The organism is Parabacteroides sp. AF14-59, from assembly GCF_003479515.1.
GTDB classification, from domain to species: domain Bacteria; phylum Bacteroidota; class Bacteroidia; order Bacteroidales; family Tannerellaceae; genus Parabacteroides; species Parabacteroides faecis.
This window is the reverse complement of sequence record NZ_QUHH01000005.1, coordinates 234-115,576: the sequence shown is the minus strand read 5'-3', so window position 1 is coordinate 115,576 and position 115,343 is coordinate 234. Positions and strand designations below refer to the sequence as shown.

Annotated in this window: 83 protein-coding genes, 1 pseudogene and 2 riboswitches (1 of these 86 only partly in view); of the genes and pseudogenes, 39 read left to right on the top strand and 45 right to left on the bottom strand. The window is 43.7% G+C overall.

Annotation, left to right across the window (positions count from 1 at the left end; all coding sequences use genetic code 11):
• From DWW23_RS07680 to DWW23_RS07610, 15 genes are all read left to right on the top strand, one after another.
• On the top strand, window positions 1–464 hold the 3' portion of the coding sequence (locus tag DWW23_RS07680) for a sugar transferase (protein WP_316251393.1). 706 nt of this gene lie to the left of the window's left edge; 464 of the gene's 1,170 nt are visible here — the last part of the coding sequence; its start codon lies beyond the left edge, outside the window; it ends in the stop codon at window positions 462–464.
• A 13-nt stretch (window positions 465–477) separates the two neighbouring features.
• The gene (locus DWW23_RS07675) at window positions 478–1,263 is read left to right on the top strand and encodes a TolC family protein (protein WP_122352858.1); all 786 of its coding nucleotides are present in this window, start codon (window positions 478–480) and stop codon (window positions 1,261–1,263) included.
• A 3-nt stretch (window positions 1,264–1,266) separates the two neighbouring features.
• On the top strand, window positions 1,267–3,426 hold the full coding sequence (locus DWW23_RS07670; protein WP_122352695.1) for a hypothetical protein: 2,160 nt from the start codon (window positions 1,267–1,269) through the stop codon (window positions 3,424–3,426).
• 1 nt (window position 3,427) lies between these two features.
• The gene (locus DWW23_RS07665) at window positions 3,428–4,879 is read left to right on the top strand and encodes an O-antigen ligase (protein ID WP_122352694.1); all 1,452 of its coding nucleotides are present in this window, start codon (window positions 3,428–3,430) and stop codon (window positions 4,877–4,879) included.
• 11 nt (window positions 4,880–4,890) lie between these two features.
• Window positions 4,891–6,120 carry a glycosyltransferase family 2 protein gene (locus tag DWW23_RS07660; RefSeq protein WP_122352693.1) on the top strand — a complete coding sequence of 410 codons (1,230 nt, stop codon included), beginning with the start codon at window positions 4,891–4,893 and terminating at the stop codon, window positions 6,118–6,120.
• Window positions 6,104–7,222 carry a glycosyltransferase family 1 protein gene (locus tag DWW23_RS07655; protein ID WP_122352692.1) on the top strand — a complete coding sequence of 373 codons (1,119 nt, stop codon included), beginning with the start codon at window positions 6,104–6,106 and terminating at the stop codon, window positions 7,220–7,222. Before DWW23_RS07660 ends, DWW23_RS07655 begins: the two co-directional genes overlap by 17 nt.
• A gap of 4 nt (window positions 7,223–7,226) precedes the next feature.
• Window positions 7,227–7,856, top strand: coding sequence for a DapH/DapD/GlmU-related protein (locus DWW23_RS07650; protein WP_122352691.1), 630 nt, complete (start codon window positions 7,227–7,229; stop codon window positions 7,854–7,856).
• Window positions 7,856–9,001 (top strand): sugar-transfer associated ATP-grasp domain-containing protein, encoded by a 1,146-nt coding sequence (locus DWW23_RS07645; protein ID WP_122352690.1) that lies wholly within the window; start codon window positions 7,856–7,858, stop codon window positions 8,999–9,001. The genes DWW23_RS07650 and DWW23_RS07645 overlap by 1 nt, the downstream gene beginning before the upstream one ends.
• Window positions 9,002–9,023: 22 nt before the next feature.
• Window positions 9,024–9,956 (top strand): glycosyltransferase, encoded by a 933-nt coding sequence (locus tag DWW23_RS07640; RefSeq protein ID WP_187576573.1) that lies wholly within the window; start codon window positions 9,024–9,026, stop codon window positions 9,954–9,956.
• Between the two features lie 5 nt (window positions 9,957–9,961).
• Complete coding sequence (locus DWW23_RS07635) at window positions 9,962–11,407, top strand: lipopolysaccharide biosynthesis protein (RefSeq protein ID WP_122352688.1); 1,446 nt, start codon at window positions 9,962–9,964, stop codon at window positions 11,405–11,407.
• Window positions 11,404–12,525 carry a glycosyltransferase gene (locus DWW23_RS07630; protein ID WP_122352687.1) on the top strand — a complete coding sequence of 374 codons (1,122 nt, stop codon included), beginning with the start codon at window positions 11,404–11,406 and terminating at the stop codon, window positions 12,523–12,525. The genes DWW23_RS07635 and DWW23_RS07630 overlap by 4 nt, the downstream gene beginning before the upstream one ends.
• 81 nt (window positions 12,526–12,606) lie before the next feature.
• Entirely contained in the window at window positions 12,607–13,782 is a 1,176-nt protein-coding gene (locus DWW23_RS07625; RefSeq protein WP_122352686.1) for a glycosyltransferase family 2 protein, read from the top strand.
• The gene (locus DWW23_RS07620; RefSeq protein WP_122352685.1) at window positions 13,775–14,668 is read left to right on the top strand and encodes a glycosyltransferase family 2 protein; all 894 of its coding nucleotides are present in this window, start codon (window positions 13,775–13,777) and stop codon (window positions 14,666–14,668) included. The genes DWW23_RS07625 and DWW23_RS07620 overlap by 8 nt, the downstream gene beginning before the upstream one ends.
• 12 nt (window positions 14,669–14,680) lie before the next feature.
• On the top strand, window positions 14,681–15,877 hold the full coding sequence (locus DWW23_RS07615) for a glycosyltransferase family 2 protein (RefSeq protein WP_122352684.1): 1,197 nt from the start codon (window positions 14,681–14,683) through the stop codon (window positions 15,875–15,877).
• 98 nt (window positions 15,878–15,975) lie between these two features.
• Entirely contained in the window at window positions 15,976–17,088 is a 1,113-nt protein-coding gene (locus DWW23_RS07610) for a hybrid sensor histidine kinase/response regulator (protein WP_122352683.1), read from the top strand.
• A 232-nt stretch (window positions 17,089–17,320) separates the two neighbouring features.
• Here the strand turns inward: DWW23_RS07610 and DWW23_RS07605 are convergent, their stop codons facing one another.
• From DWW23_RS07605 to DWW23_RS07560, 10 genes are all read right to left on the bottom strand, one after another.
• The gene (locus tag DWW23_RS07605; RefSeq protein ID WP_122352682.1) at window positions 17,321–18,616 is read right to left on the bottom strand and encodes a TolC family protein; all 1,296 of its coding nucleotides are present in this window, start codon (window positions 18,614–18,616) and stop codon (window positions 17,321–17,323) included.
• 3 nt (window positions 18,617–18,619) lie between these two features.
• On the bottom strand, window positions 18,620–21,661 hold the full coding sequence (locus DWW23_RS07600; protein WP_122352681.1) for an efflux RND transporter permease subunit: 3,042 nt from the start codon (window positions 21,659–21,661) through the stop codon (window positions 18,620–18,622).
• Window positions 21,662–21,672: 11 nt separating this feature from the next.
• The gene (locus DWW23_RS07595) at window positions 21,673–22,725 is read right to left on the bottom strand and encodes an efflux RND transporter periplasmic adaptor subunit (protein ID WP_122352857.1); all 1,053 of its coding nucleotides are present in this window, start codon (window positions 22,723–22,725) and stop codon (window positions 21,673–21,675) included.
• Between the two features lie 181 nt (window positions 22,726–22,906).
• Window positions 22,907–23,875 carry a DNA/RNA non-specific endonuclease gene (locus DWW23_RS07590; protein ID WP_122352680.1) on the bottom strand — a complete coding sequence of 323 codons (969 nt, stop codon included), beginning with the start codon at window positions 23,873–23,875 and terminating at the stop codon, window positions 22,907–22,909.
• Window positions 23,876–23,984: 109 nt separating this feature from the next.
• On the bottom strand, window positions 23,985–26,192 hold the full coding sequence (locus DWW23_RS07585) for an alpha-L-rhamnosidase C-terminal domain-containing protein (RefSeq protein WP_122352679.1): 2,208 nt from the start codon (window positions 26,190–26,192) through the stop codon (window positions 23,985–23,987).
• A 39-nt stretch (window positions 26,193–26,231) separates the two neighbouring features.
• Window positions 26,232–27,986 (bottom strand): alpha-L-rhamnosidase C-terminal domain-containing protein, encoded by a 1,755-nt coding sequence (locus DWW23_RS07580; RefSeq protein WP_122352678.1) that lies wholly within the window; start codon window positions 27,984–27,986, stop codon window positions 26,232–26,234.
• Between the two features lie 101 nt (window positions 27,987–28,087).
• Window positions 28,088–28,888, bottom strand: a complete 801-nt coding sequence (rhaD, locus tag DWW23_RS07575) for a rhamnulose-1-phosphate aldolase (protein WP_122352677.1) — start codon at window positions 28,886–28,888, stop codon at window positions 28,088–28,090.
• A gap of 35 nt (window positions 28,889–28,923) precedes the next feature.
• Window positions 28,924–29,952: an L-rhamnose/proton symporter RhaT gene (rhaT, locus tag DWW23_RS07570; protein WP_122352676.1), complete on the bottom strand. Its 1,029-nt coding sequence runs from the start codon at window positions 29,950–29,952 to the stop codon at window positions 28,924–28,926.
• On the bottom strand, window positions 29,949–31,208 hold the full coding sequence (locus DWW23_RS07565; protein WP_122352675.1) for an L-rhamnose isomerase: 1,260 nt from the start codon (window positions 31,206–31,208) through the stop codon (window positions 29,949–29,951). The genes rhaT and DWW23_RS07565 overlap by 4 nt, the downstream gene beginning before the upstream one ends.
• Before the next feature lie 214 nt (window positions 31,209–31,422).
• On the bottom strand, window positions 31,423–32,898 hold the full coding sequence (locus tag DWW23_RS07560) for a rhamnulokinase family protein (RefSeq protein ID WP_122352674.1): 1,476 nt from the start codon (window positions 32,896–32,898) through the stop codon (window positions 31,423–31,425).
• 95 nt (window positions 32,899–32,993) lie between these two features.
• On the opposite strand from DWW23_RS07560, the gene DWW23_RS07555 reads away from it, so the two are divergent.
• Window positions 32,994–33,881, top strand: a complete 888-nt coding sequence (locus DWW23_RS07555; protein ID WP_122352673.1) for an AraC family transcriptional regulator — start codon at window positions 32,994–32,996, stop codon at window positions 33,879–33,881.
• On the opposite strand, the gene DWW23_RS07550 is transcribed toward DWW23_RS07555, so the two are convergent.
• From DWW23_RS07550 to msrB, 13 genes and pseudogenes are all read right to left on the bottom strand, one after another.
• Window positions 33,878–35,740, bottom strand: coding sequence for a glycoside hydrolase family 127 protein (locus DWW23_RS07550; RefSeq protein WP_122352856.1), 1,863 nt, complete (start codon window positions 35,738–35,740; stop codon window positions 33,878–33,880). The genes DWW23_RS07555 and DWW23_RS07550 overlap by 4 nt on opposite strands.
• Before the next feature lie 80 nt (window positions 35,741–35,820).
• Window positions 35,821–37,383 carry an ATP-binding protein gene (locus tag DWW23_RS07545; RefSeq protein ID WP_122352672.1) on the bottom strand — a complete coding sequence of 521 codons (1,563 nt, stop codon included), beginning with the start codon at window positions 37,381–37,383 and terminating at the stop codon, window positions 35,821–35,823.
• Between the two features lie 184 nt (window positions 37,384–37,567).
• On the bottom strand, window positions 37,568–38,338 hold the full coding sequence (locus DWW23_RS07540) for a DNA-binding domain-containing protein (protein WP_122352671.1): 771 nt from the start codon (window positions 38,336–38,338) through the stop codon (window positions 37,568–37,570).
• A gap of 52 nt (window positions 38,339–38,390) precedes the next feature.
• Window positions 38,391–41,297: a hypothetical protein gene (locus DWW23_RS07535; protein WP_122352670.1), complete on the bottom strand. Its 2,907-nt coding sequence runs from the start codon at window positions 41,295–41,297 to the stop codon at window positions 38,391–38,393.
• Between the two features lie 22 nt (window positions 41,298–41,319).
• The gene (locus tag DWW23_RS07530) at window positions 41,320–41,727 is read right to left on the bottom strand and encodes an HU family DNA-binding protein (RefSeq protein WP_233564286.1); all 408 of its coding nucleotides are present in this window, start codon (window positions 41,725–41,727) and stop codon (window positions 41,320–41,322) included.
• Between the two features lies 1 nt (window position 41,728).
• Complete coding sequence (locus DWW23_RS07525; RefSeq protein ID WP_122352668.1) at window positions 41,729–43,612, bottom strand: fimbrial protein; 1,884 nt, start codon at window positions 43,610–43,612, stop codon at window positions 41,729–41,731.
• Window positions 43,613–43,642: 30 nt separating this feature from the next.
• Window positions 43,643–46,105, bottom strand: a complete 2,463-nt coding sequence (locus DWW23_RS07520; RefSeq protein WP_122352667.1) for a DUF4906 domain-containing protein — start codon at window positions 46,103–46,105, stop codon at window positions 43,643–43,645.
• 42 nt (window positions 46,106–46,147) lie between these two features.
• On the bottom strand, window positions 46,148–47,089 hold the full coding sequence (locus tag DWW23_RS07515) for a FimB/Mfa2 family fimbrial subunit (protein ID WP_122352666.1): 942 nt from the start codon (window positions 47,087–47,089) through the stop codon (window positions 46,148–46,150).
• Entirely contained in the window at window positions 47,086–48,246 is a 1,161-nt protein-coding gene (locus tag DWW23_RS07510) for a DUF3868 domain-containing protein (RefSeq protein WP_122352665.1), read from the bottom strand. The genes DWW23_RS07515 and DWW23_RS07510 overlap by 4 nt, the downstream gene beginning before the upstream one ends.
• 12 nt (window positions 48,247–48,258) lie before the next feature.
• Complete coding sequence (locus tag DWW23_RS07505) at window positions 48,259–48,828, bottom strand: DUF3575 domain-containing protein (RefSeq protein ID WP_122352664.1); 570 nt, start codon at window positions 48,826–48,828, stop codon at window positions 48,259–48,261.
• A gap of 525 nt (window positions 48,829–49,353) precedes the next feature.
• On the bottom strand, window positions 49,354–50,592 hold the full coding sequence (locus tag DWW23_RS07500; RefSeq protein ID WP_122352663.1) for a site-specific integrase: 1,239 nt from the start codon (window positions 50,590–50,592) through the stop codon (window positions 49,354–49,356).
• A 50-nt stretch (window positions 50,593–50,642) separates the two neighbouring features.
• Window positions 50,643–53,060 (bottom strand): outer membrane beta-barrel family protein, encoded by a 2,418-nt coding sequence (locus DWW23_RS07495; protein WP_122352662.1) that lies wholly within the window; start codon window positions 53,058–53,060, stop codon window positions 50,643–50,645.
• Between the two features lie 63 nt (window positions 53,061–53,123).
• A pseudogene (msrB, locus tag DWW23_RS07490) lies at window positions 53,124–53,582 on the bottom strand (peptide-methionine (R)-S-oxide reductase MsrB); the annotation flags it as partial.
• A gap of 322 nt (window positions 53,583–53,904) precedes the next feature.
• Between msrB and DWW23_RS07485 the strand changes: the two are divergent.
• Genes DWW23_RS07485 through DWW23_RS07475 form a run of 3 tightly spaced genes read left to right on the top strand, consistent with a single transcriptional unit; the run spans window position 53,905 to window position 57,690 of the window.
• Window positions 53,905–55,764, top strand: a complete 1,860-nt coding sequence (locus DWW23_RS07485) for an SLC13 family permease (RefSeq protein WP_122352660.1) — start codon at window positions 53,905–53,907, stop codon at window positions 55,762–55,764.
• Window positions 55,765–55,814: 50 nt separating this feature from the next.
• A complete protein-coding gene (locus DWW23_RS07480; RefSeq protein WP_122352659.1) occupies window positions 55,815–56,777 on the top strand; it encodes a DUF2156 domain-containing protein in 963 nt (320 codons plus the stop codon).
• Window positions 56,731–57,690: a GNAT family N-acetyltransferase gene (locus tag DWW23_RS07475; protein ID WP_122352658.1), complete on the top strand. Its 960-nt coding sequence runs from the start codon at window positions 56,731–56,733 to the stop codon at window positions 57,688–57,690. Before DWW23_RS07480 ends, DWW23_RS07475 begins: the two co-directional genes overlap by 47 nt.
• A 43-nt stretch (window positions 57,691–57,733) precedes the next feature.
• Here DWW23_RS07475 and DWW23_RS07470 read toward each other — a convergent pair whose 3' ends face one another.
• Both DWW23_RS07470 and DWW23_RS07465 read right to left on the bottom strand, forming a co-directional pair.
• Window positions 57,734–60,106, bottom strand: coding sequence for a glycoside hydrolase N-terminal domain-containing protein (locus DWW23_RS07470; protein ID WP_158583165.1), 2,373 nt, complete (start codon window positions 60,104–60,106; stop codon window positions 57,734–57,736).
• A 10-nt stretch (window positions 60,107–60,116) separates the two neighbouring features.
• Window positions 60,117–60,341, bottom strand: a complete 225-nt coding sequence (locus DWW23_RS07465) for a hypothetical protein (protein WP_122352656.1) — start codon at window positions 60,339–60,341, stop codon at window positions 60,117–60,119.
• An 88-nt stretch (window positions 60,342–60,429) separates the two neighbouring features.
• Between DWW23_RS07465 and DWW23_RS07460 the strand changes: the two genes are divergently transcribed.
• Window positions 60,430–61,974, top strand: coding sequence for a ClC family H(+)/Cl(-) exchange transporter (locus DWW23_RS07460; RefSeq protein WP_122352655.1), 1,545 nt, complete (start codon window positions 60,430–60,432; stop codon window positions 61,972–61,974).
• A 10-nt stretch (window positions 61,975–61,984) separates the two neighbouring features.
• Here the strand turns inward: DWW23_RS07460 and DWW23_RS07455 are convergent, their stop codons facing one another.
• Window positions 61,985–63,661, bottom strand: coding sequence for a putative transporter (locus DWW23_RS07455; protein WP_122352654.1), 1,677 nt, complete (start codon window positions 63,659–63,661; stop codon window positions 61,985–61,987).
• A gap of 111 nt (window positions 63,662–63,772) precedes the next feature.
• On the opposite strand from DWW23_RS07455, the gene DWW23_RS07450 reads away from it, so the two are divergent.
• Together DWW23_RS07450 and DWW23_RS07445 are read left to right on the top strand one after the other, a co-directional pair.
• Window positions 63,773–64,582 carry a peptidylprolyl isomerase gene (locus tag DWW23_RS07450; protein WP_122352855.1) on the top strand — a complete coding sequence of 270 codons (810 nt, stop codon included), beginning with the start codon at window positions 63,773–63,775 and terminating at the stop codon, window positions 64,580–64,582.
• A 33-nt stretch (window positions 64,583–64,615) separates the two neighbouring features.
• Window positions 64,616–64,987, top strand: coding sequence for a hypothetical protein (locus DWW23_RS07445; RefSeq protein WP_229800947.1), 372 nt, complete (start codon window positions 64,616–64,618; stop codon window positions 64,985–64,987).
• Window positions 64,988–64,996: 9 nt separating this feature from the next.
• On the opposite strand, the gene DWW23_RS07440 is transcribed toward DWW23_RS07445, so the two are convergent.
• Genes DWW23_RS07440 through DWW23_RS07410 form a run of 7 tightly spaced genes read right to left on the bottom strand, consistent with a single transcriptional unit; the run spans window position 64,997 to window position 74,270 of the window.
• The gene (locus tag DWW23_RS07440; RefSeq protein WP_122352652.1) at window positions 64,997–66,586 is read right to left on the bottom strand and encodes an NAD(P)/FAD-dependent oxidoreductase; all 1,590 of its coding nucleotides are present in this window, start codon (window positions 66,584–66,586) and stop codon (window positions 64,997–64,999) included.
• A 26-nt stretch (window positions 66,587–66,612) separates the two neighbouring features.
• A complete protein-coding gene (locus DWW23_RS07435; RefSeq protein ID WP_122352651.1) occupies window positions 66,613–67,335 on the bottom strand; it encodes a hypothetical protein in 723 nt (240 codons plus the stop codon).
• Window positions 67,332–69,140 carry a hypothetical protein gene (locus tag DWW23_RS07430; RefSeq protein WP_122352650.1) on the bottom strand — a complete coding sequence of 603 codons (1,809 nt, stop codon included), beginning with the start codon at window positions 69,138–69,140 and terminating at the stop codon, window positions 67,332–67,334. Before DWW23_RS07430 ends, DWW23_RS07435 begins: the two co-directional genes overlap by 4 nt.
• Before the next feature lie 31 nt (window positions 69,141–69,171).
• On the bottom strand, window positions 69,172–70,545 hold the full coding sequence (gene radA / locus DWW23_RS07425; protein ID WP_122352649.1) for a DNA repair protein RadA: 1,374 nt from the start codon (window positions 70,543–70,545) through the stop codon (window positions 69,172–69,174).
• 34 nt (window positions 70,546–70,579) lie between these two features.
• On the bottom strand, window positions 70,580–71,536 hold the full coding sequence (locus DWW23_RS07420) for a hypothetical protein (protein WP_122352648.1): 957 nt from the start codon (window positions 71,534–71,536) through the stop codon (window positions 70,580–70,582).
• A gap of 35 nt (window positions 71,537–71,571) precedes the next feature.
• The gene (locus DWW23_RS07415) at window positions 71,572–72,114 is read right to left on the bottom strand and encodes a ferredoxin domain-containing protein (protein ID WP_122352647.1); all 543 of its coding nucleotides are present in this window, start codon (window positions 72,112–72,114) and stop codon (window positions 71,572–71,574) included.
• Window positions 72,115–72,149: 35 nt separating this feature from the next.
• Window positions 72,150–74,270, bottom strand: coding sequence for a KamA family radical SAM protein (locus DWW23_RS07410; protein WP_122352854.1), 2,121 nt, complete (start codon window positions 74,268–74,270; stop codon window positions 72,150–72,152).
• Window positions 74,271–74,867: 597 nt separating this feature from the next.
• Here DWW23_RS07410 and DWW23_RS07405 point away from each other — a divergent pair.
• The 3 genes from DWW23_RS07405 (at window position 74,868) to DWW23_RS07395 (ending at window position 78,664) form a co-directional block, all read left to right on the top strand.
• Window positions 74,868–75,554: a response regulator transcription factor gene (locus tag DWW23_RS07405; protein ID WP_122352646.1), complete on the top strand. Its 687-nt coding sequence runs from the start codon at window positions 74,868–74,870 to the stop codon at window positions 75,552–75,554.
• Window positions 75,555–75,570: 16 nt separating this feature from the next.
• Complete coding sequence (locus DWW23_RS07400; protein WP_122352645.1) at window positions 75,571–77,337, top strand: ATP-binding protein; 1,767 nt, start codon at window positions 75,571–75,573, stop codon at window positions 77,335–77,337.
• An 85-nt stretch (window positions 77,338–77,422) separates the two neighbouring features.
• Complete coding sequence (locus DWW23_RS07395) at window positions 77,423–78,664, top strand: Hsp70 family protein (RefSeq protein WP_122352644.1); 1,242 nt, start codon at window positions 77,423–77,425, stop codon at window positions 78,662–78,664.
• Between the two features lie 85 nt (window positions 78,665–78,749).
• On the opposite strand, the gene DWW23_RS07390 is transcribed toward DWW23_RS07395, so the two are convergent.
• The 5 genes from DWW23_RS07390 to aspT all read right to left on the bottom strand — a co-directional run bounded on the left by DWW23_RS07390 (window position 78,750) and on the right by aspT (window position 87,440).
• The gene (locus DWW23_RS07390) at window positions 78,750–80,096 is read right to left on the bottom strand and encodes a citrate/2-methylcitrate synthase (RefSeq protein ID WP_122352643.1); all 1,347 of its coding nucleotides are present in this window, start codon (window positions 80,094–80,096) and stop codon (window positions 78,750–78,752) included.
• A gap of 20 nt (window positions 80,097–80,116) precedes the next feature.
• Window positions 80,117–81,376 (bottom strand): NADP-dependent isocitrate dehydrogenase, encoded by a 1,260-nt coding sequence (gene icd / locus DWW23_RS07385; RefSeq protein WP_122352642.1) that lies wholly within the window; start codon window positions 81,374–81,376, stop codon window positions 80,117–80,119.
• 12 nt (window positions 81,377–81,388) lie between these two features.
• The gene (locus DWW23_RS07380; RefSeq protein ID WP_122352641.1) at window positions 81,389–83,635 is read right to left on the bottom strand and encodes an aconitate hydratase; all 2,247 of its coding nucleotides are present in this window, start codon (window positions 83,633–83,635) and stop codon (window positions 81,389–81,391) included.
• Window positions 83,636–83,909: 274 nt separating this feature from the next.
• Window positions 83,910–85,562: a bifunctional aspartate transaminase/aspartate 4-decarboxylase gene (locus DWW23_RS07375; RefSeq protein WP_122352640.1), complete on the bottom strand. Its 1,653-nt coding sequence runs from the start codon at window positions 85,560–85,562 to the stop codon at window positions 83,910–83,912.
• Window positions 85,563–85,742: 180 nt separating this feature from the next.
• Window positions 85,743–87,440, bottom strand: coding sequence for an aspartate-alanine antiporter (gene aspT / locus DWW23_RS07370; protein WP_122352639.1), 1,698 nt, complete (start codon window positions 87,438–87,440; stop codon window positions 85,743–85,745).
• A 140-nt stretch (window positions 87,441–87,580) separates the two neighbouring features.
• A riboswitch (cobalamin riboswitch) is annotated at window positions 87,581–87,777 on the top strand.
• 124 nt (window positions 87,778–87,901) lie between these two features.
• On the opposite strand from aspT, the gene DWW23_RS07365 reads away from it, so the two are divergent.
• The 8 genes from DWW23_RS07365 to cbiD all read left to right on the top strand — a co-directional run bounded on the left by DWW23_RS07365 (window position 87,902) and on the right by cbiD (window position 100,689).
• Entirely contained in the window at window positions 87,902–88,816 is a 915-nt protein-coding gene (locus DWW23_RS07365; protein ID WP_122352853.1) for a sirohydrochlorin cobaltochelatase, read from the top strand.
• An 18-nt stretch (window positions 88,817–88,834) separates the two neighbouring features.
• Window positions 88,835–90,316, top strand: a complete 1,482-nt coding sequence (locus DWW23_RS07360) for a PepSY domain-containing protein (RefSeq protein WP_122352638.1) — start codon at window positions 88,835–88,837, stop codon at window positions 90,314–90,316.
• Window positions 90,313–92,670, top strand: a complete 2,358-nt coding sequence (locus DWW23_RS07355; RefSeq protein WP_233564285.1) for a TonB-dependent siderophore receptor — start codon at window positions 90,313–90,315, stop codon at window positions 92,668–92,670. The genes DWW23_RS07360 and DWW23_RS07355 overlap by 4 nt, the downstream gene beginning before the upstream one ends.
• A gap of 553 nt (window positions 92,671–93,223) precedes the next feature.
• Window positions 93,224–93,889 (top strand): AraC family transcriptional regulator, encoded by a 666-nt coding sequence (locus DWW23_RS07350; RefSeq protein ID WP_229800945.1) that lies wholly within the window; start codon window positions 93,224–93,226, stop codon window positions 93,887–93,889.
• A gap of 470 nt (window positions 93,890–94,359) precedes the next feature.
• A complete protein-coding gene (cobJ, locus tag DWW23_RS07340; protein WP_122352852.1) occupies window positions 94,360–95,772 on the top strand; it encodes a precorrin-3B C(17)-methyltransferase in 1,413 nt (470 codons plus the stop codon).
• Complete coding sequence (cbiE, locus tag DWW23_RS07335) at window positions 95,769–96,977, top strand: precorrin-6y C5,15-methyltransferase (decarboxylating) subunit CbiE (RefSeq protein ID WP_122352635.1); 1,209 nt, start codon at window positions 95,769–95,771, stop codon at window positions 96,975–96,977. Before cobJ ends, cbiE begins: the two co-directional genes overlap by 4 nt.
• A gap of 7 nt (window positions 96,978–96,984) precedes the next feature.
• The gene (cobM, locus tag DWW23_RS07330; protein ID WP_122352634.1) at window positions 96,985–98,829 is read left to right on the top strand and encodes a precorrin-4 C(11)-methyltransferase; all 1,845 of its coding nucleotides are present in this window, start codon (window positions 96,985–96,987) and stop codon (window positions 98,827–98,829) included.
• Window positions 98,830–98,847: 18 nt separating this feature from the next.
• A complete protein-coding gene (cbiD, locus tag DWW23_RS07325) occupies window positions 98,848–100,689 on the top strand; it encodes a cobalt-precorrin-5B (C(1))-methyltransferase CbiD (RefSeq protein ID WP_122352633.1) in 1,842 nt (613 codons plus the stop codon).
• Here cbiD and DWW23_RS07320 read toward each other — a convergent pair.
• Window positions 100,676–102,232 carry an ATP-binding protein gene (locus DWW23_RS07320; RefSeq protein WP_122352851.1) on the bottom strand — a complete coding sequence of 519 codons (1,557 nt, stop codon included), beginning with the start codon at window positions 102,230–102,232 and terminating at the stop codon, window positions 100,676–100,678. The two genes, cbiD and DWW23_RS07320, sit on opposite strands and share 14 nt — an antisense overlap.
• Window positions 102,233–102,379: 147 nt before the next feature.
• On the opposite strand from DWW23_RS07320, the gene DWW23_RS07315 reads away from it, so the two are divergent.
• Together DWW23_RS07315 and DWW23_RS27040 are read left to right on the top strand one after the other, a co-directional pair.
• A complete protein-coding gene (locus DWW23_RS07315) occupies window positions 102,380–103,195 on the top strand; it encodes a phage integrase SAM-like domain and Arm DNA-binding domain-containing protein (protein ID WP_122352632.1) in 816 nt (271 codons plus the stop codon).
• Between the two features lie 358 nt (window positions 103,196–103,553).
• Window positions 103,554–103,658: an HU family DNA-binding protein gene (locus DWW23_RS27040; RefSeq protein WP_316251394.1), complete on the top strand. Its 105-nt coding sequence runs from the start codon at window positions 103,554–103,556 to the stop codon at window positions 103,656–103,658.
• Between the two features lie 49 nt (window positions 103,659–103,707).
• Here DWW23_RS27040 and DWW23_RS07300 read toward each other — a convergent pair whose 3' ends face one another.
• The 4 genes from DWW23_RS07300 to DWW23_RS07285 all read right to left on the bottom strand — a co-directional run bounded on the left by DWW23_RS07300 (window position 103,708) and on the right by DWW23_RS07285 (window position 107,696).
• Window positions 103,708–104,385, bottom strand: a complete 678-nt coding sequence (locus DWW23_RS07300; RefSeq protein WP_122352630.1) for a hypothetical protein — start codon at window positions 104,383–104,385, stop codon at window positions 103,708–103,710.
• Window positions 104,386–104,487: 102 nt separating this feature from the next.
• Window positions 104,488–105,486 (bottom strand): ABC transporter ATP-binding protein, encoded by a 999-nt coding sequence (locus DWW23_RS07295; protein ID WP_122352850.1) that lies wholly within the window; start codon window positions 105,484–105,486, stop codon window positions 104,488–104,490.
• A gap of 2 nt (window positions 105,487–105,488) precedes the next feature.
• On the bottom strand, window positions 105,489–106,526 hold the full coding sequence (locus DWW23_RS07290; protein ID WP_075557692.1) for an iron ABC transporter permease: 1,038 nt from the start codon (window positions 106,524–106,526) through the stop codon (window positions 105,489–105,491).
• 9 nt (window positions 106,527–106,535) lie between these two features.
• A complete protein-coding gene (locus DWW23_RS07285) occupies window positions 106,536–107,696 on the bottom strand; it encodes an ABC transporter substrate-binding protein (RefSeq protein ID WP_122352629.1) in 1,161 nt (386 codons plus the stop codon).
• A gap of 47 nt (window positions 107,697–107,743) precedes the next feature.
• Window positions 107,744–107,947, bottom strand: a riboswitch (cobalamin riboswitch).
• Between the two features lie 68 nt (window positions 107,948–108,015).
• On the opposite strand from DWW23_RS07285, the gene cobI reads away from it, so the two are divergent.
• Window positions 108,016–108,714, top strand: coding sequence for a precorrin-2 C(20)-methyltransferase (cobI, locus tag DWW23_RS07280; RefSeq protein WP_122352628.1), 699 nt, complete (start codon window positions 108,016–108,018; stop codon window positions 108,712–108,714).
• An 88-nt stretch (window positions 108,715–108,802) separates the two neighbouring features.
• Here cobI and DWW23_RS07275 read toward each other — a convergent pair whose 3' ends face one another.
• Window positions 108,803–109,255, bottom strand: coding sequence for a hypothetical protein (locus tag DWW23_RS07275; protein WP_122352627.1), 453 nt, complete (start codon window positions 109,253–109,255; stop codon window positions 108,803–108,805).
• 392 nt (window positions 109,256–109,647) lie between these two features.
• On the opposite strand from DWW23_RS07275, the gene DWW23_RS07270 reads away from it, so the two are divergent.
• From DWW23_RS07270 to DWW23_RS07260, 3 genes are all read left to right on the top strand, one after another.
• Entirely contained in the window at window positions 109,648–111,315 is a 1,668-nt protein-coding gene (locus DWW23_RS07270) for a formate--tetrahydrofolate ligase (RefSeq protein ID WP_122352626.1), read from the top strand.
• 212 nt (window positions 111,316–111,527) lie between these two features.
• On the top strand, window positions 111,528–113,813 hold the full coding sequence (locus tag DWW23_RS07265; RefSeq protein ID WP_122352625.1) for an NADP-dependent malic enzyme: 2,286 nt from the start codon (window positions 111,528–111,530) through the stop codon (window positions 113,811–113,813).
• A gap of 92 nt (window positions 113,814–113,905) precedes the next feature.
• Window positions 113,906–114,805, top strand: a complete 900-nt coding sequence (locus tag DWW23_RS07260) for an MBL fold metallo-hydrolase (RefSeq protein WP_122352624.1) — start codon at window positions 113,906–113,908, stop codon at window positions 114,803–114,805.
• Here DWW23_RS07260 and DWW23_RS07255 read toward each other — a convergent pair.
• Window positions 114,802–115,209, bottom strand: a complete 408-nt coding sequence (locus DWW23_RS07255; protein WP_122352623.1) for an FKBP-type peptidyl-prolyl cis-trans isomerase — start codon at window positions 115,207–115,209, stop codon at window positions 114,802–114,804. The genes DWW23_RS07260 and DWW23_RS07255 overlap by 4 nt on opposite strands.
• Window positions 115,210–115,343: the final 134 nt, after the last annotated feature.

Genomic DNA, 115,343 nt, shown 5'->3' with positions numbered 1-115,343 from the left:
CTTCCGGCAATATTGAACAGGATATACTTTTATTCTCAGATAATCTAAGTACATCCGAAAACGATTATCTGAAAACCAAACGCACAGAGCGTTCGAACGCTTTTTTCAAGCTGGAAAACGATCCGCGAATCACCCGTGTGGGACATTTCATCAGAAAATATAGCATAGACGAACTCCCGCAGCTATTCAACATTTTAAAGGGCGACATGTCAGTTGTAGGAAACCGACCGCTTCCTTTATACGAAGCCGAATTACTCACGAGCGACGAATATGTAAACCGCTTTATGGCTCCTGCCGGCCTGACCGGCTTATGGCAGGTAGAAAAACGCGGAGGTGCAGGAAAAATGTCCGCTGAAGAACGAAAGCTTCTGGATATCAAGTATGCGAAAGAATTTTCTTTCCGTATGGATATGATGATCATTATCAAAACATTTACGGCATTCATTCAAAAGGAAGATGTATAGAGATTCAAAGCTAATGAAAAACATTTTCATTATATTATTACTGATAAATACTTCCTACTGTTTCTGCCAGAAAAATAAAAGCAACTATTTTAATAAGGCAACTACGGTAGAAGTCACTACTATGGTTAACAACGACTCCATACAAGCAATGCTGGACGATTATGAACGGATTCAGTTACCTCCTCTTTCTGTCTTTTTACAATCTGTTTACGATCATCCTTCTATTAAAATTTATGAAGCAAAACGAGAAGAAGCCAACGCTGAGATGAAAATATCAAGAAGGGAATGGCTGGACTATTTCAGAATATATGGACAATACCAATATGGAAGAATTGTCCAATTATCATCAACAGAAACAGTGGACGATCCTATGTTCACGACCAGTCTGGGCAGCAATCAAAGTACATACAGCGCAGGTTTCTCCGTTTCAGTTCCTTTTGGCGATCTATTTAGTCGTAAGCAAAAGATAAGAGCAAAAAAAGCACATTTTCGTCAACTGGATTATGAATATGAAATGTCGATCGAGGAACGAAAGTTGAAGATATTAGAAGCATACAATGATGTTCTACAATCTTTAGCAACTTTAAAAGCGAAGTCTGACGCAGCTGCACTATATAGCGCTCAAATGAAAATATCCGAGCAAGACTTCATCAATGGGAAAATTGGAATAGGCGAACTTTCTATAGAAAAAGGAAGACGAACAAATGCTATTATTCTTTATCAGGAAGGACGAACTACCTTGCATAATGCAGTCACTCTGTTAGAAATGCTTACAAACGTAAAGATCATAAATAGATAACTTATGGATATCACACTCTATATATCCCGTTTTCTACATCGTATCCGTTACCAACTAATACTGGGTTCACTTGTCGTGACAGCATTAGTTGCCTACTTTACGCAATTTATGCAAAAGAAATATACTGTAAATACATCTATATATACAGGTATTACATCAAATACAGGATTAGAAAGCGAAAGTAAACCGGATTGGATGAGTGTGAACAATACGTTCGATAATCTGGTAAATCTAACCAAATCAAAAGGTACTTTAGAAACTGTATCTATGAAATTACTGGCTACCAACCTGATTAACGGGGATGCTAATATCGATAATAAATATATATCAGCTAAAAACTACCAAAACTTGATTACACTTGTGCCCAAGGAAGTCCTGAACCTGGTCGACAAAGATTCATTTGAGAAAACAGTAAACAATCTTGAAAAATATAAACAAGGCGATACGCATAATTTCTTATACAGATTATTTAATGGGTTCGCCCCGTACTATAGCTACGGATCATTATCCCAAATCATTGTAAAACGTTTAGGTAACAGTGACTTAATCGATATTGCTTATACCTCTACAGACCCGGGAATCACATTAACAACCGTAAAACTGATCAGTGAGGAATTACGTATTTCATATAATCAACTGAAATATAAAACAGCTGATGACATCGTAAAATACTATGAGAATGAGCAAAAAAGGCTGCGCGAGCAATTGAATAAACTTGAAAACGAACTAACAGATTATAACATTCAAAATAGCGTAATCAATTATCAGGAACAAACAAAAGCAATTGCCGGTTCATTTGCTGATTTTGAAAATAGACACGAAGAAGTTATCCGCAGGATAAATAGTTCTTCACAGTTAATAGAAGGTCTTGAAGAATATATGAAAATCCGTATCAAACTGGTAAAAGCAAATGATGAATTTATCAAAGCATTAGAAGATATTTCAAAAATAAACGGTAAAATCACCGAAATTGAAATTTTCACTACGGAAGAAGCCCAAAACGATGATCTGGAACTATTGAAATACAAAGAAGAATTAAAAAATGCCGAGAAAAAAGTTGCAACATTAACAGAACAAATAAATAACTACAAAGAAAGTAAAGAAGGTCTTTCAATTGACGGTTTAGTCAACGAATGGCTCTCACAAACGATCATCAACATAAAAGCCAAAGCTGAATTAAAAATATTGGATCAAAGAAAAAAAGAATTTGCGGAACAATATAAAACATATTCTCCTGTCGGAACACAAATCAACAGGCAAGAACGTGAAATCCATGTTACCGAAGAATCTTATTTGCAAGTGTTACATGCTCTGAATATGGCAAAGATGAAACAAAAGAACCTGCAGCTTACCACTGCAACATTAAATACCATCTCGGAGCCTGCATTCCCTTTGTTTAGTGATAAAAGCAAACGAATGCTACTGATCATTGCTGCATTTGCCGGAAGCATAATATTCATTATTGGTCTTAATTTGATAGTCGAATTATTAGACAGAACTTTACGGGATGCAGAACGTGCCCGAAGACTTACCAAAATGATCGTTTTAGGAGCATTTACAGGCAATCAACAATTAAAATACAGAGGATTCATAAAAGCATGCAACAGAATTTCAGCTGCCTATACTTGTAACCGACTGATGCAATATATGAAAAAAGGTCATACGTTCCATATCAATATATTAAGTATAGATAGAAAAGAAGGTAAAAGTTTCGTCTGCCAGTATATAACAGAATATTGGAAGGAAATTGGATTCAATGTCAAGCACTTGGTTGCAGGAATAGATTTTCCGATTGACGCAACATATTTATCTTCAGGAGAAATCGATTCTTACATAAAAGATAACGACCATCCGGACATAATCTTATTAGAATACCCTGCAATTAAAGATAATAGCCTACCGGTTAATCTGTTAAACAAAGCAGATGTTAATCTCTTAATTGCCAATGCTCGCAGAGTATGGAAAAACAGTGATGAAGAGTTTGTGAAATATCTACATGATATGGCTCAGGACAAACCATTATATCTCTATTTGAATAATGCTTCACGTGAAGCTGTAGAAGACTTTACCGGTCAATTACCCCCGGAAACCTCTATTCGTTCACTTTCAAACCGTATTATTTATATGGGATTAACAGCAAAAAACTCTGCAATTGGAGAATAACATGGATAACAGTAATTACATACCTGGCGAAACTCGTTCCGTTAAACTTCTCTATCTTTTAATATTGGTAGGGTTAGTTGGTATTCTTATGGCTTTATTATCCATGAACATACCTCTGTTTGCAGTAATTATAACATTTCCTTTTATATGTACCGGAGGAATTTTAATTTTGAGATATCCTCAATTAATGCTATTCATCATCTTTACTATCAATTATTTCATACTTGGGATCACTCGTTATATACCGATAGAAGGAATAAGTATAATTATGGATATATTATATGTTTTGACCCTCATACTGATTATTATACAAAGCGCACTCTATCACAATATCGAATGGAAAAGATGTTTTCACCTATTAAGTGCATTTTCATTGCTATGGGCATCCTATTGTATTTTGGAAATTATGAATCCAAGTGCGCTATTGGATGGTTGGATTTTATCCAGAGGATTAATTATTAACGGATTAATCATCACAGTTATAACCTCTTTATTATGCACCAAATACAAAATATTGAAAGCCATCTTATTCACTTATTCACTTTTCACAGTATTAGCGATACTGAAAACTTTTATGCAAAAATATGTAGGCTTTGATACTTTTGAAACCCGATGGCTCAATAACGGAGGTGCAACCACTCATTTAATACATTCCGGAATACGCTATTTTTCATTTTTCACGGATGCCAGTAATATGGGATCAAATATGGGAGGTGCAGGTATTGTTTTAGGTATAGCATCTTTATATATAAGAAATAGAACACTCAAGATTTACTATGTAATTGTTGCTATTGTCTCTTTATATACTATGATGCTTTCCGGCACCCGGGGAGCCATAATTGTCCCTTTGGCTGGAATAGCACTCTATACTGTTGTGAGCAAACAAACGCGATCAATAATACTAGGAAGCATCTCTTTAGCCCTAGTTTATGTATTTTTCGCTTTTACGATGATCGGACAAAGTAATTCATCGATCAGAAGAATGAGAACAGCGTTTAAACCAAGTGAAGATGCTTCATACATCGTCCGTAAAGAAAACCAAAGGAAATTAAAGGAATATCTAAAATATAAACCATTTGGAGAGGGCCTGGGATTATCCGGTGATGGTTTGGGGGTAAAACTATCCAAACGCTTTACGACTTCTATACCTACAGACTCCTGGTATGTTAAGATATGGGTTGAAACAGGAATAATCGGTTTGATCATATATATGGGAATGGTTCTTATTACTATAGGCCGTGGATCATGGATTTTAATGTTCAATATACATGATCCGGAACTTAAAGGGATATTAACAGGCTGGCTATGTGCCATATTTGGTATGTTTATGAGCGCATATGGAAACTCATTTTGGGGACAATTTCCAACAATGGTCATTGCTTTCATGGGTATGAGTTTTATTTTAAATGGAAAGTATTTTGACAAAGAACTTAGTAATTATACAAACCTTTAGTTGATAGAAATATGATAGAATTATTATTTAATATAAAGAACAATTGGATAGATAAACAAGAATATATATTCCTGCTTATCGATGCCATCCTTTTTTTACTTTTTCTGATAGCGGTTTTATATCTATTCATATTTGCTGCTTATTCAAAAAAGAAAGCTCCTTATACTTACCCTAAAGCTAATAAACAATGCCGATATGCTATATTGTTTCCTGCTTATATGGAAGATGAAGTAATCATTGATTCTGTTCAATCATTTCTCAGACAAGATTATCCCAGAGAATTATATGATGTTATTGTTGTTTCAGATCAGATGCAGGAAAAAACAATTCTTAAATTAAAAGAAATAACTGCTAAAGTCACTCAAATATCGGATCCGATAAATACCAAAATCTATGCTTTGGAAAAAGCCATTGAATATATTGAACAAGAAAAACTATCATTTGATATGGTTGTAGTCCTTGATGCTGATAATATTGTAAAACCTGACTTCTTAGACAAAATCAATGATGCTTTTTATTCCGGATGTTTAGCTATACAGACACACCGAGTTGCCAAAAACCGGGATACAAATACAGCAGTCCTTGATGCTGTCAGCGAAGAAATCAATAATTCTATCTTTAGAAAAGGACATACACGTCTCGGTTTTTCTTCCGGATTAAGCGGATCCGGTATGGCTTTCGAATACACCTTATTCAAAAACCTAATCCAGGGTATTGATAAGGTAGGTGAAGATAAACATATGGAGCGTAAATTACTCTTACAAAATATATATATAGAGTATCTGGAAGATGTATATACTTTTGATGAAAAAGTGAGAGGTAAAAAGGAATTCTATAATCAACGGCGTCGGTGGTTAGCTACCCAATTTTATAATTTGTTTTCAGGAATGTCCCAATTACCGGGGGCTATATTAAGAGGGAAATGGGATTACTGTGATAAACTATTCCAATGGATGATGCCTCCCCGCATCCTACTATTAGGTTTTGTTATCCTTATCGCCTGTTTCTTAAGTGTTATCAATATATTTCTATCAATTAAATGGTGGGGGTTATTACTTTTTATTGGTATAACTTTCAGCTTGGCTGTTCCTGATTATTTAGTAGACAAACAATTCAAAAAGGCGATTATCAGTTTGCCGGTATTGTTTTTTTTAATGTTTCTCAATCTTTTTCGATTAAGGGGAGGTAATAAACATTTTATTCATACAAAACACACTGTTAGATATGAAAATAGCCATTGAAGCACAACGCATATTTCGTCCAAACAAACATGGGATGGACTTTGTTGCCTTAGAAAGCATACGGGAATTACAAAAAGTAGACAAAGAAAATGAGTATTATATTTTTGTAAGTCCTGGAGAAGACCGCTGTCTGGAGGAAACTCCCAACATGCATATTATAGAGGTAAACTACCCCACATATCCTCTTTGGGAACAGGTGGCTTTACCTCGTGCGGTAGCAAAAATAAAAGCAGATTTACTGCATTGTACAAGTAACACGGCTCCTATCTATTGCCCGGTTCCATTGATACTCACATTGCACGATATCATCTTTCTGGAACCACGGCAAAGCGGCAACAAATCATTCTATCAAAATATGGGGTGGTATTACCGCCGGTTAGTCGTTCCTCGCATTTTACCTAAATGCAAGAAGATTATTACAGTTTCTAATTTTGAACGTAACCGCATTCAAAGCGCATTGCTTCTACCCGATAGCCAAATAACATCGATATATAACGGATATAGCCGACACTTCCGCCCAATATCCGATGTGTCGTCCGTTACAGGAAAATATATAAAAGGGAACGAATATCTCTTTTTTCTTGGAAATACAGATCCTAAAAAGAATGTTCCACGCACATTAAAAGCCTATAGCCTGTATTTAAAGAGATCGGAAAAAAAACGTCCTCTCTTGATCGCTGATTTAAAAGAAGATAAATTGGATATTATATTGAAAGAACAAGGGATAGAAGATATCAAACCTTATCTATACTATCCGGGATATATTCCCAATAAAGATCTGGCGTACCTATATAACGGAGCATATGCATTTCTATATACTTCACTCAGAGAAAGTTTCGGCATTCCCATGCTTGAAGCTATGGCATGTGGAACACCCGTGATTACTGGAAACACATCCGCGATGCCGGAAATTGCGGGAGAAGAAGGCATACAGGCTGATCCATTCAATGAAGAAGATATTACTATTAAATTACTTCAACTGGAAAATGATCATTCCTACTACATCCGGCAGGTCGAATACGGATTACAACGAGTAAACAAATTTTCCTGGGAAAATACGGCTTTGTCATTATTGGAAATCTATCGGAATATTTTAAAATAACACCATGAATAATAGCCTTAAACAAAAGATAAAACAAAATGAGACATTAAAGCATTTCGTTTTATTTTTAATATCATCCCCCAAAAATCCTAAACCCAGATTCTGGGTAAAGTGGTTTGTAAATCCCTTTTTTCATAAGAAAGGAAAAGGAGCAACCATTCGGAAAAGCAAATCAAGGATCGATGTCTTTCCCTGGAATCAGTTCACAGTAGGAACTAATACACTAATAGAAGATTTCACCACCATTAACAATGGTGCTGGCGATGTCATCATTGGTAATAATGCAAGAATAGGCATAGGATCAGTTGTAATTGGTCCTGTTAAGTTAGGAAATAAGGTAGGTCTGGGACAACATGTATTCATTTCCGGTTTTAATCATGGATATGAAGACGGCAATCATGATTCTAATGAGCAGCCTTTGGTAAAAAAAGATGTTATCATCGAAGATGATTCTCATATAGGAGCAAACTCTGTTATAGTAGCAGGAGTACATATAGGAAAAAGATGTCAAATAGGAGCAGGTAGTGTTGTAACAAAAAATATTCCTGATTATTCGGTTGCTGTCGGTAATCCGGCTAAAGTTATAAAGCATTTTGATTCTCAATTAAATAAATGGATTAATACTGAAAAGTGATGAAAAGCATCAAAGAATATCTGTATTACTTTATAAAAGTGAATTCAGAAAAATCGCACCGAGATTATTATCGCAACTACTATACGAAATATTTAGATATGTATATGTCATGCGAAGAAAAAAAAAGTGCAAATACCATTAAGAATGAAATGAGAATACTAAAAAAATATTGGAACGTCTATCCTTTTCAATATTTCAGATACAATTTATACAAAAAAGATTGTACTTTAAGTATCGAAGAAATGAAAGACTACATACCTGATTTCTTTGCATATTATTTACTATTTCCTAAATCATTTAAAGATAGAAATATTTTATGTGAGGATAAAAAACTTATGCATATTGTAAATGTAGGATTAAAAATATCACAACCCAACACATTATTTTTCACTGAAAACAACACAATATTATCCAGTTCGTTAGATTTCATAAACACAACAAAATGCTATAACCTAATCCAAAAATCAAATGCAAATAAAATATTTGTAAAACCTACATTTGGTGTTGGGGGAAAAGGCATTAAAGTTTTCAACAAAAATAACAACATTTTTTTAGATAGTAGTAGCAATACACCTTTAGATGAAAATTACATATCAGAAATAGCAAAAAACAATTATATTGTTCAAGAAGGGGTAAATCAACATATGGATATAAACAAAATATATCCATACGCTATAAATACATTTCGTATAATAACAGAATATAATCAAGGCAAAGAGCCTAAAATTATTTTTTCTCTTTTACGTATGGGCTGTGGAGGCATGCAGATTGATAATGCCAGTTCAGGAGGTATCTACATTAAAATAAATTCAGAATCAGGATTATTAGGGGATGAAGCAATTGCCGACGATCGAAAAACATATATAAAACATCCAGATACCCTATTTTTATTTAGCAACTACAAAATTCCATTTTGGAATGAAATTATAAAATTTGCAAAAGATGTTGCATTAAAATATTCTCCTATAAAATACATTGGGTGGGATATTGCATATTCTGAGTCAGGTCCGGTTCTCATTGAGGGGAATAATGGACCAGGGATAGAAATCATACAAGATCATTTTGGAGGCGTCAGAAAAGAATTCAATATCAATAACCCTAATGATTTTTGGTTCTCAAAAAGTTATGGATTGAAAGATTTATAAAATCTACGATAAACATATGATCATGAAATCTCCCAAAGCAAGTGTTATAATTCCTGTCTACAATACAGAAAAATATGTAGAAGAGGCTGTGAGATCTATAATGAGCCAAACATTAAAGAATATAGAAATTATTATTATTAATGATGGTTCAACAGATAACAGTCTGTCTATAATCCAGGATTTATCTAAAGAAGATTATCGCATACAAGTTTATAACCAAGAAAATCGAGGTTTATCTGCCAGCCGTAATGTAGGTATTGACTTTGCAAAGGGGAAGTACTTATATTTCATGGACAGCGATGATTATCTCGAACCGGAAACATTAGAATCATGCTTACTCAAATGTGAAGAAAATTCATTAGATTTTATTTTTTTTGATGCAGACATTTTAAATCAAGATACAGAATTTGACTTCAACATCAATTATCAACATAAAGGTTGTACGAATTCGGATATAATATACAAGGGTATACAAATATTCAGTATTTTAACAGAGAGTGGAACATATACTCCGTCTGCATGTTTGAATATTATAAATACAGAATTTCTAAAAAGTATAAATCTTCGATTTCTACCTGGTATTATTCATGAAGACCAGTTATTTACGACCTTATTATATCTGCAGGCAGAAAGGGTAATGTGCATACATGAGGACTTTTTCAAGAGAAGACTTCGCCACGATTCAATTATGACGAGTAAATTCTCATTGAGAAACATGGATAGTTATTTCATCATTACTGATAAGTTATTACTTTATACATCCAATCATGTAGAAGCGCAGGAGATAATCAATAAGCATCTGTTTAAAATGCTCAATGCTGCAGTATGGCTATCTTATAAAATCTCATTTAAGGATCGTTTATATATAACTAAACGTTGTATTAAAGATTACACAAAGTATGTCTCTGGGAAAAATCTGGTGATTTTATTGTTTAAATCATTTTTCAAAAAATAAATCATATGTCTTCTACTAAAAAAGAACTTTTATCCGGTGTTTTTTATACCGCGATAGCCAAATATTCGGGAATAATAGTATCCCTGGTGGTTGCAGGGATATTAGCTCGTCTTATAGAGCCAGAGGAGTTCGGGATAGTAGCGATTGCAACTGTGATCATTTCTTTCTTCAGCATATTCAGCGATCTCGGAATAGCACCGGCAATCATACAGAATAAGGAATTATCCCAAAAGGACCTCAGTAATATCTTTACTTTCACAATCTGGTTAGGTATCAGTATATCCATCCTGTTTTTTTTATGTTCATGGCCCATCTCTCATTTCTACAAGAACGGTACATTGTTAACGATATGCCAACTACTATCATTAAATCTATTCTTCGCATCAGCCAATATTGTACCCAATGCACTATTGTTTAAAGAAAAAGAGTTTAAATTCATTGCATACCGAAGTTTAACAATCCAAATATCCGGAGGTGTTATGGCCATTACAGCAGCTATCTTGGGAGCCGGATTATATGCATTGATCATCAACCCTATATTGTCAAGTATATTGTTATTTATCATTTCTTTCCGGAAAAAACCACAAGAATTAGCTCAAACATGGGGCATACAATCCATGAAAAAGATTCTTAGTTTCTCTGCCTACCAATTCATGTTTAACGTGATCAATTATTTCAGTCGCAATCTGGATAAACTATTGATCGGAAAATATATGGATATGGTTGCATTAGGATACTATGAAAAATCATATCGGCTGATGATGTTACCTCTTCAGAACATTACGCATGTTATTTCACCTGTAATGCATCCTATATTTTCTGACTTTCAGAATGATTTGACAAAACTATCAAATTCATACAATAAAGTAATTCGTTTTCTCGCATTTATTGGATTACCTTTATCGGTATTATTATGGTTTTGTTCCAAAGAGATCATATTGATCATTTTTGGAGAACAATGGATGCCTTCTGTTCCTATATTTCAAATCCTATCCATATCAGTCGGCATACAGATCATTTTATCGACCTCCGGGTCTATTTTTCAAGCGGCCAATGATACCAAAAGTTTATTTATATGTGGTGTATTCTCCACCCTGCTCAACGTTATCGGTATATTGACCGGTATATTTTTCTTCAAGACTTTAGAGGCCGTTGCATGGTGTATATGTATCACATTTACAATCAATTTTATACAATGCTATATCTGGATGTATAAGATCACTTTTAAGCAAAGTCTCTGGAAATTCTGGAAACAGTTTTTATCTCCTATTCTACTAACAGGCATATTAATCGTTTGCTTACTACCGACCTATTACCTATCAGATAAAAGCTCTATATACGCCACTCTGCTATTAAAAGGCAGTGTATTCATTATAATTTATGTTGCATATGTGCAAATAAGAGGAGAATATAATATTATTAACTTCATCAAATCCAAAATAAAAAAATGAAAGTATTATTCCTCATATACCATGGTTTCAGTGAAACAAATGGCATCAGTAAAAAAATATGTTATCAGGTAGATGCTTTAAAAAAATGTAATTTAGATGTATGTACCTGTTACTTATCAGAATCTGATGGAAACAAATACCGGATGATTGATAATAATATATTGAGTGATTATGGACATGGATTCAGTAGTAAAATTTTAAAACGAATTGAATTCAATTCTATTGCAGATTATGCGATTCGAGAAGGAATTCATTTTGTATATATCCGCTCAGATCATAATGCCAACCCTTTTACTATTAACATGGTAAAAAAAATGCGTAAAGCCAATATTTGTGTTGTAATGGAAATACCTACTTATCCATACGATAATGAATATTCCAGTATTTACGGAAAGATAATATTGTTTATAGACAAATGTTTTAGAAAAACCTTAGCTAAATCTTTATATCGTATTATTACTTTTTCTGATTATAAATCTATTTTTGGAACCCCTACAATTCAAATATCCAATGGTATAGATTTCGATAAAATAAAACTGAAGCAAAATATCAACGGCACATCCCATGAACTTCATTTGATCGGAGTAGCGGAAATACATTACTGGCACGGATTCGACCGTCTCGTACAAGGTCTCGTTAATTACTATAAGGGAAATCCAGACTATAAAGTATTTTTCCATATTGTTGGCGATTTCTTTGGGGAAAGGGAGCGTAATGATATATTACCCTTAATCAGCACTCACCATTTAGAGTCATATATAATTCTTCACGGGGCAAAACATGGTGAAGAGTTAGATCTGCTTTTCGAACAATCTGACATGGCAATCGGTAGCCTTGCCCGTCACCGCAGTGGTATAACGAACATAAAAACATTAAAAAACCGGGAATATGCTGCTCGTGGATTATCTTTTATCTACTCGGAACAAGATAGTGATTTTGAAAACAAACCCTATATCTTAAAAGTTCCGGCAGATGAAAGTCCTATTGATATCAATTTAATCATTGATTTTCATAGAAAATTAAATATTTCTCCCATAGATATACGAAATTCCATACAGTCTCTCTCCTGGGAAGAGCAAATGAAAAAAGTTATTACAACAGTACAAACAACACGTTAATATTATTCATTCACCACATAATAAAAACCTGTTGAATTTCAAAACATATAATAATTATACCTATTTTTGCACAAAAAGACTATGAGCCTTATTTTTAAACTAGATATACTACTGTTTATCATCACTGCAATATTTACAGGGTATAATCTTTTCTTTGTCCTAGCCGCTTTGTTCAGGCAGAGAAAAAAAGAGATCAATCATGTTGATACGCAAAACTTTGCAGTTATTTTTGCCGCTTATAAAGAGGACAGGGTGATAAAAGAATCTGTTGAAAGTTTTCTGAAGCAAAACTATCCACAAGATAAATATACAATAGTAGTAGTTTCCGACCATATGGAAGAGGCTACCAATCTGGCACTCTCTCAGATGCCCATAACACTTTTCGTGGTCGACTTCAAAGATAGTATGAAGCATAAATCCATCTCTTATGCACTGGACCACCTCGATGGTTTTGACCGGGCGATCATTATGGATGCCGATAATATTACCGATACAGACTTTCTGACCCGGATTAATGAAGCGACACAAACTGTAAAAGTCCTCCAGGCGCACAGGACCCAGAAAAATAAAAATACCTCTGTCGCTATTTGGGATGGCATCTCTGAAGAAATAAATAACACTATATTCAGGAAAGGACGCGTTAATATAGGATTATCATCCGCTTTGATCGGTTCCGGAATGGTTTTCGATTTCGAATGGTTGAAAAAACACATGCACGAATGTAAAACTTTTGCAGAAGATAAAGAACTGGAGGCTATTCTGGCAAGAGACAATGTATTTGTAGATTATAGTGATGATATATATGTATATGATGAGAAAACCGCCAGGCAAGATATCCTAATCAGGCAAAGATCGAGATGGTTCCATGCCCAAATCCTTGCCTTTTCTTTAATAATCAAGGATTTTAATCCGCGAAAGCTAAATCCTTCATACATCGATAAGATTATCCAATGGATCCCATTTCCCAGAACTGTCAGATTCTTATTGATATTCCTGATGATACTTTTCTGGTCTGTAGTGGCATTCCCCGTTGCTATTAAATGGTATATTCTGCTATTTGTCAAGATAGTAACTTATTTTTTGGCAATACCTCGAAAGATGTACACACGCGATTTTTGGAGCAGTATCATTCAATTACCATCCATGATGATTGCTTTGTTACGTAGTTATGTCGAATCGATCTGCCGCGTAAAGAAAAAAGATATGAGATTCAACAATACTCCCCATCACATAACTAAAGAGAATAATCATGGATAAGAAGGTTTCCATCATCACCGTTAATTATAATGGTGCTCCCGATACATGTGAAATGATTGAATCATTAAAGCGGCACGAGAGCTATCCCTATGAACTGATCGTCGTAGATAATGGTTCTGCAAACCTGGAGGGTTATACCCTGCTGAAAGATAAATATCCGGATGTAATAGTGATAAGAAGCGATCAGAACCTCGGATTCGCAGGTGGAAACAACATCGGGATCCAATATGCAACGGGAGATTATTTATTTTTTCTGAATAATGATACAATTATTACCTGCCCCATTCTGGAGATACTTGTAAACCGGCTGGATAGTGACAGAAAAATCGGATGTATTTCCCCTAAAACGACTTTTTGGCCACAAAGAAGCAAATTACAATATGCCGGTGCCACCCCCATGAGCTATATTACTCTGCGTAACGAATTTACAGGATATATGCAGGAAGACGACGGAAGATTCGACACCCCGCAGGAAACAGCATTTGCCAACGGGGCAGCCATGATGATACGGACCGCAGACATTCAAAAATTCGGCCTTATGGCTGAATTCTATTTTCTGTATTATGAAGAACTGGATTGGTGTGCCTATATGCAGAAAGCCGGATTCTGTATTTGGTATGAACCCGGAGCTGTTGTCGGACATAAAGAAAGTGCCAGTGTCGGATTGCAAAGTCCGTTACAGGTATATTATCACACGCGCAACCGTCTGATATTTGCTCAAAGAACCTTATCCGCCCCTTTCGAAAGGAGATGTTCTTACCTCTATCAAACTTTTGTTGCCTTACCTAAACGTTTTCTGACTTATTTATGCAAAGGAAAACTCAACCTGATAGCTCCTTTGGTTAAAGGAGGAAAAGACGGAATAGCTTTTATTATGAACAAATAAATATAAAAAACCATGCAAGAAGGACTTTATACAGTAGCCGAATGGTTATTCTGGATCGGAATTTTTATAGTATTCTACACCTACCTGGGATACGGTATCTTATTATATCTATTGGTCAGGATAAAAGAACTTTTCCGGAAACCTATGCCCATCGCATTGCCGGAACCACTCCCCGAAGTCACCCTCTTCATCGCAGCATACAACGAAGAGGAAATTGTTGCTGACAAAATGAAGAATTGTTATACTCTCGCCTACCCTGCCGACAAACTAAAAATCGTTTGGGTAACAGATGGTTCTAACGACCGGACGAATGAACTCCTGAAGCAATATCCGGATGTAACCGTGCTTTTCCATCCGGAGCGCAGAGGTAAAACGGCTGCCCTCAACCGGGGTATACAATATATAACAACTCCCTATGTCATTTTTACAGATGCAAACACGATGCTCAACAAAGAAGCCGTGCATGAGATCGTCCGCCAATTCTCGAACCCGAAAGTTGGCTGCGTGGCAGGTGAAAAAAGAGTAGAAACAAATACCGCACAGGGAGCGACAGCAGGAGAAGGCATTTACTGGAAATATGAATCAGCCTTAAAAGCGCTGGATTTTCGTTTATATTCGGCAGTCGGAGCAGCTGGTGAGTTATTTGCCGTACGGACCGAGCTGTTTGAACAAATGCCGTCCGACACGCTTCTCGACGATTTTATCTTATCACTCCGTATCGCACAGAAAGGATATACGATAGCCTATTGTAAAGAAGCTTATGCCACTGAAACAGCATCACTTAACATGAAAGAAGAAGAAAAACGCAAAATACGTATAGCAGCAGGAGGCTTACAATCGGTCTGGCGCCTGCGTAGCCTATTCAATATCTTCCGATACGGTACGCTTAGCTTTCAATTTGTGAGCCACCGTGTCTTACGATGGACCATTACCCCTATCATGTTATTCTTATTAGTACCATTAAATACATTATTAACATGTAAGGGAGGGTTTACGTATATATTTTTACTACTTTTACAAGTCTCCTTTTATATGATGGCTTATGCCGGCTATATGATGGAGCAGAAAAATGTACGAAACAAGTTGTTTTTTATACCCTACTACTTTTCTTTTATGAATTTGAATGTAATAAGAGGATTTTTCTATTTAGCTGGAAATAAAGGGAATGGAGCCTGGGAAAAAGCAAAAAGAAGTCAACAGCAAAAATAATTACAAAATGAAACAATGAAAATCTCTGTAAATTCAAAGTTTATTAATATTTTTGCGTACGCATAGTGATTGAATATCAAGAAAAGTTTATATTTGATATGGATAATTTAGCAGCAGGATATACAGTATTGATCGTTGACGATGTTCCCACCAACGTCATGTTAGTACAAGCTATATTAAAAAAAGAAGGTTACAGGTTACTCACCTGTGACAGCGGTGCCAAGGCTCTCCGTCTGGCACACGACAAGCACCCTAATCTCATTCTATTAGATATTATGATGCCGGAGATGGATGGATACGAAGTATTACAGCATCTGAAAAGTAACCCGGATACCAACGATATACCTGTTATTATTATGTCTGCATTAAGCGATATGCAGAGTATAGTAAAGGGGTACCAATTGGGAGCAACGGAATATGTTACCAAGCCTTTTCAAAGAGAAGAACTGGTAAAACGAGTAGCTCACCGTTTTGAGTTATTCAGTATAAAACGGATCAAGCAGGAACTGGAAAATACGATCGAATCGAGGGATACTTTGTATTCAGTTATCGCCCATGACTTACGTTCACCTCTCGGATCTTTAAAAATGATGAATAATGCCATCCTTATGATGGTAGATAAAGATCAGGTAAGCCCCGAAGTATTTGAAATGCTTCAGATGATGAATAAAACATCAGAAGAAATTTTCTTGTTGCTGGATAATCTGCTTAAATGGGCTAAGAATCGCCTGAAGAAACAAAATGTATACAAACAGGAGACCGATATCAATAGCCTGGTTTCCAGCACAGCCGAAATATATATTCCGATGGCCGCTCAGAAGGGATTGACTATCCAGTTACAAGATATGGATAAAGAACTATCCGGTTTTGTAGACATAGATATGATTAAAACAGTCATCAGGAATCTCATTTCAAATGCTATCAAGTTTAGTTTTGAAGGAGGTACAATCTCGATCGCATCTAAGATTGAAGGTGATTTTGTTATTGTCAGCGTGAAAGATTCAGGCAAGGGGATCAAGAAAGAAGACCAGGAAAAGTTATTAAAGCAAAATACTCACTTTACCTCTTACGGAACAAATAATGAAAAGGGTTCCGGCTTAGGATTAATGCTTTGTAAAGATTTTGTCGAGCAACATGACGGAAAACTTTGGTTTGAATCGGAAGAAGGCAAAGGATCTACATTCTTCATTTCATTGAAAGCATTTAAGTAAAAAATAAACGAAAATATAGGATTTTATATATCCCTGACATCAGACCTATATCTTTCTGATGTCAGGGATTCTTTATTTATTCAAAATATCCAACAAACGCTTGCCGAGTTTGAACCTGACACAGTTACCTTTATAAAGAAATGACGCTTAAATACTATATACACAGCATTTAAGCGTCAAATTATTTTTATATGTTCCGTACAGAAAACAGTACGGCGGTTCTACACCTACTCTATTGCATGCGACGGATACCGATCGCTTTATTGTATTGTGCCAGAGATGTTTTTTGCTGATACCATGTCTGTATCAGGCTGCTATAAGATTGTATCCATGAAAGCTGAGCTGAAAGCACATCGACAATCGGGAGTTTACCTTCGTTATAGCTGAAAGTATTCAAATCAAGATTTTCTTCAGCTATTTTACAGGCTTCTTCGGCAACATCGATCTGTTTGGTATTCTCAGTCAGGCTAGTCCAGGTATTTGCCACTTCCTGTGTGATTTGATCGCGTGTATTATCCATAGCATACTCTTTGCTTCGGAGGATTGCTTTCTGTGAATTGACTTCCTTAAAGCGTGCTCCCCAACGGAACAATGGAATTTTCAGAGAAGCAAAGACAGCCGGAGTCCATAAGTTGTCAGAGCCTTTTACGTTCAGCATAGAAGTACCCCATGATCCCTGAAAGCCGACAGATAAAGTCGGATTGTATTTAGCCTTCGAGAGGTTGATCTGTCTTTTCTGATATTCGATATTCAATTTAGAAATCAGATAGTCCGGACGATTTTCCAGAGCTGCAGATTCACCGATCTGCATAGGTAGCGGCAGAACCATCGTGATAGAATCGGCAATCGTGATCGGTTCCATCGGAGGAACACCCATCAGCACATTCAGGTTCTGCAAGGCAATCTGATAATCTTTATAAGCCGAACTTTTGTTCAGCTCAGCCTCTTTCAAACGTGCCTGGACCTGTAACAAGTCTGTTTTACTGATCTGTCCATCCTGAAAACGGAGAGTCAGCACATTCGCCAGTTCCTGTACAATATCGACATATTGAGTCATAACATCGTACATACCTTTGCGGGCTGCCACAGACCAATAATTCATATCGGCTGCATACACGATATTATCCGTCGTCAGTTCTTCTGCTTCGTCAGCAATCTGTCCCTGGATCTCTGCAGCTTTATAATTGTTATAGATTTGTCCGCCAGCATAGATCGGCTGGCTTACAGTAGCACCAAGACTATAGGTATTATGGTCCATTTCGATGCCAGGGATACCTTCACCCATTCCCAATTCATACTTGTTGATACGGTATTGGTAACTACCTGAGAAATCCACAGCCGGAAAGAATGCCGTCTTTGCCGCTTTTATAGCATGTTGCATAGCGATCCGCTCTTCCGAGCTCTGCTTTATCTGACGGCTGTATTCCAATACTTTCTCTTTATATTCGGCTGCTGAGATGGGCTGCACCTGTGCTTTCACAGACAGGGCACCCAATAACATACAACCTATTATCAGTTTACTTTTCATATCTTATTCAGATTTAATCTTAAAGAATATACAATAGGTAACCGGAAGCACGAAGATGGTCAGGATCGTTGAAACGAATAGACCTCCCATGATCGTCGCTGCCATACCGGCAAACATCGCATCCCCTAACAACGGGAGCATACCCAGGATCGTCGTCCCCGATGCCATTGTGACGGGGACAATACGTGTTTTAGTTGCTTCTACTACAGCTTTAACCGGTTCCAGGCCGCTATCCATCTGCAATCCGATCTCATCGACGAGCACAATTGCATTCTTGATATTCATACCGATCAACCCCAGTAAGCCAAGCATTGCAAAGAAGTCGAGCGATTTTCCGAACACAAGCAATCCCAAAACAACACCTATAAAAATAAGTGGCAGCATAGCCATGATCAAAACCGGTTTTCTGTAATATTTCGGGAACAAAAATAATAAAGTCACATAAATCAGCCCGAACATCAAAGGAATATTGGCAGCAATCGCCTTATTTCCTTTATCCTGTTCATTCTGTTCTCCAAAATACTGTAGTTTATAACCTTCCGGCACCTTCACCTGTTGCTGGACCTCTTCCCACAGATGACTGAAAGCAGCCATTGTATTGGCACCACGCTTCGGTTCACATTGCATCATCATATAAGGCTGGCGATTAAAACGCTTCACCACAGCATAATCATAATCCAATGAGAAATCATCGATTACCTGTTCCACTTTCACAGACCGGCCTTTGGCACTATAAACAGGCAAACTCTTCAAATCGTTCAGACTGATCGAATCTTTATCCGCATCTTTCAATAAGATAGGCATGAAAACATCCCCTTCACGATATTCACCTAAAGGTACACCATTCGTTGCCGAACGTAATGAATAAGCGACTTGTTGCCGGGTAATTCCCAAGCGCAAACCTTTTTCCTGTGAGAACAGAGGTTTCCATACCGGGACCTTATTTCCCCAGCTGTCACGCACCTCCATGACCTGATCATATTTTCTCGCAATTTCTTTCACCTGTTCCGTCAATGCTGCCAGCGTATCCACATTATCCCCGATAAAGCCAATCTCAATGGCGGCATCTGGTACAGGAGACAACGCAAATAGAGCAGAACGAGTCAGGATACTCGGATAATTGGCAACCATATAATCGTAGAATTTACCTTCTTCGACAGGTGCATCCTCTGCATTCTTCGTTTCGATAAGCACATTGGCAAAGTTCGGTTTCGGTCCTACCGACGAACTTGCCAGATAGTAACGAACCGGAGAACCTCCTAATGTAAACGAATATGATTTGATGTTTTCATTCTTGCTCAGGTATTCTTCTATCGATTTCACATTCCGTTCCACATCACGGATACTATAGCCTTCCGGGAAGATAAGATCAGCACGGAAATAGGGCTTGTTCATGATCGGGAAGAAACTCTGCGGCATAATCGCCATAATGAACAAAGACAGGAACAGCATTGCAACCACAGAAGTAATCGTTATATATCTGCGTTTGATCAAACGTCCGAGGATGTTTTCAAACTTATGGTACAATTTTGTATCGTAGGGATCCTGTGATTCACCCGGTTTGGCTTCTTTCAGAATAAAGCTACCGAATGTAGTAGTCTGTGTCAACGCCAAAACCCAACTCAATCCCAACGATACAGCTAATACAATAAACAGCGGTTTAACGATTTCGGCTACTGACGCCGGAGCCAGATACATCGGTAAGAAAGAGCAGACTGCAATAAAGGTGGCTCCCAACAATGCCCACTGCGGTTTTGTAGCCCCTTCGATCAGCGCCTGATAGCGGGACAATCCACGTTTTATACCGACTTGAGCATTATCCGTCACCACGATCGCATTATCCACCAACATACCCATAGCAATGATAAATGCCGCCAATGATGTTCGGTTCAGGCCGACACCCCAGATCAACATTAATAATAATGTACCACCGACGGAGAACAGCAAGGAACTACCCACCAGCATACCGGCACGTGATCCCATGACAAGGAAGATAACCACAATCACGATCAGCAACGATTCCATCAAATTCAGGATAAAGCCGTTGTTGGCTTCATCGGCAATCTTGTTCTCCGGATAAATCGTTTTCAAGTCCATTCCGACAGGAAAGAGTTCCTGCATTTCATCCAGGTGGCTGGCAACATCATTACCGACAGCCACAACATCGTCTTTCGCTCCTGTTGCCACACCGATGCCAATCGCACGCTTACCATCCACACGCATCAAATTAGACGGGGGATCCATATATCCCCGTTCCACAACGGCAATATCGCCCAGACGAACTTCACCTCCGCTTTTTGTAACGATCAGTTGATCGCGGATATCCTGAATATCTTTATAGGTTCCTTCAGCTCTGACACGCAGATCATACTCACCGGTATTGATCTCTCCCGTATTGACCAGCAGGTTCTGTGTTTGTAATACTTGCTGGATCGAGTTAGGATCGATCCCAAGGTTCGCCAGTTTGGGAACGGAAATCTTTACGTTTATCACTTGTGTCTGTTCACCGAACAGATAGACTTTCTGAACACCCGGTACAGGAGACAGCTCTGTTTTAATCTTCTGTGCCCAATCCCTTAGTTCATCATATGTATAACCGTCATCGGCAGTCAAGGCATAGTAAATGCCGAATACATCACCGAAGTCATCACTCACGGATATAGAGGATGCTCCGCTCGGAAGGCGCGGTTGTATGTTGTTTACTTTACGACGAAGTTCATCCCACTTGACAGGCATATAGTCCGGATCCAAGGTAGGTTGCAGTTCAATAGAAATCTTTGACATACCAAAATAGGATTCCGACTTGATCTGATACACATCAGTCATAGACTGGATCTCCCTTTCAATCGGTTCTGTAATCAGCTTTTCCACTTCAAAAGGCGTTGCTCCCGGATATTGCGTAACCAATACAGCCTGTTTGATCACAAAAGGAGCATCTTCTTTTTTCGGCAATTTGAAGAAAGAGTATATACCTCCTATCAGCATGACAGCCAAGAAGAAGTATATGATCTTACTATTCTCTAAAGAATATTTTGGAATATTCATTGCTTATCTTCTTAATCTGTTAATACTTTTACTTGTTGTCCTTCTACCAGGCGGGTTACTCCGGCAGTAACGATCTGTTCGCCGGCCTTCAAGCCTTCCGTAACAACAACACCGTCTTTACCGACTAACTCTTTTTCCGTAATCTTACGGCGTTCTACTTTCTGTGTCTGAGGGTTGTAAACAAATACGAATTTATTGTCGCTGTTCACTTCGTCAGCTACAACAGCGGACAGAGGTATTAATACAGCTCCTTCATTGAAGCTCTGACTCTCGATGTTCAGGATCACACGACAAGAGAAACCGACAGCAATCTTATACTTCTCCAGGTTAAATTCAGGATCATCGATATACAGGAAGACAGGTACCCCCGAGCCATCAGGAGAAGCTTCCACATACTCCTTTACTTTTGCCTTGAAACGGACACCTTTATAATTGTCGAACTCTACATATATCGTATAGGGTGTCGAAAAATAAGTGATATTGGTTTCAGGCATCGTGAACTGAACCTGCAACTTGTTCGGATTGATCAGGCAAACAATCCCCTGTCCCATCTGAACCTTCTGATAATTCTCTACGTATTTCTTCTGAATAAATCCGTCGAAAGGTGCTCTTAGCTTAGTCTGTTCCAACGTATTCTGGGAGTTTTCGAAAGCTGCCTGTGCATTGGAATAAGCAGCTTTTGTCGATTCATATTCCTGTTGGGAGATAGCTTGTTTTGCCAATAGTCTTTCAGCACGCTGTAGCTGTGCCTGTGCAGTCTGGAACGAAGCTTTCTTCGCTTCATAATCCCATTTAAAATCCTGTGGATCTATTTCTGCCACCACTTGTCCGGTGCGAACTTTCTGCCCTTCTTCCACGTTCAAAGAAATAAGTGGTCCGGACATTTTAAATGCCAGGTCGCTGAACTGGTCAGGAGAGACAACGCCGCTGAACGACTTTTCCACTACATTCAAAGATGTTACTTCCGCCAACTTTACCGGACGAGGCCCCTGCTCTTTTACCGGTGGTTGACTACAAGACATCAATGCTGCCAACACAAAAACGGGAATTAATTTACCATTCATGATAACTTGCATTTTCTTATTGATTTTTTGTTAATTATATGCTCATACAAAGCCATATAAACTACGCGTTAAGTCATAGCTATACAACATTCATTTTCTACTAATTGTTCTAATTCTGCCGATCCTTCAGTACCGACCGGCAACACATTACATTTGCTTATATCACTAATATTTGCTTGTATCAAAAGGACCAACTGTCCCAATCTATTTTCGATTCCATTGTTTTTTCCTGTTCATCAGGTATTGCAGGGAAAAAGTCTATTCCTGTTACTTTTTCTACGCTATCCACCGGAATGGCCATCGATTTCAAAGATGTCTTTTTGTAATCACGGTTCTCCAGGATAAATGCAATTGCCTTATATTCATTTCCCGAAACGTAACAAATCACTTTGTAAAATGCTCCGGAAACCCCAACTCTGTTCTTCCCCATTTGTTTCATACTGTCCGTGATCACAGGACCTGTTGCAATCAATAAAGCCCCGTAATCTCTCGCCCACAAACGACTCTGTTCCTCCAGATCTTTCCAGATACCTCGGTTCAGCCCCGGTTTTTGCGGACAGATATTACTAAAATAAAAAGATTCACGCATTGCTTTTGCCGACCATTTCATATCACCGGCAGGAGCCAGATGTCCCCGGTCATAACCCGTACGTGTATAATCTTCGTTGGTTGCTGTCGCGCCTTTAACTGCCGGATCAGGAACGAACTTATTCGAACGTTCCGTCTTTTTGCTTTTAGCTTCTTCGGCTGTCAATTCATAGGCAACCCAATTAGCTATTTTGTAATCGGAATTATAGGAAACGGTATACCCTTCATGACGGATCACCTGTTCGGAACGTTTTGCCTGTAACTTAGGGATCTCGGCATTCGCCGGTATTTTAAATGTTGTTGTCTTCGGAATGGAAGGAATAATAGGTTTGGATTTCTTTTCAGCCGGTTTCTCCTTCGCAGGAGTGGATGTTTTCTTCTGCTCCACGACTACGGTTTTCGTTTCGGATACAGGATATAAATAATTGAATACATACAAAACCCCAATAAAGCAGATCACTACCAGAGCTGCAAGAACAAATATACGTCGGATCGTAGAAATCAAAGATGAGCCTTGATTCTTCTTTTTCCGCGATTTTGCTTTACTTCTCCTTTTTGCCATTGATTAATAATCGTTTTATTCTCGGGGGCAAAAGTAGATAATGTGATGTTATGAAACAATATATAAACCTTAAATCTATTCGTCAGAATTAATACAAAAAGTGCCCCGATTAAAAGGGGCACTTTAAATTATAAGTTCCGGAGCCTATTTGCTGTATCTTCCCTTTAGGAGAAACAACTTCCGCATTCGTCTGTTCCGGAACCTCTATTTCCATCAATATATTACGTCCTGACTTACGTAATTTTACTTTGATATCCCCGTAAAGAGTAGGAACTGTTGCCGAGGCTTCGGTAAGGGAACCCATCTGAGGTTTCACACGGAATGTACGGAAACCGGGGGATGTCGGTTCGATTCCACAGACCTTCTGACTCAGCAATGTTAACGGACCACCACTCCATGCATGGTTGATCGTTCCGCCTCCGAAACCTTCGGCACCGACACCCCAGCCTTCAAATAAAGTCGTATATCCCTTATAACCCAACATACCGGCATATCGATCTCTCATCCTTTGCATGGCAACATCCGGGGCATTCATACGGAAAAGAGCTTCCAATACATACTTCTCCATGTAAGGACTCGCATGATATTCTTTTTTCAGCACTTTCAAAAGGGCGGGATATTTCTCTTTCGGAGCCAACCCGGATAAAACGGCCATCGCCTGCGAACGGTCGTCGTCCTCGCCACGATATCCCGGAGAACGATAAGCCGTTCCTGTCCAGAACTTCGTATTGAAACATTGTTCGATGCTATACATCATACGGGATATATCTTCCGCGTCTTCTTTCTTTCCCAATTGGAGAGCAAATTCTTTCTCTGCTTTCAGAGCCAGGTAATACCAACAGTTCGTCAGTACACCCATATCGATCTGTTCACCCCAGTCTCCCCAACTCCATTCACCACCGCGTTCGATAGGCAAACCGCTCTTATCGACCTTCCATGTTTCATGCAGGTAACGATGCAGACGATCATAAATGACAGGGACAAACGTACTGTCTCCACTATAATAATATTGAGTATAAAAACCATACCATCCCACCGATGCCAACATCTGCAAAGGCAACTCCTTCGACCAGTTACCGGCAGGGACCGGGGCAAATAAAGAGCCGTCGGGACGTTGCCAGTTCATCAACTCGTAAATACCTTTCAATGCCAACTTATGTGAAGAAGGAGAAAGTGCATAAAACGCTTCGCCCAATTCATTCACTTCGTCCCCCCACCACTGGGCACGTTCGCGTTCGGGACAATCCATATAGTTATCACGCATCGTGATATACAATGTTCTTGCCGAGCGTTTCCAGAGTTCGTTCAGGAAAGGATCGTTACACTGGAACGATCCGGCGAATTCGGTATCATAACCAGTCTCACGATATTTAACCTCCAGAACTTTCACACCTTCGGGAAGGATATACCACATCTCATGGCCACTCATCCAACCATAACTTTCATACTCTTGTACTCCGTTCCGGGTAATATATTCGGCACGGACATTCTCCGGACCTCCACCGCGGTAATTATCCGTCTGCATATGGATAGTAGCACCATCTGCCGCTTCGACTTTCAGATATGGTGTAAACTGGCAGTTGTAAGGCAAACGGCAGAACAATGTATCGCCATTTGCCGACTGACGTACACCCGGATAGTCCTTCAGTCCATAATCCTTAAACAGTGGGATCGGACGTTCAACCAACTCCCCTAAAGGAGCCTTTCCAACTATCGAAGCGATCTCTGCCCCGGGAAACGAGTTCTTATATCCGGGTTGGTTCCACCCTTCCATCGCCCTGCGAGCATCGAAACGGATATTACTCTCCGACAACCGGTAATTCGGATACGGAGCCTCCGTATCCTGATACGCGTCATAAACCCTACAGTTCCAGCTTTTATCCGATACAATCTCTATACCGGGAGCTATCGCTTCAAACAATAAGGCAGCCAACCCACTGTTCACATGGCTGAACCCATTCTTTCCAAAATGCCATACCAGGACAGCGATCGTATTCTCCCCGGAAGTGAGATAAGGAGCGATCTCTACCGAATCATAGTAAGTATCATAAGGAGAAGGCCCTCGTTTCAGCCCACCCTCAAATACGACCATCCGTCCGTTGATCCATAACCAATATTTACTGTCGGCGGCAATATGTGCCGTCAGTGTCCGGGGAACTTCGGCCAAACTAACCGTTTTACGATAAGCCAGCCAGGTATTGCTTGCACTCTGGCATTGTTCCGTATTTATCCAGTGCGCTTTCCAGTCCGTTTTATTTTTAGCTTCTGCTGAAACCAAAAATCCGACACACGCACACAGTAAAAGATATTTTCTCATAATATGACATTTTATACAGGTTACAACTCTATCCGGCTATCAATTTTCCAGATATACTTTTACTCCGTCCGGAGCTTTTACATCAGTTTTTACTTTACCGTCCGGGCCTTTCTCATGACGGATCGTCAGAATCCCCTGCGGGGTCGGGAACGTTCCTTCCACCCATTCCAGGTCACCCAGATGCGGAGTAATACGAACGGCACGGCATCCCGGTTCCACTACCTGAACACCCAATACATATTCACTTAACCACGGGGTCGGACCGGAAGCCCAGCCATGACACAAACTATGGCGGAAACCTTTATAGCAATAGTCGCCATAATCGCCGTGAATATCTTTTTTCCCTGCCGGAACAAGTTCGTCGATACGACTGGCATTCGGCAACCAATCCATATTGAAATCTTCCCAGAACGTAGTAGCGCCCAAGTCGATCATGGCTCCCCAATACTGGCGGATCACATCGATCGCTCCCTGGTAATTACCGGCTGCTGCCATTGCACGTAACATATAATAACCATAGAACGTTGAAAAACCGCGTGCACCGCCTACCGAGAGATATTTCTTATTAGCATCTTCCGGCTTCATCAAACCAGCCAGGGCTAGTAACGCAGCCCCTTGCTTTGAGCCCGGAGCATCCGGTGCAACCTTCGACTTCAACAATGTTTTAGTTACTTTCGAAGCTGTTTTCTCCATTTTCTTTGCCGTTTCACGACACTGGCCAGCCAGCACATCATCACCAAGCGTAGTACATAGTTCATCACCTGCCCTCATTGCCATCAAGACCAAAGATTGCAGACCGGCATCGATAGCTACGGAATTCTCGCTCGACGGCCAATCCATGAAACGCCAGCCATCCAGCTTCTCATGCCCTTCGGCATCCACTTTAGAGATCAGCACGCGCAAAAGATCACTCAAATAAGTTTGCTGTTCTTTCAGATACGCCTTATCTCCATGATAGTAATACCAGTCACGCTGGATCAGCAGCCACCATATCGAATAGGCACTGATACCGTTCATCCAACCGGGAAGAGGCGTCACATCGCGAACCAGGTCGAGACTTTTCGGAACAACCTCGTTATAGCCGAAAACAGTATTGACAGTCATCACCTCCGGGTGCATATCTCCCAGCCAAACCAAACGGTCACGCTTGATGCCGTCCCACAGGTATTCCTGCATATTCAAATGAACGGTATAAGCACCGGTCTGCCAGATTTTATTCAACCGTTCGTCATTGCACCGGAAAGAACCTTTATACGGGATATCACGGAAAGCAGAAACGGCACGAACCACTTTCAGGGATACCTCCGTTGAATCACTGATCAGGTCGATACGGGCAAAACGGAAACCGGAATTTCCCACTTCCAATACGCCTAACCAGGGTAAGGTAACGATAAAGTCGCGCATCGCATGATCATTGCTGGCTCCGTTCTTACCGTCGATATCACACATTGCCTCACTTACGGATTCACCGAAACGGACACGCAGAGTGATCGGCTTATTAGCTGTAAAAGCCCCGGTTACAAACTGGATGCCCCCCTGTAGCTCTTTCCCGAAATCAAATAAAAGAGCCGGATGTTCCTGTGCCGTACTTGCTAGTTTACAAAGAGGACGGTCAGATAGTTCCGCCTGTCCGTTACCCGGCAAAAGCAGCCTGTCCGCATCCTTTATCAGTTCACTATGTTGTTGCCAGACGATACGCTTGGGGGAAAGATATTCACGTACCCGGCTGTCCCTCTGTTGGGCTGTTGCCGACAAAGAACAAAGAAAAGTAAGAAGTATAAGTATCTTTTTCATGGTCGTTTTCAATGGTAATTCTGTTGGTCTTAAAAACAGAAGATGTGTCAAAAACAATAGTCATTTTGGCACATCTTCTTAATCAAAAACCAACCCTGTTATTATAATCCAAATGCCGGAACCAGATCATCCAGTTGCTGATCGGTCATACCTGCCGGCTCAAATCCCGCCATGCGGGCACTCAGATAGATCTTCGATGATTTACTCAATGTATCGATCGCATCAAAACATTCGATCAGGTCCTCACCTACTGCCAGTATTCCATGTTTCTCCCAGAACACCACATCATGCTTTTCAAGCTGTTTGATCGTAGCATGAGCCAGATCCATCGTACCGGGTATTTCATAAGGAACGATACCTACACCTTTCGGAACGATGATACGGCATTCCGGAATCATCCCCCATAAAGTCCGCGTGATCACTTCCGAATCGAGGAAAGGTTTACAATGCGTCATACCGATCAGTTCGGTCGGATGCGTATGCAAAACAACTTTATTATCGCGTCCTAACGAGCGGAGATAGTTATGCATCAGCAAATGAGACGGCAGTTCCGATGTCGGGGCAACCGGCTGTTCGGCTATGATCTCATAACTTTTCCCATCCGGTGCGATCCGGATCAACGAACCATTTGCAAACGGTTCCTGTGCAACATAACGCATGCGCTTTCCTGTTCCGGTCACATAAAAAACATGTCCTCCCAAGGCTGTCATCGCTTCCTGCAACTGAGTAGCAGGCGCAAGAGCAGGCAATGCCATTTCTTCCGGTGTCAGTAAACCGGTCAGGTTTACTGATATATTTCCTCCATTCCGTTCAGCCCATCCATTTGTCCAGAGATAGCCTGCCACCTCTGCGATACGGCCGATTTCAGCCATCAAACGGCTGTTGTTTCTAACTGTTGTCATTTTCTTTTTATTGTAATTCAACTATTTGTACTCTTTTACCCGAACAAGTTCGGCAGTAATAAAGAGAATATCAGTATACACATGCCGGAGATCAAAACAACGATCGTTTTCCGACTAACGCCTTTCCACTCATTCAACACAATTCCCCACACATTACTGAATATAACATTCAGTGACATCAGGATACTCCAGGAAAAGGCGAGCATCACAGGAGAATCGGCAAAATAGCTTTTCCCCATCCCCAATCCGAAGAACTGCGAATACCAGAGTACGCCGGCCAGCGCACAAAATAAGACATTATTCAATAAAACCGAACCGGAAACAGAAAAATAATCTTTCCCGGTTTTATTTTTTACATTCTGGAAGATACAATAGACTGCATTTGTAACGAATCCACCCATTGTAACAAGCAGGATCACCGGATTCAGGGCGAACAATTCGCTGGCACCGGAAGCTTTCGCTTTTTCCAGTATCGGAGTTCCGGATTCAAGCCCCAGATTAAAACAGGCACTCATCACACCCGCCAACAGCGCGACCAGCAAACCTTTTGTCAGGGCAAAATCTTTCACAGCAGCTTTCTTCTCCTCTTCCGTCATATTGCGGGCACGCAAGCTCCCGGCATAACCGATCACTGCGATACCGGCCAACGTCACGCAAACGCCCAGAAGAAGGATCAATCCGTCACCGTGAAACAAATCCGTACCTCCGAACACTGCCGGAAAAAGCGTACCGAATCCTGCACAAGTGCCCAGTGCAATACTCTGTCCTAATGCAATTCCCAGATAACGCATGCTCAGTCCGAAAGTCAGACCTCCGACACCCCATAACATTCCATAGACCAAAGCACCGGTACTTCCTCCGGCACTCCAAAGCTCAGTCAGGCTACTCCCATCGGGAATAGCCAACTGTGCACCAAGAAAAGGAAAAACAAGCCAGGCAAAAATGCCCTGTATCAGCCAAAAGCTTTCCCAACTCCAGCTTTTCACCTTATTGATCGGCACATAAGAGCTACTTTGCCCAAAACTACCGATCGCGATGATTAATAAACCTATTAGTATATTCATACTCGTTTGCTTGTTACTGCAGCTTCGTATTTTTCGATTTCACCGATATAATCTTCCCCGACAGGAACATTATTCTTCAAGCAGAACATATCCCAAACGGCTGTCCACGGCAGGCTCTTCAGTTCTTCCTGTAACGCCAGACGCTGGAACAACTTATCTTCCGATTCATACTGCTGCAAGGTTGCGGACGGTTCCAACAACGCTTGCAGGAATGCCTTTAATGTAGCACGGCAACCGATCACATAAGCACCAATACGATTGATCGTAGCATCGAAATAATCCAGGCCGATATGTACGCGGTCCAATGCATCGCAACGGATGATCTCACGGGAAAGATCCAGCAGGTCGTCGCTCAGGATCACCACATGGTCACTATCCCAACGGATAGGGCGACTTACATGGAGCATGATCTCCGGAGTAAACAACAGCATGGAGGAGATCTTATCGGCAATACTTTCCGTCAGATGGAAGTGTCCGGTATCCAACGTCACAATCTTGTTATTCTTTGCGCCGTAACCCAGATAGAAGTCATACGAACCTACTGTATAGCTTTCCAGTCCGATACCGAACAATTTAGCTTCGATACAATCTTTCATATTCTTATATTCCGTAGCAAAGATCTCATCCAGAGAATTCTTCAGCAACTGACGATATTTGATACGGCTTGCAGGAACCTCTTTAGAACCATCATGTATCCAAAGGTTCATCATACACGGGTCATTCTGGTAAACACCCATCGCTTCACTGATCGCACGGCAACGTTTTGTATGTTCGATCCAGAAGTTACGGATCGAATCGTCCGGATTTGCCAATGTCAGGTTTCCGCTTTTAGGATGTGAGAAAGAGGTCGAGTTGAAGTCCAGCTTCATATTGTTCTCCTTCGCCCATTCCATCCAGCTCTGGAAATGTGCAGGTTCCACTTCATCGCGATCAACCTTCTTACCACCGAAATCGCCATAGATCTCATGCAGGTTCAGGCGGTGCGTTCCCGGAATAAAGGAATTTGCTGTCAGGATATCAGCCCGTACTTCATCGATATTACGTGCCTTACCCGGATAATTACCCGTCACCTGGATACCACCGGAGAGAGAGCCGTCCGGATTCTCGAATCCCGTTACATCATCGGCCTGCCAGCAATGGAGTGAAAGACTTACTTTCTGCAACTTTTCCAGTGCACTATTTACATCAACGTTTAAAGCAGCGAAACGCTCTGCTGCCAGATCAAATGCTTCTTTTACTTTCTTTTCAGTATTCATGGTATATTCTTTAATTGTTTATATTGATAATTTATTTTTTACTAATTCACTGAATAATGTTTATTTATCTGATTCAAAATGCAGGAGGCCGCGGGTATAGGCCAGGTACCGGCCGACCTAACCCACTGAACCACTACATGCATCTTCACATGCCTGCTTTTTACACTGGTCTTATATCTTTTCTGATTTATAAAAATAAACCAACTTCCTCCTATCAACGTTTTACAATCTTCTTATAGCGACCGTAAACATCTTTCCAGTTCTTTTCATCCTGTGGAAGGAACGTTTCTGTCCCGATCGATTCGGCGATCAACCGGCGCATCTCCCAACGGGTAGAAACGATACCTGCAGAACGGGCCTGTACCATTGCATTTCCGATCGCAGTCGCCTCCGACGGTCCGGCTATCACCGGCATACCGATAGCATTCGCAGTAAACTGATTCAGCAAGTTATTCTTAGAACCGCCCCCGATCACATGCAATCTCTCGATCGGGAAAGGAGCCATCCCTTCCAACATCCGGATCACTTCGTTATAACGGAGCGCCAGGCTTTCGAAGATACAACGGACAAAATCGGCATCCGTCACCGGCACAGGTTGTCCGGTCTCTTCACAATATCCGGCAATGGCTTTTGTCATGCAAGAAGGATTGGCAAAACGCGGATCGTCCGGATCGACGAAACGGACGAAAGGAACAGCTTGCTCTGCCATTTCCACGATCTCCGGATACGTATACTTACGTCCTGCTTTCTCCCACTCTTTCCGGCATTGCTCCAACAGCCACATACCGGTAATATTTTTCAGAAAGCGGGTCGTACCTTCGATACCGCCTTCGTTTGTAAAATTATTCTTATAAGATTCTTCCGTTATGATAGGTTCTTCCGTTTCAATCCCCATCAAACTCCAGGTACCGCTACTCAGATAAGCAAAGTTCTGATCCTGTGCAGGAACAGCAGCCACGGCAGAAGCCGTATCATGTCCGGCAACAGCAATAACAGGAATTTTTCCTATACCTGTCTCTTCTGCCAACGCATCTGTCAGTTCTCCGACAAGCGTCCCCGGCATCACAACCTGCCGTACGATAGAAGGAGGTACACCGGCTGCCTCCAGAAGTGACGATTCAAACTGTTTCGTTACAGGATTCAGCAACTGCGATGTAGAAACATCCGTATATTCGCAGACTTTCTTACCTGTTAATAAATAGGATAGTAAATCCGGAATAAAAAGTATCTCTTTCGCATTCTTCAACGGAGCAAAATCCTCTTTCCGGGCACGGAACAACTGAAAAAGACTATTGAAGTTCATAAACTGGATACCGGTCAACCGATAGACTTCTTCACGCGGCACCAGTTGGAAATATTCTTCCAACGCTCCTTCTGTATACGGATCACGATAAGCACGCGGTAACCCCAGCAAAGAACCGTCCGGTGCTATATAGCCGAAATCGACTCCCCAGGTATCGATACCGATCGAATCGAGCGAGATATTTTCCTTCGCACAAATCGAAAGACCTTTTTTCAACTCCTCATACAGATTATATATATTCCAATAGTATTTCCCGTGTAACTCCAACAGGTTATTAGGGAAACGATGCAATTCCTGCATTTCAAATTTGCCATTAACAAGCGTCGCCAAAACAGCCCGTCCGCTCGTTGCACCTATATCAAATGCTAAAAAGTTATGTTTCTTCATGGGAACAACAAAGTTATTTGTTTAACAATGGCAAAAGTAACAGGTAAATTACTACATTTGCTTACGAAAATGATTTTAAACCTTTCAATTCTGACATGAATAAACACGCTAACAACCAGATTCGCTATCTGACTATCGGAGCCTCAGATGAAGAGTGGGGAATCACGGTTACCACTATCGGAAACCAGTTCATTCCTCCCCAGAGTCAATATCCGCTATCCGGTCACCCGGATAGTTACAATTTCAAGCCGCAGACAGGACGTATCCTGAATGAATATCAACTTGTTTATATAACGAAAGGAAGCGGTTACTTCTCTTCCCAATCCTGCAAAAAACAAAAGATAGAGGCTGGTACCATGATCCTGCTCTTTCCGGGTGAATGGCACAGTTACTATCCGGATAAAGAGACAGGCTGGGATGAATACTGGGTAGGATTTCGCGGGATACATATCGACAAACGGGTGGAAAAACGTTTCTTCATCAAAGAAGAGCCGCTTCACAAAATCGGATTAAGTGCCACTATCGTAGGATTGTATGAAGATATACTGAAGTTTGCTTTGCAGGAAAAATCCGGATACCAACAGATGATATCGAGCATCGTACTTCATATATTGGGTACCGTTTACTACAAGAAAAAGAACGGTGCCTTTACAAATACATATGTAGTAGATAAGATCAACGAGGCGCGTATCCTGATGAAAGAACAGGTGGAAAACCCGCTGTCGCCGGAAGAAATAGCCAGCCAGTTAGGACTAGGCTATTCCTGGTTCCGCCGTATGTTCAAAGAATATACCGGAGTCTCCCCTGCTCAATACCAGCTACAACAGAAACTCCTCCGTGCCAAAGAACTTCTTACAGGAAGCAATCTGAACATATCAGAGATCGCCTACAGCCTGAAATTTGAGAACGCAGGCCAGTTCTCGACCTTCTTCAAAAAGAAAGAGGGCGTAACGCCCTCCGAATTCAGGGAAAGAGCACATTAATACGGTTTATAAGGAGCATGCATCACATTCAATGTCCTGGGCAGCCATACACGGTAACGTTGTGACCTGTCCCAGGTATTGCCTGCCGATGCAAAGTCACAGAAATGAATGGGACGTGCGGCACTATTGCCTTCCAGGTCAGTACCTAAGATCAATGGTGCCGTAAATGCCATCCATGCAAAGTCGGGAGCTTTGACCGGAGTAAGTTCCACATAACCATCTTTATTTACAACAACAGTCGTTTCGTCTATAAACCCGTCATTAAAACGACTGTCACGTGCCAACACCAATGGCCCCCTGACAATCGCCTGCGCCTGATTCATTTCGACCAGACAGGCACGCAGGTCTAACCGGACCGTTATCTTATCTCCGGCTTTCCATTTCCGGGTAACAGGCAGATAAGCCCCTTGCAATACACCATCTTCCGGCTCTCCATTGACCAGTACCATAGTCTGGCGGCTCCATGCCGGGATGCGCAATGCAATCGTAAACGGACTGTCTTTTGCCGGATCTACCTGAAGTGTTATTTCATCTGTTACCGGATAATCTGTTATCTGTCTTATCCTTACATTCTTTTTACCTGGCAACATTACCTCTGCTTCCGATTTTCCATAGAAATTCACCCGGATACAATCATCCTTCACCTGGTAGGCAAATTGGGGTATCATGGCAAATGCCCGCGGACCGTTCGCATTGCAACAATTGATATGCATACCGCACTGCTCCTCCCCTTCATGGCGGCAACCTTCCAGCGGACTGTACTTGGCTATTTGTGAAGCATCCGCCTTCAAAGAAGCCATCAAAGCATTATAGATTGCGCTTTCCATATAATCGGCATATAAGGAATTGCCGGTCATTTGCAATAAACGGTTACATAGCTGCATCCAGGTAAAGGTCACACAGGTTTCCATCGTATGGTAAGTAGGGATTGTTTGGCGTGCTTTCCCGCTGTACCAGCATTCAAACGCACTTCCTGACCCGGCTATGTTAATTTCTTCCTGTACAATATGTCCTACGGTCTTTTCCACAACAGACAGATAGAGCGGATTGCCCGTTACTTTATATAATTCCAGCAAACCTTCATAACACGACATCATCTCATAGGCTTTCTGTCCGTTTTCCCGGGAAAACCATGTTTTAGGATGCGGGAAACGGTTCGCTACAGGAATACCGGCAATTGCCTTACTGATAAGTTGCGGTCCATCCGGTGTCTCCCATTGTTCCACTATATATTTTGCGTAATCCAGATAACGTGCTTCTTTTGTCCGGTTATACAAATACATGACCGGTTCCAGGATCGAGGAACTCGGCATTCCTATATAATTACCGGTCGAGACTATATTTACTTTACCGGGTCCCACCTGTGTCATCAAATGGTCCACAACGCGACAGGCGGCATCCAACGCCTTTTTATCGCCGGAAAGGTCATACCAGGCGATCAATCCCAATGTAGTGTATTTCCTGCCCCAGATATCCCATTGTTGTAGCTGTGCATCCGGTGCATAATTGCCGATATATCCGTCAACCGTCTGAGTACTCATCAACGATTCTGCCGCATTCTTTATGATCTGGTAAAGTTCCGGATCCTGATTATAACGATAGGAAGCGATTGCCCCCTGTATCCATTTTCCCCAGAACTCCGATTGCCAGCGTGTTTTTTCTTCCCTATGCCGGAACGGTTCCACCAGATGGTCAACATCCTGAGCTTTCACACGATGTTTGATACAATCGTCGATACGCTCTCCGACATAACCGGAAATCTTGATATGTGTTACTGGTGATTGGGCCGGATTCTGCGCCAAAACAGGTATAGTTGCCAGACATAACAAAAAAGAAGGGATAACTAATTTTGTTTTCATAATAACCGATCTAAAGATGAATGAAAGCAAAAATAATTATCCTTCTATTATTCAGACTTATAAAAGTGACAAAATATGTTTCAGTTTTGATAGAGCCACTCTCCTATATTTCTTGTATCAGCATCAAAAGAAACGCCGACTTTAAGAAGTTTACGTCCGTCTACAGCATAAGGGAGTAAATAACCTTTTTCGTTTATTTGCTTCAAAGCAGCTTCAGCCGAACCATCCAACTTAAATTCAAAAACATAAATACAGTCTCTTGTTTTTACTACAGCATCAGCACGTCCCCGGGCACTTCGAACTTCTGCATCACAAAACTGCCCCATTAATTTAAAGACCAGATAAAAAACAATCTGATAATGACGTTCTTTCTTCTCATTCAACTCATAGGGAAAATCGGCAAAGAAAGCTTTTAAACGATTCAGGAAAGCATCCACATCGCCACTTTCCAATTCACGAACAAATTTCCCAATATAGAAACCATTATCTTCATCACCTACTGAAGTATAGAAAGGAGTTATAAAATCCAGAAAACCATATTTAACTTCATCATTGGGAAATTGTAATGTATATAAATGAAAACGCTCATCATAATCCTTAATGGTCAGATATCCACTCTGATAAATTAAAGGAATTGGATTATTTTCAGCTACTCTATATTCAGAAAAAGCAGCTTCTTTCATTTCCACCCCGTCAATCAACGTTCGCAAATCGTATTCACTATCTTTCAGCAATTCCACCAAAAAAGTAGGAGTACCAGTCTGAAACCAATAACTTCCAAACCTGCTAAAGTTTAATGTGTTCAATAAACTAAACGGATTAAAGACTCCCTCCGATCGTTCACTGAAATGATAACCATCATACATCTGCATCAATCGGTCCAGTGCTTCCTCTTCTGAAATATTATATTGCTTTTCCAAAGCATAAATTTCGGGTTTAAAGTCTCTGGTCAATTCTTCATGCGTAATACCACATAAGGTTGCATACTGAGGTAACATACTCAAATCTGTCAGTTGGTTTAAATCACTGAATACACTGACATGAGCAAATTTAGTTACGCCGGTAAAAAAAACAAACCTTAAATAACGATCGGCACTCTTTAGTACGCCATAAAAAGCTTTTAAGGTTTTTAGGTATTCTGTTTGAAGCCTTTCTTCACCAAACGATTGTAACAAAGGTTTATCATATTCATCTATCAAAACTACGATCTGACGACCAGCTTTTTCATAAGCACGAGTTATTACACCTATAAAACGGTCAGACAAAGTGTTCTCCCGTGTATCTTTTCCCCACACATCTTCCCATCCATTAATATGACGTTCCAATATATAAACTAACGCCTCAGGAGAAGTATATTTTTCTGCATTCAAATCCAGATGAAATACCGGATATTCCAGCCAATCCGTTTCCAACTGCTCAATGGTCAGTCCCTTAAACAATTCCTTTTTCCCTTGAAAATAAGCCTCAAAGGTAGAAAGTAAGAGACTCTTGCCAAACCGACGAGGACGGCTCAGGAAACAGGGCTTTCCACTTACAGCCAGCTCATAAACAAAAGCAGTTTTATCTACATACAAGAAATTATCCTGACGCAGTTTTTCAAAACTCTGTATACCGATCGGCAATTTTCTTATGGATGCATTCATGATTTCATTTTTTTATTACAAATATAAGATATAATATGAAGCAAGAGTCGTTAAACCATGTAAAATTAGCATCTAACCCCGACACTGTACTGCGTCTCGGTGAGACGTAACGTTGCGTCGGGGTTAGATGTAGGGTTGCGTCACGACGAGACGTAAGGCGGCGTCTCATCGCGACGGAGAATAGTTACTCGATTTCGGGACGGTCGCTGCCACCGCCTCCGTTACCGACAGTGAGGAGACGTTCGTATTCGATAGTACGGGGCTCTTTCAACAGAGTGGTCGTGTTCGAAAAACGGGTGACGATACGCAGGGTGTACTGTCCGTCGGTCAGGTTGGAAGGGACACGGGCAAGCAGGCACTTCGGATCGTTAGTCGTCAGACGGCGGGTAACGGGATATTCCTTACCGTCGGTATCGATAAAGAACACACCGATACCGACTCCGTCACCGGCTATACGGATCTTCTCTCCGTCGATACGGATATCGTCACCCGGGGTGATCGTTCCGTCAGAAAGGCCAGTAGCCGTATCCGTAACAAGACCGATACGTGCACCGCTGTCTTTTACCTCCAATACCTCTACCCCGACATGACTCAATGATTCACGCATCTCGGAAGAAAGGGTGATATCGAGCGTCACCTTATGTTTCTCCGGGTCAAATTTGGCACTCGAACCAATCCAGGTTCCTGCCACACGCGGAGTGTACTGGCAGGTTTTCGTTAAGACACTGTAACCGTCTGCAACCGCTTCACGGATGATACGGTCGTGCTGGTTGATGATCGAGAGTAAGGTGTCGTACTTGATTTCAGAACCTTCATCGACTATTCGCTGCGCAATGTCTTCGTTACGCAACGAGTTCTTCATCGTGGATACTTCGGCTGTATAGTCGTTATCCACATCTTTGGTCAGAAGGTTCAGACGAAGCCAGACCTTCCAGAATTTGGTGTAATTTGCCATGTTTAAAATTGTTTAATTAATGAATATACTCGTTCGAGTAGGTTAGGTATATTTATTGATCATCTTTTACACAACGAACTGCAGCAGTAGCACCCTCCTGCCAACTATAGAATCCCCATCCATCTTTAGTACGTACCCGGAAAACATAAACAATATCGTCTGAACACCATATATTTCTATCACCAGGATAAGCTGCCTTAATTTGCGCACCAAGTGTACCAGACCAGGGTATCATAGCTGTGTTGGTTATATTAAAATCTTCTCTCTTTACCATCTTTTTAAAATCGGTGGAAGAAGGTTTTTTCCAAGGAGAAGGACATGGATATTTATTACGCATATCCTGATAATTCATATAACCTCCACCTTGCTCAACAGGAGCCACATAATAAACTGCATTTCCATCTATTCTATTAGCTGGCACTTTACTTCCTGGAAATACAACTGATTTCTGTGAAACAATAATTGTCTTAGCGGCTTGTCCGGGATATATATTAGAAAATGTAACCGTCATATTGCTCTGTCTCAAATCATCATAATAAGTATCATTGTTTGTTCTGGTTATCTTTACTACACTCTGCCTATTCCCCGATGAAAGAGTTGTAGTAGAGGTAATTGTTGCATTAGCCCACGATTGATTTGTGCCCACAGTGACTCCTTTCGGCGAAATGACTGTAAATTGACAATAAGAATCAGCACATGGAAAATATGTAATTATAGGTGTTGAATTATTTATATTATCTATTGAAGAATAAGAGGAATTATCATCATAATTGCTAAATATTATTGCACTCTTGCTATTTGAATATACTGTAAATTCTTTACTCACAATCGTATTATCGACTTTATTCCGAAAAGTAACTTTCTGATTCACTCCTGTCGTTCCATTATTAGCAACAAAAAATGTATATTTTCCATCATTTTTATTACTGTCGTCAGTTACTGTCAGCCAATCCGGTTTATTAACCAACTCTGTTCCCCCTATTGAATTGACATTCAGAGTCACCTTAGCATTTTCATCATTATATAATCGAATAGCATTACTATTTGTGTCGTATTCCGCCTGCCCCGCAGCAGCACAGGAAACAGTTACATTCGACTTCATTTTTATGGTTATATCCTGAGTCTTGCTTTTGTCTCCTGTATTTTTAACAGTAATCGTAACGCCATCTGCCGGGAATGGGTTGGGGAAACTTGCATTCGAAACATCTGCAGTAAATACATATGGAGCATTAGATAAAGTTTGCGAACTAGCCGGAGAGACTTTCAACCAATCAGGTATATTTTCCAATTCACTTCCGCCCGATGCAAAAACACTTACTGTTACACTGGGGTCAGTAACTGTACTCGTCTTATTTAGTAAGACTTCATTGTCATTGAAACTACTACCTTCGGTGTGAGTTACACCTTTGACTACGGGATTCGCTATCGGCTGAACAATCACAATCGTTTCTTTCGCCGTAATCTTGTCGGTAAAACGAATTGTTGCGATTGGGAATTTTGTCCCTTTATAGGCAGCATTTTTCTTTACAGTGAATGTAGATGGAACAACATCTGCTTTTGTCATATTATCTGCTTTCGGGTCCATTTCCAACCATTGATGCGCCAAGTCCCCATTTTCATAATACATCGTGGTATAATAACCGGTCGGAGAGTTTCCTTCTATAGTAAACTGCGTTCCGTCCACAATAGACATGGTTACAGTACGGGATGGTTTATCATAAGTCATATCACCTGTTACCGGAGTGATCGTGAAACCATCTTTATCCGTATCTCCCCCCGGCTCATAATTGTCGATATTGCCCTCGTCTGTCCAGTCGGCAACATCGATAGTGAAGTCTAGTTTGTACTCGTCAGCTTTTGTGATCTCAACAGTATAACGGTGGTTTTGGGAAACCTCGATATAATTACCGGTTTCATTCGCTGCAGGTTTGAATGGAATTTTATAAGTGACAGGGATATTCTCCGTCTGGTTGGCGGCATATATTCCGCTCAGGATCAGGTAACCACCGTCCGCGGCGGGACTCGGCCAGGTGTAGAAAGCACCCGTACAGACACCTTCATTGGCTTTCTCTCCATCGAACTTACGGGCAGGATAAGTGATCAGGTCGCCTGCATCAGCATCCGGCAGTTTACCCGTTACCGTCAGCGGGAAAAAGCTCACCCCCTTACGACCATTCGCCATGCTAACCGACTCGATTGTAAACTTTGAAGTCGACGCTTCGTTCACCACATCGAAACGGGCAACCGAGCGGGTCAGGCGGAAACCCAGTTGTAAACGCGCCGAAACAGAAAAGTCCGTCAAGTCGAGAGGTGTGGCATAAGAACCGGTCATTGGTAATGGTGTCAGCAACACATCGGTTGGCGAAGCCGGGTCGAGCTGTACACTTTGAAGTAACTTGAAATCGTCTTCCTTCGGTACTCCTGCCGTCACCGTATTATTCGTCTGTCCCGGATTAGACTGAATCAAAGGACTAAAACCGGCATATGCCAGGTTTGTTGCCGGATCGATCAGTTCACGCTGATTGGCAATGCAATAGAGTTTAACGAAGAGGCCTTTTTTCAGGGAGATCAAGGCTGTTGTTTCTTTTCCGTCAGCATCTTTGGCGTTCAGGTCTAATGCCGTCACATCATCACCGACAGGTATCTCACTACTATTCTCACGGTAACAGAAACGTTCCTGATAGGTATAGACACCGTCTTCGGTTTTACTGCCGAAGACGTAGATATCGAGTGACGAGATTTTATTCTCAGCGGCTGTCGCAATGGCATCACCGGCTTTTGTCCGGGGTACCGAAAGTTTGTTTTTCAGTGTCAGTAATACCTCCCGACGGGGAGTGCCGTCCTGAATTCCGCCACTATCCGGCTTTCCACCCGGTTCTTCCGTCTCACTGGTGCACGCGGCAACAGATAATAGAAGCGACAGAAGAGGGATTCCGTATAACTTATTGAATGTTCTCATTGTTGTTGCTTTTTAATATTCATTACTTGTCTTCTTCCGGATTCAGTGCCTGTAGCAGGTACTTACCCGGTCTAAACTTTACGCTGATGCGCGGGGCGATCACGTAGGGTTCGCCCGTACGGGGATTACGACCATCGCGCTCCACCTGTACCCACGGACTAAACGTGCCGAAACCCTGCAGGATGATCCTGTCGTTTTCTACGAGTCTTTCCTCAATCACTTGCTGCCATGCATTGACGATGCGCAGGCACTCCGTCTGTGGCAACGATAACCGCTCGGAAAGAGCGATGATGAGATCGTGTTTGTTCATTGTTATTGTATTCTGATTGTTTATTTCTATCTGTTTAAAGGAGCCGGTTGTAACTCCCTCCCTTCTCCGGTGGGAAAAGGTTACAACCGGCACGAAAGTAAGAACCTTAGTGACTTTCACTTTACGGAGTTACCGGTTCTGCCAGGGCGACATGTACAACTGTTGTTCCATTTGTGGCTGTCGAAGTGAATGTCAGCGTGTTCGTTGTTCCGGGACTTTGTACCGATCCCAGAGTGAACGTGTAAATGCCCTCGGCCTCCGTTTTACCGGCTTCATCCACTGTTAGCCAGGAAGGTGTTCCGATAACAACACTGCTGCCCGTCGTCTTCCCTTCATCACCCAACGTCACAGCAGACACTTTCAGTTTGAAGCTCTGATCGTTCGTGTTGGTGATCGTAACTGTTCCGGTGGCAGGATCATACGAACTGCCTTCTACTGCTTCCAGCGTAATCTCAGGGCCCGACAAATCGGTGGGTATCACCCGGATATCCAGGTTCTTTCCACTGGCCTTATTACTCAAACGGATCGTTACCGCACGGAAATCATCCATATCGGCTATACCGTCAGACATCTTATATTTGAACGTAGTCAGTGTCGAGGCTTTCGTCACAGTCGTCCTCTCACCGTCTATCACCAGCCATTCATTTCCACCGGCATAATCCAGCTTTTCGACAATTGCAGAAGGGGCCGTATGGTTACCGGCAATAGTAAAGGACAATGTTCCCGTTGACGATGTACTTGCATCCATCACAATATTTCCATCGGAAAGGAGTTTGACATCCGCCGTGTTACCTGCTCCTGACAGTGCCAGAGCATCTTTCGTAAAGTCGTTTTCCGGTTTATAGTCGTCTATATCGCCCTCATCCGTCCAATCGGAAACCTTCAGGGTGAAGTCGAGGTGGTACTCGTCGGCTTCTGTGATATTGACCGTATAACGGTGGTTGTAGGCTACTTCGATATAATTACCTGTCGCATCCGCTGCAGGTTTAAAAGGAACTTTGTAGGTGACGGGAATTTCCTCCGTTTTGTTGGCGGCATAGGTTCCTGACAGGATCAGATAACCACCATCCTCTACAGGGCTGGGGTAAGAATAGAAGATACCCGTGCCTTTGGGTTGGGCAGTAGTCTGGTCGGCGGTGTATTCGCGTTCCGGGTAAGTGATCAGGTCACCTCCAACAGCGGGAGTCGAACCCAATACCTTCACTGGGAAATAGCTCGCTCCGGTACGTCCGTTACCCATACTCACCGACTGGATCGTGAACTTCGATTTCTCCGCATCGTTCGTCACATCGAAGCGGGCAACCATACGGGTCAGTTTGAAGCCCAGTTGCGTACGGGCAGAGACAGAGAAGTCAGTCAAGTCGAGAGGCGTGGTGTAGGCTCCCGTCATTGGCAGCGGCGTGAGCAGCACATCATCGGCGACATCTGCCTGCAAGGCCGGTGTATGGAAAGTTTTGAAATCACTTTCAGTAGGCACACCATCGGTAATGGTGTTGCCCGCCTGGCCCGGATTACTCTGTATCAATCCCTTGAAAGCATCGAATTCGGTTCCACCAGTCTGGATCAGTTTCGTACTGTTGGCGATGCAGTAAACCTTCACAAAAAGACCTTTCTTCATGCGTAGCAGGGCGGTCGAGTTGTCGGCGCCCGTATTCAGGGTGAAGCTGGTGGCATAATCGCCGGAAACGGTTTGGCGGGCATCTTCCCGGTAATAGAACTGTTGCTGGAATGTGTAATCGCCGTCTTCCGTTTTAGAGCCGAAGACGTAGACATCGAGACTATAGATATGGTTCTCGGCTGTCGTGGCGATAGGATCACCGGCAGCTTTGGTTTCGACCGGAATCACTTGAAGCTTGTTCTTAAGTGACAGCAAGACTTCACGGGTGTTACCGTCCGACGTTCCACCCTCGTCCGGCGGAGTCGTGGTTTCCAGCGTATTCTCGCTGGTGCAGGCGGCCAAAAGAAGGCTGGCGGCGAGCAAGGGAATATGTTTGAATAAGTTCATTATATACTTGTTTTAATATTTATGTTTGAGCTAGATTTTCTTCTTCAGGGTTACTGTCAGGTCTCCACCGCCGGAAACGGTGTTGGTGAAGGTTAAAACAACATCATCATTGGACGAAGTATCCCCGGCAGCTTTCAGCATATATGTTTCAGAAGCACCTGCCGTGATCGTTGTTTTACCGGTATCACCACTGTCTAACTCCAACCACTTGCCGGTAAGCGGGGTTGTCAGATCCACCGTTGCTCCTTTAGGGGCAGTAACGGTAAGGGTGAAAGTATTCGTTGACAATGATCCCAAATCAACCGTACAGGTACCATCTAACTCTGTTACGGCACCGGATGCGTTATCTGTTAAACTTACTGTCGGTTTGGCACTTTTAGGAGTGATTTCCAACGTAGAGGTGACCGTCTCGTCCGTTGCATTCTTGAACGTAACTGTTACCGCCGTTCCGGCTATCAGGGATGCCGCTGTCGGTATTTCGATCTTAAATATTCCGGGGACAGCCGTTTCTTCTGTTACCGTAACACCTGCAGGGGCAGCCACCGTCACCGCACCGGCTGCCACACTTTCCGTACAAGTTGCCTTGACGTAAATCGTACTTCCGTCGATCAGGTACATATCCGCTGTCACGGCACCGACTGTTCCGCCAAGCGTGCCGTCATTATATGAACTATTCGTATAACTTCCGTTATCGTTTGCTACAATCGAAGGTTGGGAAGCCTTTTTATGCTTGATGGTCAATGTAACCATGTTGCTATCGGCTGCTTTGTTCTTGAATTCGATTGTTGCATTGTCGGCTGCTGTACCGGCATCTGTTATAGCCACACGATAAGTAGTCGTAAAGCCTTCGGTTGCGACCTCAGTTACAGAATAACCCGTCGGAGAGGTTATATCGGCTATACCGTCCACACAGAAGACGTTCAATGAGATGTAGCTGCCCACCGCTTTGACCATGGTGGCTTCGGGAGCATCCGGCGACGTTACATCCACAGAATTGCCCTCACTATGCCCTTCGACAACTTCGCTTACTACAGGAGCGGCTTCCGGACCGACGAAAGTCAACGTTGTCTGCAAGTCGGGATCGTAAGAGGCTGCCTGATTGATGAAGGTAAGCGAGACAGGACGCTTGCCGGTAGCATCGGCTATAGTGACCGGGAAGGTCGTTATCGTCAGTCCGTCTTTCTGTTCAGTGGTCGGTGTCCCGACGGTCAGCCAGTCTATTTCATCACCGGCTTTCGTTACCAGTGAACGGCTGTATTCCAGTTCTCCGGTCGAGGTCATCACAATGTCGAATGTTCCGTCAGCCAAGGTGCGGTAGTAACCTCCCGTAAGATCTGTCGGCGGGTTAGTTCCTGCAAACTTGTTAAATTCAGGCTTCGTATTATCCGGTTTGATGATGATACCACCACCCGATGTCCAGTCTTCCACCTCGAAAGTGGAATAGATATTTGATTCGGTTACATCGGTAATACGGAGCTTATAACGGCTGTTGGCATTGATAGCGATATAGTTCGCAGGATCATCCGGCTGGGCATCAGCAGGCGTTTTAACAACCGGGATATTGTAAGTGACGGCTATCTGTTCACCGGTAGACGGACTTTTGTATTTACCCTTGATGATCAGGAAACTCTCATCGCCGGGAATATTCGGATATACGTAGATGGCACTTTCAAGGGTTCCCTGATTGGCGTTCTCACCTGTGAAATCGACATCCTTATAAGTAACCAGATCACCGGCTGCTGCATCCGTCAGTGTCGCTCCGAAAAGTGAACCGTTCGAACGGCCTTTCCCCATCGACACCTGTTCGATAGTCAACTGCGAAGTCGACGTCGTGTTGTCGATGTCGAAACGGGCAACAATTCGTTTCAACGTAATGGCGACTTTCGAGACACTGCCGCTGATCTTTGTCGTTCCCGTTCCGGTCATTGCCAGCGGGGTTTTGATAAAATCAGTTGCAGGATCTGCCATCTTAGCCGTATAAGCGGCTTTGAATGCATCCAAGGTCGTACCGGCTGCAGTGATATCACCAGTTACAGCATCCGTCGTAACCGCGCCCAAGGTTGCAAAATCAGTACCATCCGCATTGAAGAGTTTATCCTGGTTAGCCACACAAACCAATGTCAGATACGGAAGCCCTTTCAGTTCGTTCGGCTTGATGGAGGCTGTCCACGACGAACCGGAAGGCTGCAATATAAACTGGTTACCAGTCGGTGTTGCTTCCGTCATTTTCCAGGTTTCAATGTAATGGTAGTCTGCATCATTGGTAGATGCTGATGCGGCACCAAACAGGTACACATCTAATTTGCTGATCTTGTTCTCACTGTCAGAGGCTATCGCTTTCGTATATTCCTCTTCTTCTCCGCTTCCGCTGAATACCAACTGAATCTCACCGGGATCGCCCGAAGGGGTTACACCCTCAGTCCCGTCTTCATTCGTACAACTGCTTCCCAACCCAGCCAGGGCCAAAAGCAACATCAAATACGTCTTTTTCATAACTACTTTTTTAAGTGAATACTATATGTTTATAAATCTCTTTTATCCTATCGCCCCACCCTCGTCCCAATCGGAATCGGTTATTTCCGAGACGATGATTTTGTCTTCGTAGACCGTTACCAGGATTTCGAATTCCTGCTCCACATTACGATCCATGTTCATCGGTTTTTTCGAAAAAAAACGATGTAGATCGAGGTCACCGATGATACACTCGTCATTCCGCCACAGGCTCCATAGCTGGTGAGTGTCGGAAGTGTACCGGAAAGTGACGAAATCGCCTATCACTTCACCATCGTAACTCATTGCGGCACGTGTCTCGTGGCTGATCTCGGAAGTTCCGATATACGGCACCGTATAGCTACCTCCCGAAGTGAACGGCTCACTCTCCCAGCCCTTCATGAAACCATACTCCGATGCCAGCCCTTTCATACGCATCCGGTAAGTGCCTCCCTCCGGCGGGGCATCCGCCATCCATTGTACCGTCACATGCAATGATGCATGCGCATGCGAGAGATAGACACGTCGGCGAAACATTTTCCCTTCCTCTACATGGAAAGACAGATAGCCGTAATAGAGTCGACCCGTATTGCGGCGGTAGGCCGGTGGAGCCTCGGCTGTAACAGCGCTAAGTGTCATATCTGCAAGGTGACGATCGGTCAGCGGCTGTACATCCAGGTCATCACTGCCGTCTTCTGCCAGGTTGCCCCAGAGAACGACGGTATAGTCACCCTCTTCCAGATTTCCCTGCCAACTGCGGATTGTGTCACCCCGCAAAGTAACCACACTGAGAAGATCACCTCTTTCATCAAAAAGATACTGGCGGAGATTGTCTACATAGACCGGAAGCATATTTTCACTGCTGTTGCCTGCATACCAGTAATCAAGCCGTGTCGTATACGGACAGACACCCGGTTCATCGCCAAATGTGCAACCGCATAAGACCACCGCCAGCAACAGGTATGCTATCTCCACCATCTTATTCATTCCACCTCCGTTTTATCCTCTTCATAACGAACGATCACCTCGATGCGCCGCAGCTTCGGAAAAAAATGTCTCAGCATATCTTTATAGGGAGAACCTCCCTGCAATTCCATTAAATACTTTTCCCGTCCGTTGAAAATACCATAGCGGGATATTACGCGCAAGGCGGCATCACGGTAAGGAGGATTATCACGCATCAAAAGATCCACCAACCCCTCCCAGTCTTCCGCCACCGATGAGACCTTGACAAGTCCGCGGGGAACGCCGTACATACTACGCAGGTAAATGGAGAAGAAACGCGAACGGGCTTCAGCAAGACGTTCGTTATCCCCATAATTACCGTCAGGCGAGCAATAACCGCAGATACGGATGGACTTGACAGATGTAAAATGCGTTCTCTGTAGGGGGGCAATCAACCGGTCAATCTTGTCGATCTCATAACGGTTGTTTTTTAGGTCGGGATGAATATCGTCCTTTCCAATCGGGTAATCAAAATAGAGTACCACACTCTCAGTAGTTGCAGATGCTACTTTTGACGTTGAAACCATTGTTGACTTTGGTCTTGTAACAGCTGCCGGTTCCGGTTTTACGACTTTCGGTTTCACTGCTTCTTCCGGATGCGGTTTCATCTTTACAACAGGCAATTGAGGAATACCTGCCACAGCAGACAAACCCAAATCGCATTGCAGCGTATCTACCGCCAAGAGTTCATTGCCGCAACATTCACGACTTTCCTGTTTCAATAGCAACATGGCATGCCGCATCCATGAGGCATAAGGTATGGAAATATGGTAAGTGATATTTTTAGAAACATTCCGGCTGTCACGGATACGAAGATAAGGAACAGTACATTCTTTACAGAGAGAAAGTGCTGCCTCCCGACGATCCTGACGATCGCGTATCGAGCCGCTGATTACAACGGCAGGTAAAGAAAGCTGTTGCTTCCCCTCTCCCAATAATTGCGGCGTAAAGATAAAGGCCCTGCTACGCCCCACCCTCACCTCGTTCAAATCCATTCGGAGTTGTACATGCAGGCTGTCGTTCTTCACTGATATCCGTTGCGGAACGATACGGATACCCTGCGCTTTCATGCAACCGGCAGGCAGCAGGAAAAGGTAAACGATATATACATATATATTATATAGTAGAACTTGTTTCATCAGCTAAAAGATTTAACGTAAGAAATAGATCACGGAGAAACCAAGACGGGTAGGCCCGAAATAATTACGGGTATAAGCTCCGACAGGTTCGGCACATTCCGAGCACCGATATTTGGTGTACTTCATCGAAACATAACCACAACCGAGAAAGGCTTCCACGCCCCAACGGTCACCGAACGCCCAGTGGTAGCCGTAGGTGAGACCACCGCCATACAGGTCTCCCCTCAATACATTATCCCTCAACCCCGAAATGAACGGGAGCATTCCAATGTTAAAGTGACCGTAATGACCATGTACACCCACAAAATGACCCTCGAACTTACGGCAGGGCCAGAAACGGATTTCTGGTTGTACCAGATAAAGATTCAATTTCATTTCATTGGAAAACTTCCATGCATTATAGGCGCCCCACAAGTCGACGGAGAAACGACGTCCCAATCCCAGCTCCACTCCACCATTGGGCGTAGTCGTTGCCCAATACAGCACATTCGTTTTCAATACGCTCTGCTGTCCCCATAAACTTGGGACAGAGGAGAGAAGAAATATGATAGATAATAGCGGTAAATAAAGAGCCCTATACATTATATTAATACCAGATTAGGTTACCATCTGCACCGGGGCCGTCTCTTGGTAAGAGACGGAACGGTAGAAACAACAACCTGCTACCGGCAACACTTTTAGCTATTTACCCCCGGGCTCTTTATACATAAAAAGCATCCCCGGACAACATTCAAAAAACAAAAATTGGTAAAAGGATTGGACGGACTATTGAAAAGTGATTGTTTTTCATGGGAAAGAAAAGATAATCCGACATTCAATGCAGGAGGAAAAGAAGACAACAATTCATAAACAACAGATTATCAGAAAGAAACAGACCGAGAACAACAAAAAAGAATAGATACAGCCAGCTGAGAGAGAAGCTAAAGCAACCGGCTTTCTTTCTTAATTTTTGTAATGATATTCATAAACACAATGAATATTAAGGCTGGTTATGCGAAAAAACATAGGTGCCAATAACGTATATATAAAAAAGAGTTAGTACATTTGCGAAGTTTTAACACAAACTGCCTTCACCGTTCCGTCTCTTACCAAGAGACAGAATTCCCCTTACAGGACAACTCCACGGGGTAGCCTTGATTTACAATTTCTTCCTAATATAACTATCTCATTGGCACGGTCGATCTGCGAGGTATTCCGGTAGGCTATATAAATACGTGTCGTTTTAACAGACTCATGGCCCATGCCTTTCGAGATCAGTTCTTCGGATATACCTTTTTCCAGGGCCACGCTTGCCCAGCTATGCCGTGCTGTATAAGTGGATAGGTCCGACCCGACCAAACTTCCCAACTTTTTCAGACGCTTATTCTGAAGACGGAGCGCACTTTCATACTCCTTTCGGGAGGGAGTGGCACTTTTCAGTACCGGAAACAGATAGGGACTCGAAGCATCCCGGTAACGCGACAGAAGCTGTTTCATCACAGGTAACAATTGTATTTGTAGTTCCTGACCGGTTTTACGCCGGACATAAACGATCTTACCGCCACGGATATTCTCACGCCTTAAGTGGGCCAGGTCGACAAAAGCCATTCCACGGGCATAGTAAGAGAAAAGGAATAGGTCGCGGCAAAGGGACAGTCCCGGAGACGGCAGTGGCAGGGCGGCAAGTTCAAGGATTACTTTTTCCTCCACCGCACGTTTACGCGTTTTCTCAATACGGGTATGAACATGGCTGAAAAGCATCGGAACCGCTTCCACCAGACCTTCCCTGACCGCACGGTTCAGGACGGAACGCAGCACGCGAAGATAAAAAGAGACCGTATTGGCACAAAGTCCCGTACCGAACAAATAAGATTCATATTCTTTCACGAGAACAGGGTCCAGTTCATCCAGGCGCAAGTCACTGCCTTGACGGAAACGGAGAAAAGAATTCAGTGTGCTCCGGTAATGACGGGCCGTTTGATCCTTACCTACGGCAAACAGTTCCCCAATCAGTTTCTCCACATATTTTGTCAGGTTGGAAACCGTGAACCGTTCCTTACACGCTGCCACGATATCGTCCAGCGTAAACACTTTCTTCTTCTCCATCGAGCAGACCACCTGACGGACCGTACGGCAATCACGGACCAGATGTTCGCGCATGACGCGCAACTCTTCACTCCGTTCCACCTCACTTCCGACAGGAGTATGCACCTCTTCCCTTTCACTTAGCCATTCACCAGCGGAGACGCGGTAGGGTAACCGGATCTTCCGCGTTTCACGACGGTAAATCAGCTGCACGTAAAGCGGCATGCGCTTTTCTTCGGATACGGATATACCTCTTTTAATTTTTACTGAGACTGTATACATAGACTTCTTTCATTTAGTTGTTCAATATAACAAAATGAAAGAAGCTTTGATCAATGATTCGTTCCTTCAAACAGATCGTGATCCTCTTTCCGCTGAGTAGTCTTGGCTTTGAAGTTATTGAATGTATAACTCAAAGTCAAGGTGATAAGCGGATAATTCGGACGGATACGGGTGATGGATTGTAAGTCTGAAGTAGTTATCTTACTTACATAACGGGCAGAATTGAATACGTCGCGGAAGGCAAGTGTAGCCGACAGTTTACGATTCATCAATTGCTGGCGGAGAGCAAGATTCACATACCAGAAAGCATCCGTTCGCCCCTGTGTGGTAACCGACGGGCCAACAAAATTCCCATCCAACTGGATACGGGTCGATTTTCCCAGATCGAAAGCATTATTCCAGATAATATCGTAATTAGTACTTTTCTCGTTCGTTCCATCCTGTTTGTATTGGTTCTTTACCTTATAATGATATAAACTACCATTCAGGTTCATGTTCCACCAGCGGGTCAGCTGAACTTGACCGCTCAACTCCAGTCCGGTTGAATAATCATGTCCCACATTTGCCATAGAATCCAATGTCACGCCAGCCTGATAAGGAACACGTAACCGTTCTATCTTATCTTTCCGGCTACGGTGAAACACAGTGGCGGAAACCGTATGGTCGCCGATATTCTTCTTATAGTTTAGCTCAAAAGAGTTGATATATTCCGAACGGATATCCGGGTTACCGATCTCGGCCGAATAATAGTCACGATACGTAATATAAGGCTCCATAAAGAAAAGCTCCGGACGCGTGATACGGCGTGAATAGGATGCCATCAGTTTATGATCTTTCGGGAAAGTATATCCCAGGTGAACCGAAGGGAAAAACTCGAATTTATTATATTCACGGTTCTTTCCGGGAATCGAACTGCGGAGAACACGATGTGTATGTTCCCCTCTTACACCAGCCTGGAAATCGAACGACTTATAACTGTCGCCGACAATGGCATAGATCGAATTGATGCCGTGCTGAAAATAAAAAGTATTGTAGATATCATCCCTCCAGTAAAACTCCTGCTTCTCGGGACTCCAGAACTGCATACTGTAATCGCCGTCCTCCAGATAGGAGAAATACTGATAACCGGCCTCGATATGTCCGGTTTTACTATACGGATACAGGTAATCGAGATTTCCACGTACTGTCCAGCGGTGTTCGTCTTCCCAGGCACGATGCCCCTGCTCGCGCTCATTATTCTTATTGAAGAGGTCGCTCTGGAAATATTCCATCGCATTGCCACCGTATTTCAGATAAAAACTTCCTGTAAGTTGATGTCCCTGGTCATTGAATTTATGGTCGAAACCGACACTTCCCTGGAAATATGTTTCATGCAGGTCGTAATCGTCGCGGCTGTAATAATCTCCGTTCTCGAAAGGCTTCTTATCGACAACACGTTCTTCCGTATAGTCCAGGTCACCGTTACGGGTACGGCCCCCGTAGCCACCTTCCAGGTCGGCATTGAATGTTGTATGAGGCAAAGTATACATCCAACCGGCTTTCAACGAGTAATTGAAATTATTACTCTCACGCGGTCCGTTCGAATGGGAGGTCGTTGCCGTATCGGCTACGATCGTCGTCTTTTCCTGGTCGAAATCACTCTTTCGCAAACGGTCGGTCCAGCCTCCGCCGAAATACCATCGGGAAGATTTATTCTGTTGGGTAAGCAGGAAATCGACTCCTCTTGAAAGGAAAGTACTTCCCGTCAGGTTCACCATTCCGCTGAATCCGTGTTGCGCATGCTTCTTGGTAATGATATTGATAATCCCGACATCGCCTCCCGTATCGTGGCGGGCAGACGGGGTGGTGATGATCTCTATATTTTCGATATGTCCGGAAGGAATCTGTTCCAAAGCCTGAGTTCCGCTGAAAACACTCGGCTTACCGTCCACATAAACGGTAAAGCCTGTACTTCCACGGAAAGAGACTTCCCCCTCTGCATCCACACGGATAGAAGGTGTATTTTCGAGGATATCGACCGCCGTCCCTCCGCTCGCCAGCATATTCGAAGAGGCTTCGATCACTTTTTTGTCGAGTTTATATATCACCTGCTTCTTCTGTGCCACGACCTCTACTTCCGCCAGTCCGACTTCCAGCGGCTTCATAGCGATCGTTCCCAGATCGACAGTAGCCGACGACGATGCCAGCACAATATCCGGACGGGTAAACAAATCATATCCTACCAGCCGGATCATCAGGCTATATTCTCCGTTCTTCACATCTGCGATACCAAAACTTCCGTCCCTGTCAGGCAAAGCATGGAACACAGGATTACTGTCTCCCTTTTTAAACAGGAGCACATCCGCAAAATCTAATGGCTGATTTGTTCCGGCATCCACAATTTTCCCTTTGATACGGGATATCGGAGCAGCGGAAACAGACAGACTAAAACACAATAAGGCCACAATGAGATAAAAACACTTCTTCATTCTCTTCACATCAGTCGTTGTTAACAATCCCGCGAAGATAATATATTCATTGCAGCCATGCAATTATTTATGTGTTTTCTCTAATAAAGAAAGATATTCACCATATCCTTCCGCTTTCATCTTATCTTTAGGGATGAAACGTAGCGAAGCACTATTTATGCAATAACGCAAGCCCCCTGACTCTGCCGGACCATCGGTAAAAACATGCCCCAGGTGCGCGTCACCTGTATGGCTGCGCACTTCCACACGCGTCATACCATGCGAAGTATCCAGTTTTTCCTTTACCAGTTTTTTGTCGATCGGTTTCGAGAAACTGGGCCAACCGCAGTCAGAATCGAATTTATCGGTAGAGATGAATAAAGGTTCACCTGTCGTAATGTCGACATAAATACCTTCACGAAATTCATTCCAATATTCGTTACGGAAAGGATGTTCGGTTGCATTCTTCTGGGTTACTGCATACTGTTCATCGGTCAATATATTCCGTAAGGCTGCATCGTCCGGCTTTTGATAAGTTGTCTTTTCCATTGTCACTTTCTCCTTTTTATTAGAATTCATATTTTTTCTGTCTTGAGCAAAACCTGGCAACTGATATAAAAACATATATATAATAATCAAATACTTCATATCCCTATCCACTATATCTTTATTTTACAGGAAACAATCCATACCAGTATTTGGTTGATGACCAAACTCGGATTTGGCAGGCGGATATGTATTATAGTATCAATGTTTCTACTATTTTTGTACTAAAATCAGGTATTAGGTAAACATATAAACAAACTTTCCGGTTTATATTACAGTGGGATTTTGTGTTTAGTAAAAACCATCTTAATAACTTTTTATGATAACAACTCTTATTATTCTGGCCTTGTCGGCAGTTTTTTTTGTTAATGGGAAAATACGTTCAGACCTCGTTGCACTATGTGCCCTGGTCTTATTAATGGTGTTCAATATCCTGACTCCTGAAGAGGCACTTTCAGGTTTTTCCAACTCCGTCGTTATTATGATGGTCGGTCTGTTTGTGGTAGGCGGTGCGATCTTCAAGACCGGCCTGGCCAAAATGATCGGCAGTAAAATATTGCAGCTGGCAGGTACCAGCGAGATTAAACTTTTCATTCTGATCATGTTGGTAACAGCCTTTATCGGGGCGTTCGTCAGCAACACAGGAACCGTTGCCCTTATGCTACCTATCGTTGTTAGTATGGCTGTAAATGCCAATATCAGCCCGAGCCGTTTCCTGATGCCTTTAGCATTCGCAAGTAGTATGGGAGGTATGGCGACTCTGATCGGTACCCCTCCCAACCTCGTTGTACAGGAAGCACTTTCCAATGCAGGCTATAAAGACCTGTCCTTCTTTTCGTTCACTCCAATCGGTATCGTCTGTATAACTGTCGGTGTCATTATTCTGATCCCGCTCAGCAAATGGTTCCTCTCCAAAAAAGAAGATACTAAAAAGAACGATGCGTCTACCGGACGTTCACCGCAGGAACTGGCAAACAAGTATAGCCTTTCCGATAATCTGTACCGTGTACGTGTCCATAAAGATTCACGAATACGGAACAAGAAACTACAGGAATTGAATATCACCAGTCTATACAATCTGACAATTCTGGAGATCAGGCGTAAATCTTCCTCACAGAGCCGTTTCATGAAAACAGTCGACCAGAAACTGGCCGGTCCCGACACAGAAATACAGGAAGAAGATATATTATATGTATTCGGCAGCTTCGATAATATTAATAAGTTCGTTGAAGAAAACCATTTGGACCTAACCGAATCCAAGGTCTCCGAATTTACCGGTGATAATGAAAAACTAAGTGTCCGTGAAATCGGGATTGCAGAAGTTTTATTGATGCCCGATTCCAAGCTGATCAACAGGGCTGTCAAAGATTCCGGTTTCCGCGATAAATATTCCGTCAATATCCTGGGAATAGAACGGGGTAACGAATATATCCTATCCGATGTAAAGGATGTAAAGATGCACGCGGGAGATCTTCTGCTGATACAAGGGAACTGGGATGATATTGCCCGCATGAGCAAAAAACAATCGCAATGGGTAGTATTGGGACAACCTGTCGAAGAAGCATCCAAAGTCACACTCGACTACAAAGCACCTGTTGCTGCCGGTATCATGATCCTGATGATCGCTGCCATGGTTTTCGATTTTATACCTATTCCACCTGTCGCAGCCGTACTGATAGCTGCTATATTAATGGTACTGACCGGTTGTTTTCGGAACGTAGAAGATGCATATAAAACGATCAATTGGGAAAGCATTGTCCTGATTGCCGCCATGTTACCGATGTCGCTGGCACTGGAAAAGACAGGAGCCTCGTCGCTGATCTCTGAAAAGCTGGTTGGCGGCCTGGGTAATTACGGACCACTTGTCCTGATGGCGGGTATCTATTTCACAACTTCACTACTGACGATGTTTATCAGTAATACCGCAACGGCCGTACTGGTAGCACCTATTGCTTTACAGTCAGCCCTTTCTATAGGCGTAAGTCCTTATCCGTTCCTGCTTGCCGTAACGGTCGGAGCCAGTATGTGTTTTGCCTCGCCATTCTCTACACCGCCCAATGCGCTTGTGATGTCGGCAGGTAAGTATACATTTATGGATTATGTAAAAGTCGGATTACCTCTGCAGATTATTATGGGAATTATTATGATCTTTGTGCTGCCTTTAATATTTCCGTTTTAAACATTAGCGGACACTTATTAGTTTTATATTTGTACGACAAAAAGAAAAGTATGAAGATTCCTTTTAAACCAATTAAAATAGAGGATAAAGAACTTATAACATCATTTATTTATCCTCATAACTATCGTAATTGCGATTATTCGTTTGCCAACATTTGCAGCTGGCGCTTTCTGTATGAAACCGAATTTGCCATTGTCGATGGTTTTCTGCTGATCCGTTTTTGGATAGAAGATAAAAGCCGTCTCGTTTACATGACACCTGCCGGAAAGGGAGACCTGAAGCACGCGCTGGAATTACTCGAAGCAGACTCCCTGGCACATGGACACCCGCTTTGCATGTTGGGAGTCACACCGGATGCCAAAGATATACTGGAGCAAGCATTGCCCGGCGGGTTCTTCTATATTCCCGAACGCGATTATTTCGATTATATCTACCTGCGTGAAGATCTGGCATTGCTGAAAGGTAAAAAGTATCAATCGAAGCGCAATCATATTAATAATTTCAAAAAAAGATATGAATACGAATATGCGCCTATCACTCCCGATCTGATCCAACAATGCCTGAAACTGGAATGTACCTGGTATAAGGCCAACAAAACGGAAGACGATGCCGAAGATCTGAACTACGAACGTATTTCCATGACGTATGCGCTTAATCACTTCGACGAACTGGGACTACTCGGAGGCGCATTGCTGGTAGACGGAAAAGTGATCGCCTTCACCTTCGGAGCACCGATCAACCATGATACATTCGGAGTTCATGTAGAAAAAGCGGATGTGAACTATGAGGGTGCTTACACTGTTATCAATCAGGAATTCGCATCGCGCCTGCCGGAAAAATTCATCTACGTTAACCGCGAAGAGGACCTCGGTATCCCGGGATTGCGGAAAGCAAAACTTTCTTATAACCCGGTCATACTATTAGAAAAGAGTGCCGCGATTAAGAAAACGCAAAATAATAAACAAGATGAACAAGCAGCAAATAATCGATCTATGGCGTCTCTCGTTCAATGATTCAGAAGAGTTCATTCGCCTTTATTTCGACCGGGTGTACAAAGAAGAGAATACACTGGTCATCGAAAAGAACGGACAGGTGGTATCTGCCTTACAGATGCTGCCTTACACAATGACTTATTATGGTACAGAGATATCCGTAGCTTATATCTCCGGCGCCTGTACCCTCCCCTCCATGCGGGGTAAAGGACTGATGCGGGAACTCCTGCAGAATGCATTTGAGGAAATGAAATACCGTTCGGTTGCCGTAACGGCTCTGATCCCTGCTGATCCCTGGTTGTTCGACTACTACCGTGTACAAGGATATACGGAAGCGTTCGATTATTCCGAAGAAGTTTACACACGCCCGGAAACTCCCGTTTATGCACCCGAGATCACGGTCGTTCCGCCGGAAGTTCCTTCCATCGATAAATTATATGCGTATTTCAACCGGAAACTCCGTGAAAGAAAATGTTGTGTACTGCATACCCAGGATGATTTTATAACAATACTGCGCGATTTGCAACTGGACGGAGGACAAATGCTTACCGCATTGAATGAAAAAGACCAGCCGATCGGCATGGCTTTCGTTCTTTCACCGGACAACACACTTCCGGAAGAGAAAAAGCAGGTGTATGTAAAAGAATTCTTCTACGATGACGACCGGGTGGCAAATCTTTTGTTGCAGGAAGCGACCCTACAAAACAATGTAAATCGGGCAACCTACAAAACCCCTCCGGTCATACCGGCAACCCGTCCTTTCGGGATGGCCCGAGTTATCGACACCGAAAGGTTAAGACATCACTGGCTGTCTACACATAAGGATAGTCCCTTAACGGAGCAGAATCTGAAGGATATGGATATTCAAACATTTACCCGGATCGTCATGGGATACCCGAACCGGGAAGCATATATGAGTCTGATGCTGGATTAATCCGGCATCAGACTTCAATCAATCATAAGCGACTTCAAAAATATCACCTTTTTGCATGTCCACTCTTACGATACCGTAAGGGAGAGTGATCGGATCGAAGTATCTTCTTATTCTTATAATACTTCTCATGTCCGGTCCGTTCGGGTAACTTCAACTTCAAGGTATTATCGGTTGTTGCAGTAATCTGCGCATGCTTAACAGCCCCATTGTTCCAAGACAGATCAACCTGAAAACCACCGCGGGCACATAAACCTTTATAACTGCCCGTATTCCATTCTTCCGGCAAGCATGGAAGGAGTTCCACATATTCTTCGTGGCTCTGGAGCAACATCTCCATAATACCGGCTGCACCGGCTTCGTTACCGTCGAAAACGAATATATCCGTCGGAGCACCGGCAATACCTTTCGGAGAGATCGTCAGCATGTTCTCGCGACTCAGGTCGTTTATTAATCCCAACACACTTTCACTGGCTTTTTTGCTATCCTTCAGGCGGGCAAAGAAATTGATCATATTGGCCCTGCTCCATTCCACGTCCTCCCAATCGGCTGCATTCAGACGGCGGTCGATAGTCACAGCAGCGGCTTTCGCCCATTCGGGCGTTTCTTCCGGCGTTATCTGTGCATAAGGATACAAAGCAAGCAGATGGCTGGTATGCCGGTGATTAGGGACGGCCTCCTCATAGTCTTCCTGCCACTCCTGAAGCTGACCGTATTTCCCTATTTTAAAAGGAGGCAACCGGTCGATTGCATCGATCACACGTCCTCTTAATTCTTCATCTACCTGTAATAACTCGGCTGCACTCTGGCAGGCATTCAATATCTCATAAACGATCACCCTGTCACAAGTCGGCATCATGGAAAGCGGCAACTGTTTGCCGTTCCAAAGGAATGCATTTTCGGGTGAAGTAGACGGACCGGTGACCAGATAACCGCTATTTGGGTCTTCTATCATATAGTCGAGGAAGAATAATGCCGACTGTTTCAGAATCGGATAGGCTCTCAACAGGAACACTTCATCGTTTGTAAAGCGGTAATAATCCCACAGGTGAGTTGCCAGCCATGCACCACCCGTAGGATGAAGCCCCCAGCCTGTTCCCCAGCCCGGAGCCGTAAATCCCCAGACATTCGCCATCGTATGAGCTACCCAGCCGTCACAACCATAAACCGTCTTAGCCGTTTTTGCCCCGGCTTCGGCCAATGTACCTATATAATTGAACAGGGGAACATTACATTCACCAAGGTTACCGATATTGGCAGCCCAGTAATTCTGTTGTGTATTGATATCCAGATGGTAGTCGCAACTCCATTCCATGTTACAAGCCAGATTATCGTTCCATATTCCCTGAAGATTGGCTGGTAACGGAGAATTTTCCCGTGATGCGGAGATCAGCAGATAACGTCCGTACTGGCAAAACAGGGCAATCAGATCCGGGTCGTTATTCCCTTCTTTCAGTAACTTCAGGCGTTCATCTGTAGCTATATCATTTTTAGCTGTGCCCAAAGAAAGACTGACACGGTTGAACAGACGGCCAAAATCCGCTTCATGTTCTTGCATTAATGCTTCAACTCCTTTCTTTCCGGCATTTTCCACTGTAGATAAAACCACTTCCTTCATATCTCCCGGCACAAAATCCGTACGAAGGTCTGCTATAAGGACTACTTCATCGGCATTTTCCACAGACAGGCTTTCCTTATTCTGTCTGATAATCCCTCCTTCCGTCAGGACTTTCACTTTCCCGTAGAAGTTTACACCACCGGGACCAAAAGTTGGAAAATCGACCTGGCCGGAAAAAGAAATGGCATCTCCTTCCGTCGTTACAACGGATTTCCTTAACGGATTCAAACCGACTTCCAGATTCTGTTTTCCTTTCTCCGAGGCTCTAAGACGTACCACCAGGACATTAGCCGGATTAGAACAAAAATATTCACGAATATAGGTCACGCCATCCTGCTGATAGGTTACGGATGCAACACCCCTGGCAAGATCAAGCGAACGGATATAACTTTCTGTTGCTCCGCCACTTTGCCTGAAAGTCAGTTCTATATCACCGAAAGGGACATGCGTTCCGAAAGAATTGCGAACGCCGACCAGCTTTTCTGAAGCCAGGGCGTTCCCTTCCTCCAGTTTACCATCCAGAAACATCTGCTGTATATCCCGCCATGCCTCTTTTCCGAAAGGCTTCTCCTGTTCCGGGTCAGGCTGTCCGGACCAGAGCGTGATCTCATTGAAGGCTATATTGTCTTTTTCTATGCCCCCGAATACCATTCCGCTCAACCGCCCGTTACCGATGGGCAACGACCTCATCCAGTCGTCCGAAGGTTCGTCATACCACATCTTCACAGGGCTTTCCTGTGCGGACAGACCTTGCACCAGTAGTCCGAAACTAAAAACCAGACACAACCATTTCTTTTTCATAATAATACTCTTAACACGATTCGTTCCTTTTCTTTTCCAATGCCAGTTTATAAAGCTCATCCTGAAGAACAACATATTGCCCTAAATAACTTTCTTCCATCATTCCGCCGGATTCGCTCGCTCCGTTTGTTTCAATAAACAGGCTGATCCGTTTACTCATTTCTATATACTCATCGAAACCTTCACAGGATGAGTTCAATACGCTGATGATCGTTTTGTATCTCGGGGTATCCATAATAATCTAATTTATTTTAATTCAACAATACACAAAGATACTATTTTCTCTAAACCAAAGCCGATTCAGTCTTGTTTTTATCGAGCTTATGAAGGTAAACTGGAGGATATTAAAGCTGAAACTGGTGGATGCCAGGCTCTATTTCGTGAGCCTTATTGTAGGGTTGCTTACCGGGTTGGTAGCAGTTCCTTACCATTATTTATTACAACTTTTCTACAACTACCGGAAAGATTTCTTTGAATCGTCGCCTCCCTGGTATCTTCACGTTATCGCATTTTTCGTTTTCTGGGGTGTACTTATTTTCGTCTCCTGGCTGGTGAAACGCTGGCCTTATATATCAGGCGGAGGTATTTCGCAGACGCGAGGGGCAATCAACGGCAGGATCGTTTACAAACATTCCCTACGGCAGTTACTGGCTAAGTTTGCCGGTGGAGTACTGACGCTGAGCAGCGGTCTTTCCATGGGACGTGAGGGGCCGTCCGTCCAGATGGGATCGTACATTGGGGACCTGGTCGGTAAATGGGGACATATCCTGAGTGGCGAACGGAAGCAATTGCTGGCAGCAGGCGCAGGTGCGGGATTGGCGGCTGCTTTTGCCGCTCCATTAGCTGCGGCTACCCTGGTTATCGAATCGATAGAACGTTTCGATGCTCCCAAGACAGCCATCACAACCATTCTGGCAGGGGTCGTTGCCGGAGGCATCGCCAATATGATATTCCCTATCAACCCTTATCACGAAATAAATGCGGTCGCCCCGGACCTTTCGTTCGAAGTACAGCTCAAACTATTTCTGTTGTTTGCCGTTATCGTATCCGTTTTCGGTAAGTTCTACTCATTGCTAATGCTTTATGTCAAAAGGTTGTATCCTGCCGTAAAGCAGCCTGAATATATTAAGCTACTGGGATTACTGATCATGGCTTATACCATCTCACTGACATTGACAGACCTGACCGGCGGCGGTGAACAGTTCCTGATGCAACAGGCATTAGGTGGAAAAGAGAGCATCTTATGGATTACCGGAATGATGTTGCTGCATATGGTGTTCACTGTCTACTCGTTTTCATCCGGACTGCCGGGAGGTAGTTTTATTCCGACATTGGTCACCGGCGGACTATTAGGAAAAATCTGTGCTTTGTTACTGGTACAACAGGGGGTTATAGCGCCGGAAAATATCAGCTATGTCATGCTGATCGGGATGGCAGCCTTTCTGGTTGCCGTCGTGCGCACCCCTATCACTGCCATTATTCTGATCACGGAGATTACCGGACATTTCGAGGTATTCTACCCTTCGATCGTTGTCGGAGGACTAACTTATTATTTCACGGAACTTCTGGAGATAAAACCTTTCAACGTCATGTTTTACGAAGAGATGATCAAAAAGCCGATCTTCCAGGAAGAAAAACGGCTAAAGCTCGATGTTGAAGTGATGGCAGGTTCTTATTTCGACGGGAAACAAGTAAACACACTGCACCTACCAAACAACTGTATCATCATTAACATCCACCGTGACCGCAAGGACTTCCCTCCTGCCGGCCAAACTATCCTGCCCGGCGACCAGCTTACGCTCGAGATCGACGCGCAGGATATTGAAAAATTATACGAGCCGTTGGTGAGTATGGCGAATATTTATTGAATTTATTCGTTTATGCAAAGAACAATATCAGTAACTGTGCAGTCAATACACGCAGGAACATTGTCAGCGGATAGACTGTTGCATAGCCTACAGAAGGAGCATCATTTCCGGCCGTTGCATTAGAATAAGCCAATGCAGGCGGGTCGGTCGTACTACCGGCAATCAGCCCCATTAACGTGAAATAATTCACTTTGCAGAAATAACGGCCGATGCAACCGATGATAAGCAAAGGCACAGTAGTAATAATAAACCCATAACCAATCCAGGCGAAACCTCCATTGTTTACGATCGTATCGACAAAACCGTCTCCTGCACTGATACCGACACAGGCAAGGAATAGAGTAATACCGATCTCACGCAACATCAGGTTGGCACTTTGGGTTGTATAGGTGATTAACTTATACTTATATCCGAAACGGCTGATCAGAATAGCTACGATCAGCGGACCGCCTGCCAATCCAAGTTTTACCGGCTGGGGAATACCAGGGAAAGTGATAGGAATACTTCCCAGAATAATACCTAAAGCAATTCCGACAAAGATAGTGATCAGGTTCGGTTCGTTCAGGCGTTTCATAGAGTTACCTAACACCTTTTCTACATTCGTTACAGCAGTTTCAGTACCCACAACATTCACACGGTCGCCTACCTGAAGCGTCAAAGCCGGAGTTGCCACTAGATCCACACCGGCACGATTAATACGCGTTATATTGATACCGTATAACTGGCGCAGCTTCAACTGACCTAATCGTTTTCCATTCAGTTCCGGCTTCGTGACCAGGATACGACGGTTGATAAACTGGCTTTCCATGCGGATCCACTGTTTACGTTCCATATCGATCTCTTCACCGATAAATGTTTTAATGGTCTGAGCATCCTGTTCGGTCGTAATGACAAAGACTTTATCGTTCTCTCTTAACAAAACATTGGCCGAAGCAATCTCGATCTGCTTATTATCGTCATGCCAGATACGAGATATAACGAAGTCGCGGTGTTCCAGCAAAGAGGACAACTCGCCGACAGATTTATTGAAAACAGCCGGATTCTTAACAATCAATGAAATAGGTTTAGCTTCATTGGTATGAGAAGCATCCGTTTTGTTCAGATCCTCATTTTCCTTATCGAAAGAAACCCGGAATACATAGCGGATAAAGATAAGAGACAAGATAATCCCGATAACACCCAACGGATAAGCAACCGCATATCCTAATGCAATTGTATTATCTGTAAAGCCGTGCATATCGGAAAAGGCCTGCTGCGCAGCTCCCAGACCTGGTGTATTCGTTACTGCTCCGGATAAAATACCAACCATAGTCGGCATCGGAATACCCGTCACATAATGCAGGATAATAGCTGTCAGTACTCCCAGGAAGACGATTCCGCAGGCTAACATATTCAATGTAATACCACCTTTCTTGAACGAAGAAAAGAATCCCGGACCAACCTGCATACCTACGGAATAGACAAACAAGATCAAACCGAACTCTTTAAAAAAGTGAATCACATTATGATTGATCGTAAAACCAAAATGGCCCAATACAATCCCCACGAACAGAACCAGTGTAATCCCCAGCGATACACCAAACACTTTAATTTTTCCTAACTGAATACCCGCCGCAATAACAAACGACAGCAGCAGGATGGAGTGCCCAATGCCTTCTCCCCATAACAAATCATTGATCCAATTCATAATATTCTATTAAAAAATCTTTTCGCCATTAAATAAAGTTCGCAAAGGTAGCCATTAAGTTTGTGTTTAACAACATAAACACTATCTTTACCCGAGAAAAAATAAATGTTCATGAAAAGATTATACAGCTTGACACTGGCTTTCTTACTGGCAGCTGCAAGTCTTAACGCTCAAAGCTCAGAAAAAGCAGTGACTATCAAAACGAATGTCGGGACCATGAAGGCCCGGCTATACGACGATGTACCGAACCATGTACGTACATTTATCAACCGCGCCCAACAGGGAGAGTTCAACGGTACACTTTTTACCCGTGTTATCAAAGAGTTCATGATCCAGGGAGGAGCACCCGATTCAAAGAACGCACCTGCCGGAGCACGTTGCGGTTTCGGTGATTCGTCGGCAGAGATTATGCCGGAACTGAAAGATAAATATTTCCACAAGAGAGGTGCCCTTGCTGCCCCGCGCCAGAATGACGATGTCAATCCGGAAAAGAAATCGGATATGTCGCAATTCTTTATCGTACAGGGAAAAGTATATCGTAACGGGGAACTGGATACACTGGAACTGATCGCCAACCAGGATATACGGAAAAAGGCGCTGGATAAGTACTATCGTCCTATTGCCGTAGACCTGAAAATGTTGAAACAAAGCAACAAACGGGAATATAACAAACGAGTGTCTGCTGTAAATGCCCAAATAGATTCCATGATTCTGGCAACGCCAGGTCACCTGATCTTTACAGAAGAAGAGCGGAAGGCATACACAACAGTCGGCGGATGCCATCATCTGGATGGTATTTATACGATTTTCGGTGAACTGACAGAAGGGTTCGATGTGTTGGATGTTATTGCCAACCAGCCGAAAGACCAATATGACCGTCCCCAAAAAGATATCCGGATTATTAGTGTTACAATAGAATAAAATTCATCCAATATGCTGAAAAGAGATTTAATCATGGTACAGATAGAAGAACTGGGCAAGATGGTTGCCCAGGTAATCTTCAATCGTAATAACAATGCTGCTGCGAAGAATCCGGAGCTGATACAGACCGTTTTCGAGAACCTGAAACTGGATCAGGATTTCCTGATGACAACAGCTCCCGACGACATCCTCCGTTTTCTCGACAACGAAGAGAAAAGTGGTATCTTACGTCTTGAAATAGCGATCAAAACTTTGATCGAAAGCAGCTATCAGCAACCGAAGAACCAACCGGATATACTCCGCCGGGCAAAAGAATTGCTGGAATATCTACAGACACATGACACCACATTCTCGCTGGAAAGGGTTAATCTGCTGAATGAGATCGAAGAACAGATAAATAGCTGAGTCTTGATTTCAGGAAACCGAGTTCAATAACTCGGCTACTCCTTCCGCACAACGTTCTCCATCGATCGCTGCGGAGACAATGCCGCCTGCATAACCAGCTCCTTCCCCGCAAGGGAAAAGTCCTTTTATGGTTATATGCTGATAAGTGTCCCGATCACGAAGAATGCGAACGGGAGAAGACGTACGTGTCTCCACTCCTATCATCAGAGCTTCGTTGGTCAGAAAGCCTTTCGATGTCTTGCCGAAATGACGGAAGCCATCCCGCAAGCGACTGGTTACAAATTCAGGCATCCAAAAATGAAGCGGTGAGGCCAACAACCCAGGCGTATAAGAAGAAACAGGCAGGTCAAATGAATTCTTCTTATTGACGAAATCGTTCATACGCTGGGCAGGAGCTGTCTGTTTCATGCCCCCGTTTAACCAGCAGACTTCCTCCAAACGTTCCTGAAAAGCCATCAGGGCCAATGGAGAATCGGCAGGAACTGTTATCTCTTCGTGTTTCATCAGTTCTGTATAGTCTTCCGGACGGATCTCGACCACCATGCCGGAATTGGACCAGCGGGAACCACGATTGGACGGAGACATACCATTGACAACGACCTGTCTGGGACCACTTGCTGCCGGCACTACGAATCCCCCCGGGCACATACAGAAAGAATAGACTCCCCGACCGCTTGCCTGGGTTACAAAACTGTACTCGGCTGCCGGAAGATACTTGCCTCTTCCTTCTTTCCGGTGATACTGAATCTGGTCGATCAATTCTTGCGGATGTTCCAGACGTACACCTACGGCAATACCTTTTGCTTCGATAGGAATCTGTTTCTCATAAAGATAGCGGTAGACATCACGAGCAGAATGGCCTGTAGCCAGAATTACCGGACCATAGAAGCTTCTGCCCGTATTAGTCTCCACTCCGATCACTTCATCTTTTTCGATGATCAGTCTGTCCATACGGGTTTCAAAATGGACTTCTCCGCCACAACGGATGATCTGTTCACGGATATTTTCTATCACGCGGGGCAGTTTGTCTGTTCCTATATGAGGATGGGCATCAGCAAGAATAGATGTGCTCGCTCCATGCTGGCAGAAGACATTCAATATCTTATCTACCGATCCGCGTTTCTTGCTGCGGGTATATAATTTGCCATCGGAATAAGCTCCGGCACCACCTTCACCGAAACTGTAATTCGATTCACTGTTTACAGTATGTTCACGGCTGATCAGGGCTATATCCTTTTTACGTTCCCGCACATTCTTTCCTCTTTCGAGGATGACCGGACGCAAACCCAATTCGATCAGGCGAAGGGCAGCGAACAATCCTCCCGGACCGGCACCGACAACAACGACCTGTTTTCCACCCGACACATCCTTGTATTCCACAGACTGAAATTCCGGTTCTTCCGGCTGTTCACCGATGAATGCACGTAGCTTGACGTTCACATAGATCGTACGCTGGCGGGCATCGATAGAACGTTTTAGAACCCGGACAGCCTGTATATCTTTCGGAGCAGCACCGGTCTCACGGGCCACCACCTGTTTTAATAACTGTTCATTTACTGCTTCTTCCGGCAAGATGCGGAGTTGTAATTCTTGTATCATTATTTTAATCCTTTATGCTTAATTATTTAGTACAGGGGTATATAAAAAATAAGACCTCCCTGTGCCCGAAAGCCACTCCAGTCAGCATTCTTCGTCAATTTTTTGCTTTTATCTCCATCCATATACAGCTTCTTTACCGCATCCCATTCATAACCTATACTTAGGTTTACAGCAACAAAACTACATAACTTTAAACGGGCACCGATTGCAGGAGCCAGGAAAAAGTTAGGTCCGGTAAACTTTAACTGCTCTTCCATTCCCGGAACGTTTTCCGGTGCCGGATTACCTGATATATTATAATGTAATGATTCTTTCAGATTCACATTATTAAATATCATCCCAGAAGACATTTCCAGGTAAGGTCGCAAATGTAATTCACCTAAAAGAACATCGGTCAGCGTGTAACGGTAAAAGATACCCGCTTTATATCCCTTGGTTCGTATCACCAGACTATAATCTCCCGAATAATCCGAAACCCCTTTCTTACCCGCGGTATTCATATAGTCAAACAGACCTCCCAACTGGTGTCTTTTCCATTCAAAACCAATCCGCATATTATGCATCAGATAACCAGGAAAATTATCTGTCGTCTTCACTCCATTCAATTCGGGCAACATGGTATTCAACAGATCTTTCATTCCGGACATATTATACGAACCAAAGCCCGCATTATACTCTACGGTAATCTTTTGAGCATTTCCGGCAAATGAGCCGGTTAATAAAAAAAATACAATTATAAGCCTTTTCATTTCTTCAGATATTTTTCTATATGCAAAGCATATCCGGTATTGGACAACAAGACATTCCCATACAATTTACATTCGGAAAAAGAAGAGACTTCCTTTGTATACAAGACTGTATTGGTCTTCATATCTACGACTTTTACATTTCCCGAACCACGTAAAAGCAAAAAGCCGGTCTTGGGATCGACGTTGCTTACTAACATTCCCGGATAATCCAGCGAATGTACCAAAGATAGGTCACGACAATTGTACACCTGTATCTTTCCATTTGTCGAGACAATCAGCTGTTCGGGATTCAGAGGATTCATGCATAAACTGGAATAAGACAAATCCATCTTTTTCATCGATACGGGCCGGTTATTTTCCAGAATAACCATCGTAAATCCGCTTCTATCGCTATTCTCACAACACAGATAACGCCCGTCGGACGAAAAAGAAGCGTTATATGCATTCAGATATTCCGAAAACTCGAAAGAATTTTCCAATGCCCCGTCGGACATACGGTAAACAAGTACAGTCTGATTCAGAGAAGAAACAAGGCAGACCAATTTATCATCTTTCGTAAAAGTCATCGCTCCAACAAAAGAATAGGGATTTTCAAGCTTAATCGTTCGTACATGCTGCATTTCCTTACTTTCCAACACATCTATCGTCTGACTATGAGCTGCTGCCATCCGGCTATTGTACATAGACAATGCATAATTGTTCACATTATTACCGTCCGGACCTTTGTATTCTTTATACCGAATGATGTCCGGCCATAGCCAGTTTGTTATTTCACCGTATGAACTGACATACATTATATCTTCCTGCACATTATAGCCGTAACGCGCCCAGTTCTGTTCCGGGGCAATTAATATACCTGAACTTGCCTGTACACTTTCATATTTTTGTATATTGGCACCGAACACACGGTCTGCCTTATCCCAGGGAAGGACCTCAACGACCATCTCAGGATTCGATGCACCAAAAGCAGCATATGGAACACGAATAAAATCAGCAGCATACTCACTGACCAGCAGTTTCCGGTCATACTCGATGTTCATAACCGACTTATAAGGTCTTATAATGTTTATCTGCAAACTGTCCGGATCACTGGAATCATAGGTGATTTCCGGATACTGCATCGGTAGGTTGGCATATCCTAACAACCACGGGGTTCTGCCATTCTTAAAATAAACAGAAACCTGATAATCTGTAGATTGACCGATGTGAGATTTGCAAATATAGGAGAGCTGATCCCGATCGGTTATCTTCACATCCAGACTAGAACCGATCACCCTGTAATAATCGAATATCGATTCATTCAGTAACGGTTTCTCCCATGACAGTTCCAGATAGCCATCGGCATTCGTTTTGTAAGTCAGACTGTATGCAGGTTCTTCATAGGTTATGACTTCAACTGGCCAACTATATGTACCCAGGTAATTTTCCATTCCTGTCTGATCGGCAATACTTCCGGAGCCGGAGCTTACGTATATGTCACATTTTAATGTATAATTACCAACCGGAACTTCTCCTTTATTAATAACAAATACACCGGAAGCAACCTTCTCTATCCATTGCTTCTCTCCCATGTTAAAGATACAAACAACCAGTTTATGTCCTGAGGTATTCAGATTATACTTAATCGTCGTACTTTCTTCGGAAATAACAATCTTTTGACCATCATTATCGGCAGTCAGTTCAACACTCATCTCAATTTCGCCTGCAGGTTTTTCCACATCAATGAAGTTGTCTCCTACCTGATATTCACACCCTGTAAACAAAAGGATGAAAATATACAAAAGACATGATACATTTTTATTCATTCGTTATATCTGATTTTCATACAAGAAATATTTATCCAAACAATTGCCGGAAAGCCTCTTCTACTTTCCGTACCTGTACTATTTGTATCTTACATTTATTGGTATCGAACCCTTTCAGGTTATTATGAGGAATGATAATACGTGAGAATCCCAACTTCTCCGCTTCCAGAATACGTTGCTCGATACGGTTGACAGGACGGATCTCTCCCGACAAACCGACTTCACCACACATACAGACACCTTGTTCGATACTGATATCCAGACTCGATGAAAGGATCGCACTGATAACAGCTAAATCTATCGCAGGATCGTTTACCTTCAAACCACCGGCAATATTCAGAAAGACGTCTTTCTGTATCAACTTAAATCCGGCACGTTTCTCCAGGACGGCCAGAAGCATATTCATTCTCCGAAGATCGAATCCGGTCGCACTACGTTGCGGAGTCCCGTAGACAGCAGAACTGACCAATGCCTGTGTCTCAATCAGGAAAGGACGTATCCCTTCGATGGCTGCAGCAATCGCCACACCGCTCAACCCTTCATGATTTTGTGTCAGCAATAACTCTGACGGATTGCTGACTTCACGCAAGCCATCCTGACGCATTTCATAAATACCCAGTTCCGCCGTGCTACCGAAACGGTTTTTAATGCTCCTGAGGATGCGGTACATATAATGCTGATCGCCTTCGAACTGAAGAACCGTATCGACGATATGTTCCAATACTTTCGGTCCGGCAATACTTCCTTCTTTATTAATATGGCCTATCAACAAAACAGGCACACCACTTTCTTTGGCATATTTCAGGATTGCAGCACTACACTCACGCACCTGCGATACGCTACCGGGAGAAGATTCTACGATCTCCGTATAGATTGTCTGAATAGAATCTATGATTAATAAATCAGGTTGTACGTTGCGTGCCTGGATAAATATTTGTTCCAGATTCGTTTCACTCAGGATAAAACATTCCGGATTTTCGTGAGCGATACGATCGGCACGAAGTTTCAGTTGCCGACTACTTTCCTCGCCGGATACATATAATGTTTTCAAATTATTCAGCCTCAAAACAGTCTGCAAAACCAGGGTAGACTTACCGATACCCGGCTCACCGCCAATCAGTACCAACGAACCTTTGACCAAACCGCCTCCCAGGACACGATTCAGTTCTTCGTCTTTCAAATCGATTCGGGTTTCTTCTTCGGATGTAATGTCACGCAACAAGACCGGACGGATTTTTCCTGTTTCCGTAATACCGGGAATAATACGTTTTGCCGCAGGTTCTTTAGTAGCTACGATCTCTTCCACATAGGTATTCCACTCGCCGCAATTCGGACATTTACCGATCCATTTAGGAGAGTCTGCTCCACAATTGGAGCAGACGTATACTGTTTTTGTCTTAGCCATACATCTTTAAGATTTGGCGTAAAGATAGGAAAAGTTAGCCAAATAAGTCGAGTGTAAGTTGTTTCTTCTCCGCCTCCAGCTTACGCAGGTGGCGCTTGCCTTGCGGAGTAACGATTTCCATTTTATCAAAACGGGTACGAATCACAGTGGTCACGGTATAGCTGATATTGATCGTCTCGCCCATCTCACTTAATTTACGAGCAATCTCCAGTACACAATCGATGCACATACCGCTTGTAAAAGATATCTTTTCATCGAACATCTGCTTTTTGAAATCTTCATCGCACATGTAGAAGTCGATCGTCTCGCCACCTTTGTTATAAATACCTTTCCAACGATAACGACTATCCTTCAATACCGGCGAGATAATCTCAATGGTAGCTTTATTATCTTTGACAGTCGGCAGGTCATCCGAACGAAGAATAAAGTAATCAAACTGTTCGCGCTTCACCTCCAAGGAGCCGGAACGGCTACGATTTTTATCATTCAATTCACGTACATTGATCTTCGTTACTTTGGGATATCCACGCAACGCTTCGTAAAAGTTGGATTTATATTTACAGAACTTCGGCCAGGATGCCAACAATTCCACCAGTTCGCGAGGTATCAAAGCCCCCGCCTGTTTCAATTTAAGCGAACGTTTCAATAAGGAGATTTCCTTCTGCATATCCTCTTCGTCGACATTCGTCCTGTCGACTAAAGGTTGACCGCCGACAGACAATGTCGGCCTGGTTAAAACCTGCATCAGAATATTCAATACTACTGAGATAGAGCGCGAGCTCTCACCTGCTATCGGCCATACGACCCGGTATCCGCCTTCCTGCGAAAAGGGTTCACAATGGGCAGTCATCTTCACGTCCAGTACATCTGCCAACACACGCAGCATGGAAAGTATCTCTTTCTCACAGCGATGTTTGACCCAGGCATCCATATAACTGGACTTATCGTTAAATGAATAACGTAATTCAAGTTTGTTGTCAAACTTTATCATAAAGTCATTGTGTTATTTGTCCTAATTCCTGCTAATTATTTCACGGGTTGTTCTTTCGGTTTACGGTCGAAGAACGGGTTTTTAGAAGAGGCGCTGACCGGAATGGCCATCACACTCCTGCTCTCTCCCAGCCATCCCAAACGTTGGGCTGCCAGACCGGCACTGAACATAACACGGGTATCCAGACGCAAATCGGATGCGGTTGCACAAGCCGAACCGATAGCAATACCCAAATCGACAGAGTTGATAGCACACGGTACTTCTGCCGGCTTCTCTACGCAGGTTTCAAAACCGCAATGAGCACAGTTGAGTCCTTGTACCTGCTGCCGTGTACCCAATATCACGATTGCTTCCGCACTTAAAATATTATCTGCATCACGCAAAATGAACTTAAATCCGGTCTCTGCCGCCAGGTTCAGCATCTCGTCAGACAAACGTTGTATATCTTCGCCGGTAACCATTGCTATTTCTATAATATCGATCCCCTTCCCCTTGGGAGCCGTACGCGCAGCCGTCATCATCTGACGGACAGCCTCTAACACATGTTCGTGCCGTATTTCTCTTTCGTTCTGTATCATCTTTTTATTGGTTTAGCAGGAACAAAGATACACTTTTACTCGCTTTCGAGTTCAAGATTAGTCATCTTTTCTGTAATCATGAACGGATAATCGGGATATTCGTACAAGCTGAAACGCGGTTCTGTCTTTCCTTCGCAATAATTCCAGATGCTGCGATATTCTTTCACGTCCTCTCCCATCTCTTCCAATTGCCTCAAATAAGCAGCCACCGACTTATTCTCTACAATATATACTTGCCCCAGCTTATCGATGATCGGACTATGGCGACGGCCGGTATCATGATCAAACTTCAGGATGCGCTTCCCTTCGGCCGTTAATCCTACGGTTTTAAATGTCATACTTTTACCTATTGCAGGAAGATTCAGAACATTACGGTCTGTGGCTGCGAACAACAGATGATTCTCACGCAGGAAATTATATAGTTTCCTGCCTAAAGGACGTTTATTGGTCACTATATCGTCCAGTTCTGCCAGCTTATCATCGGGTACTCTACCGAAAATCTTCTCTTCATGTTGTTCCTGGAGCGAACGGCTGTTTGGAGTAAAAACAGCATAATTTTCATGGAAGCCTTTCACCGAGAACGTATAATAACATATCACACCGGCAGAATTGAGCGTCTGCCGTAATTTGGCAGTATGTCCGCGGCGGGAAGCAGCAACCGTATAAACCAACTGGTTCGTGATCACCCATCCGGCATCGAGTATCGCCTTTATAGCACGTTTAGCTTCAGGAGTCACTTCCAAAGGGGATTGAAAATGTGTTTGAACAATAAACTGGGAAACTCCGACAGTCGATGCTTTTTCCTTGAACTCTTTAAGGATAGATACCAGTTCGTCGGTAATTCGCAAAGGTAGATAAGCAAGCAAACGTGACCCCAAACGGACTCGTTGCAATTCGGCCAACTTCTCACCTTCCGGACGCAGTTCATTCGCCTTGCGTTTGCGGACTGCCATTTTATATACGGCTTCCAATATTTTACGCAATGTGGCGTTCTGGCTCATCAGGGCATCTCCCCCGGTGATCAGTATATCACGCAACTGTGCGTCTTCTTCAAAATAATGCATTAAACGGCGCAACTTCTTATCCCAGGTCTCTTTCGGTTTCAATGCTTCAAAATCGAAATTAAGACGTTCACTCTGAAAGTCATACATACGCTGGCAAGAGGCGCATAAACCTCCGCAGGCCCTTCCCATCGAATCAGGGATCAGAATAGCAACCTCTGGATAACGACGGTGAATATTATGTCCTTCCGGCAAAAGCCATCCGGCTGCATTCGGCTTACCGGCTTCCACGATATCTTCTTTTTCCCAGGCTTTTATACTGCCGTAAGTATCGACCAGTTCATTTGAATAAAGGATATATGAACGGATCGTTTTATCATCATATCCGTCTTCTCCGGGATTCAATAACGACAAGTAGTAAGGTGTAACGAAAAACGGCATTCCTTTTTTCCTGGCCCGCGCAAGGAGCTGCATCATTTCTTCCGAAAGGGATTCTCCCAGGAAATAATTCAGTTCGGTCGGACTTTTGATTGCCAAAGCCAGATGAAAACGTGCAGTATTCCACCATTCTTTCACCTGGTCATACTTTTCTTCATAAGTCATTTCCGGTGAGAACTGAAAACGGGAGGAAGGAGCGTTCCTACGTTCGATCTTACGGATCAGTCTCTTTATAATACGGTCTTTATTGGCTTCACGTATCGCAATGACATCTTCATCCAATCCTGTAGGCCAGCGATTCATCTGGCGTTTCACCAAAGCACGGTCCGGCTCAACAGTCTCCGGATGCTCCAACAACGTGAACTGATGATAAAGATCTATAAACAGGTCAGGTGAAACCTCTTCCGTCAACTTTCCTGCCAATAATTGCCAGAAATAAGTGATAGTCTGTATAGACATCTCCTCTCCGGTCGAAAGCTCATCTATCGGAGATCCGTCATATTCTATTAAAAGTAAAATACGCTTCGCCACGGCATTCCCCATATTACTGCCACCTCCGTTGATTTCAATCCGGGAAGAAACGAATGAGCGTAGAGCTTCCCTGAACAATTTCACGTTCCGGCTCTCTTCCGCCATTGTCACCAAATGAGGAAAGTCCCTGTTAAACACTTTGAGTAAATAAGAATTGTCGTACGTTAGTTCTTTTCTTTTAATCATAAACATCACTGCTTTTTAGATAGATTAGAATAATATTATAAATCATGCCACTCACCTGGAGAGATTATATCCGGGGATACGGGTTATCAAATCATAAGAAATGGTTGAAGTAGTCCAGACTGTTACACATGTCCACAAATATAACATTTTTAATCGAAAAACTATGAATATCCACTTTTAAAACATTCTAATCGACAAAAAATAAAGAGCAAAATGACATTTCTGTGAGCTTTTAATTACATTTTGATCTCATTTAGGGCATTACACGAGAAAGAGGGTATTTTTACTTTTACACAAACCTTGAAAAATATGCGTTATAATTTGTTTTTATCAAAAACTATTTTTATTTTTGTGACAAGTAATATTTGAGGCTAAAGCCTCTCATTTTTAGGTAAAGGTATTGGTCATTATAAGTATTAAAAAAGTCTACTTGTGAAAGTAGACTTTTTTATTTTATCCAGAACACACCTCTCTTTTGTAACAGAAATGTAACAGTTATTTCACTCTGCCGAAATACCGAATGCCTTCCTTTGCAGAAAATAATTAATTTTGTAAACGATGGAATGAATTGTTCATTTCAAATAAAATAAAAAGACTATGGATATGCCCCGAATACTTGTTGTGGATGATGAAGAGGACTTGTGCGAAATCCTCAAATTCAATCTGGAAATAGAAGGTTACGAAGTGGATACCGCCTTCAGTGCAGAAGAAGCTTTAAAAAAGGATCTATCTGTTTATCAACTACTTTTACTGGACGTCATGATGGGAGAAATCTCCGGATTCAAGATGGCGAGTATTTTAAGGAAAGAAGAAAACACTTCCAATATCCCGATTATCTTCCTGACAGCGAAAGATACTGAAAACGATATGTTGACAGGCTTTAACCTGGGAGCGGACGATTATATTTCAAAACCATTTTCGATCCGTCAGGTAGTCGCACGTGTTAAAGCCGTGTTACGAAGAACGGCTGAAAAGGAAAAAGTCGATATAAACGAGCGCCTCAACTATGAAACATTAGTGTTAGATACAAAACGTATCAAAGCATCGGTTGACGGCAAAGAAGTGCCCCTGACCAAAAAAGAATTTGAAATACTTAAATTACTATTGGAGAATAAAGGGAATGTTTTTTCACGCGAAGAGATATTGTCACGCATCTGGAAAGACGAAGTATATGTGCTGGACCGTACAATAGACGTAAATATTACCCGGTTACGGAAAAAGATAGGCCCTTACGGAAAAAACATTGTTACCCGCCTCGGCTTCGGTTATTGTTTTGAATGCTAATCCTGTTATTTGAATTATGGTAAGAGTAGAAAAGATGAGAAACCGGATGCCGTTCAGTCAACGGCTATTCTGGTCCATTTTTGTGATGTTCCTTGGATTCACTGTTTGTTTTCTGTTGTTTCAATATCAACGGGAACGGGAATTTTCGCAGGAAAAGTTGAATAATGTATTGAGTAACTATAATTACCAATTATTTCGCCGTACCCAACAAGATGCCGATATCAACAAAGTCGTACAGCAATTCATCGAGGAGATTCCACAGAAAGAGTTACGTGTAACAATTATCGATCCTAACGGTAAAGTGCTATTCGATAATAGCGGAACAGAAGAATTTAATAATCATAACGACCGCAGCGAAGTACGTAAAGCCCGTTTGTATAACGAAGGCTTTGCCATCCGAACCTCCGGATCGACAGGCAGACGATATTTTTATTCGGCCAGCAACATCGGCAGCTATATCTACCGCTCGGCACTCCCTTATGATCCGTATGTGCAAAGTGCCTTATCGACAGACAAGGACTTCATATATTTTATGATATTGATGACCCTGATTTTTTTCTTCGTCCTCTCCCGTTTCACTTTCAGTATCGGCCGGACCATCTCCAAATTACGAGATTTTGCCCTGAATATTGAAAAAGACCGGATACCGGAGACTGATTATACCTTTCCCAATGATGAACTAGGCGATATTTCAAAGAACATCATCACTTTATATCATCAACAGCAAAAGGCAAAAGACGAACTCTCTATGGAGCGTGAAAAGCTGATAAAACATTTCCAATATGCCAAAGAAGGGTTTGCCATGTTTACACCCGAAGGGAAAGAGATCCTGTCGAATATTCTTCTCATTCAGTTCTCGAACGTTATCTCCGACAGTCAGATACGGCAAGCCGAGGAAGTGATAGAGATCCATGAGCTGGAACCGATCAAGGCATTTCTGAATAAAAATATTCCTAATACGAATCGTAAACGCAAGGTTTTGCGTGAATCTGTCACCATCGATAAGAACGGAAAAATATTCCTGATCGAATGTATCCTGTTCCTGGATAACAGCTACGAGATCTCCATCAATGACATTTCGCGCCAGGAAGAGGAAAGCCGGATGAAACGTCAGCTTACACAGAACGTAGCACACGAGTTGAAAACACCCGTCAGCAGCATTCAGGGATATCTGGAAACGATCATCAGCAATCCGGAACTCACTTCCGACAAACGTCAGTTTTTCCTGGAACGTTGTTACTCACAAAGTACCCGCCTGACAGGATTATTACGGGATATTTCTGTTCTGAACCGTCTGGACGAAGCTTCCGACATGTTCGATCTGTCTGATATAAACATTCCGAAACTGATCGCAGAGATCCAAAAGGAATGCTCAAAAGAGATGGAAGAAAAACAGATTACTTCCGAGATTATTTTGCCCGGTGATCCTACGATACACGGTAATTATTCATTATTATATTCTATCTTCCGGAATCTATATGACAATTCAATTGCCTATGCCGGAGAAGGAAGCCGGATCACGGTAAACTGTTATAAGGAAGATCCTAAATTCTATTATTTCAGCTTTGCAGATAACGGTGTCGGTATTTCAGAAGAACATATCAACCGGATCTTTGAAAGATTCTACCGGGTGGATAAAGGACGCAGCCGGAAAGTCGGAGGAACCGGATTAGGATTGTCTATCGTTAAAAACGGAGTCAATTTCCATAAAGGACAGATCTCTGCAAAAAGCAGCCCGGGGAAAGGAGTCACTTTCTTCTTTACCCTGAAGAAAAAAATATAAACATAAATTACATGTATATATAGTATATAAATGTGTCGTATTTTATATCTTCGCGCCCTATTTTTTCTTAAAAGATAAGGCAAAGATGAATATAAAAGATTTGACATGCGGTCTGGATTTCGGAACATCCAATTCCATTATATCACTCACAGACAAAGCAACACGGAAAGAAGTATTTTCATACAGCACCAGTTCCATTCTGTACTTTCCGGACACAAATGAAATGAAATACTATGTGGGAAAAGAAGCCCACAATAAATACATAGAAGAAGAAATGACCGGGCGTCTGCTGAAATCCGTCAAGACGCTGCTCCGTCAGGACAAATTTCTTTCTACCTGGATATCCGGTAAAAGAATGACGCCCGATCAGCTCGTTACCTGCATCATCCGCCATCTGAAAGAAAAAGCGGAAGCCTTTACCGGCACAGAAATAACCGATGTGATACTCGGAAGACCTGCTGTTTTCTCTGAAGACATAAAACAGGAAAATCTCGCTGTCAATCGCTTGACGCTTGCCGCCCGCAATGCTGGTTTCAAAAATATCAAGCTGCAACTGGAACCAATCGCTGCCGCCCTCTCCTACGAACAACAACTCGACCATAGTGAAAATGTACTGGTAGCTGATCTCGGCGGCGGTACGTCCGATTTTACCATTATGAACCTGTCGCCCGGGAAAATCCGGAAAGAAGACCGCAAAGACGATATCATTGCTCATGGCGGTGTCTATATCGGCGGTGACCTGTTCGATTCGGAAATCATGTGGTATAAAGTGACTCCTCACCTGGGCCGCGGTGTCAAATATCAATCCTACGATAAGGAAATTGAAGTTCCCTCCATCCTTTACCGTGAACTGAAAAACTGGGAAAGGACATTTATGCTGAAAGAAAGTAAGCTGCGCCGTTCGATGGATAGTTACTATCATCTTTCAGGTAACAATCCCAGAATAAACAATGTCAGGGTTTTAATAGACAATAACTATGTATTCTCCCTATTCAAAAGAATCGAACAGTCCAAGATAAACCTCTCGGACGGAAAAGAAACTACGATAGACTTTGAAAAGGATGCTATCAGCATACACGAACCTTTCACACCATCCGAGTTCGCCACGATCATCGAACGACATACGAACGAGATCGAGCAGTACCTCCGCAAGATGCTCGAAACAGCCAAATACAAAGCCGAGGATATCGATTCGGTTTTCATCACAGGCGGCAGCAGCCTTGTTATTCCGGTAAGAGAAATTCTTTATCGTATCTTCGGAGAGGATAAGATACGCACAGGAAATACTTTTAATAGTGTGGCATACGGGTTATCGCTCAGTTACTAATCTCTAATAGATATCAAAACAAAGGCTATACGAAAAACTCATCGATGCTTTTCATATAGCCTTTAATTATACCTTTGATTTTCTATCAACGTTCGGATATCGGAACATAAGTCGCTTCTTCCAGAACATTCTTATAAGCCGGACGGATGATACGTTTACCGTCGAAGTGCAGCTCTTCGATACGGTGGGCAGTCCAACCTACAATACGTGCCATAGCGAATAGCGGTGTATAGATTTCCTGCGGCAGACCGATCATTTCATAGACAAAGCCGGAATAGAAGTCTACGTTTGAAGAAACACGTTTCTTCGTTCCTTTATGCTTCGCAAAACATTCGATAGCACGTTCTTCCAGTAACTCCAGGAAGGCGAACTCTTCTTCGCGTCCTTTTTCCTTTGCCAGATCGCGGGCCAGTTCTTTAAGTACGACGGCACGCGGATCGGAAATGGTATAGACGGCATGACCAATACCATAAATCAAACCGGTCTTATTATAGGCTTCTTTATTCAGCATACGCATAAAATACGTATCTATTTCATCTACATTCTTCCAATCGCCGATGTTCTCTTTCAGGTGATGGAACATATCGACAACCTGAATATTGGCCCCACCATGCAACGGGCCTTTCAGCGAACCGATACCAGCCGCAATGGAAGAATAAGTATCAGTTCCTGTCGAACTGGTTACGCGAACCGTAAAGGTCGAGTTGTTACCACCGCCGTGTTCAGCCTGTAAAACAAGCAATAAATCCAATGTACGGGCATCCAGTTCGGTAAAGTCCTTTTTCAGCATGTGCAGGAAGTTCTCTGCAAGCGAAAGATTTTCGTGCGGGTGGCGAATATGCAACGAACGGCCGTGTGTACTATGACGGAAAATATTATAAGCATAAGCTATTATGGTCGGGAACCGGGAGATCAGTTCAATAGACTGACGCATCAGGTTGTCACGGGAGGTATCGTCCGGATTCGGGTCGAAAGTATACATTTCCAGTACGCTGCGAGCCAATATATTCATAATATTCTGGCCTTCCAGATCGAGAATATTCATCTTTGTTTTCTGTTCCAGCGGCATGTTGTCGCAGATCAGTCCTTTGAAAGATTCCAGTTCCTCCTTATCGGGCAATTTGCCGGAAAGAAGCAGATAAGCAACCTCCTCAAAACCGAAACGTTTTTCCTTGATCAGAGCATGTGCCAGATCTTCGACATCATAACCTCTGTAAAACAATTTCCCGGGGATGGCTTTCAAACCGCCGTTATCCGGCAGACGTTCGTAACCGACCACATTACCTATCTTGGTCAATCCGACCAATACGCCGCTGCCGTCTTCATTGCGCAAACCGCGTTTCACGTTATACATCGGGAACAGTTCATTATCGATCTTGCAGGCATCCTTCGACGCATCCGACAGCTTATAAATAAGATATTCTTTTTTCATCACGAATTATTTTTACGAGGTTACAATAAAGATATGATACAATCACCAAATTCCTTGGTGCCAAGAGTTTTTCCTTCCGGCATAAAGCGTGCCAGGTCATTCGTTGCTTCTCCTTTTGAGAATGCTTCTTCCATAGCAGCAGTGATCAGTCCGGCCGCTTTATCCCAGCCCATATATTCAAGCATCATCACGGATGAGAGCAAGAGGGATGACGGATTCACGATATTCTTTCCGGCAATATTGGGAGCCGTACCGTGGGTTGCTTCAAAAATAGCATAACCACTGTCGTAGTTAATATTGGCACCCGGTGCAATGCCTATGCCGCCAACCATCGCTGCTAACTGGTCCGATATATAATCACCATTCAGATTCAGGGTTGCGATAACCGAATACTCTTCGGGAATCAACAGGGTGTTTTGCAGGAAAGCATCTGCTATCACATCCTTGATGATCACTTTTCCGGCGGCAGTCGCTTCAAACATCGCTTTAACGGCTTCAGCTTCGCCTTTTTCCTTTTTGATCTTTTCATATTGCGGCCAGGTGAATGTCTTATCTCCGAACTCGCGTTCTGCAAGAGCATATCCCCAGAGCTTGAAACCACCTTCGGTAAATTTCATGATATTACCTTTATGCACCAGCGTTACGCTCGGTAATTTATTCGTCAGAGCAAATTCGATAGCAGCACGTACCAGGCGTTCGGTTCCTTCTACAGAGACAGGCTTCACACCGAACGAAGACGTTTCCGGGAAGCGGACTTTCGTCACTCCCATTTCTTCCGTCAGGAACTTCAGGAATTTAGCAGCTTCCGGCGTTCCCTGCTGCCATTCGATACCGGCATAAATATCTTCCGTATTTTCACGGAAGATGTACATATCCACTTTCTGCGGCTCTTTTACCGGAGAAACAACTCCTTTGAACCAACGGACAGGGCGCAGGCAGACATACAGGTCGAGTGTCTGGCGCAAAGCGACATTCAGGGAACGGATACCGCCACCGATCGGAGTAGTCAGCGGTCCTTTTATACCGACCATATATTCGCGGAAGGCATCCATTGTTTCTTCTGGTAACCAGCTGCCTGTTTTATTAAATGCTTTTTCACCAGCCAGGACTTCTTTCCATTCTATGGAGCGTTTACCACCATATGCTTTTTCAATAGCGGCATTGACAATCTTCTGGCTGACCGGGGTGATCTCTGCTCCCACACCGTCACCTTCTATATAAGGAATAACCACCTTGTCCGGGACAATCAGGCGGCCGTTTTGTTTTGTTATTTTATTCATTGTGATAGTTTATTAATGTGCTACATTCAATGCCGACCCGGCTTTGAACCACTTGATCTGTAAATCATTGTACGTATGATTTACGGGGAATGATTCCTGTGTGCCGTCCGCATGATACAAGATAGCTGCCAAAGGTTTACCCGGCGCAAAGTCTTTCAGACCGACGATAGAGATATGATCGTTTTCGCGGATCTTATCATAGTCTTCCTTATTTACAAAGGTCAGGGCCAGCATGCCCTGTTTTTTCAGGTTCGTCTCATGGATACGGGCAAAACTCTTGGCGAGGATCACCTTCACATTCAGGAAGCGGGGTTCCATTGCCGCATGTTCGCGGGATGAACCTTCGCCATAGTTTTCCTCAGCAACCACAATGGACGAAATACCTTTCGCCTTATACTGTTTGGCAACAGCAGAAACAGCCTCATATTCATTATTCAACTGATTCAACACTGCATTCGTCTGGCCGTTGAAAGCATTCACTGCTCCCATCAGCATATTATCGGAAATATTTTCCAAGTGACCACGGAAACGCAGCCACGGACCGGCCATCGAAATATGGTCTGTCGTACATTTGCCGGACGCTTTTATCAAAAGCGGCATTTCCAACAGGTCATTTCCGTCCCACGGGGCAAAAGGCTGCAAGACCTGCAAACGATTTGATTCGGGATTGATATTTACTACCACATTCTTTCCGGTCGGAGCCAGATAACCGTTGTCTTTGACATCGAAACCATCAGGTGGAAAATCCGTACCCTGCGGTTCACGGAGTTTAACTTCACGACCGTCTTCGGTCTTCAATGTATCTGTCAGCGGATTAAAGCAAAGGTCTCCTGCAATTGTCAAGGCAAGAGTCAGTTCCGGAGAAGCGACAAAAGCATGTGTGTTCGGATTTCCATCTGCACGTTTGGCGAAATTACGGTTAAAGGAGGTTACAATAGAATTCTTACGGGTGTTATCGTCGGTATGACGTTTCCACTGTCCGATACACGGGCCACAGGCATTTGCCATGATCGTTGCACCGATCTTTTCAAAGTCACCGATAATACCGTCACGTTCGGCTGTGTAACGGATCTGTTCCGAACCCGGATTGATAATCAACGGAGAAGCGACAGGAATCTTATCTTCAAAAGCCTGGCGGGCAATGGAGACAGCACGGCTCAAGTCCTGGTAAGAAGAGTTGGTACACGAACCGATCAGACCGACTTCCATCTTACGCGGATAACCGTTAGCCTTCACTTTAGCAGCAAATTCAGAGATAGGTGTCGCTGCATCCGGAGTGAACGGACCGTTGATATGCGGTTCCAGTTCCGATAGGTCGATCACGATTACACGGTCGTAATATTCATCCGGCTGTGCCCTCACTTCCATATCGGCTTCCAGATAATCCTGAATAGCGTCGGCCCAGGCGGCAACCGTATCACGTCCGGTGGCACGCAGATAAGTAGCCATATTCAGGTCGTAGGGGAATAATGAAGTAGTTGCTCCGACTTCGGCCCCCATGTTACAGATCGTCGCTTTTCCCGTAGCGGAAATAGAGGAAGCACCTTCACCGAAATATTCGATAATGGCATTCGTCCCGCCTTTCACTGTCAGAATTCCAGCCAATTTCAAGATGACATCTTTGGGAGAAGCCCAGCCATTCAGACGTCCGGTCAGTTTAACACCGATCAGTTTCGGCATCTTCAGTTCCCATTCCATACCGGTCATTACATCGACCGCATCAGCGCCACCGACACCAATGGCAACCATTCCCAGACCTCCGGCATTCGGCGTATGGGAATCTGTCCCCACCATCATTCCGCCGGGGAATGCATAATTTTCCAGCACAACCTGGTGAATAATGCCAGCTCCGGGCTTCCAGAAACCGATCCCGAACTTATCGGATACGGATTTAAGGAAATCATATACCTCGCTGTTCCCCTTGGTCGCTGTTTCAATATCCGCTTTCGCCCCGATATTTGCCTGGATCAGATGGTCGCAATGAACGGTAGCAGGAACAGCCGATTTGTCTTTTCCAGCATTCATAAACTGTAACAATGCCATCTGCGCTGTCGCATCCTGCATCGCCACACGGTCGGGACGGAAGTTCACATAATCATCTCCGCGCCTGAACAAGCGGAGTGCTTCTTCATCATATAAATGAGCATATAAGATTTTCTCGGCCAAAGTCATCGGACGACCGATCTTTTCGCGGGCCGCATCTACCCGTTTCGGGAAATTGGAATAAAAGCTTCTCAGCATTTCAATGTCGTACACCATATTATAATCCTATTAGTTGTTTGTTTATCAGAATGCTTGTTTGTATGCAAATAAAACGATTCATTGCCATAAAGAATGTAATATAGATGACAGCTATCGTTTTGCAATTCTATTTTCTCATTAACAAATGTATATATAAATAAAACACCTTTTATTCAATAATGTCTATGAGACCATAGAGGATATCTATACAAATAAAAAGTTCGCCTTACGTTCATTTATAAAACGCGCGGCGAACTTATTTTGTTCAATAGATATTAACGAATATGTATGTTTATTGTTTTTTAGATTCCTTCCACCTGTCGGCATAACTATGCAGAATAGAAGCAATCCCTTCTCCGATCCGTACATAATCACCCTGTTTCAGGTTTGCCAGCGAAGCGCGGATCGACCATTCGGGAGCATCGAAGCCACCTCCGTTCAAGAGGACGAGCGCAGTTTCCTGTGCCAGCCGGAATACGACATCGACCGGTTCGTAATTGGCTTTCAGATATTCTACAAATTCATCTCCGTAGAACTTCTTTGCCCAGACTTCCATATCTATCTCACTGTAATAACCGGCACGAAGAGGATCATCCAGCAAAGTAAAGCCTGTACTTTCCCAAAGCGTATGCAGGCGTTCATGGATAATTTCCACCATTCGCGACTGATACAGATTCTCGGTATCCAGGATAGAGAAGGAAGCAAACAAAGCCATCTGTGTCTGTTGCGGCAGGGAAAGACCGGCTGTATGATTAAGTGCAACCTGGCGGCTGTCGGCAACCATACGGTCGATGAACTTCATCTTCGACGGGTCGAGCATGATGCTGCTGTAACGTTTTGTCAGTGCTGCTTTCTTATCGTCCGGTAATTCAGTGATCATCCGGTCGTAAATATTCTTTTCGTGTAAAGAGACTACAGCCAGACGCCAGCCTGTGGCTCCGAAGTATTTGGAGAAAGAATAGACACACAAGGTGTTGTCCGGCAATTCCGCCATCAGGGAACGGAAACCGGGAACATAAGTGGCATACACATCATCGGTAATGATCATCAGGTCGGGATTGTAATTGGTTACGATATCGACCAGACATTCCGTCAGTCCGTGTGTCAGTGCGTAAGAAGGCGGGTTACTCGGATTGACGATAAAGGCAGCCTTAACCGATTTATCTTTCAATATATCCAGGTCCTTTTCCTGATACTGCCAGGTATGATAGCCGTCACCCGTCATTTTCAATGCATGTATTTCTGTTACATCAAACAGGTAACGTGCCTGTTCGGGTATTTCGATATACGGTGTAAAGACCGGGGCGAACAAGACGATCTTATCTCCTTTATTCAACAGGAAGTTCTGTTGCAGGGAATCAAAAATGTAACACATGGCTGCCGTTCCGCCTTCAGTAGCAAACAGGTCGAATTTCCCTTCAGGGGGAAGGTTGTTGCAAAGAGCCTGATCCAGATAGTCACGGACTAGGACTTCCGTATATTTCAAAATACGGTCGGGGATCGGATACTGATCACCTATTACACCTTCCGCCCATTCATGGACAAGATCATTTTCATCGACACCTTTTTCACGTACCATATAATTATAAGTATCGCGTAAAAGCTTGGAACCCGGCGTTCCCTCGTGCTTGTCGAGGAACTCCCGGAAACGATAGGCAATACTCGGTTTCTGGGGAACACCGGCAAGGCCGACCATTCCATCTTCCAGCTTAGTCCCCCGGCGGCATTCTTCCAAGCCGAACTGACCAAGCAGGAAAAAGGCTTCGCGGGGTGTGGTGGCGATCCAGTTTGGGTTGCCGCGTCCGGCATTCAACATGATGTGTGTGCTCTTACGTGCACTTTCATCGGCCAGGTCGATCAGGATATCTTTTAATTCGAATGGACTGATCTCCGACATCTTCTTTTCGTATTCACGGGTAACTACGATTTTCTTTTTATCTTCCATATTATATATAATGTATAATTAATGCTTGTTTTTACCAGATTTACTCTTATGAAAAGAGTATGTTCTCTCCTAAGCCGAAGCCAGTGCCACTCTAGTGGCAGAGTTATGCCATAGTAATGGCAGAGTTGTGCCAAAGGCATGGCAGAGTCTTGCCACAGTAATGGCACTGGCCCGTTATCCCTACATCAACAACACGATTACTACTCCCCAGATAATTAAAAGAGTATTACCTACCGCATAGGTAACAGTATAACCTAATGCCGGTGTCTGGCTCTCCACCGCATCTTCCACGGCACCGAGGGCGGCAGTTGTCGTTCGTGCACCGGAAGTACAGCCAAGAGTGATGGCCGGATGGAATTTAAAGAGATAACGTCCCATAAGGACACCGGCAATCAACGGGATAGTCGTTGCCAAAGCACCGATAACAAACAGGCTCACCCCTACTTCCTTAAATCCGGTCACAAAACTCGGACCTGCCGTAATCCCGACCACGGCAATGAACATATTCAGTCCGACATTATTCAACACCCAAAGCGAAGGCTCCGGAATGCGTCCGAATGTCGGATGTTTGGAGCGAAGCCATCCGAATACCAACCCGGCAATCAACGCCCCGCCACTCGTACTCAGGCTGACAGGAATATCCCCGAAGTGGATAGCCAGCGAACCGATTATACCACCGATAAAGATACCCAACCCGACAAAGATCATATCCGTCTGGTTCGTAGGTCGATCGGCGTATCCCAAAGTAGCAGCCGCCTCATTCACTTCCAGCTTTGTCCCGACCAGTTCGAGCATATCGCCCGGATCGATCCGGGTCGCAGCCAATACCGGAATACTGATCCCGGCACGTTTGATACTCTTGATACTGACACCATGCATCACCTTTTCCTTGCGGAGTTGTGCCACCGTCATGCCTGCAAACTTCTTGCGGGAGATCAATACAGGTAATGTCTCTGCGGGGAAATCCAGCAAATCGATATCATTCACTTCATCCCCTATCCAGTCTTCCTCACCGATCACAAACTCACGCCGTCCGCTCAAGACAACTTCATTTCCTTTCTGGAGCATCAGGTCCGGCTTCACATCATAAATAACATTATTGATACGGACACGCTCCACAAACAAGCGGCGCCCCTGCTCTTCCAGATAATCCTCCAGTTCCTGTACGGTCTTTCCGGCACCGAACCAGTCATTGCTTATCTTATAAGCCCGGAAAGTGATAGGACGTGCTGCAGGCATAAATCCGGGCTGCTCACTTTCGTCATCATTTCCCATCCTGGCTTCCAGTTCTTTACAAGCCTTTTTCACGGATGCCAGTCCACCCAGCAGACGGGGAGCCACGTCACTCATGATCCAGGCAGAACCCGCCGTACCGAAAATATACGACACGGCATAAGCCACCGGCATCACATTGATCATAGCCGTTTTATCAGCATCGCTCAGGCTTCCCTGATTGATCGTATCTTCCGCTACTCCCAATACGGCCGAAATAGTCTGTGAACCGGCCAGTAACCCGGCAGCTTCGCCCGCATTATATCCCATCAGTTTGGCAAGAAGGAAAGGAATGAACAAACAGAACAGGCACATCAATGCTGCAAAAAGCATCTGCGGAAGCCCTTCCTTCTTCAGTCCCCGAAAGAACTGTGGTCCTACACTGTAGCCGACAGCAAACAGGAACAAAAGAAAGAATACCGATTTAATTGGTGCACCGATCTCTATATGCAATTGTCCGATCAATACTCCGACCAGTAGAACACTGGTAACTGTCCCCAAAGAAAACTTCCCTATTTTAAATTTACCGATCCAGAAGCCCAATGCCAGTGTAAGAAAAATGGCCAGTTCCGGATAATGTTTGAGTAAATCTGCAAACCACTCCATATATTAATTGTTTGGCGTTAATATTAAGACATACGATATGTCCGGTTTTATTGTGGTAAATGGAACAGTATCCACAAGGAAGTTGTTCCGGCCGATTCAATTAAGAGAATATAAAATCCATCTTATTTTAAATAATTTTCTATCTTTGTCCCCGCTTTGGTGATACGATAACATTCCGTTAATCGTATAAAAGGGAATCCGGTTTGAATCCGGAACAGTGCCCGCTACTGTGGAGCCCGATAATAAGGAAAGCATTCTTACACCACTGTCCGATACAAGGATGGGAAGGTCGCTTTCCGGGCAAGTCAGGAAACCTGCCAAGGTTTATTTATATCGTATTCCCCCGGGGTCAGGAGAATGATAAAACATACGGACAATCTCTTTTTGATAAAAGAAAATGTTTACCGACAGCCGGTATTGTGGCTTGTCGTATTCGTTCGTTACCTTTTAATTTACATTATATGAAACATTTACTATTACTTATTGCTTGTATGCTCGCACCTATGTGCTGGGCACATGACGGCGAGAACTTCAAGGCATCCGACATGCTGGCCTCCATGCAACCGGGTGACAAAGCCGCCTTATTAATGGTACATTTCGGTACCACGTATGACGACACCCGTGCTCTCACCATCGACGCGATCAACCGGAAAGCGCAAGAAGCCTTCAAAGACATGGAAGTACGCGAAGCCTACACTTCCCGCATCGTGGCACGCCGCCTGAAAGCCCGCGGTATCGAAAAACTGAATCCGGTCGAAGCACTGGAAAAACTGAAAGCAGACGGATATACTCATATCCTCATCCAATCTACAAACATTATCGAAGGGGTGGAAATGGAATCGCTTCGCAAAGACATTGCACCGCTGGAAAAGAATTTCAAAGAGGTACGTATCGGCAACCCGCTGCTTTATACACCGCATGACTTTGAAGATGTGATAGCAGCCGTAGCAAAGAACGGAGCCAAAGAAGGCGCGACGGTTCTTGTCGGACACGGAACGTATACACCAGCCACGGCACAGTATGCCATGATGGATTATATGCTGCAATCCAAAGGATATACCGATTACCATGTAACCACCGTAGAAGGCTATCCTTCTTTCGACGATATGGTAGCCAAACTGGATGCCAGCGGTGTAAAGAAAGTACTGCTGATGCCTTTTATGTTTGTAGCAGGCGACCATGCCAACAACGATATAGCAGGCGATATGAAGCAGGAACTGGAAAGCAAAGGTTACCAGGTGTCTGTCTTTATGCAGGGATTAGGACAAAATCCGGACATCCAGAAACTATTCATCGATCATGCCAGGTTTGCGGCCAAACATAAAATGGTCAATATCACTGAAAAGAAAAAACAATACGCTGCTGAAAAGGACTAAGTTCAAGCACAAAACTAAATGTTCAGAAAAATACTAAAACTTACACATAAGATACTCGGATTACTTCTGAGTATCTTATTTCTGATGTGGTTTCTTTCAGGTATAGTAATGATCTATCATTCATTTCCCAGAGCATCACAACAGGATAAATTAGAAAGGCAACAGGTTATCGACGGAAATTTGCCGGATATGGAAACTCTTCTGTCCGTTCTTCCCGATTCAGCACAGGTCCGTTCACTCTCCATGGAAATGTATTTTGACCGGCCTGTGGTTCATTTCCGGGGAAAGAATACGCCCGAAACACTCTATGCAGACTCTCTGCAACCAGTCGAAGCAATAAATGACGAAACTATCAAGCGGACTGCAGCACAATGGTGCTCATCTCCGATCCTGCGTGTGGATTCGATGTATAAGCTGGATCAATGGATTCCTTTCGGACGGTTGCGCGAAGAGTTCCCCATCTATAAATATACATTTGCGGATGATGGCCGCCATGAACTCTATATTTCTTCAAAAACAGGGCGCGTCCTGCAATTCACCGACAAAGACCAGCGCTTATGGGCGTGGCTCGGAGCCATTCCCCACTGGGTTTACTTCACATCGCTCCGCCAGAATCAGGTTGCCTGGATCAACTTCGTGAAATGGAGTTCCGGCATCGGTTGTATCATGTGCCTGGCAGGATTGATCCTTTCCATACAACTGGCCTGGCGCAACCGCCATAAGAAGTTATTTTCCCCTTACAGGAAAAGATGGTTCAAATGGCATTATGTCAGTGGATTGATCTTCGGTATTTTCACCATTACATTCGCTTTCAGCGGAATGATGTCGTTAATGGATATTCCCGACTGGATGAAAAAAGCTCCGAAAGAAAAGCAGGATATGTCACGCCGCATCCCGTGGGGCGGATCGGAAGGACGTTTTGTCGCCTCTGCCTATCATCTGGATTACCGGAAAGTACTGGAGGCGGTCGACAGTGTAAAAAGCATCGAATGGGCAACCTGGCAAAAGTATCCTTACTACAGGCTTACCACCGATTCGCAAACAATCAATATCGATGCGACCGATACAACAGCAATCCGGATTTTCCTCCTGACCGAAGATATGGTACGAAAAGAGGCGGTTAAAATGTATGGAGACAGCATCCCCTATAAATTAGATTTACTTACGGAATACGACCAGGATTATTACGGACGCAAGAAAGATCGTACGCAGTTGCCGGTCTACCGTATCATCGTCGACGATGAAATGCATACACGCCATTACTATCAGCCGGAAACGCTGATGCAGCGACGGGTAGACGATGACGGCCGGTTACGCCGTTTACTTTACAGCGGTCTTCACAGTCTCAACATCAAATTCCTTACCGACCGTCCGGTACTCTGGAATATCGTTATGTACACTTTACTACTCGGCGGGACATTCCTGTCATTGACCGGGGTCGTATTATCGATCAAATGGATTATCAGAAAGGCAAATAGATTTTTTAAACAAAAAGTATGAGAAAGCAAATTTTACTCTTATCAATGGTTATCGCTTGTCCGTCATTCATGTTCGGACAGAGAAGTATCACCGACTCGATCTTTACCGTCGGCAATGTTGAAATTACAGCTAAAAAGAAACAGGCAACGCCATTACGGGAACAACCGGTCCAATTGCTGAACATGGATGTTCCACTGAAGTTCCTTCCTATCACTGTTACCCGCCTGGACAGCAAGACACTGGAAAGAAAGCATATCCTGAATATGGAAGATGCCGTACGTTTCCTGCCGGGGGTTACATTGAGCAGCAACCAGCTGGGTGCTTTCCAGCGGTACAGCATTCGTGGTACGTCGGACGCCGTATTCGCTATCGACGGAATCCGTGACGAGCGTACACTGTTAAACACAATGCCGTTCGGCGATCTTTCTTTTGTCGAATCGATAGAAGTAATCAAAGGTCCGGCTTCTATCCTGAGCGGACACTCGGTCATGGGTGGCGTTATCAATATCATAACGAAAAAGGCATCTGCCGATTTCTCGGCAAATGCCAGCATCAGCTACGGTAGCTGGAACCAGAAAGAAGCAACAGTCGGTTTCGGTGGCAAACTGATCGGTCCGGTCAATTACCGTGCAAATATTCATTATGGTACAGGCGATGGTTACCGCGATGTGAATGCTGATCGTTTCTCCGGCCTCTTCGCCCTGGGAGCAGAAATAGGAAAAGGCTATTTCGAAGGAAATATCAGTTTCAATGACGACCATTATACCACGGAGATAGGTGCGGCGCCGACAATGCCGGGAGATATATTTTATGCATCCGATGACAAACTTTATCTACCTAGCGGAGCACTGCACCCCACAGCCGATCCCCATACCGTGTACAACGACTTTGCAAACAATAAGATGCACCGCCGTAACATGGATGTACGTATGCAATATACCCAACCGTTAACTGACTGGATGAAATTCCGTGAAACTCTATCCTACGGACACAGCAATTTGGATTACTGTTGTGTAGAAGGAATGTCATATGTCAGCAGTTCAGACCCTATTTATGATTTGTATTATTTCGATAGAAAAGGGAAAAAAACATATGTAAATCTCGATTCGCTACGATCAGGAGACCCGCTATGTTTTAATCCGGATAATTATTCCATCACAAATACCACCGAACTAACAGGAAAAATCGAAACAGGCTTCATCACCAACAATTATACATTGGGATGGAACTATACCTATTTCGATTATACCAATTATACAGGATATAACAGCGATGATGTTTGGGGACCAGGCAAAAATCAGATACTTCCGGTTGATAACCCTCATATTGTACGTGACTGGTGGGATAGTAAAGTCTCTAAAGCGAGTATTGCCAAATATATCACCAATGGTATCTATCTGCATGATGTCTTCGAGATCAACGATCACTGGAAAGGGATGTTGGGCGGACGTCTTGACATTTACAAATATAAGAGCGCCTCAGCATTGATCGATGACGGACGTCAACATTACGAAAAAGAGAATCGTACAGACTGGAATAAAGTTAGTACTGCAGCTTTTACCTATCGTGGCGGCATCGTCTATCTGCCGATTCCGGCAGTTTCTATCTATGCTTCCGCAGCTTCCTATTTCAAACCGAATAAAACATTTTATGATAAAAATATACTATATATGGGAGCCGATGGAAAACTCTTCAATCCTGATGAAACCGGAGGAGAAGTCTTCAAACCGGAAAGAGGTAATCAGTATGAAGTGGGAGCCCGTTATGAATTGAACCAGTTATTGGAAGTGAATGCCAGTATTTATTACATTCGTAAACATAATGTCGTCAAGACAATCGGTAAAATGTCTACAGAAGAAAATGGAGCTGCTGTAGATAAAAATGTTCAGGCACAAGTCGGTCGTGCAGACACCAAGGGTTTTGACATCGATCTTACATTACGTCCTATCGCTAACCTGCAAATCGTAGGCGGATGCGGATGGTCTGACTATCGTCTGATGAGTAGTTTTCTCAAAAATATAGACACGAATGCGGATTGGTTTAATTTCAGTGAAACAACCGGACAACGCAGCACAGGAGTTCCGCGCGTTACCTTCTATACTTATGCAGACTACACAATCCCTAAAGGTGCGTTGAAAGATCTGTCATTCCACCTGAGCGGAACATTTACAGACCGTATCTACCAGAATATTGCCGATAACTCATATATTCCATCCTGCTACATCGTTGATGCAGGCATTTACTATACCATCAAAAAGTCAATCAACCTGGCTGTAAACGTAAACAACCTCTTTAATAAAGAATACTTTGTAAAGAGTACCGTTTTAGGTAAACCTTGCAATTTTATAGCTACTATCTCTTACAATTTCAGATAAGATCCCGTTACCCTGTGCTTGCATACAGCACTGTATTATATAAGAACGGTCGCTTCTCTTAATATAGGGAAACGACCGTTTTTTATTCAAATAATCAATACTTTATATATCTTTGCAGTTCAAAGTCCAAGTGTGATTAACTCAAAGCTTCTATTTCAGAATACTAATATCCTTATACTATAATATTAATGGAGCAATAACAATAGATATTTTATCTGTTATCAACTAATTATTTATCTCATTCACTTGTATTTTTATTTATATTAATTTATGCACATAAAATGATATTTTATATATATGCGGAACTGTAACATTGTACTTTTTTTGCATCTACATTCATAAGCGATAGAAATAATAACTAAATCTAGGCCAAAAGATGAAAAGTACGATCAACAATACTTCTTCCGAAGTATCAAATAACCAAATACTGCATGCCGGTTTTGATCTCTTTAATAAACCTGAAGGAACAAAACTAACAAAATCTTGCATATACAATAATATGATTATTTTCATTCTGGGCGGGTCTCTGAAAATAAACTCTCCACATATCAAAATGAAGTTTATTGAAGAACCTTATATGTTATTTATTAAAATGTTCGATAATTGTACCTATGAGATTGCCCCATGCTCAAAAGTCCTGCTTTTTACCTTCGATAGCCTGACTATCGACGAGCTTTTGAGTTTCCAGGCCAAATATGACCTGCTGCCTGAATCGACATTCGAATGGATCGAATTGAAGATAATCGAACCTTTATACAGTTTCTTGAAACTCCTCATTCAGTATCAGGAGAATAATTACCTGGACTATAAACTGTACGCCTCCAAAAGAGATGAAATGTTCTATCTTCTTAAAAGAATATACACAAAAGAAGAACTAGGTAATTTTTTCTATTTGCTGGTCAACCATACCACAGACTTCGAGAGACATGTTGCAGCAAATTATATGAAAGTAAAGAATGTAAAAGAATTAGCCAACTTGATGGGATACGGAGTGAATACTTTCCGGATCAAATTCAAAGAGACATTCGGTATTCCCGCATACCAATGGCTACTGAATGAAAAGGCAAAACGGATCTTAAAATGCCTGACAACAAAAGAGGAGGATTTCAAGAGCATAATAGATGAGTTCGACTTCAGTTCACACTCACATTTCTACAAATTCTGTAAGACTCAATTCGGAGTTACTCCCGAAGAATTGAGAAAGAAATTAAATCGATAAGAGATTATTATTCCTTTTCGATCAGTATTTCCACTTTTATATCAGATTATATATTTTATATGTGACATTGTATACACCTCTCTCCTTTTACACACTTTACCTTTGTATATCTAAATACAGATTCTTTAAATTATGATGACCAAAATGTATGTGTTATTATCCCAGATTAAGGGTTGGGATAATTGTCTTATTGAGGAGAAGATGTCAACTCCTTTAGTCAGTTATATTTTGTCGGGGGTGATTTTACTTGTTGTATTGATACGGGTAATTTCCTGGCTACAATATCTCCACCTCAAACGCAAGGCTTTAAAACGCTTTTCTGAACACAAAAAGAACAGAGTATGGAGAGCTGAACTTCCGGTTGTAATAATAGAAATACCAAATCTGCCCGAAAATAAGAATAAATAGATTATCTTTGTGTCTGTATGATTAATCATATAAAGTATCAGAATCAACAACTCAAAGCTAAAATGGGTACAGGTAAAATAATCGTAGCCGGGATAGGCCCTGGCAGTGAATCAGATATAACACCTGCAGTACTGTCTGCTATCCGACAATCAGATGTAATCGTAGGATATAAGTATTATTTCCGCTTCATCGAGAAAATAATCCATCCCGGAGCAATCTGCATCGACTCAGGGATGAAACGGGAAAAAACGCGTGCTGAGGAAGCATATAATTATGCAGCCGAAGGCAAAGTTGTAACGGTTATCAGTTCCGGTGATGCCGGTATTTACGGAATGGCACCGCTCATTTACGAGATGCAACGGGAAAAAGGGAGCAACATCCCTATTGAGGTTCTTCCTGGTATCAGCGCATTCCAGAAAGCAGCCTCTCTGCTTGGTGCTCCGGTAGGACACGATTTCTGTGTGCTCTCTCTCTCCGACCTGATGACCCCCTGGGAACTGATAGAGAAACGGATCAAAGCGGCTGCAATGGCCGACTTTATCACAGCTATCTACAATCCCAAAAGCGAAGGACGCTACTGGCAACTTTACCGTCTGATCGAACTTTTCCTGCAGGAACGCGACCCGCAGACACCCGTCGGCTTCGTTCGCCAGGCAGGACGCGAAGAACAGGAAGTTACGATCACGACTTTGGCTGATTTCGATCCTGAGCAGGTGGATATGTTCACTGTTATCCTTATCGGTAATTCACAAACTTACCGGTTCGACAACAAGATGATCACTCCGCGCGGTTATTACGGCGAAATCAAAATGGGTAAAGCTGAAACCGGGATCGGACAGGATATCATGATCCGCAGCTTCCGTACCATCGAGAAAGAACTGAAGAATAAAGACATTCCGTTAGATAAGAAATGGGCGTTGCTGCATGCCATCCATACAACAGCCGATTTCGATATGGAGAACATATTGCGGATCGACGATAATGCGGTAGCTTCGCTATACGACAGGTTGAACAGCGGTGCAGTCCGCACCATTATCACCGATGTAACAATGGCAGCATCCGGCATCCGCAAAGGAGCCTTGCAACGCATGGGACTCGAAGTGAAATGTTATCTGCAGGACGAAAAGACCGTTGCTCTCGCTACTGAGAAAGGAATTACCCGTACACAAGCCGGAATCAGGATAGCTGTCGGCGAACATCCGGATGCATTATTCGTCTTCGGTAACGCACCGACTGCTTTGATGGAGCTATGCGATCTGATACGCAAAGGAAAAGCAACCCCTGCCGGAATTATCGCAGCACCTGTCGGCTTTGTCCATGTACAGGAATCCAAACATATGGTAAAACCGTTTACCTCTATTCCCAAACTGATCGTGGAAGGACGGAAAGGCGGAAGTAACCTGGCCGCAACACTGGTAAATTCTATACTTTGTTACAATGATGCTATTAATTTAAAACCAGGAAGAGACGTATGAGAACTCAATTTATCGTTATCGGCATCCCCGATGACCCCAGTTATATCAGCAAGAACAAAAAGATAGTAGATATCATCAACGGTAATACCTACTTTTCGGGAGGTAAGCGGCATCATGAAATCCTTATGCCTTTCCTGCCTGAGGGAGCTGTATGGATCGATATAAAAGTACCGCTCGACAAAGTTTTCGACGAATACGAATATCACCAGAAGATCGTTGTATTCGCTTCGGGCGATCCTTTGTTCTATGGATTTGCTTCGACGATCCTCAAACGGATGCCGGACGCAGATATTACACTCCTGCCCTCGTTCAATTCACTGCAGATGCTTTCACACGAGCTAAAAATATCCTACGACGACATGATCATGGTTTCCCTCACCGGACGCCCCTGGCATGAACTGGACCGTGCATTGATAGAAAACAGAGCCAAGATAGGCATCCTGACCGATCATGTACATACCCCGGCTGCGATTGCCAAACGTTTACTGAAATACGGCTTCACACAATATAAAATGTATATCGGCGAACATTTGGGTAACCCGGAAAAGCAACGTATCTCACGTTCGCTTATCTTGTCTGAAGCAGAGGAACATCCTTTCGATAGTCCGAACTGCGTGATCCTCCAGCGTATGTACAACGATATCACCTATCGCCCGCTGGGCATTCCCGACAAAATGTTCGAATTGCTCGACGGAAGGGAACGGATGATTACAAAAGCGCCTATTCGAACACTGGATATGAGTATGTTGATGCTCCCCATGTGTAATCATTTCTGGGATATCGGCTTCTGTACGGGTTCCGTATCCATCGAAGCCAAACGCCAGTATCCTCATCTGCATATCCACGCATTTGAAATACGCAAAGAATGCTGGAGGCTGATCGAGGAAAACAGTTCCAAGCTGGGAGCCCCGGGTATTGATGTACATATCTGTGACTTTATGGAAGAAGATGTCTCCGACCTGCCCGCACCCGATGCAGTATTTATCGGAGGACATGGCGGCAAACTGAAAGAGATCGTGCACAAAGTAGCCCGTTATCTGGCACCCGACGGCTTACTGGTCTTCAACTCTGTATCCGAAGATAGCGAAAAAATGTTTATAGAGGCAGTCCACGAAGCCGGACTGAAATTGGACGATCCGTTGGATATACGTGTGAGCGATTATAATCCGATCACCATATTAAAGGCATTCAAAGAAGCAAAATAAAAAAACGATGAATAAGAAATCTATAGCAATTGTCGTAGTATCGGTCAGTAGCCTGCCTTTGGCACGACAAATAAAAAAGCAATATCCTAATGCGGTGATATATAGCAAAGAATCGCAGGAAGAGACAGTGGTGATGAAATCCATCGATTCCATTGTTGGAGATCTGTTCCTCCAATCGGATGCTATTATCTTTATCGGGGCAATGGGTATCTGTGTACGTTGTATCGCACCTTATGTGATGGATAAACACACCGATCCCGCTGTGATTTGCATCGATAGCACCGGTAAATACATTATTCCGGTTTTATCCGGCCATATCGGCGGAGCAAACGAACTGAGCATAGAACTGGCACAAATACTGGGAGGAAATGCCATTGTTACCACCCAAAGCGATAATACCGGACTATGGGCACTCGATACGCTGGCGGAGAAATTCGATTGGTCGGTTGTGGCCGATGATCTGACAGACAATGAGAATGCGATGAACGCATGTATTGCCGCATTCGTCAATAAAAGGCCGACAGCCCTCTTACTGAACATCCGCGATAAAGGTACAGAGTATCTCGAACAAAGCCGTCCCGAACATGTCCAAATATTCAATAAGTTCTCCGACATTCCGCTCGACCAGTTCGAATTGATAATCACAGTCGGGCCGTTCATCTATGAAGCCGAGACCAAGATGATCTCTTATTTCCCGAAAGTGCTGCATCTGGGTATCGGTTGCCGGAAGGGGCTTAATGGCGATCCGATGGAAATGCACCAGCATATTATCTCGACACTAATCGACAACAACCTCTGCCCTGAGTCGCTTGCCGATATTTCTTCCATCGACTTGAAAAAGGACGAAGTGATACTCGCTCTGTTGTCATACGGCATTATGAATCGTCCTTTCAAAACATATCCGGCAGATACATTGGACAAATTATCTGTACCCAACCCATCTTCCAAAGTGAAAGAGGTGACCCAATCGTCGAGTGTTGCAGAAGCTGCCGCTATACAAAGTGCCGGAGGCGGCCTTTTGTTGCTGGAAAAACAAAAAGGACGACTGGGAGAACACAACGATTATACATTTGCCGTGGCAATGGATAAATCCGTTCAGCGGCAGGGCCATATCGAGATAGTTGGTGCCGGTCCCGGTGATCCGGAACTGATCTCTATCCGTGGCCGCCGGATGCTTGAGAAAGCGGACCTGATCTTATATGCAGGCAGTCTGGTCCCGAAAGAACTCACTTTTTGTGCCAAACCGGGAGCTACCGTACGCAGTTCGGCAGACATGAATCTGGAAGAACAATTCCTTCTGATGAAAGAGTTCTACGACAAAGGTAAATTCATCGTCCGCCTGCATACCGGCGATCCTTGTATCTACGGAGCTATACAGGAACAGATGGCTTTCTTCGATCAATATAATATGAGTTATCATATCACCCCGGGAATATCTTCCTTCCAGGCAGCTGCTGCCGCATTACAGTCGCAGTTCACCATTCCGGAAAAAGTACAGACCATTATTCTTACCCGTGGTGAAGGCCGTACGCCGATGCCCGAAAAAGAACAGTTACACAAACTGGCTGCCAGCCAGAGTACGATGTGTATTTACCTGAGCGCAGGGATTGCAGACAAGGTTCAGGATGAACTTCTCCAACACTACGCTCCTACCACACCGGTTGCCGCCTGCTACAAACTGACCTGGAAAGACGAACGTATTTACCGGGGCGAATTGAAAGACCTGGCTAAGATCGTCAAAGATAATCATCTGACATTAACAACCTTATTAGTTGTTGGTGATGCGATCGATAATCGGGAAGGTTTATCACGGCTGTATGCCGATGAGTTCAAACATTTGTTCCGCAAATAATTCATTTCAGCAAGAACGATGATACTGATATTAGGAGGAACAACAGAAGGCCGTGCCAGTGTGCGCATAGCTGATGAAGGAAGCGGACCTTATTACTATTCCACCAAAGGATCGCTTCAGGAAATAGAATGTGCGCACGGCATCCGACTGACCGGAGGCATGGATACGGCAAGTATGGAAACATTCTGCCGCGAAAACGGCATCCGGTTGCTGATCGATGCCGCCCATCCTTTTGCCACGGCATTACACCAGACTGTGGCAAAGGTATCTTCTTCCCTCCAAATACCGGTTATCCGCTACGAACGGCGTTATCCGCCACGTGACACAGATCTGATCTGGTGCGACAATTACACTGATGCGATCCGTAAATTGGAAGAACAGGGTATACATCGCTTACTGGCATTGACCGGAGTCAACACAATCGCTCCTCTCCGGCCTTGGTGGGAAAAGTACCCTGCCTGGTTCCGTATCCTGAAACGGGAAGAATCGCTCACAATTGCCACCGGACAGGGATTTCCTATAGACCATTTACTTTTCTATCAGAATGAAGACGATGCCGGCGAGATGATGGACAGGTTGCAGCCGGACGCTATCATTACAAAAGAAAGCGGGCAAACCGGTTATTTCATAGAAAAAGTAGCTGCCGCCCGTAAACGTTCCATCCCTGTATTTGTCGTCAAACGTCCGGTACTTCCCGAAACATTTTATATCGTCTACGGAGAGGACGGATTACGTAAGCAAATAGAACGGTTATTACCGGAATTTTTTCCTTTGCATCATGGCTACACGACCGGCGCCTGTGCCACAGCCGCTGCCAAAGCAGCACTGATTGCACTGCTCAATAAGGAGAAACAAACCCAATCCTCCATCACTTTGCCATCAGGCGAATTGATCACTTTACCTGTCGCTGAAACCGAATGGGAAGGCGACAGTGCCATCTGCTCAGTCATCAAAGATGCCGGAGACGACCCGGATGTGACCAACGGCTCTAAAATCGTAGCGAAGGTAACTCTCTCGAAAGAACCCGCCTCTGCTCCCATCCGTTTTGTCGCAGGCACGGGAGTCGGCACGGTAACATTACCTGGTCTGGGACTGGAAGTCGGTGGCCCTGCTATCAACACAACACCCCGCAAGATGATGACAGAAGAGTTGACTTCCGTTTTAGAAGAATATCGGCAATCTATTTCCAATCATACAAAAACGACAGAAGCCTGCGGACTGATAGTCACAATTTCCGTTCCCGGAGGTGAAGAGTTGGCAGCAAGAACATTCAACCCGAAACTGGGTATTGTCGGCGGTATCTCCATTATCGGGACATCAGGCATTATACGCCCTTTCTCGACCGATGCTTTTATCGCCTCCATACGTAAAGAAACGGAGGTTGCCAAAGCCATCGGTTGCACGACACTCATAGTAAATTCCGGTGCTAAAAGTGAACGGTATCTGAAGGCCCGTTACCCCGAACTGCCTCCACAGGCATTCGTTCATTACGGAAACTTTATCGGCGAAACCCTAAAGATAGCCTCATCGCTCGACTTCCCTCAGGTTGTTATGGGTATCATGATCGGTAAAGCAGTCAAACTGGCTGAAGGCTTCCTCGATACGCACAGTAAAAAGGTAGTAATGAATAAAGACTTCCTAAAAGATCTGGCACATCAGGCAGGCTGTGCCGAAAATACAATCCAAAAGATCGACGCCATCACGTTAGCCCGCGAACTATGGCAATTGCTTCCTGCAGAAGAACAAGAAACATTCTTCAATCTCTTATTAAAAAGATGCCATGAACATTGCACCCCACTCCTGCCTAAAGGAGAATTATCTATCTTATTGATAACGGAAGAAGGAGTTATTTGGAAATAACCAACCACTTTTCGATGTTACGAGTCTTTGCACTGAAATTCACACCGATGCGAAACAAGGTACGCGGGTCGGATGCGAACGGAAGGGCATAGCCTTTGTCGTCAATTTGTTGCAATGCCTCTTCTGCTGTGCCGTCGAGTTTGAACTCCATGACATAAATGAAACGGTCGGTCTGCAAGATCAGATCTACACGGCCTTCGGAGGTATGGTATTCCGCTTTTACATAGAAACCCAACAGCTTAAAAACAATAAAGAGCACATTCTGGTAATGTAGCTCCAGGTTACGAACCAACTCATAAGGCGTATCGGCAAAGAAACTTTGCAGTCTCCGAAAGAAAGCATCATAATCGCCGTCGTAAACCTCCCGGGCAAACTTCTTGATCTGGAAAGCAGTATCGACCTGGCTCACCGGAGTATAATAAGGAAGAAGATATTTGATAAACCCTTCTTCTACCTCTTTATTGGGAAATCCCAGGCGATAAAGGTCAAAAGTTTTGTCATACCCTTTGATCGTCAGATAACCACTTTGATAGATTACAGGTATGGGATTTCTCGAAATGGCGTCGATGCTATTCAGAACATCGGCATCTGTCTCAGTATGTGCCATCCGGTAAAGGTCGTAGTTTGATTTTTGCAATAACTTTACCAGATAAGTTGGAGTACCGGTTTCGAACCAGTAATTATCGAATTGCCGATATTTAAATGTATTGAGCAAGCTGAACGGGTTGTAGATCCCGGGAGAGTTTTCAACGAAGTGATAACCGTCAAAACTCATTTTCAATTCTGTACAGGTTTCTTCGTATGTTATACCGAGCGCAGAAGCCAATGCATGAATGTCATCGTCGAAATCACGATGTAATTCCTCTTCGCTGATACCACAAATGGCTACATATGGCCTTCTCATCGAAAGGTCATCCAGATTATTCAAATCGCTGAACACGCTCACTTTGCCAAACTTGGTTACACCTGTGAGGAAAGCAAACTGGATATACCTGTCCATACTCTTCATCACACCGTAAAAGGCTTTCAGGGTATTGCGGTATTCATTTTGCAGCTCTTCATTGTCGATAGCCTGCAACATAGGTTTGTCGTATTCGTCGATAAGAATAACTACACGTCGTCCCGCCTGCATGCTGGCCCGTTCAATGACACCGGCAAACCGTAAAGCCTGGCTTCTTTCTGCCGGATCGGAACCATATAATTCTTCCCAGGCAGATAGCTTACGGTTCAGCATGTCGTCCAAATCGCTTACCTGGTCATATTTTGCAGCATTCAAGTCGAGATGAAACACCGGATAAGTCAGCCAATCTTTTTCCAACTTTTCGACGGCTAATCCTTCGAAAAGTTCTTTTTTACCCTTAAAGTAAGCCTCTAACGTAGAGATCAGGAGGCTTTTGCCAAAACGGCGAGGGCGGCTCAGGAAATAGTAGCTACCGGTTTTTACCAATCGATACATCAATTCGGTCTTATCTATATACAGATAACCTTCCTTTCTGATTTTCTCGAAATCCTGTATCCCTATCGGGTATTTTCTGGTATACATTGTTTCCATATATCCGCGTGTTTTAAAAGTACAGATACAAAGATAGAAATAATGTAACAATTAAAATGTGAATGATTCAATTCTTCTCAGGTTTAAACTATTTCTCTTGACAAGGCGTTACCTTTATTTATTATAAAAGAACTTGTTATGAGTAAAATTTCAGTAAAGATCAAACGAAAGAAGTCTGCGAAACCGACTCGCCCTATGCTCGTTTACTTGCAGATCATCTATTGCCGCAAAGTGGCGCGCATACCTTTGGGGATCAAACTGTCCGACAATGAATGGGACGAACAAAAAGAATGTATCCGCATACCTCCCGGCACTCCGCCGGAACAAGTGCTGCACCTGTATTCAATGAATACCCAAATAAAAGAACGCCAGCAATACATATTCTATCTCATCCGTTTCCTGAAGAAGAACAACACCCTGTCGGTTGCCAACCTGCTGTCGGCCTGCAAGGAAAACGAAGATAAAATGTCTCTGTATTCCTTTATGGAACAACTCAGCACACAATTTGCCCGGGAAGGAAAGAAAGCCACTTCGCGCCATTACCGCAGTACGCTCAATAAGCTCACCCTCTTTTCGGAAGGGAAAGACATGCGGTTGGACGATATCGACGAAACGAAAATGAAACAGCTGGAAACCTGGCTTATCGAAAAAGGACTCGCCCCCAACACCGTTTCTTTCTACCTCCGTATCACGCAATCCTGCTGGAACAAGGCGGTCAATACCGGACTTATCCCCAACGCCCCCTCTCCATTCGCACAGGTCAATACCCGGGTGGAGAAGACCGCCAAGCGTGCCGTAGAAGAAAAGGTCATGATACAACTGGCCAAATTAACCGACAATGAACTACAATCGCCCACCCTTAAATTTGCCCGCGATATGTTCCTCTTTTCTAACTATGCCCGGGCATGTCGTATATTGACCTCGCCCACCTCAAAAGGAAAACATAAAAGGTGATACATTAACCTATAAACGGCAGAAAACCGGACAGGAATTAAAGATACGCCTGATCCCGAAAATGATTGCTATCATAAAACGTTATGCATCCAATAGTTACCAAAGGCTTTTCCCCATACTCAACAATGATGCCACTTACATTAACTATGAAAGTGCCCTCCGGTTACAAAACAAACAGCTTAAAAAACTAGGGGGGGGGGGGGAACTGGTAGGCGTGCCTCCCGGCTCGGTTATACACAGACCGAAAGCCTCCGTATAATCAATACATGGCAGGAGGTAATCAGCGACAACCTGAGTCAGGGGAATAATATCGTGTCAAGGATTCGGCTCCTTTGCCTGCTGGCAACAGACAGAACGATTGGGCCGCAATCCACGAACCAGCAAATCCTGCACGATCCCTTCACGCGTCAGCGTCAAGTTCAAACCGGGAAAGTTTTTATTACAATGTCTGAACAAAAAGTAACCTTGTAGAAATGAGGGCGAGACCTATTGATGTCTTGCCCTCATTATTTTTATTCCAGTGCAATCTCCTTGCTCTGAATATAGGAAACATTCAGCTGACCTCCGGCATTTCCGTTACTCTCCTGCAAAGGATGAGTTTTTGCACGGCTGAGCGACAAGGTTCCTTTAGCGGGCAAAGAAGAATTACTGAAACTGATATTGATGGATTTACTGCCTTCGGTACGGTTAAATACGCTGTATGATCCTCCACTGTAAGTTACATGTACCTCTACCAGTTCATTCTCCCCTACCGGATCACCTTCCCAGGTAAGCGTAGTCGTACCTGATGCTTTGGCAGAAGTAAAAGATTCGGGAATAGCGATCGGTTTCACATCGTTTATGGAAGCCACATTCGTATAGACACTATCTTTCGCACGTGTAAAGACAAAAGTCATATCATCCAATCCGGAGAATGAATCAGTATAAAAATAAGTACCCACATTATCGAAGTCAGGTGTCTCACCATTAATTGTAATGGAAGCCGGACCATTCAGCCTGATATTGATCCCGGCACTATCCAATTTATTGAAATTGGCTCCGACACGCGTCGTATTATTAGTGACGTCGTAAGCGACACCCAGATTCTGATAGAAGGGAACATCCGCATCGATATCGGGAGCGTCATCGTTATCGCAGGAAGTAAATGCCCATGCAGAGGCCAGAAAGGCAAACAAGAAATACTTTTTCATGACGTTTAATGTTTTAAATTACCTCTATATAACAAACGAAATGAAAAAAGTTTATCCTGTTAACATATTTCAGTTGACAGTTGACAAGTGACAGTTGACAGATTACAGAGATAACAATAACTCCTCGATGGAAGCAACCTCTTTCCTTTGCCTGCCTGAAAAACAAAGAGTGATGGTAGATGTCGCAGTATCACCGGCATCGATCCAATTTTCCGATTCTATTTCAGAGTCGGCATAGATGCCGTTCCGTAAAAGAGCCTTACGTACCATCGCATATTTCTGGCCGCCACCGACAAGACGGATCTTCTTATCATATTGATTGTCGATACGGAACAGTCCGGTCTCCATATCGAAGATAATCCCTTTACGAGCAAAGAAGCCGCTCAGATAACCGCTCAATGCCAGGTCTTCAGGCGTACCGGTACTGATCCCTTTCTCCCTATCCATCAGCCAAATTTTATCGGCTATCTGAAGGGCCAGTTCGAGATCGTGAGTGGAAAGGAAAATCGTTTTATTGGTGGAACGGGTAAGACTATGCAATAGTTGCATGATCTCGACTTTGCTGGGAAAATCGAGAAAAGCCGTTGGTTCATCGAGAAAGATAACAGGTGTTTCCTGCGCCAGCGCTTTGGCGATCATGACCTTCTGCCGCTCGCCGTCGGAAAGGGTGTGCACCATGCGTGAAGCAAGGTTTTCGATACGGACCAAGGAGATAGATTCTTCTACGATCTGCTTGTCTTCTTTCCCCAGCCGTCCCCAAAAACCGGTGTACGGACTGCGCCCCATCCCGATCAGTTCCCGGACAGTCATGTTACGTATCTCACACTTATCTGTCAGCACCACTCCCACTATTGTGCTAAGCTCCTTGTCACTATAGTCCTGTATATCGCGGGACAGTAGTGCTATTTCGCCGGATATACGAGGCTGGAAAGCGGACAAGGTACGTAATAAAGTAGACTTCCCGACACCGTTGGCTCCCAATAGGCAGGTTAATTCACCACTATATATTGTTGTCGTTATATGGCTAGCTACCAGCTTTGTATCATTCTTGGAATGATAGCCGATAGAGAGATCGTTTATCTGAATAGTTGCCTCTTTCATACTCATTCGTTCAGTTCGTTTTTACGTCTGCGGAATAATACGGAAGCAACGACCGGGGCACCGACCAATGCGGTTACCGAGTTGACCGGCAAAGCTCCCTCGAATCCCGGCATACGTGCAATCAGGTTACAAGCCAATGCCAGGGCGGCCCCCACAAATAAGACACCGGGCATCAGTATGCGATGATCGGATGTCTGGAAAATGGCACGGCAAAGATGAGGAACAGCAAGTCCCAGGAAGACGATCGGACCACAGTAAGCGGTCACGATAGCAGTCAATACACCGGCAGAGGTGATAACGAGCAGGCGTGCCCGTTTGATATTCAGTCCCAGGTTACGGGCATACCCGTCGCCAAGAAGCATCAGGTTCAATGTTTTTATCAATAGAAACGAAAGAGGGATCAGGATAGCCATAATCGCCACGAAAAGCATCATCTGATTACCGGAGACACGTGAGAAACTTCCCAGCCCCCAGATTACATAAGCACGGATATCTTCTTCCACACTAAAGAATTTCAATACACCGATCACGGCATTTGCCACATAGCCGATCATCACTCCGATAATCAATAGCGTCACATTCCCTTTTACCTTCTGCGAGACATAAACAATCAGTGCCATGACAGATAAGGAACCGACTATGGCCGCAATGGATAAGGCAATCTCTCCCATAAAACCCAGCTTACTCAACGCCACGCCTCCCAGGCTTCCGCTCAGCAAGACAACGAAGGCGACTCCCATACTTGCACCGGAACTGATACCCAACACAGAAGGTCCAGCCAATGGGTTACGGAATACGGTTTGCATCTGAAGTCCGCTGATCGCTAATCCGGCTCCGGCTACTAATGCCGTCAAGGCCTGCGGAAAGCGTGACTTCCAGATAATATTCTGCCAGGTGACCGGTTCATCTCCATTGCCGCAGATGATATTCCAAACCGAATGGAAAGGAATCGAAACAGAGCCCAACACCAAATTCAAAAACAGCAACACGACGATCGAGACAAGGATCAAAAGCATCAGGATAGTGTTAGAATACTTCATCGTCCCTATTTATTTAAGTAAATCATAATAGACAGGCGTGTGATCCGGCAGTAGATTCGGGTGGAAGATATGCAATAAATCGCCCAATACAACCTCCGGCTCGGTCGGCATGCTTTCGTAAAAAGGTTTCTCCCGCATATTACAGTAGATCACTCCTTTTTCTTTGAAAGCACGGAAGTCTGCATAACGGGGATCCTGATCTTTCAGTGATTCATAAGTATATGTTCCCGGATAGCTGTTTACGATACGCCAGTAATCGGCTTCATCCGCCTGGTTATAAACCGTCTCGAAGTCGAGCGTCACACCGCCGGAACGATCGTCGTCTTTCAAAAAGTAATCAGCGCCGGCATCTTTGAAAAGTTGTGCTAGGAAGCTCTTTCCTCCTACTGCATACCAGTTGCCACCATGTATTTCGCCACTGAACACGATAGGACGTTTCTGCACTTTACCTTCGGCAGTCAGTTCTTTCAATTCGTTGTAGCGGTTCTCTATAGCAGAGAATTTCTCATTGGCTTCCTGCTCTATCCCGAGTAACAGGCCGACAAACTTAATCCATTCAGCCTGGCCCAGCGGCGTCATTTCTTTATACCCCAGATGAGGAATCAGAGGGATACCGATATCTTTCATCGTCTCGTATCCGCCACGCTTAAAGGGAGAGATCAGGATCAGGTCGGGATTGATACTCATAATCACCTCATTATCGAAATTACCTTCGATCCCGATCTTCGCCGTCTTTCCATCCTTCAGCTGATTATTGATAGTCTTATTAAACAGATGGCGCGTACTCGTGATACCTACCACCTTATCCTCCGCTCCCAACTTAATGAAATTGGAGAGTTGCAGGGAGGTCATACAAATGGCACTACGCACAGGTGTTTCGATCACCGTATAATCGGCAGGAATACCTTCCGGCTTTGTCCCACGGGGAACCAACGCATACAGGAAATGCGTGCTTTCTTCATTCTGAGGGTCATGTATATCCATCAGGACATAACCGTCGGCATAGGTCAACTGAAAACCTTCGGCATATTTAGGTGTAATCTGAACCATCCTATCCGTCGTAATCGTTTGTTGCGACGATGCATTCTCTTTTTCCTGCTGATTTCCTTTCGATGCGCATGATGTAGCCATTAACGCTAACAGGCAGCCACCGACTAAATACTTATTCATATTCTATTTGTTTTTATCCGACACAAACCGTCCAAACCCACGAGGACAATCGTTATGCAAAAAATGGCAGGTCTTCTGACTTACTTCCATCCCGAATGCCTTCCCGATCGCAAAGACCAGTGGCAAAAGGTATTATCAGGATGTTTATAAAGCTTCACAGCAGCGTGGACTGTCCGGGATTCTCACCCGGTTCCCTTTTAATCTGTCTCCATGAACAGGAGTTTTACAGAACCGACTTCGAGCGCAAAAGTAATAAGAAGTTTGCAACTTTACACTATTTTCAGCACATTTGCATCCCAAATAAAAGAACAAGAATAAAATGACTTATCCGATCAGTTTTGTATCATTAGGCCCCGGCGAACCGGAACTTATCACGGTGAAAGGTCTCCGCCAACTCCAGAAAGCAGATATCATCTACTGTCCCGCCACCCGCAACAGGCAAGGCGAAAGCATCTCGCGAGCCGCCGATATCGTACGCGCCCTGGAGATAAGCGAAACAGCCATCCGGTGTTTCATGCTTCCGATGAGTAAAGACCGCACGGAGGCCTGGAAAGCCTACGATGCCCTGTACAACGAAGCTGAAAGTAATTATGCAGAAGGAAAACAGATCGTTATCGTAGCCGAAGGCGACGCCGGTTTTTATTCTTCCATACAATATATATACGACAAATTTACAGCTGCGGGAATCGCTGTTCAGCGCATTGCCGGAATACCGGCCTTCATTGCTGCCGGAGCGCTGGCAGGCTTACATATCGTTAAGCAGGAAGAACAGATCGTCGTCATCCCTGGTACGCCTTCTGCCGACGAATTGAGTGAAAAGATAAACGCGGGATATGTAATCGTTATCATGAAACTTTCACAATGCGTGGAAGCCGTACACGAATGTATCCGCAAGCATCCGCAAACACAATTCCATTATTTTGAAAACGTAGGGACAGAAAAAGAATATTATACATCCGATAAAAAGATCATAGCAGACAAGATATACCCCTATTTCTCACTGATGATCATACAATAATCCCCTTCATATTCCGGAGGCTGAACGCTTCCGGAAATGAAAGGGATATGTACGGATACTATCTGCTCCGATTATTGTTTTGCAAAAACTATGCAGATTCTACGATGCCACGCAGGCGGTTTACATGATAACGAAGTGACTGAACAGACTCCCAGTTCTGATGACCCGACTTGCATAACTCACGTGCACTTACCAATACACCTGAAATATGGCTGCTGATCTCTTCTATTTTCTTACTCGTCTCATTATAAAGAGATTCTACCTCTTCCGGCGAATAAATAGAAGCAGACTGTGCCAGCGATTCCAGTAATTCCATCTGATAGACTCCGGCCTTGGGGATCAAGTTGCGGACGGCATAGTGATGAAGATCCTGGATTTCCTTTTGCTTGGTCGTATCCCAACCGACACTACTCGTACTTACCGAAGGATTCATCTTTGAAAACATACGGATTCCCAGACAATCAACAATTGTTCTTATCCATGATCCTGTTTCTGCTTCTCTTGAGGCTACACCCGCCAAACTAAATCTCATTGTTACCATAATCAAATCTCCTTAATTACATAAACCGAAGTTTTTAATACTGTTATACACTTTCTTTTTATCACTATAAACTTGCTGTTAGTTTCATTTTGATATTGTGACAGCGCAAAATTAGGCAAATTATCATACATCACAACCCTTTATCCATATTTTAAAATACTTTAAGACAAAACCTATCCAAATGCATTGATATTGCCAACTGAAGATTACAAATAAATCGAAAAACGCCCACTTTACTTACCAAACAGTCATTCTCACCCTTCTTTTAGTAACTTTTATCAATATAACACCAATAACATGGAGTTATCCGGCTTTAAAACCTTTCATACTATCATTTTGTTATTTAATTAAAAATAATATACTTTTGTTGCCTCTTAAACTTACATAAGCACATGAAATCGGATATAGAAATTGCAAGAGAAGTCTCCCTTCGTAAAATAAAGGAAGTAGCCACAAGTTTGGGTATTCCGCGCGAAGAAGTACAAAACTATGGTCGGTATATCGCCAAAGTGCCCCTTCACCTGATCGATGAAGAGAAAATCAAAGAACATAACCTGATCCTGGTAACAGCTATTACGCCAACCAAAGCAGGTATCGGTAAAACAACCGTATCTATCGGCCTGGCTCTGGGACTGAACAAAATCGGTAAGAAAGCAGTAGCCGCTTTACGTGAACCCTCGCTGGGGCCATGTTTCGGTATGAAAGGTGGAGCAGCCGGAGGCGGATACGCGCAGGTATTGCCGATGGAAAATATCAACTTGCATTTCACAGGCGACTTCCACGCCGTTACATCCGCTCACAATATGATTACAGCCCTGCTGGACAATTATATCTACCAGACACGCCATTCCTGCGAAGGTTTGAAAGAAATCAAATGGAAACGTGTACTCGACGTGAACGACCGCAGCCTGCGTAATATCGTATCCGGCCTGGGTGGTTCGGCCAACGGTGTCCCGACCGAAACCGGATTCGACATCACACCGGCTTCCGAGATGATGGCTATCCTTTGCCTGGCAACCGACCTGGAAGACCTGAAACGCCGCATCGGTAATATCCTGCTGGGATATACGAACGACGACCAGCCGTTCACAGTCAACGACCTGGGTGTTGCCGGAGCGATCACTGTATTGCTGAAAGACGCTCTCCTACCCAATCTGGTGCAGACAACCGAAAACACACCGGCATTCGTACACGGCGGCCCGTTCGCCAACATCGCCCACGGTTGCAATTCGATCATCGCCACGAAAATGGCACTTACATACGGCGACTATGTCATCACAGAAGCCGGATTCGGTGCCGACCTGGGAGCGGAAAAATTCTTCGATATCAAATGCCGCAAAGCCGGATTGAAACCGAAACTGACCGTTATCGTGGCTACCGCACAGAGTTTGAAACTGCACGGCGGTGTTCCTGAAGCACAGATTAAGGAACAAAACATCGAAGGTCTGCGCAACGGTTTTGCCAACCTCGACAAACACGTAGCCAATATGAAACGTTTCGGCCAGGAAGTGATCGTTACTTTCAACCGTTACGCAACCGATACGGACGAAGAAATCGCTCTGGTTGCCGAGCATTGTAAAGAACTGGGTGTCGGTTTCGCTATGAACAGCGTATTCGCAGAAGGCGGAGACGGTGGCGTGGAACTGGCTAAACTGGTAGTAGACACGATTGAGAACAAGCCGTCGGGTCCTCTGAAACTCGTCTACGAAGATACAGACACTGTACGCGATAAGATCCAAAAAGTATCCGAAGAGATTTACGGAGCCGCTTCTGTCACCTATACGACACTGGCTGATAAAAAGATCAAGCAGATCGAAAGCCTGGGTATCTCTCATTATCCGATCTGTATCGCCAAGACGCAATATTCATTCTCTTCCGACCCGAAAGCATACGGCGTTGCGAAAGACTTCGAACTGAAGGTTCGTGATATCATCATCAACAATGGTGCCGAAATGATCGTGGTCGTTATGGGTGAGATCATGCGTATGCCGGGACTTCCGAAAGACCCGCAAGCAAAACGGATCGATATCGTCAACGGACTGGTCGAAGGTTTGAGTTAATATAAAGATCTTTATTATATGGAAAGAAAGGAGCTTCGTCGGAGTTCCTTTCTTTTTATATCCTTGTTCATCAAATACATCAAACTAACCATCCTTTCAAATATGAAATTATTCCCAACTAATTGTAAGCGTTCAGTACTATATATCTAATAATTTGTTACTTTTGTGGGCGATTTCAAAACATGTACTAAATCTACTAATATCATAAGTCTATGGCAAAAGTAACAAAAGAGGAAGCACTTCGGTATCATTCCGAAGGCAAACCCGGAAAGATCGAAGTCATTCCAACAAAACCCTATAGTACACAGACCGATCTGTCGCTGGCATATTCGCCCGGAGTGGCAGAACCATGCCTGGAAATAGAGAAAAATCCGCTCGATGCTTATAAATATACATCTAAGGGAAACCTGGTAGCTGTCATCTCCAACGGAACAGCCGTTCTGGGATTGGGTAACATAGGTGCACTTGCCGGTAAGCCGGTCATGGAAGGGAAAGGGCTTCTGTTCAAGATATTCGCTGGTATCGATGTGTTCGACATTGAAGTGGACGAAAAAGACCCTGATAAATTCATCGAAACCGTAAAAGCGATCGCCCCTACTTTCGGTGGCATCAACCTGGAAGATATCAAAGCTCCCGAATGCTTCAAGATCGAACAACGCCTGAAGGCGGAACTGGATATTCCGGTTATGCACGACGACCAGCATGGTACGGCGATCATCTCCGGTGCCGGCCTGATCAATGCACTGGAAATAACCGGCAAGAAAATCGAAGACGTAAAGATCGTTGTCAACGGCGCCGGTGCGGCTTCTATCTCTTGTACCAAATTATATGTGATGTTGGGAGCCCGCAAGGAAAACATCATCATGTGCGATAGTAAAGGAGTTATCTCCACTCACCGTACAGACCTGAACGAATCGAAGAAAGAGTTCGCTACGACAAGAGATATCAAAACATTGGAAGAGGCCGTTGTCGGCACAGACGTATTCCTGGGATTATCCGTTGCCAATGTGCTGACACAAGAGATGGTTCGCAGCATGAACGAGAACCCGATCGTATTTGCACTGGCAAACCCGAATCCGGAAATCTCTTATGCAGATGCAATGGCTTCACGTGAAGACATCATCTTTGCAACCGGACGTTCGGATTATCCGAACCAGATCAATAATGTACTGGGATTCCCCTATATCTTCCGCGGCGCACTGGATACACACGCCAAAGCGATCAACGAAGAGATGAAACTGGCAGCCGTTCATGCGATCGCCGAACTGGCAAAAGAACCGGTTCCGGATGTTGTCAATGCAGCTTATAAACTAAAACGTACGACTTTCGGACGTGATTATATCCTGCCGAAAGCACTCGACCCTCGCCTGCTGACACGTGTATCCGTTGCTGTAGCCAAAGCGGCTATCGAATCGGGCGTTTCACGAAAGACCATCACCGATTGGGAAGGCTATGCCAACCACCTGCGTGAAATGATGGGCTACGATAACAAGATGCTTCGTTCCTTCACCGACATGGCAAAAGCCAATCCGAAACGAGTGGTATTTGCCGAAGCAAACCACGTCAACATGCTGAAAGCTGCTGTAGAAGCAAAAGCAGAAGGTATCTGTTACCCGATCCTGTTGGGCAACGAAGAACGTCTGGCTAAGATTGCAGAAGAAGAAAACCTGAGCCTGGAAGGTATCGAGATCGTCAACCTGCGTCACGACCGTGAAGAAGAACGCCGCGACCGTTATGCCCGTATCCTGTCTGAAAAGAGAGCACGCGAAGGCGTTACTTTCTCTGAAGCACGCGAAAAGATGGTCGGCCGTAACGCATTCGGTATGATGATGGTAGCGACAGGCGATGCAGATGCATTCGTTACCGGTGTTTACAGCCGCTATTCGGAAGTAACGAAGCTGGCTGAAGAGATTATCGGCATCCGTCCTTCATACAAACACTTCGGAGCCATGAATATTATGACTTGCAAGAAAGGCACTTTCTTCATCTCCGATACATTGATCAACCGCCATCCGTCCACAGAAGTGCTGATCGACATCGCCCGTCTTACACACGACGCCGTGAAATTCTTTGCACACGATCCGGTAATGGCTATGTTGTCTTATTCAAACTTCGGTTCCGACAAACAAGGCAGCCCGCAGAAAGTACACGATGCCATCGATTATCTGCACAAGAACCATCCGGAGATCATGATCGACGGAGAAATGCAGGTAAACTTCGCTCTCGACAAGAAACTACGCGACGAGATGTATCCGTTCAACAAGCTGAAAGGAAAAGATGTCAACGTTTTAGTATTTCCTAATTTAAGTTCAGCCAACAGTGCCTATAAGTTACTGGATGCACTGGGTATCACCGAAACGATCGGCCCGATCCAGATGGGATTGAACAAACCGATCCACTTCACCGACGTAGAAAGCTCTACCCGCGACATCGTCAACCTGACAACAGTTGCTGTCGTAGACGCCATCGTACAGGAACAGATCGAAAAGGGAGAATAAAATCCGATATCAGAAAAATAACCTCAAACAAAGGAGTGTATCCGAAGTTCCGTATAAAGGACTTTAGATACACTCCCTATACATAAAAAGCCATGGATAGAAGAACATTTGTAGGATTGACAGCATCGACTCTGCTGGCTGGAACTCCCGACAGTATCAAAGCAAACCTTTTTAATGCAAAAACGGACGAGCGTATCACTGTCCGCTTTTTAGGGACAGGTGCTGCCGACTGGGACGGACGGGATGAGCGCGGGGAACTACGCCGCTTAACGAGTATCCTTGTGGACGGACATATTCTCATTGATTTCACGCCGACTGACAAAGATATGCTGCCTGCCGATTGCCATCCGGAAGTCATCTTCTACACACATTCGCACGGCGACCACTACAACCCTTCTGCGGCTCTCAAACTTGGTATCAAACAAGTCTACTTAAGTCAGACCTGGTACGACATAGCAAAAGATGAATTTGAAAAAGCCGCTAAAGAGCTGAATCTGGATCTTCCTGTGATCACTCCTATTTACATCGGACAGCAAATCACGATAGGCGATTTGACTTTTACTCCGCTTCCGGGAAATCACGCAACGGACCATCTCTTTGAACAGGCTCTTATTTATCTGATTGAAAAACAAAGAACGCGTATACTTTACGCTACAGACACATCCGGGCTCACAGCAACGGCAACCCGTCTGATCGGGATCGACGCACATCAGAAGGGAACTCCTATCACTGCCTTGATCATGGAAGCGACAATAGGAATGGGACATGACAGTGACTACCGCCTTTTTACGCACACCAGTGTGGCACAGATCGAACAGATCGTACGTGTCTTAACGGCTACAAAACGTTACACCCCATCCATTGGACAACCTGTCTACCTCACTCATCTTGCACGTACCTTGCATGGAACACAAGCCGAATTGGATGCTCACCTTCCTGCACCTTTACGTGCCGCCTACGATGGACTCGAGGTTGTTTTCCTGGCAGACTAAGCAATTCCCAGCAACTCCACTTCAAAGATCAAGGTAGAAAATGCCGGTATCGGACCGGAAGCCCGGTTTCCATAGCCGGAGGTATATGGTATATAAACGACCCATTTATCCCCTACATGCATCTGTTGAAGTGCTATCTGCCATCCTTCTATTACCTGATTCAGCCGGAAAGCCTCCGGGCAGTTACGTTCGTATGAATTATCAAATTCACGCCCATCGATCAGAGTTCCCCGGTAATGCACGGAAACAACGTTATCCGGCCCGGGAGAAACAGTCCCACTGCCCGGCTCCGTTACTTTATATAATATTCCCCCTGCCAGTTTCTTTACACCTTCCTGCAAAGCAATTTCTTCCAGAAACAACAGATTCTGTTCTTTATATTCTTCTTTCCTGTTCTTTGCCATTTTTCCTTTTTAACGACAAAGATAAGTCATTCTTTAAAACGAGCCTAAACTTCATTTTGCATAACAAGGCAATCGCTCTGAATTAGAAATAATTGAACTATCCGAGCAAGCGATCAGTCATACATAAAACATGC

Bases quoted from the DNA above. Each gene is read 5' to 3' on its own strand.
- DWW23_RS07635 (WP_122352688.1), top strand. From the start codon at position 9,962: ATGTCTTCTACTAAAAAAGAACTTTTATCCGGTGTTTTTTATACCGCG.
- icd (WP_122352642.1), bottom strand. From the start codon at position 81,376: ATGAATAAAATAACAAAACAAAACGGCCGCCTGATTGTCCCGGACAAG.
- DWW23_RS07440 (WP_122352652.1), bottom strand. From the start codon at position 66,586: ATGATACAAGAATTACAACTCCGCATCTTGCCGGAAGAAGCAGTAAAT.
- DWW23_RS07265 (WP_122352625.1), top strand. From the start codon at position 111,528: ATGGCAAAAGTAACAAAAGAGGAAGCACTTCGGTATCATTCCGAAGGC.
- DWW23_RS07480 (WP_122352659.1), top strand. From the start codon at position 55,815: ATGAAGATTCCTTTTAAACCAATTAAAATAGAGGATAAAGAACTTATA.
- DWW23_RS07625 (WP_122352686.1), top strand. From the start codon at position 12,607: ATGAGCCTTATTTTTAAACTAGATATACTACTGTTTATCATCACTGCA.
- DWW23_RS07475 (WP_122352658.1), top strand. From the start codon at position 56,731: ATGAACAAGCAGCAAATAATCGATCTATGGCGTCTCTCGTTCAATGAT.
- DWW23_RS07405 (WP_122352646.1), top strand. From the start codon at position 74,868: ATGGATATGCCCCGAATACTTGTTGTGGATGATGAAGAGGACTTGTGC.
- DWW23_RS07535 (WP_122352670.1), bottom strand. From the start codon at position 41,297: ATGAGAACATTCAATAAGTTATACGGAATCCCTCTTCTGTCGCTTCTA.
- DWW23_RS07255 (WP_122352623.1), bottom strand. From the start codon at position 115,209: ATGGCAAAGAACAGGAAAGAAGAATATAAAGAACAGAATCTGTTGTTT.
- rhaT (WP_122352676.1), bottom strand. From the start codon at position 29,952: ATGAATATACTAATAGGTTTATTAATCATCGCGATCGGTAGTTTTGGG.
- DWW23_RS07500 (WP_122352663.1), bottom strand. From the start codon at position 50,592: ATGTATACAGTCTCAGTAAAAATTAAAAGAGGTATATCCGTATCCGAA.
- DWW23_RS07615 (WP_122352684.1), top strand. From the start codon at position 14,681: ATGCAAGAAGGACTTTATACAGTAGCCGAATGGTTATTCTGGATCGGA.
- DWW23_RS07470 (WP_158583165.1), bottom strand. From the start codon at position 60,106: ATGAAAAAGAAATGGTTGTGTCTGGTTTTTAGTTTCGGACTACTGGTG.
- DWW23_RS07435 (WP_122352651.1), bottom strand. From the start codon at position 67,335: ATGAAAAGGCTTATAATTGTATTTTTTTTATTAACCGGCTCATTTGCC.
- DWW23_RS07450 (WP_122352855.1), top strand. From the start codon at position 63,773: ATGAAAAGATTATACAGCTTGACACTGGCTTTCTTACTGGCAGCTGCA.
- DWW23_RS07350 (WP_229800945.1), top strand. From the start codon at position 93,224: ATGAAGTTTATTGAAGAACCTTATATGTTATTTATTAAAATGTTCGAT.
- radA (WP_122352649.1), bottom strand. From the start codon at position 70,545: ATGGCTAAGACAAAAACAGTATACGTCTGCTCCAATTGTGGAGCAGAC.
- DWW23_RS07650 (WP_122352691.1), top strand. From the start codon at position 7,227: ATGAATAATAGCCTTAAACAAAAGATAAAACAAAATGAGACATTAAAG.
- DWW23_RS07580 (WP_122352678.1), bottom strand. From the start codon at position 27,986: ATGAAAAAGATACTTATACTTCTTACTTTTCTTTGTTCTTTGTCGGCA.
- DWW23_RS07415 (WP_122352647.1), bottom strand. From the start codon at position 72,114: ATGATACAGAACGAAAGAGAAATACGGCACGAACATGTGTTAGAGGCT.
- DWW23_RS07640 (WP_187576573.1), top strand. From the start codon at position 9,024: ATGAAATCTCCCAAAGCAAGTGTTATAATTCCTGTCTACAATACAGAA.
- DWW23_RS07445 (WP_229800947.1), top strand. From the start codon at position 64,616: ATGGTACAGATAGAAGAACTGGGCAAGATGGTTGCCCAGGTAATCTTC.
- DWW23_RS07360 (WP_122352638.1), top strand. From the start codon at position 88,835: ATGTTCAGAAAAATACTAAAACTTACACATAAGATACTCGGATTACTT.
- DWW23_RS07375 (WP_122352640.1), bottom strand. From the start codon at position 85,562: ATGGAAGATAAAAAGAAAATCGTAGTTACCCGTGAATACGAAAAGAAG.
- DWW23_RS07295 (WP_122352850.1), bottom strand. From the start codon at position 105,486: ATGAAAGAGGCAACTATTCAGATAAACGATCTCTCTATCGGCTATCAT.
- DWW23_RS07585 (WP_122352679.1), bottom strand. From the start codon at position 26,192: ATGAGAAAATATCTTTTACTGTGTGCGTGTGTCGGATTTTTGGTTTCA.
- DWW23_RS07520 (WP_122352667.1), bottom strand. From the start codon at position 46,105: ATGAAAAAGACGTATTTGATGTTGCTTTTGGCCCTGGCTGGGTTGGGA.
- DWW23_RS07545 (WP_122352672.1), bottom strand. From the start codon at position 37,383: ATGAATGCATCCATAAGAAAATTGCCGATCGGTATACAGAGTTTTGAA.
- DWW23_RS07420 (WP_122352648.1), bottom strand. From the start codon at position 71,536: ATGATAAAGTTTGACAACAAACTTGAATTACGTTATTCATTTAACGAT.
- DWW23_RS07515 (WP_122352666.1), bottom strand. From the start codon at position 47,089: ATGAATAAGATGGTGGAGATAGCATACCTGTTGCTGGCGGTGGTCTTA.
- DWW23_RS07675 (WP_122352858.1), top strand. From the start codon at position 478: ATGAAAAACATTTTCATTATATTATTACTGATAAATACTTCCTACTGT.
- DWW23_RS07565 (WP_122352675.1), bottom strand. From the start codon at position 31,208: ATGAATACTGAAAAGAAAGTAAAAGAAGCATTTGATCTGGCAGCAGAG.
- cbiE (WP_122352635.1), top strand. From the start codon at position 95,769: ATGAGAACTCAATTTATCGTTATCGGCATCCCCGATGACCCCAGTTAT.
- DWW23_RS07620 (WP_122352685.1), top strand. From the start codon at position 13,775: ATGGATAAGAAGGTTTCCATCATCACCGTTAATTATAATGGTGCTCCC.
- DWW23_RS07540 (WP_122352671.1), bottom strand. From the start codon at position 38,338: ATGGCAAATTACACCAAATTCTGGAAGGTCTGGCTTCGTCTGAACCTT.
- DWW23_RS07455 (WP_122352654.1), bottom strand. From the start codon at position 63,661: ATGAATTGGATCAATGATTTGTTATGGGGAGAAGGCATTGGGCACTCC.
- DWW23_RS07300 (WP_122352630.1), bottom strand. From the start codon at position 104,385: ATGAAAAAGTATTTCTTGTTTGCCTTTCTGGCCTCTGCATGGGCATTT.
- DWW23_RS07660 (WP_122352693.1), top strand. From the start codon at position 4,891: ATGATAGAATTATTATTTAATATAAAGAACAATTGGATAGATAAACAA.
- DWW23_RS07555 (WP_122352673.1), top strand. From the start codon at position 32,994: ATGAATAAACACGCTAACAACCAGATTCGCTATCTGACTATCGGAGCC.
- DWW23_RS07630 (WP_122352687.1), top strand. From the start codon at position 11,404: ATGAAAGTATTATTCCTCATATACCATGGTTTCAGTGAAACAAATGGC.
- DWW23_RS07655 (WP_122352692.1), top strand. From the start codon at position 6,104: ATGAAAATAGCCATTGAAGCACAACGCATATTTCGTCCAAACAAACAT.
- DWW23_RS07355 (WP_233564285.1), top strand. From the start codon at position 90,313: ATGAGAAAGCAAATTTTACTCTTATCAATGGTTATCGCTTGTCCGTCA.
- DWW23_RS07465 (WP_122352656.1), bottom strand. From the start codon at position 60,341: ATGGATACCCCGAGATACAAAACGATCATCAGCGTATTGAACTCATCC.
- DWW23_RS07400 (WP_122352645.1), top strand. From the start codon at position 75,571: ATGGTAAGAGTAGAAAAGATGAGAAACCGGATGCCGTTCAGTCAACGG.
- DWW23_RS07410 (WP_122352854.1), bottom strand. From the start codon at position 74,270: ATGATTAAAAGAAAAGAACTAACGTACGACAATTCTTATTTACTCAAA.
- DWW23_RS07290 (WP_075557692.1), bottom strand. From the start codon at position 106,526: ATGAAGTATTCTAACACTATCCTGATGCTTTTGATCCTTGTCTCGATC.
- cobJ (WP_122352852.1), top strand. From the start codon at position 94,360: ATGGGTACAGGTAAAATAATCGTAGCCGGGATAGGCCCTGGCAGTGAA.
- DWW23_RS07390 (WP_122352643.1), bottom strand. From the start codon at position 80,096: ATGAAAAAAGAATATCTTATTTATAAGCTGTCGGATGCGTCGAAGGAT.
- DWW23_RS07320 (WP_122352851.1), bottom strand. From the start codon at position 102,232: ATGTATACCAGAAAATACCCGATAGGGATACAGGATTTCGAGAAAATC.
- DWW23_RS07665 (WP_122352694.1), top strand. From the start codon at position 3,428: ATGGATAACAGTAATTACATACCTGGCGAAACTCGTTCCGTTAAACTT.
- DWW23_RS07610 (WP_122352683.1), top strand. From the start codon at position 15,976: ATGGATAATTTAGCAGCAGGATATACAGTATTGATCGTTGACGATGTT.
- rhaD (WP_122352677.1), bottom strand. From the start codon at position 28,888: ATGACAACAGTTAGAAACAACAGCCGTTTGATGGCTGAAATCGGCCGT.
- DWW23_RS07430 (WP_122352650.1), bottom strand. From the start codon at position 69,140: ATGAATAAAAATGTATCATGTCTTTTGTATATTTTCATCCTTTTGTTT.
- DWW23_RS07560 (WP_122352674.1), bottom strand. From the start codon at position 32,898: ATGAAGAAACATAACTTTTTAGCATTTGATATAGGTGCAACGAGCGGA.
- DWW23_RS07485 (WP_122352660.1), top strand. From the start codon at position 53,905: ATGATAACAACTCTTATTATTCTGGCCTTGTCGGCAGTTTTTTTTGTT.
- DWW23_RS07380 (WP_122352641.1), bottom strand. From the start codon at position 83,635: ATGGTGTACGACATTGAAATGCTGAGAAGCTTTTATTCCAATTTCCCG.
- cobM (WP_122352634.1), top strand. From the start codon at position 96,985: ATGAATAAGAAATCTATAGCAATTGTCGTAGTATCGGTCAGTAGCCTG.
- DWW23_RS07525 (WP_122352668.1), bottom strand. From the start codon at position 43,612: ATGAACTTATTCAAACATATTCCCTTGCTCGCCGCCAGCCTTCTTTTG.
- DWW23_RS07600 (WP_122352681.1), bottom strand. From the start codon at position 21,661: ATGAATATTCCAAAATATTCTTTAGAGAATAGTAAGATCATATACTTC.
- DWW23_RS07365 (WP_122352853.1), top strand. From the start codon at position 87,902: ATGAAACATTTACTATTACTTATTGCTTGTATGCTCGCACCTATGTGC.
- DWW23_RS07285 (WP_122352629.1), bottom strand. From the start codon at position 107,696: ATGAATAAGTATTTAGTCGGTGGCTGCCTGTTAGCGTTAATGGCTACA.
- DWW23_RS07315 (WP_122352632.1), top strand. From the start codon at position 102,380: ATGAGTAAAATTTCAGTAAAGATCAAACGAAAGAAGTCTGCGAAACCG.
- DWW23_RS07275 (WP_122352627.1), bottom strand. From the start codon at position 109,255: ATGGTAACAATGAGATTTAGTTTGGCGGGTGTAGCCTCAAGAGAAGCA.
- cbiD (WP_122352633.1), top strand. From the start codon at position 98,848: ATGATACTGATATTAGGAGGAACAACAGAAGGCCGTGCCAGTGTGCGC.
- DWW23_RS07260 (WP_122352624.1), top strand. From the start codon at position 113,906: ATGGATAGAAGAACATTTGTAGGATTGACAGCATCGACTCTGCTGGCT.
- DWW23_RS07595 (WP_122352857.1), bottom strand. From the start codon at position 22,725: ATGAATGGTAAATTAATTCCCGTTTTTGTGTTGGCAGCATTGATGTCT.
- DWW23_RS07605 (WP_122352682.1), bottom strand. From the start codon at position 18,616: ATGAAAAGTAAACTGATAATAGGTTGTATGTTATTGGGTGCCCTGTCT.
- DWW23_RS07495 (WP_122352662.1), bottom strand. From the start codon at position 53,060: ATGAAGAAGTGTTTTTATCTCATTGTGGCCTTATTGTGTTTTAGTCTG.
- DWW23_RS07460 (WP_122352655.1), top strand. From the start codon at position 60,430: ATGAAGGTAAACTGGAGGATATTAAAGCTGAAACTGGTGGATGCCAGG.
- DWW23_RS07270 (WP_122352626.1), top strand. From the start codon at position 109,648: ATGAAATCGGATATAGAAATTGCAAGAGAAGTCTCCCTTCGTAAAATA.
- DWW23_RS07590 (WP_122352680.1), bottom strand. From the start codon at position 23,875: ATGGCAAAAAGGAGAAGTAAAGCAAAATCGCGGAAAAAGAAGAATCAA.
- DWW23_RS07645 (WP_122352690.1), top strand. From the start codon at position 7,856: ATGAAAAGCATCAAAGAATATCTGTATTACTTTATAAAAGTGAATTCA.
- DWW23_RS07510 (WP_122352665.1), bottom strand. From the start codon at position 48,246: ATGAAACAAGTTCTACTATATAATATATATGTATATATCGTTTACCTT.
- DWW23_RS07550 (WP_122352856.1), bottom strand. From the start codon at position 35,740: ATGAAAACAAAATTAGTTATCCCTTCTTTTTTGTTATGTCTGGCAACT.
- cobI (WP_122352628.1), top strand. From the start codon at position 108,016: ATGACTTATCCGATCAGTTTTGTATCATTAGGCCCCGGCGAACCGGAA.
- aspT (WP_122352639.1), bottom strand. From the start codon at position 87,440: ATGGAGTGGTTTGCAGATTTACTCAAACATTATCCGGAACTGGCCATT.
- DWW23_RS07670 (WP_122352695.1), top strand. From the start codon at position 1,267: ATGGATATCACACTCTATATATCCCGTTTTCTACATCGTATCCGTTAC.
- DWW23_RS07505 (WP_122352664.1), bottom strand. From the start codon at position 48,828: ATGTATAGGGCTCTTTATTTACCGCTATTATCTATCATATTTCTTCTC.
- DWW23_RS07395 (WP_122352644.1), top strand. From the start codon at position 77,423: ATGAATATAAAAGATTTGACATGCGGTCTGGATTTCGGAACATCCAAT.